Here is a 115,343-nt window from a genome sequence, read left to right on the forward strand (position 1 = left end):
AATTCTTTCCCCCTCTTTTAGCTCGCGCGGCTCAGCCCAGATTCCGCGAGAATGGACCCATGAGCGATACGAGTGCACATCCAACCCCGGCCCCGGCCCTCTATCTTGAACGCCAGGGCGTCCGCCAGTACGTCGCAACGAACTCTCGTGGCGCACAAGTCCTCGTCGGAGATGGACCTGGGCGTTTCTCCCCCGGTGATCTGTTGAAGATCGCGCTCGCAGGCTGCAATGCCATGTCCTCCGATAAGCGCTTGGCCGACCGGCTCGGCGAAGACTTTGAGCAGGTCGTTGGGATCTCGGGGGAGTATCTTTCCGATGAGGACCGCTTCGCTTCCTTCGCGATCGAACTCATCCAAGACCTGTCAAAGGTTGACGAGGAGGAACGCGCGAAACTCCTGCGCCGCGCGGAAGGCGCGATCGAGAGGAACTGCACGATCGCGCATACTCTGACGAATCCGGTGTCCTACACGAAGACCTTCACCGACGAGCCCGTAGGCCAGGACTGAAGTGAGTGCCCGCTCCCGCGTGGTGAAGACCTGGTCCCAGGCGTTGAACGTTCCCTACGCAGTGAGCGTGAAATCGGCGCAGAAACTGCGCGATGTCAATCCTGATGCGACGCCCGCACAGCTCGTGAACATCGCGAACAGGCGCTTCTTGAAGCGCCTGTCCCGCGAATCGGCCGCTGTCGGAGCACTCGCAGCCGTCCCGGGAGCGGGAACCGCAGTGAGCATGGGAAGCTCGGGAGTCCAACTCCTCGCCTTCGTTTCTGAGGCCGCACATCACTGCATGCTCGTCGCCCACATCTACGGCCTGGATATGCGCGACCCCGCCAAGCGCACTGCGCTGGTCCTCGCGGCCCTCACGGGGCAAGAGGGCGCGGAGATGATCTCCATGCAGGTCGGTATTCAGACCCTCTCGTGGTTCCGCTCCTCCTTCCTCAATGTGAGAAGCGTCTCGGCCACAGAGTTCAACAACCTCATGCTGCGCTGGTTGAAGCGCCGCACGGTGAAGTCCGCGACGATGTCGACCCTGGGCCGTATGCTCCCCTTCGGGATCGGCGCAGTCGTCGGCTGGGGCATCGGCGCTTCCCTCGCGAAAACAACGATCGAAGGACTGGGCCTCGCCCTCGGCCCCGCTCCTGAGGCTTTCGGTAGTCCGCAGGTCATTGATGTCGAGGTCCTCGGTGATGAGCCCGCCTCTTACGCGTACGCGCATCTCGAGCTCCCGATTGGCGACGAGGGCGAGCGCAGGTGGACCGATTAGCAGCCAGGCCGGGTGAACGCGGATCATTAGAAAAGTGAAGAGTGCGCGCCATCCGCATGGGAATGAGGCTTTCCCCCTTCGACCTGGGCGTGAGATGCTGACGTGCGCGTCATCCGCACGGGAAGGAGACATTAGCCATGATCGATCGTCAATACGAGGACCTTCTTGCGCGGATCATGAAAGAGGGCGTGCTTAAGGGCGACCGCACAGGCACCGGCACGCGCTCCCTTTTCGGCGCCCAGCTCCGCTACGACCTGTCGAGGGGTTTCCCCCTGATCACGACGAAGCGCGTGCACCTGAAGTCGATCGTCGGAGAGCTCCTCTGGTTCCTCAATGGCGACTCGAATGTCACGTGGCTTCAAGAAAACGGGATTCGGATTTGGAACGAATGGGCAGATGAGAATGGCGACCTCGGCCCCGTGTACGGCTCCCAGTGGAGGAAGTGGCGCAGCGCCGATGGCCACAGGATCGACCAGATCTCACAGGTCCTCGACACCTTGAAAACAGATCCGGATTCGCGTCGAATGCTCGTGTCCGCTTGGAATGTCGGTGAACTCGACAAGATGGCTCTGGAGCCCTGCCACGCGTTCTTCCAGCTCTACGTCGCCGAGGGGCGGCTTTCCTTGCAGCTGTATCAGCGCAGTGCCGATATGTTCCTCGGAGTGCCTTTCAATATCGCCTCATATTCCTTGCTCACGCATATGTTCGCCCAGCAGGCGGGCCTCGAGGTCGGCGATTTCATCTGGACGGGCGGAGACTGCCACGTGTATTCGAACCACGTCGAGCAGGTGACTGAGCAGCTTTCCCGTGAACCGTTCCCTTTCCCGAGTTTGAGCCTGAAGAAGGCCTCCTCGATGTTCTCCTACGACTTCGATGATGTCCTCGTCGAGGGCTATGAGCACCATCCTGCGATCAAGGCTCCGGTGGCGGTATGACGATTCTCGCCTCGATTTGGGCCCAGGACGTCAAGGGTGTCCTCGGTTCGGGAACAGACATGCTGTGGCGTGTTCCCGCGGATTTCGCGCATTTTAAGAAGTCGACTCTGGGCTGTCCGATTATCATGGGGCGCCGCTCCTGGATGGCTCTCGGAGGGGCCTTGCCCGGGCGGACGAATATCGTAATCACGCGTTCGCCCGACTTCGAAGCGCCCGGCGCCTTGGTGGCCCATTCCCTTGGGGATGCGCTCGAGCTGGCGAAGAGGATTGCCGAGGCTGAGGGCGCTCATCATGTGTGGATCACCGGCGGTGGCGACGTCTACGAGCAGACGATGGATCTGGTGGACGAGCTCGTCGTGACTGAACTCGACTTCGACGCTGCTGCCGCCCACCCGGGAGCGCCCCTCGTCAAGGCCCCTCTCATTGACGAGGAGGTGTGGGGGGTGGATCCAAAGCGCTCTGATGAGGACTGGCAGGCGAAGTCCGGGGACGCGCGTTGGAGAGTGCGGACTTATGTGAGGCGCTGATCCTGTTTCTGGGGCTGAGCCCGTTTCTGGGGCTGAGCCCGTTTATGGTCGTGGATCTCGCCGTAAGCGTAGGGGTCGATGGGCCGATCCTTCTTCGGCATCTTCGCGATGACCAGGAGGTATGAGGAGATGATGAGTTCCCTCAGCTCCTCGGCACTGATGCGCCGAGAGGAACGGGCCGGACTGTGCGGGGCATCCGGGGTCTGTGGGGCATTCGGAGTGTCTGAGGCATCCGGGGCGCCCGATGTCTCCGGCAGGCTCGAGGCCTCCAGTGCTTTCGGTGACTCCGGTGGGTTTGAATCCTCCGGCGCGCTTGAGGTCTCCGGTACGCTCGACGCTTCCGGCTCCTCTACCGGCGAGAACACCGTCACCCAGTGTCTCTTGTTGAGGTGATAACCAGGGATCACGTCGTCATAAGCCTCGACGAGGGCGCGGCCTTCTTGAGGATCGACCTTCATCGTCACCATCTGCGGGCCATTCGTGTCCGTGAGGAGAAGAAACATCCGCTCTCCAACTTTGAAGACCTCCCGTTCTTCTCCGAAGGGGAAGGTGAGGCGCGAATGTGGCAACTCGAGGGCGACCTCGAGCGCAAAATCGTGCAGTTCTCGTGGATCCATGCTCGTCTCTCCTTCCTTGAAGTATTCCACTCGGACAAGCGAAAGGATGGGGCGCTGTGCTCGAAGGCGTAGGGATGTGGGCGTCGAGCGTAGGATTTTGAGGTGCCTCAAGCATCCCATGACGTCAATCCGGCCTCGAAGCCCGAGGATTCGGCTCCTCGCCGCAATCCCCCCGCTATCCCGCCAGAATCCGCCATCCCGCCAGGGTCCGTCACCCAAGCAGAGTCCGCCACCCGAGATAGGGACTCCACCCGAGCTAAGTCCACCACCCGGGCGGGCGCCTCTGCCCTCGCCGGGCCAACCTTGAAGGCACTACTCGCGATCGCCTTATTCACCTACACGGCACAGAACATGATCAACGCTTCAATCGCCCCACTCTCTCGCGCACTCGCCCTGCCCGAGTGGATCGTCGGCGCAGCCGTGTCCCTCGCGGCGGTCTCAGTAGCCTCCCTCTCGCAATTCTGGGGACGCAGGTCAATCGCGTGGGGGCGACGCAAGGTACTCCTCCTGGCGCTGCTCCTCGCATTCATCGCGGGAGCACTCTTCTCAGCGGCGGTGGCGCTGCGCTCGGCGGGACTGCTCGCCACCTCCATTGCCGCGGGAGCGATCATGCTCGCACGCGGCCCCTTCTTCGGCTCTGCGGTCGCTGCGATCCCCCCGACCGGCCAGGCTCTCATCGCTCAATCCACCCCGGACGAGGGTTCGCGCGTCAAAGGCGTCTCCGCCTTCTCGGGAGCGATCAATCTGTCGATCATGATCGGCTCTCTCATCTCCTCCGGGCTCGGCGCCTGGTGGATCTTCGCCCCCGTGCACGCGACCCCCTGGTTCATTGCGATCGCCCTCGTCATCGCCTTCGTGTTCCTCCCCAAGGACGGGCCCGCGAATCTCAAGGACGAGAAGACTACCCTCCCACCGAGAGTCTCCTGGTCCGATCGAAGGGTCCTCCCCTGGATCGGCGCAGCCTTCGGCATCTTCTTCGCCGCAGGAGTCGTCCATATCACAATGGGCTTCCTCGTGCAGGACCGTCTAGGCGTGGATCCGAAGACCGCGATCTCGATCACCGCCCTCATGCTGCTCGCAAACGCCACCGGCGCAATGCTCATGCAACTGCTCCTCGTGCCCCGCTTATCCTGGCCGCCCCGAAAACTCCTGCGGATCGGCATGACCCTCGGCCTGAGTTCCCTCGCGGTCCTCTCCTTCGCGTGGAGCCCCTGGCTGATCGCCTTGTCGACCTTTTTCATCGGAGTATCGAGCGGCCTGGCGAGCCCAGGTTTTTCCGCCGGAGCATCCCTCTCAGTCACAGACGAGGAACAAGGCGGGGTCGCTGGGATCATCAATGCGACTGGCGCGATCACCTGGATCTTCGCGCCCGTCTCAGCAACCGCCCTCTACGGTTGGCATCCCCTCGTCCCCTTCGTCCTCGCCCTCGTCCTCGTTTCCATCTGCGTAACGATCGCGTGGCTACATCCCGGACTCGTCAAGACCCGCTGAAAACTTCCTGCTCAGGATTGACCTGCCAGGACCTCTTGGCCCTCCGAATCGGACTGCGCTCCCCTACGCTAGAACCACATCGACATGAATGGAGAAAGCTATGACAGCTTCGCGTACTGAAACCGACTCGATGGGCGCCGTCGAGGTCGCCGCCGACCGCTACTGGGGAGCTCAGACCGAGCGCTCCCTCCACAACTTCGACATCGGCCGCAACACCTTCGTCTGGGGCCGTCCAATGGTCCGCGCCCTCGGCGTCCTCAAGAAGTCCGCCGCCCTCGCGAACGCTGAACTCGGCGAGCTTCCCCAGGACATCGCGGAGCTCATCGTGCAGGCGGGCGACGAGGTCATCGCCGGTAAGCTCGACGATCATTTCCCGCTCGTCGTCTTCCAGACCGGTTCTGGTACTCAGTCGAATATGAACTCCAATGAGGTCATCTCCAACCGCGCGATCGAACTCGCGGGCGGCGAAATGGGCACGAAGACCCCCGTGCACCCGAACGACCATGTGAACCGCGGCCAGTCCTCGAACGACACTTTCCCGACTGCCATGCACATCGCGGTCGTGTCCGAACTCCAGGACATGTACCCGCGTGTCATGCAGCTGCGCGACACCCTGGATAAGAAGGCCAAGGAGTACGACGACATCGTCATGGTGGGCCGCACGCACCTCCAGGACGCGACCCCGATCCGCCTCGGCCAGGTCTTCTCCGGCTGGGTCGCTCAGATCGACTTCGCCCTCGACGGCATCCGTTACGCGGACTCTCGCGCCCGCGAACTCGCCATCGGTGGCACTGCGGTCGGCACTGGTTTGAACGCTCACCCGAAGTTCGGTGAACTCACCGCCAAGAAGATTTCCGAGGAGACCGGCCTCGAGTTCACCCAGGCCGATAACCTCTTCGCCGCGCTCGGCGCGCACGACGCCCTCGTCCTCGTCTCCGGTGCGCTCCGGGTCCTCGCCGACGCGCTCATGAAGATCGCGAACGATGTCCGCTGGTACGCTTCGGGCCCGCGCAACGGCATCGGTGAACTCCTCATCCCCGAGAACGAGCCGGGCTCGTCCATCATGCCGGGCAAGGTGAACCCGACCCAGTGCGAGGCCATGACCATGGTCGCCGTCCAGGTGTTCGGCAATGACGCGACCGTCGGCTTCGCCGGCTCGCAGGGCAATTTCCAGCTCAACGTGTTCAAGCCCGTGATGGCGTGGAATGTTCTCGAGTCGATCCGCTTGCTCGGCGACGCCTGCGTCTCCTTCGACACGAACTGCGCTTACGGTATCGAGCCGAATATGGAGCGCATCCAGGCGAACCTCGAGACGAACCTCATGCAGGTCACGGCCCTGAACCGTCACATCGGCTACGACAAGGCCTCGAAGATCGCGAAGAACGCGCACCACAAGGGCTTGTCTCTGCGCGAGTCCGCTCTCGAGCTGGGCTTCGTCACTCCTGAGGAGTTCGATGCCTGGGTTGTGCCGGCTGACATGACGCACCCGAGCGCCGCTGAGGACTGAGCCGCGAGGCCGCTTCGCGAGCGCCGAGTGCGGGGGCCTGGCTTCTCACGAGTGTGAGGGGCCGGGCCCTTTCCTCTATTGCTGCTGTTTTTCGCTGGTGGTGGACTGTGCACGGTGGGTGACGGTTCCAGCTTCCGACACGGCTCCACTGTTGGCGACGTTTCCACCTTTCGGCGCGATTTCGCCTTTCGGTGCTGCTTCCACCTGTTGCGCCCTGTTTTCGGCCACTGTTTTCGGCCCCGAGAATCGATGCCGATCACCCGAAATCGACGCCGATCACGCAATCGGCACCACAAGCTGCCGGAGTTCAGGCCCGGGCAGCCTTGAGAAGTCTCATCCTTCCCCTCAGGGCCGATACCCCGGCAACGAGAACGAACACGAGCATGAGGACGAGGACGATCGCCGCTCCCGCAGGCAGATCCGCAGCCCAGGACATCCAGATCCCGAAAAAGGCACTGAGTACGCCGATCGCGGGAGAAATGAGCATCATCGCAAAGAGCCTGTCCGTCACAAGCCTCGCGCTCGCAGCGGGAGTGAGGAGCAAGGCGACGACGAGGATGTTGCCGACGATCTGCACACTCATGACGACTGCTGCGGCGACGGTCAGGTAGAGGACGAGGTCGAGGGCCCCGACTTTCATGCCCATCGCCTGGGCGTAGGTCCGGTCCAGTGACACGGCGACAATCTTGCGGTGTGCGAGAGCAAGAACCGCGAGCAAGATGAGTGAGCCGAAGGCGATCGACACGAGATCGGAGTTCTGCACGCCCGTCAAGGACCCGAAGAGCACGGATTCCAGGGAGCCCGTGTATCCGGGCACTCTCGACATGATGACGAGGCCGAGGGCGAAGGCCGAGGCGAAGAAGATACCGATGACGGAGTCTTCGTTGATCCTGCGGTTCTGTGAGAAGAAGGTGATGAGCAAGGTGACGATCAGCCCTGCAAGTGCTCCGCCGATGAGGACGGAAGCTCCAAGAGCGAAAGCGACTGCGATGCCCGGGAAGACCGCGTGCGCGAGCGCGTCACCAACGAATCCCATGCCGCGCAAGACGACGTGTGTTCCAACGACGCCGTTGATGATCGCGCAGATGATTGCAACGAGGAGGGCTCGTGATAAGAATGCGAGCTGTGGATTCGCCAGGTCGGTGATGAAGTCGATGGGGTTCATGCGCTCTTCGCCCTCAGATCGTTCGGTGAGCCAGGTGCCAGTAGCGGGCCGGTTGCCAGTTCGTATGGTCCTTCCACGCCGCCTTGTCTCTTGTCATGAAGCTGCCTCGTTTCCCGAGATTCCTGTGCCTCTTCGAGCGTTCGCCCATCATCACAGGCAGTCGCCTCGTCACGCGCACTTGCCTCCTCACTCGCCCGAGCCTCCTCACTCGCCCGAGCCTCCTCACGCGCCCCGTCCTCGTTGATCGAAGGAGCCGCAACACCAACAGTTCGCAGCAGCGCCGAAGAGGGCCCGACCTCGAAGGCATCCATCCAGAGCTGCGGGTCTGTGAGTTCGCCGGGGCACCCCTGGGCGATGATCCCGCCCTTGAGGAGGACCAGGGAATCGCATACGTCGATGGCCTGGGAGAGGTCGTGGGTCGACATGAGGATCGCGACTCCCCGCTCGGTCAGTTCCCTCAAAAGCGCGGTGAGTTCGTCCTGAGTGGGGTGGTCGAGTCCGGTGAAGGGCTCGTCCAAGAGGAGGAGGCGCGGTGAGCGGGCGAGCGCCCGAGCGATGAGGACTCGCTGCTTTTGCCCGCCGGATAGTTCATCGAGGGTGCGTCGGCGCAGGTCTTTCATGGCGACCATATCGAGAGCCTCGTACACCCTTTTCCAGTCGGCTGCGCTGGTGCGTTCCCACAAGCGCTTCCTCATCTGCAGGGAGGTCATGACGGTCTGTTCAACGCTGATCGGGTAGCCCCATTCGATGTCGTGGCGCTGGGGAACATAACCGGGCAGGCCCGTGCGTTCCAGTTTCCCCGCTGAAGTTGGGATCAGTCCCATGATTGCGCGCATGAGGGTGGTCTTGCCCGCGCCATTCGGGCCGACGAGGCCGATGAGCTGTGCTTCTTCGACTCTCAGATTCACTCCCGTAAGAATGCGCCGACCCGTGAGTTCGACGTTCACTTCATCGAGGACGAGGAGCGGGGCGTGCCCGCCCGTGTGCTCACTGGCGCTCCCGGCCGTGCGCCCGGCTGCGCTCCCCTTGGTGTTCCCGCCCGTGTGCTCATAACTCATTGGAGCGCTTCCTCCTGGGCTCGTTTCGTGTTGTGATGCACGCTCGCGGCGATGAGTGGGACCATTGAGGCAAAGAGGCCTGCACCGAGGACGATCCACAGAGTCGGCGAAGAAGAGGAGCCTGTTCCCTCCTTCTGGGCTTCGCCGTCCTTCGAAGCCCCATCTTCAGCACCGGACTGGGCTCCGACGATGGAGCCATCCGCAGAGCCGTTGAGGGATGCCCCGGCCTCGGCCCCCGTTTTCCCGGTGTCGACCGCTTCGAAAACGGAAGCTGGGGAGGTGTGGGAACCGACTGCGAAGTTCAAGGTGGCGTGCCCGCCGACAGGAGTACCGTCCTTCAAGGTCGCAGTGAAAGCGAGGGTGACTCGGTGCACGCCCGGTTCGGTGAAGGCCCAGTTCGCGTGGGTGTGCGTATTGACGTCCACGCTGAGCGGCTGGGACTGCTTCTTCTCAGAGTCCCACAGGATCTGCGGCCCTTTGAAGTTGCCGGCCTGAACGAAGGCGATGAAATGACCGGGGCCCTCGTGTCCCTCGTAGACGATGTCGAGGCTTGCGGGCACGTTTTCGACGACACCCGGGTCCTGAGTGTTCCAGCCGAGCCAGGGAACTCCGGCGATCTCCTGTTGGGGCACGACCCATGCCTGTGAAGCGCCGATGAAGGAATATTCCTCGCCCTCGGGCACCTCGAGTTTCGCCGCATCGGGCAGGGCGAAGACGACATCGTCGAGGTTTCGCCACACGGGGGCCTGGGCGGAGTCGTCGCGGGCGAGGACGCTCCAGGTGTTGTTCGTGTATCGCGGGCCGATGTCGACGTGTCCGTGTTCGATGACGACCCTTTCGCCGCTTTCGGCGCTGGCCTCGTTAGCTGTGACGTTCTGTGTGAGCGCGGGGTCGGAGTCGCTGCTCGGATCGGCTAGGGCAAGGCCCGGCAGGGCGAGGGCGCAGCCGAGCGCAAGAAGGCTTCCGGCGAGGAGTTGCTGTGTCTTCATTGTTGTGTCCATTCCTTAGTCCGTGTACGGAGAGTCCGTGTAGGAGTCCTTAGTTCGTGTACAAGTCGTTGAGGGAGTGTCCGACGTCGGGTTCGAAGTCCCAGGCGGGAAGGGATTGGGGGTCGAGGCAGGCTTTCAGGGTTTTCGTATTGGAGACCATTGCTTCGATGTAGCTGGGGGTGTGTGCACTAAGAGTGTCTGAGTTCAGGGAGCAGACTCGGATCCCCAAAGATGCGGCGATTGTGTGGAGTTCGCCTGCGCCCGAGCGGGTCGAAGATTCGATGAACACGGCGGGCACTTTCAGGTCGCGAAGGGTGGCTGACAGGGTTGCGAGTTGGCCTGCGGAAGGTTCGAGGCTCGGGTTCGCTGAGGCGAATCCCGTTACTTCGAGCCCGTATCCTCTGGCGAGATACCCGTAAGCGTCGTGGGCGGTGACGAGGCGCCGCGATCCTTCGGGGATTGTCTGGAGGACGGAGCTCATCCACTGGTCCAGCTCGGCAAGTTCTGCCTTGTATTCTTCGGCGCGCTTGCGGTAGTTCTGCGCGGAGTCGGGGTCTTGGTCGATGAGGACTTGGGTGATGACTTCGATTTCTGCTTGGACGTTGTGGACGTCGAGCCACATGTGCGGATCTATTTCTCCGTGCACGTGCTTGCCGATGACGGCTTGCGCGAGAATCCACGTCGCTTCGCCCGCGTGCCCAAGGAATCGCCATTGCGGGTCAGCGGGGACGAGGGTCTGCGCACTGTGGGGAACGGCAATGATTGTCGAGGCGGGGTCTTTTTCGTAGGAGCGTCCGCCTTCTTCGCCTGTGAGAGTGATGGCCGAGGGCGTGGCGCGTGTTCCGCCTGTGTGTGTTTCCTCTGTGTGTGTTCCATCCGGTTGTGCATTGAGGTCTACGTGCCCGCTCGTGAGGGCACCTTCTCCGGGTTCGACGCCGACCGCGAAACGAAGCGTCGTCGATCCGAGCGGTGTTTCTGTTCCCTGGTTGTCGATCTGGAAGGCGTTGAGGCTGAGGGTGTAGTCGCCGGCCTTGGAAAATCCCCAAGACATGTGGGTGTGCGCTCCGGTGGGCAATGCGATCGCATCGGAGACGGAGGCGCCTCCTGCGTTCGTCGCTCCGATGGGGCCGCCGATCCCGTCAGAGGAGTCGAGCCAGATGGAGGGTTGTCCGAAAGTGCCGGTCGTGAAGGCAGAGACATTTCCGGGGCCCTCGACCGAGCTCACGCGAAATTCGACGTGCTCTGTGTTCGTCGCCGCGCCTGCGGCCTCGGCCTTGTCCCTTTCCTTGTCCTCTTCCCCGGGGGCAGTGCCTGCGGCCTCGTCCTCGTTCGCATTCCCAGGAGCCTTGGCGACTTCTGAAACTCGCAGGCCGAGCCAGACGGTATCGAGGGCGCGATCTTCGACTAGGGGGATCTGGTAGCCGCCGAATGCGAGGGCTTCTTCCCCGAGGACGAGGTGGGTCGCGGTGGCGGGGAGGTTTCCTTCCAGCATGGAGCGGATGGAGGCGTCTTCGAGGAGGAGTCCGTTTTCGATGGCGATGTTCGCCCGGGTGACGTTGCGAAGTGTTGACAGGCGCGGCTCGTAGGTGTGGGGGTCGGCGCCCGCAGGAACGATGGAGACGACTTCGGCGTCCTCTCCGGCGATGCGAGCGGTGATATCGGCGATGATCGGGGTTGTTGTGACGACGAGTGGTCGGGCTGGGAGCGCTTCAGCTGCGGGGGTGGAGCATCCTCCAAGGAGGGATGCAGCGGCGAAGAGTGCTGCCGCTATTCGACCTGATCTGTACACTCGGACGTCTTCTCCACTCAAAGCCTACTGATAACCAGTCGCAATAGTAGTTGCGAATTGTTCTCATGACAAAGAGGGGGCGTAGGCTCCGGGGAAGGCTTCAGACCCCGAGGAACCTCTCGAGATAAACCTTAAGCTTAGCGATCACGCGAGCCTTCTTCTCCGCGCGACTCTCCCCTTCGCCGGGCTTCGCGAAGCGTGAGATCGGCGGGAGAATCTTGAGGATTTCAGTTCCATCCGCAGGCAGGTAGCCGCGTTCAAGAGCCCTAGCCACAAAGTTCTTGGCAGCGTCCGCACGCAGATGCTCGGCGGAGATGATCTCATCAATCTCCGCTCTCTTCGCCGCTTCGAGAATCGCTTCCCATTGGGTGCCGCCGTCCTCGCCGAGTGTGAAAGATTTGAGAAATGCTTCGATGAGGTCTCGTTTGGAGTAGAGCGAAGGGCTTGCGTTGACCATGCGTGACACCTCGGCGAGGATTTCCTTGTCTTTCGCATCGCCATGCAGGGCCTTGTGCTCTTCAACGAGGCGGATGATGTAGTCGACGTTCACTTGAACTTGTTTCACCAGTTCGATCTCGAAGACGAGATCGTCATTAATCGGCGCTTTTTCCCCGCCGATTGTGGGGCGAAGTTCGTTGTACAGGTCGACGTAGATGCCCTTGTAGTCGTCGAACTCGCGAGGCTCCATCGGATCGTCTTCAGCGAACTCATCGAAGGAAGTGAGGATGTTCTTCAGGCGCAGCAGCTTGGAGAAGAGCGTGATGAAGGCCTTTTGTTCTTCCTCGGAGAAGATGAGCTGATCTTGCGGGTAGGCACGAATCTCTTCGACGGCGGCAATGTATTCGCCGAGATACTCTGAGTAGGGGCGAATGAGGAATGAGCCTCCACCATCCTTGTTGCCGAAGAGGGCGATCGCCTCGTCTACCTCCTCCTTGAGGTTGCGGAAGCACACGATGTTGCCGTAGGACTTCACGGCGTTGAGGATCCGGTTGGTCCTTGAGAATGCCTGGATGAGTCCGTGGGTGCGCAGGTTCTTGTCGACCCACAAAGTGTTGAGGGTCTTGGAATCGAAGCCCGTGAGGAACATGTTGACGACGATGACTAGGTCGATCTCACGCGTGGCAAGAGATTTCGCGATGGCCTCGTAATATCCCTCGAAGCCGTGTGCCGAGGTGTCGTGGTTCGTCCCGAAGATCCGGTTGTAGTCGTCGATCGCGCTGTCGAGGAAGGCTCGATCGTCTGCGGATAGAGCACTCGGGTCGACACTCTCTTCCCGCAGGGAATCGCCTGGCGCTTCGGCGTTGGGCGCATAGGAGTAGATGATGCCAATGCTCAAGCGCCTATCGGCAGGCAGGGCCTCCTGCTGGCGGGCAAACTCTGCATAGTAGTCGCGGGCTGCGGCAATGGATTCGGTCGCAAGGATCGAATTGAAGCCCCTCAGACGCCTCTCATCCATCGAATATGCGGCGTGGCGCTTCGTCTTCTGATCGAAGTGCTCGAGGATGTAGGACACGATCTGGGAGATCCTACGCGGATCCCGGTATACGGCGACTGTGTCGATGCCCGGCACTTGTTGGTCTGCGATGGCGTCGCTCCTGTGGAAGGTGTCGATGTAGTCGACGCGGAAGGGCAGAACGTTGTTATCGCCGACGGCATTAAGGATCGTATAGGAGTGCAATTGCTCGCCGAATGCCTGCTCAGTGGTGCGCAGATGCACGTTCCCACTCCCCGCGTTCTCAGCGAAGATCGGAGTCCCTGTAAAACCGAAGAGGTGATAGTTCGTGAAGGCTTTCGTGATGGCGACATGCATGTCGCCGAACTGGCTGCGGTGACACTCGTCGAAAATGAGGACGACGTGACCGGAGTAAATTTCATGACCGCGGTGAGCTGAGACGAAGTTCGAGAGTTTCTGGATCGTCGTCACAATGATGGGGACCTGTGGGTCGGCGATCTGCGCGGCGAGTTGCTTGGTCGATTGGTTCGCTGAGACTGTGCCCGCGGCGAAGCGGTTGTATTCGCTGATCGTCTGATGGTCGAGATCCTTGCGGTCGACGACGAAGAGGACCTTGTCGATATCGGGCAGGCCTGCGGCGAGCTTCGCGGTCTTGAAGCTGGTGAGAGTCTTACCTGAACCTGTTGTGTGCCAAATGTATCCCCCGGCCTCCAGGCTTCCAGTCGTCTTCTGAATGGTCGAAGTATGGATCCTTTGGAGGATCGCCTCGGTCGCGGCGATCTGGTAGGGGCGCATGACCAGGAGTTTTTCCTTCACCGTGAACACGCAGTAGCGGGTGAGGATCGCGAGGATCGTGTGCTTTGCGAAGAAGGTTCGGGCGAAGTCCTCCAGTCGGATGATCTGTTGGTTGCGCGCGTCAGTCCACCAAGAGGTGAACTCGAAGGAGTCGGAGTTCGCGGCTTTGGCCTGTGGGCGCCCCGGTCGATCCTCGGTGATGTGATCGGCGCGCGTCGTATTCGAGTAGTACTTCGTGTGCGTCCCATTGGAGATGACGAAGATCTGAACGTACTCGTATAGGCCCGCCCCAGCCCAGAAGGAGTCCCGCTGGTAGCGGTTGATCTGTTTGAAGGCCTCTTTCAGGGCGACGCCGCGCCGTTTAAGTTCAACGTGGACGAGGGGAAGCCCGTTGACGAGGATCGTGACGTCGTAGCGGTTGTCGTGCGCACCTGATTCGACGACGTACTGGTTCGTCACCTGGAGTCGGTTGTTGTGGATCCGCTCTTTGTCGATGAGGCGGATGTTCTTCGTCTCTCCGGTGTCGCGCAGGAGGACTTGGACGTGGTCTTCTTGGATGCGCCGCGTCTTCTCGATGATGCCGTCGTTGCGCCCCGAGATCTTCTCGGCGAAGAAGCGCTCCCATTCCGAGTCGGTGAAGGCGTAGTGGTTGAGGGCTTCGAGTTGGGTGCGCAGGTTGGCGATCATCGCCGCTTCGGAGTCGAAGGCGATGTACTCGTAGGCCTGCCTGTGGAGTTGGGTGATGAATTCCTTTTCGAGGGCGGCTTCGGACTGATACGACAGGTCGGTGTCGGGTCCGGGTTCGAATTGGGCGACGACCGTCGCCTCGTCGGTGAGGATGATCGGTTCGATCCGCATGGAGGGGTTGAAGCCAGTGGTATCCGATGCACTCATGCGGGTTCCTCCCCGTCGATGATTCGTGTTTCCGTTCCCACCGACGAGGGCGGGGCTGCGGGGTCGGATGAGTCGGAGGAGGTGACGTCGCGTTCTTCCCATTCCCCATAGGTGAGGCCGTTGGAAGTAGTCCACGCGACCCGGCCATTACGAGAACGCCCATAGGCCATGGAAGCGGCCCCTGATGGCGAGGTGAAGGGGATGTCGCGAGTGAGCACCCCGTTCTTCCCGTCGATTGTGATCGAACCATCTGAAACAAGCTTGTCAAAGCGAACACGGAGTGCGTCGTATGCGCGCCTTGTCGACTCCGAGTAGGCCTTGCCGATCACTCCGCCCGCGACGATCGAGCCTTCAAGCATGATGAATTCACCGGCACTGAACTGCGCACGAGCACTGATCCCGTGTTTCGGGACCTCGAGGTAGAAAATCGGAGAGTCTTCACTAACGACGTCAATCGGCGAGTTGTCGACGAAGTCTGTCTTACGGGTCTTGAGGGCATTGACCCCGAGGACGGGGAGGATCAACCGCACCTTGTCGATAAAATCTTCAACATCGGATTTCTGCGCTTCGGAAAGCTTTCGCCGTTGTGGAGTCTGTTTGTTGTCATCGAGGGTCGCGCGTTCGGCGTGCATCGCGATATCGACGAGGCGGGCCTCGATGTACCCCCAGTGCCCCTCGTTGAAGGAGTCGTCGGAGGAGGAGATGAGAACAGCGCGGTCCCACCAATCCCTCTTCTGCTTGTGGTCGAGGAAGCGCTTGGAGAAGTCCTCGGTCTTCCCGATGTAGCAGCGCGTCGATTCGATTGCCTCCGGGTCATCGCCGAGCAGCAGATAGACGCCGTTGCGGTGGGATTCTTCTCGGGCGAGGAGCTCGGAGAGTTTCGAGCGGGGCCCGTAGAGGACATGACCCGACCAGGACACGAGGTCGGCGGTCGTGATCCCGCCGACCTCACCGTCGACGAGGAACAGTTCGATGTGCATGCCGCGTGCCACGGGAATCACTTCTTCTCAGGGAAGGTGAAAAGTCGATCGCGGTAGTACTCGTACTGCTGACGCCGAGCCGCGATCTCGGCGGGCAGACCGGAGGAGAGATCATTGACGAGGGCATCGAAGTCGTCGAGGACATCTGCAATGCGACGCTGAACATAAAGGGGCGGAACATCAATCACGAAACCGACAAGCTCTTTCTTGTTTAAAGCTGGGATGCTTCCCGTCTGTTGCAGAGCAACCAGTCGCGTCTGTTGACGCTTCAACTGGTGATAAAGAAATCGAGGATCGACCCCCTCTTTAGGGGTGACGGCATAACACAATGGTCCAAGCCAGAATTGATCCCACTGAAAACCTACAACGCCAACGCTCCCCCGAGAAGGAATCGTTATCACCATGCCAGGATTGTTAGCGCACGAAACCCAACCTGAGGGCTCCACACCTCCATTTACATACGGAAGCAAACCACTACCGAAGGCTCCTTCAAATTTCCTTCCGGTTTTAATGAGGGCAATGTCACCTAACCGCTTCTCCTGCACATCAAAGTGTTCTTCACCTAGCAAATTTACAGACACATTCTTTGCACTGAATTCAAAATTCAGAAGCATATTTCGAAGGAAAGAATATTGCACCTTGCGCGCCCCAAGCTCCGCCCCAAGCTCCGCCTCAAGTCTAGTGAAAGAATCAAGAATGTCAACAATCTCTCGTTGAATCTCAATCGGAGGGACAGGTACAACAAAACTCTTCAGAATGGCAAGAGACAAGCCGCCACGAGCACCCTCCCCGGAAGAAATTGATCGAAGCTTCTCATATTGACCATCGAGGAAGTGATAGAGGAAGCGATATGAGATTTCACGACCCGGCACAAGGGTACACAATGATTGATTTGTTGATAACTCAATTTCAACTGTGGCAACTTTTCCTCGCGTCTTCCCTTGCCCGGCGAGAGCAATAACGACCGATCTAGGCGAAACCATCTTCGCGTTCGATTTCAACAAACCAAGCTCTGTTATGAAACCGTCCGTCGAATAGACATGCTTCTTGTTCACTTCACCTGAGCTCATCCATGGGATCGTTCCATCCTCCCAGTATTCAGGCACGTGTTTATTCGGCGTGCCTCCAGTGACGAGCTGAACCACTTCGCCGAGGGGCTTCCATGCGACCCCATCCGGACACATCTCAGCGATCATGCGCTCGATCCGGTTCATCGCGCACCGCCCTCGAGGTCGGCGACAATCGCGTCGATCTTCGCCCGCAACTCCGCTTGACGCTCAACGATGACGGCGATCCGCTCGTTGAGCTCGGCAATGTCGATCTCTTCGCGCGCGTCCTCAGGCTCGACGTAGGACGAGACCGAGAGGTTGTAGGAGTTCTGCGCGATCGTCTCCGCGTCTATCAACGCTCCCTTGTAGTCGATATCCGTCCTCGCCACCAGGGAATCAATGATGAAGTCGCGATTCGCCTCAGTCAGAACGTTCTTGTTCCCCTTGCGCTCGAACTGGTCCGAAGCGTCGAGGAAGAAGACCGCATTATCCTTCTTCGACTTCTTCAACACGATGATGCAGGTCGCGATCGTCGTGCCGAAGAACAGGTCCGGCGGCAACTGGATCACCGCATCAACGTAGTTGTTGTCGACGAGGTATTGCCGGATCTTCTGCTCGGCCGCCCCGCGATACAAGACACCTGGGAACTCGACGATCGCCGCCGTCCCGTCGACCTTCAACCAATTGAGCATGTGCATCGTGAAAGCGAGATCCGCCTTCGACTTCGGCGCCAGGGCACCGGCGGGGGCGAAGCGCGGATCATGCAGGAGCGTCGGATCATCCTTGCCCACCCACTTCGTCGAATACGGCGGATTCGACACGATCGCATCGAAAGGCTCGTCATCCCAATGCGCGGGCTCGAGCAGCGTATCCCCCAGCGCGATATCGAAGTTCGCGAAGTTAATGTCATGGAGGAACATGTTGATCCGGCACAGGTTGTAGGTCGTCAGGTTGACCTCCTGACCGAAGAAACCCTCGACATTGTCGGCGCCGAGGATCTTCGCGAACTTCAAGAGGAGCGAGCCCGAACCGCAGGCGGGGTCGTACACCCGCCCCACGCGCTCACGACCGTCGATCGCGATGCGCGCCAAAACCTCTGACACCTCCTGCGGAGTGAAGAACTCTCCGCCCGACTTGCCCGCGCTCGAGGCGTACATCGTCATGAGGTATTCGTAGGCGTCGCCGAAGGCGTCGATCGTCGATTCTCCGTAGGACAAGTCCATGTCCCCGATTGCGTCCAAGATCCTCACGAGCTTGAGGTTTCTTTGAGCAACAGTGTTGCCGAGCTTGGGCGAATTGACGTCAACGTCGGCGAAGAGGCCTTTCATGTCCTTCTCCGCTCTGGTCCCATATGAGGATCGCTCAATGTTCGCAAACACCATCGATAGGGTCTCGTTGAGGTTCTCATTGTGAGGCGCCCTCGCACGGACATTGACGAAGAGCTCGGAAGGACGAATGAAGAAACCCTTCTCACTCACAATATCTCGGCGGAATTCCTCATCTTCGGCGTCCGCATCGGGCAGCAGCGCATAATCGAATCCTGTGTTTCCTGATTCCGCCTCGCCCTCGTTAATGAAATCCGTAAGGTTCTCAGAGATGAAGCGGTAGAAGAGGAAGCCGAGCACGTAGGCCTTGAAGTCCCAGCCGTCGACACTGCCGCGCAAGTCGTTGGCGATCTGCCAAATGGTCCGATGAAGTTCAGCGCGCTGGGCGTCAGTGCTCACGGCAAGCCTTTCGAAGAGAAAGCGAGAATACTGCCCAAGTGTGTCACCTCTCGCACTCGGATTCGCCCTGAACAGGCCGAGTGCGCACTGTTTCGGGGCTGAACGCACATTCAGAACCACAACGAGAACCCCGCAAACCGCCGGATTTGAAAGTTGATGGTGCTTTTGAGCGAAAAACAGAGGCTCGCGCGAAGGACGACAGGGCGCTCGCAGTCAAGACTCCTTCGTCCGTCCCGGAATCACCGCCCAGGTACCAGCCGCTCACCTCACCGATACCAACCACTCACCTCACCGTTGCCAGCCCAAGATCTTCGATCTTCGACATCGCCTCCCGCACCGACCTTGCCGGTCCCGGTCACGTCCCCTTAGTCCTACTTAACTGGACTATTCACGTCCCAGGATCCTCGCGACGAGATGATCCGCGAAGGGGCGATCCGTCTTCAAAACCATGCGCACGTGCGCGCCCTCCTGGTCAATGGGCCCCAGCCTCTGGCCCCGCAGGTCTGCGATCGTTTGCCCACGCCCAGGCCCCTCCGTGTCATCGACAATGACATTCACCCACGGAGAATCGACGACCTTCACAGTGCCGACGGCGATCGCTGCGGCAAGAGGATCATGCAATGGCGAACAGCGCCGCCCGAACTGGGGCTGATAGAAGTCGTAGTACACGTCGAGGATCCGCCCCAGAGCTCCCACGAGTGGCTGATCCGAAGCAAGGAGCTGTTCGCGGTGTGACTCCTCCATGACATTCTCAAGGGTGACGTCTAGGCCGACCAAAGTCACGTCCCAGGGTGCGCGCACGACTGCGCTCGCAGCCTCCGGGTCGCAGAAAATGTTCGCCTCCGCCACGGGGCTGACGTTTCCCGGCACGAGGGCAGCCCCGCCCATGACGACGACCTGCTTCACCCGCTGCGGCAGACTCGGATCGAGGTCGAGGGCGCGGGCCAGATTCGTCAGCGGGCCGACAGCGCAGATCTCAAGCTCGCCCTCGTACTCGTCGGAGAGGTGCAGGATCATCTCAGCGGCCGATTCTCCCGTGGGCGCGAGGTCGCTTGGGGGCAGTTCGACGTCCCCAATGCCGTTGGCGCCGTGGATCTGCACCGCGCGATGCGTGTACTCGCGAGTCAAGTAGCAGCGCTCCCCCATCGTGACCGGTACGTCCTGTCTGCCTGCGAGGGCGAGGAGGCGCAACGCATTCTCTGTCGTGTGTTCGACGTCCACGTTCCCGCAGATCGTACCGATGCCGACCAGAGACACTTCCGACGAGTTCAGCAAGTACGCCAGTGCGAGCGCGTCATCGACGCCCGGGTCGCAATCGAAATACAGGGGGCGTTTCTTCACCGCATGCTCCTTCCTTGGAACTAGGAATTCGACACTATACGAAGGGTGCCCGAGGGCGTACAGCTCGGACCCACAGCCCTTGCAGAACCGCAACGAAAGTCTTGCAGAACCGCAACGTAAGCATTGCAGAACCGCAACGGGAAACTAGACTACTCCTATGGGAAAATCGATTATTCGGCGTAATTCAGCGGATTTAGCACAGGAGATCCTCTCCGACACTCCCGTTCTAACTATGTCTGGAGCACGCCAAGTCGGCAAGACAACTCTCGTCTCAGAACTCATTAAGAACCGCCCAGCTCGAGCCGTGAACCTCGACGACTCGGCAACCCTCGTCGCAGCGCAGGGCGACCCAGATGCCTTCGTGCGCCAATACCCCTTGGGAGCTCTCGCCATCGACGAGATCCAACGCGCGCCTGAACTCTTCCGAGCCATCAAAGGGGCGCTCGAAGAAGATCGACGCCCCGGCCGCTTCATCATCACCGCCTCCTCGAATCTCTCCACTTTGAAAGGCGCGGAAGAGAGCCTCGCAGGACGAGCTGAAACTCTCTACCTGCGAGGCTTCAGCCAAGGTGAGCGCCTCAGTTTCGTAGAAGACTTCGCACGATTCGCCTGGAATCTGACAAACACGAGCACCCTCCCTGAGGTTCCCCACCTTTCACGATCTGAATACTTCACGCTGCTCACCACTTCAGCGTTCCCCGAAATCGTCAACACAAGCCGTCGCCGCCAGGAACGCTGGATCGACGCATACACGGAGAGGGTCCTCTCAAAAGACGCCTCCGAACTGTTCGGCATTCAGCACCCAGACCGACTGACGAAACTGTTGAACCTCATTGCACGAAGCGGCACAAGCGAGTTCGTCGCCGCACATGTGGCGCGTGAACTTGACCTCCCGGAACGTTCCTTGCCCTCCTACTTGGAAGCTCTCAAATCGGTCTTCCTTATCGATGCCCTGCCCGCATGGGGACGCAACCTTAGAAGACGAGCCATTTCCAAACCGAAGGTCTTCGCTCAAGACCCTGGTCTCGCGGCAGTTCTTGCAGGTGTTGACTCTCGAGCCCTCGAATCTCAGACCCTCAGTTCGCTCTGCGGAGGTCTCATGGAATCCTTCGTCGCAACGGAACTCCTCAAACAGCGGACTTGGTCCACGAAGACGTTCACCCTCAGTCACTTCCGGACTTCAACTGGGCAGGAAGTGGACCTCATCCTCGAAGACCGACAGCAAAGCATCATCGGCATCGAAGTAAAAGCCGCAATGTCGATCTCTCAGAAGGACTTCAAAGGACTGTCATTCCTACGCGAACAGATCGGAGATCAATTCCAGGCTGGCATTGTTTTGCACGCGGGCAAGCAGATCCTGCCCATGGGGGACCGCCTCTGGGCGATGCCGATATCGACCTTGTGGAGTGTCTGAGCGAGGAGTTCACGCTCAAAGTCGCAGCCACTCCATCCCCCTGCCAATGAAGACCGGCACTTTTCACAGCCAGAAGTCAAGGGCCCACACTCCGAAAAGCGCGACCCACACTGCGGAAAGCATCGAGGTGAGGGTGCCAATGAGGAAGCGCTCGGCGAAGGCCGGATCGTCACGCAGTTCCGCGAAACGTCCGAGACCCTTGACTGCGACGACGACAGCGATGAGTTCAACATGCCCAGCGACGACACAGGTCGCGACCGCGGCACGTTCAAGCAGACCGACGAGCGTTCCACCACGAGGCACCTCAGCCTTCGGTTCGGGCGTTTCAAGGATAAGCTCGTCCTCGCCCTCTTTTGTCTTCACCGTCGCCTCGGGAAGCTTCGCACCCCTCAAGACGAGGACGGTGAGCGCCCATCCGATGAGGACGGCGGCGAGGACGATCGCGGCGTCGGCGAGCGCAAGAAGAATCGATGGCGACTCGTTCATCCATTTTCCTTCGGATCACACTGCGACAACAGCCTACGGAGCAGACCGTAGCAGGCGCGTTGTTCACGACGCGCGGACTGCGCGTAGACCTGGGAAACAGCGGAGGGACTGACGCCGAGATATTCCGCCGCCTCACTCATCGTTTCCCGAGCTTCGACAGCCTCGACGATCTCCCACTGGCGACGAGTGCGGGAAGCGGAGAGCGCTTCCATGAGGTGAATGAGCGCTTCCCCCTCAGAGGCGGGCTCTTCGACGCGTGAGCGCAGCGCAATCGAATGGCGCGAATTCTTCACGCTTTCGAGTGCTTCCCGAGCGAGGACGAAGGCATCACCCCGGCCTGAGCGAGAATCGGGAGCGTCCTTAGCGAAGAAGAGCTCCCCCGCTCCGGCGCCGATCCCACACCTCCATCTGCCTGATCGGAGGAGCTTGTCAATGATCGCTACGACTCCTTCTGGATCGGTGACGACCCCCTGAACTTCGTCGCCGGCCGTTCGGACGAAGGGACTGGCGACCGGAATCGGCTCGAGTTGAGCGAGGAGGAGCGGAACACGATCCTCGTCCGCCCGAGAGCGGCGTTGGTCAATCGTCAGAACGAACACCTGTTTCTCCTTCTCTCAGGGGCGACACGCCCTGAATTAAGGATAGCAGCTAAATCATAGCCGATTAAGGTTCTACACTTAATTAATTGCTCTGAAGCGCCGTAGCTAATCTCCTGCGCGTTCTCGAAACCCCTTTTGACAAGGATCGCCCGCATTGCCCATCTCTTCCCCACTGTGGGAAACCCCAGTTCCCACCATGCGTGCGCCTTGCCCCTGAAGTGGAAGCTCTTGACAACCAAGCTCGCTCTTCGCGGCATTCTTCGAGAAGTCGAGGTACTGCCGAGCTGATCGGGTTGACGGAGCGGGGTGGACTCGTTGGCATTCGTGTCGAGGACAGCGGACGGTGATCATCTTGTTTCTTTGTTCCTTCGGGGTTTCTCGTGAATCTGGAGCCTACTCAGCGCTCCTACACGAGATTCCACGTTTTCGTTTCTGTCCACTCTGTCCACAGCTTGCGGCAAGTGGTGGAGTTTCTCTGGTGCCTGCTTTAGCGTGTAAAGATGACACGCTCATTCCACGCTGCCCGGCTGCTTGCGCTCGTCTTGGTGTTCTCCGGCCTTGCGATGCTCTCTGGCTGCTCGCTAGTCTCACCCAGCGGTGCTCAGTCGGGGTCTGCCGCACAGTCCGCCGAGATCGTGATGTCGGGCGACTACATCCTCAACGAGGACGGCACCCTCAGGAAACCTCATGTCACTCCCTCAGTGCCAACAATGAGTGAGCTTGCCTTCCAGTTCAACGAGACCGGAGCCGAGCAGGCAGCCAGGCACTTCATCGACCTCATCAACTACTCGTGGGCGAGCGGCGACACCACAGCCCTCGACGAATTCTCAGAAGAACGATGCACCTACTGCCAATCACTCAGCGACAGTGTCACTAGCCTGTACGAAACAGGCGGCTGGCTCCACGGACTGAAATACACCGTCAGCCAAGTCGAAGGCAACTATCCCGTCAATACAAATTCCCCAGAAACAGCGCAACTCACCGATTGCTACGTCATGTCCCTTCTCATGCACAGAAGCAAGGCCGACAGATACAGACCTCCAACCCTCGAGCACGTTCCGTCGAGGACAGGACGCCTCCTTTTAATCGTCCATTGGGACGGAAGCGAATGGAAGATGAGCGAAGTAGAAGGGGAAGACATTGAAACCGCACAATCTGAATAAGAGACGTCAATTCCTAGCTTCACTTACTATTCCCCCTCTACTTTGCCTATCATCAAGCCCCGCATTTGCGGAAGATGGGATTGATTTCACAAGAACAACTTCAAATAACACTATCTATGTTGGAGGGACTTACAGGTTTTCCACTACCCCTGTTCAAGCGGCTCCTGTTCCTGATTCTGTCCCTGTTGTTCAGGGTCCTGTTTTCAGTGTGGGTGATGGCATTGAGGTGGATGTTTCTTCGGCGGATGAGTGGAATCGGGCTCTTGAAGAGTGCCTCGCCCACGCCGCAAACGGGCCGATCCTTCTTCAACAATGCCGAATCATCCTCGGACTCGAACACCCCCAAACAAGCGAAACCCCAGACTCTGACCCCACCACGAACACTGCGCCCAGCGTTGAATCCCTCTCACCCCGCCAGATCATCAACTACGCCCACGCCCAACACACCATCAACGGCGCAGGACTTGCCTGGCAACCCAAAACAAACGCCCTCGTCGGACTACCCACCCTCGTCCACGTCACCTCACCCACACAAAACGCCACACTCAGCCTCTTTGGCCAATCAATCACCATCGCTTTGGAAGCCTCACACTTCTCCTACGACTTTGGCGATGGCTCCCCCACCCTAGAAACCACCGACCCTTCCGCTCCGTATCCTGTTCAGACCCTCAACCACGTCTACACCCAAACTTCACCCGGGCGCATCATCACCCTGACAACAACGTGGAATGCGACCATCACCTACCCTTCTGGGCGCAGCGCCTACCTCGCCAACGCCCTCACCAGTACGGAGACCTCCACCCCCATCACAATTCTGCGAGCGAAAATCAGCCTCGTCCCCTCCGACAAATAACCACACCACACGACCAGACACATACCCACACGACAAGCAGTGGGAAGCGCGCTTACTTCTGGAGGAAGGAAACACTTTCACCAGTGATCACCGGCGGCTTCGCGAAAGCACCAGGCACCCCGCGAGGCTGAAGCGACGCCTTCTCCATGGAGAAGGCGAAGACCTTAGCGCCGCAACAAACACCCGAGCGAGCTAAAGCATTGGCTTCGGAAGAGACACTGACCTCAGGCGGTGTATGAGCGGGTACATACCTCGGGTTCACATCTCCACCCCTAGACCCCTCATTTCCGCTCTGCACACCCGCACCTCCATCCCAGGTGCCTACACCCCGCACACCCACATTTCCGCTCTGCGCACCCACGCTCTGCCTACCCTCACCACCGCCCAACGCACCCTCAGCGCCGCCCTGCACGCCCTCGTTTCTGATCTCTGCACCGACACCTCCATCCCGAGCATCCTCGTCTCCGCCTCGCACGCCTTCACCGCTGAGCCACGCATCCTCGTCTCCGCGCTGCGCGTCCTCGTCTTCAGAACTGCCCGTCCCGGCCTCGATTCCCAACTCTTCCGCCTCGATTCGGGCAAAGAGAATCCGCTGGTAATCGTCAGTCTCCCAGGCGAGTGCGAGCGACCCATCGGCCAGCGCAATCAGATCCGAATACGCTGCGGCACCCGGGTCGACGAGGATCGCCTCACTCCATGTCACTCCCCCGTCACCTGAAATCCGCAAACTGAGCCTGGTTCGCTCGCTCGGATGATCCGGCAGGCTCACGACCAGCAGATTCCCAAGACGGGCGATACCGCCATTGCACGAAGGGTCGACCAGGGCGGGGGCCGCCACTGCCTCAGTGAAGGTGCGGCCTGCATCTGTGGACCGCGCGAGGCGCGCCAACGGGCGTGCGCGGGCAAGCATGAGAAGCGTCCTGCTGCCCGTACCTTCGCCAAGCTGAGCTCCCGTGGAGGAAACTCCCGAACTTTCAGCACCGAGCCCAGTGTTGCCGACCTCGATCACCTTGTTCTCATCGCAATCCGGGCCGACGAGCTCACCCAGAACCCAGGTCTCGCCGTGGTCTCGTGAAGCAGCGATACAGGCGTAGCTCTCCTCGTCGACCCGACACACGAAGGGCTGATACAGAGTCCCATCTGCTCCGATAGCGCCATTACCCGAGGAAGTGAACATGCCTCCGACATTCTCAGGGCGGAGTTCAGAAAGGTCACGATGGGTCCACGTCTCGCCCTCGTCATCGGAATAGGAGAGCCATAGCTCAAGGCCGGGGCCGCCCACCTTCGCGGAGAAGAAGGACTCGCCGTGAGAACCGACGTGCCAGCAGAAGACCCGGCCCGTGAGCGGGTCCGTCAGGAGGGAGGCGTCACCCACTCCGAAGCCCTCAGAATGAGAATGCAGGGCACGAGGCTCGCTCCAGGTGTGTCCAAGGTCGTCGGAGACCCGCAGGGCGATGTCGAATTCCGCTGGAAGATCTCGCCAATCGGAGCGGACATCGAAGGCCGCGATGATGCGACCCGATTTCGTCTGGGTGAGTGCGGGAATCCTATAGAGGGGCGAAGGGAAGGCTGAGCCGGGGAAAGGTGTTCCGGCTTCAGCGAGGACTCGAACCTTCAGTGATGTCACAGTTATCCTCCATGACGAGGGCGAATCGACTCCACCTTAGGCGGGCGCCCGGTTTCCTCTCTCATTTTCACACGCATAGACTGCAGTGCGCACGGGCTGAGGTGTGTGCGAGCTGAAGAGCGCACGAGTTGCTGTGCACATGAGCTCGGCCCGATGGTCTGCGATGAGCTCACCTACGATCTTCGCCCATTACCGCTAGCGCGGGCTCGGCTTTTAGGGCGCGGGCTCGAAGGGCACGAATCCGCACCACGTGGAGTCGAAAAACCTAAACCTAGAGCCCTCGCTGCGCAGCCCGCACTGGTTGAGCGCCACACTGTTTTATCGGTCCCGCGCTGTGTGATCTCATTCACACGATCTGCCCTGCGTGGGCCCGCACTACACGACATGCGCTGTGGGATCCCGCTCGCGCAAGCCCGTCAAGTGTGGCGCTTGAGCAGCAAACGTGTGAACAGGACACTCTTGGCGAACTCTGGCACACTGACGGTCAAGACAGCACGAACCCGTCAAAGATCGGAGACTCATGACCGCTCGCCGCCCCTCCCTCGTCTTCTTCGCCACCCTCGGCGCTCTCGCCCTCGTTCCTGCTCTCAGCGCATGTTCGAGCACCCCGAGTGAGTCTGGGTCGACAGCTTCCTCCGCTTCCGCATCCGTTTCTTCCGATTCCGCTTCTTCCGGGTCTTCCAGTTCTTCAGGGTCTTCCGGGCAGGCGAATACCGCGATCGGCACGCTCATCGACGTGCGCACCCCCGAAGAGTTCGCTGACGGCCACCTCAAGGGAGCAACGAACATCGATTTCAACGGCCCCGACTTCGCCGAGAAGATCAGTGAACTCGACAAAGACGGCGAGTACACGCTCTACTGCCGTTCGGGCCGACGCTCCGGGTTGGCGCTCGAGGCGATGAAGGCTGCCGGATTCACGAAGGTGACGAACGCCGGGGGTGTAGAACAGGCTTCGAAGACTCTCGGGCTTGACATTGTGAAAGACTGAGCCAAGCTCGGGAAAGGCCTCCGCTGGGCATACCGTAAGGACTCCGTGGGGAGCGTGAGGATTCCCTGAGGAGATCGAAAACCCCGCAGGGCATGCCGTGAGGGCTCCGCTTGACATGCCCTAAGGACTCCACGGGAGATATCGTAAGGATTCCGCGGGAAGGTCGGCGCGTGCTCGGCGAACTCCTCTCCAAGAAACTCCTTCGCGACAAACGTGGGGATGTCTCACTGTCCGGGTCTCAACACTTCGCAGCGGGCGCTCCTCGCAGCGAGCATGGGAATACCACTCTCCCTTCGGCAAGTTCACGTCGAGTGAGTCTGCCCTTCACGCAGTTTCCCGCCCACCTTGGAGGCCCCTTCGACACTAATTCGGCACTGAGACGCACTCTCGTCAAGGAATCTCGCCTTCAGCTCGGAGGCTCATCGCAGGACTTCTTCTCACGCAGTCTCCCGCCCCCTGGAGGCTCCTTCGACGCGTTGCCCCACCCTCGCCTCGTCCTCGTTCATTTCACGCGGGCCAAGAGCGCTGTCGTTGTCCTTTCTCTGAACGCTTCTCCCTTCTGAGCCTTCTCTCTTAGCGGTTTTCTTCACTCCCCTTTTGTGGCGGGTTTCTTCCGAGCCTTCATGAGGGTCTGCACGCCGACAAACACCAGGAAACAGGAGAAGAGGAGTTCACCGAGCGTGGGAGCGATCTGAGCTGCGGCGAAAGTGCCAACGGGTGCAGCGAGCGCCGCGATTGCGCCGAGGACCAGCCCCAATTTCAGATCCACGAGTCCATGCCGCGCATTCGTAATCGTCCCCGAGATCGCGGTCGGAATAATGACAAGCAGCGATGTTCCCCGCGCGAGCAAATCTCCCGCTCCGACAAGAATCTCCATACCGGGAACGATGACGCTCCCGCCTCCCACTCCGACCAGGCCGGACAGTATTCCCGAAAAGAGGCCGACGATGAGCAAAACAATGCCCTTGTACCAGTCGAGCTCGAAAACTGAATCACGGATGGGGACATGGAAGCGCTGCGAGATGACGACGAAAGCAACGAATCCCACGAATATCCACGGGAGGATGCGCTCGGGCAGTCGATGCAGAAGAAGGACACCGATCTGTGCTCCCACGAGCGCCCCAGCAATGAGGATCAGCATCGCGATGAGAGAAACATTCCCGCTCATCGCATAGGACACCGCCCCCGCCGCAGCAGTGGGGATGATCGCAACCAGCGAGGTCGCCGCCGCCCTCTTCTGGTCCATCCCGAGGATCAGCGTCAGTGCAGGGACGATGAGGACTCCGCCCCCTACGCCGAATAGCCCGGAGAGGAACCCGGCGCTAAGTCCTGTGACGAGGACGAGGATGCTTCTTCCAACAGTGAACGAGGGCGCAGGTCTTCCGATAGCGAACGAGGACGCTGGGCGCGGCTTGGCTAAGGGGGTGCTGTGTGAGAACGTGCTTTTGTCTGAGGGAGTGCTGAACTCTGGCGGGGCGCAGAGCTCTCCTGGGGCGTCGAGATGCACCGGCGCGCCGGGGTGTACAGGCGTGTCGAAGTGCACAGGCGCGTCGAGGTGTACAAGGGCATCGAGCTCAGGCTGAGCGTTGCACTCAGGCGCGATGCTTTGTTCAAGCTCAGCACTCTGCTCAGAGTCGACGTTTTGCTCAAAACCTCTGCTTCGATCTGCAGATCTCTGCTCGTCCATGCTCTTGATTCTAAGGAGGCGTCGAGAGGGCGAATTCGACTATCCGAAACTCGTTCGACGCCCCCAAGTCTCATCGGATAGGTCGAGTCCCCTTCGGGTGGGTCACGTCCCTAGAAAGGCCCCCAAACACGGGAAGCCACAGTCGGCGAATTATCCACAATCTCGCGGGCCCGATTTTCTGTTTCCACAATTGACCCTCAGAAAGTAACGACTTGGAAACAGATATTCCGACCTGGGCTTTTACCCCCTTCACCTATCGAACATATGTTCGATTCTTGTTAGAATAGGAACATGTCAGAAGGAACGCGCATCCACTCACTGGGCCAGTCGGTTCAGCATATTCGCGCGTCCATTTCTGAAATCCTCCAAAACAACGGCACAGCAGATCTCGACGACAACCTCCTCGTCGACCTCACTCGCATCATTGAGTCCTTGGGCTCCGTCGTAGATGCAGCTCGCTGCGCAACAGCATCCGAGTTGAAGGCGCGCTGCCAAGCAACGAACCTGGATGGGCGTTTGGATCTCCGGCTGGGTGCACGCTCGCCGCACGACCTGCTGACTCGACTGACAGGAGCCTCTTCAGCGTCGATTTCACGACGCTTCAAGGCAGGAATCGACATGTTCGCGCCAAAGTCTCTCAGCGGCGAACCCCTCCCCGGCACGTGCCCCCTCGTCCGAGCAGCCCGCGAAGCCGGAGTGATCGGTCAAGACACCGCAGATGCGATCCTCACATCCATGACTCCTCTGGCGCGCGGCCACGTCCTCGCCGATGTTGCGGAACGCGCGATTTTGGCATCAGCATTGGGAATCACTCCGCCCTCAGCGGACGAAGTTCCAGACCTTAGTGTCGAGGAACTTCACAACCTCGCTGACCACGACCCTCTATTGGAACGTCAGATTCTTCCCGCTGACACGGTCCGGCAGGTCGCTGCGTTGTGGGCGCAAGCGCTTGACCCTGACGGGACGCTGCCGAAGGAAGTTGACGCAAAGAGCAAACGCACTTTCACCCTCACTCCAACGAAAGATGGTCTCGTCAAGGTCAACGGCTACCTCCTGCCCGAGGTCGGAGCCCAACTCCGTACACTCCTCGACGCCGTGACGAACCCGCGCGTGAGCGACACTGCCTTCTTGGACTCTTCATCCTCAATAGGTGGAGACATTGAGAGTTCCGAGGGACTGATGGAGTTCACAGGAAGTGACTCGACAGTCGTTCACTCAACAGAAGCCGAGGCCGACTCCGGCTCGAACAGCGACGAAAACAGACATGCTTCCTCCGATGATTCTTCAGGTATGACGGACTCCTCCACTCCCTTAGATGTCTCAGGACTAGATGTCTCAGGGACGGACCAGCACCCGAACGCACGACGAAGCGGCCCACAGATCTTGCATGACGCCTTCGCTTCATTACTGTTCAAAGCCGCCACTCTCCCCTCGATGCCGCTTTTGGGCGGCGCCCCACCGACCCTCGTCGTCACAATGAACGAGGAAGACCTCGAGAATCCGCGAGGGACCGCCACTTTGAACAATGCTCCAGCAGGCAAATGGCAGCACGCGGCTGCGACAATCCCCTCGAATGTTGCGTTGAGTCTTTCCTGCGACGCAGTGATCGAAAGAGTTCACAGTAACTCCACAGGCAAAATCCTCTCACTCGACACATCTGCGAGGGTCTTCACTCCTCAACAACGTCGTGCGATCGCCGCACGAGATGGCGGCTGCATTATTCCCGGTTGCACCGTTGGTCCGACCTGGTGCGAAGTTCACCATGTTCACGAGCACGCCGCCGGCGGCCCAACGCACACCGACAACGGGGTGCTGCTCTGCTGGTACCACCATCGATTCCTCGACACTCTGACCTGGCAGATCCGGATGAACGACGGCGTTCCCGAGGTCAAGGCACCCCCATTCCTCGGGAAAACGAATAAGTGGATCCCAGCTCAGTCGTCGCGAACCCGACAACTCAGCCGCGCACGGCGACTCCTCGCTTCTCATGAAAAGGCTCTCCTCCAAGAACGCGCAGCATTGAAGACGAAGGCGATTCCAAAGACGGCGAAACTTCAGACAGATGTGGCGGGTTCCCAAAAGAAAAGCAGGTCACAGTCAATATCGCCCCCTCACTTGGATGCCAGCCCTGAAACCCCCTCAACGTTCAGAGCAGAACTGCGTCCAGCACCCAGACCCGAGGGTGCAAAGGGCGGTATGACGTATCCCCGTGCCAAAGGTGGCATTGCAACAGCGGATGGGTTCATTGCGAGAGGAGCACACCCATCCGAAGAGACTCATCTTCTCGAACTTCCAAGCACGACTATGCCCGAATGGGCGCGCCACTTCAGTCGCAGAGAGCTTGCCTCTCTCCCCCGCAGAGGCCCATTCGAAGTTATCTGCCCGAAAGCGGTATAGCGCCCCAAGGAAGGTGCGGTTCCTTGATCCGCTATGACTTTTCAACACATGTGGATAACTCTGTTATTTCAAGTTTCCAGGTGAGGACAGAGGGACTCAAGGCCTAGGCAGGCTAAAGGGTATTCCGACATCTGCCACAAGACTGATCCTCGGATCTCGAAGGGAGGCGCGCTTCCGCAAGTCATCGTCACCCCATCGGGCAAGGTGCTGACCCGCGCAGCGTGTGCACTCGCGTGCCTACACCGCGACTACACCATCAGATTGGAGGAGCGAGTAGCCACAGGGCCAAGGCAACTGCGTTAGAGTTCGAGTTTTCGTTTCTGTCCAATCTGTCCACAGCTTGTGGCAAGTGGTGGAGTTTCTCTGGTGGCTGCTTTAGCGTGTAAAAATGACACGCTCATTCCACGCTGCCCGGCTGCTTGCCTTCGCCTTGGTGTTCTCTGGCCTCGTAATGCTTTCCGGGTGTTCAGTGTTTTCGCCTAGTGGTGCTCAGTCGGGGTCTGCCGCACAGTCCGCCGAAGTCGTAATGTCGGGCGACTACATCCTCAACGAGGACGGCACCCTCAGGAAACCTCATGTCACTCCCTCAGTGCCGACGATGGACAAGGCGGCCTTGCAGTTCAACGAAATCGGAGCAGCTCAAGCCGCATACCAGTTCGTTGAACTCGTCGAATACGCGTGGACCACGGGGGACACACAACCACTAAGCGACTTTTCCGAAGAGCGCTGCACCTTCTGTCAGTCAACCATCGAGCAGATACAGACTCTCTACGAGCAAGGCGGATGGGTGAACGGAATGAGACTCACCGTCACAGAGAAGACACTCAACGCTCCCATTGACGAGACCACTCCTAAGGGAAGTGAATACGCAGACTCATATGCCGTCTCTCAGGTCGTCGAGACCAGCGAATTCGACTTCTTTGCTTCCGGACGCCTCAACCACAATCCTGCAGCTCGGAACACGATGGAGCTCTTCATTCATTGGATCGGCTCCGATTGGAAAGTGGCCGCAGGAAGAATCCTGGATGAATCTGAGTGACGCAATGAGCAGAATCCCCAAGCCCCAGCATCTCGCGATAGTCGTGAGCCTCGCATGGATTGTTTTCTCACCTTCAATGACATCTGCAAATGACGGAATTACTCTCAATGTATGGGGACAAGGCGATGTAATCTCCGCCGAGGGAAACGTTCGACACTATCAAGCGTCTCCTGTACCCGATTCCACCCCCGCTGCGCAGGGTCCTGTTTTCAGTGTGGGTGATGGCATTGAGGTGGATGTTTCTTCGGCGGATGAGTGGAATCGGGCTCTTGAAGAGTGCCTCGCCCACGCCGCAAACGGGCCGATCCTTCTTCAACAATGCCGAATCATCCTCGGACTCGAACACCCCCAAACAAGCGAAACCCCAGACTCTGACCCCACCACGAACACTGCGCCCAGCGTTGAATCCCTCTCACCCCGCCAGATCATCAACTACGCCCACGCCCAACACACCATCAACGGCGCAGGACTTGCCTGGCAACCCAAAACAAACGCCCTCGTCGGACTACCCACCCTCGTCCACGTCACCTCACCCACACAAAACGCCACACTCAGCCTCTTTGGCCAATCAATCACCATCGCTTTGGAAGCCTCACACTTCTCCTACGACTTTGGCGATGGCTCCCCCACCCTAGAAACCACCGACCCTTCCGCTCCGTATCCTGTTCAGACCCTCAACCACGTCTACACCCAAACTTCACCCGGGCGCATCATCACCCTGACAACAACATGGAATGCGACCATCACCTACCCTTCTGGGCGCAGCGCCTACCTCGCCAACGCCCTCACCAGTACGGAGACCTCCACCCCCATCACAATCCTTAGAGCCACAATCAGCCTCGTCCCCTCCGACAAATAACCACACCACACGACCAGACACATACCCACACAACAAACAGCCTGGAAGCACGCTCACCGCATCGCATTTTCAAGGCCTCTCTCGCGTCGGCGAGTACTCAGCAGCCACGACACAAACTTTTCGCACTGCTGAACCGACGAAACAATCCGGCCGAACTGGCTGACATTGCACGTCGAACACCGCCACCGTTGCGCGCCGAAAGTTGAACGTGCATACCGAGTCATTACTCGCCCCATACACAGGGCACTTCGGGGTATTCACACCCCACACGCTCACCCAGCCAACTTCAACACCGACTTGCGGGCAGCATAAAGCCGAAAAGTCCGGGGGCAAACCAACACGTTTGGGGATGCGGACACTTTTTGGAGTCTTCTCTTATGTGTCCTTGTTCTGTCGCCACACATGCTCACACCCTGCACAGCGGTACCTGCTCAGTCGGACCAGTAGCGTGGTGGGGCGCCACCCGAAGAGTTCATGAGCCAGCCGTCGGATCACAGTGTCACGAGCTGCCCCTGACTCCCACACCGGCGCCAGCAATCATCGGGCTCGACCAACCGACACTCCCACACCGTACGCTCAGACTCGATGAGTTGGCCGGTGACCTCCAGACCAAGGTCGCTCTTGCCGGTGAAGGTGGTCAGATCAAGAGCCCTGAAGGCAGTGTTGGACACGTCGAGGTCTTCCAGATGGACAGTGTGACAACTCCCATCATCAAAAGACCTCGACCATCAACCGGGCACAACGCGCCGCCCCCAGGTAACACCGCCGCTACACCCTCAAATGGGAAGAGCCCCTTATGGTGACAGATCGCCCTGCCTTTGTTGAAAGTGCGGGGGCGACCTGTCAGTTTTACTTGGATTGACGGAAGCGAGGCTCGCGGACTTGAGCTCTGTCTGTGCGGATATGCTCTGTTTCTTCGAGTTTGAATACGGCGTTGAGCCACCACACTGCGCGAACGCCTTCGATGAAGACAAGGGCCAGTAAGGTGATGCCGATTTGTCCTGCCCAGAATGTCGCTTCCGTTAATCCGGTGAGCGCTGAAGCTGCGACGCAGGCAATAAGGGTAATGAGGATAATGCAAACCCACGACCGGGCGACGCCTCTGCCATGGCGGCTGATGAGCTTCTTAATGGAGGGGTTGGAAGATTGGTAGAGGATCGTACAAACAAACGTTGCCGCGGCCATGACCAGACCGGCAGTTGTTGAGAGTGCAGACAGGAATGCCTGCAGACCGGTCGGGGTGAAAATGTCGCCTTCGATGGAAAAATAAAGGAAGGCGAAGAGGGAACCCGCGAGCACGAGGTCAACGGCGGGATGCTGCACCCAAATGTTGCGTACTGTCCTCATGAGGCCACTCCTTCCTCTGTTATGTCATCGTTCCAGTGCTCGTAGCTCATCTTCGCATTCGTGGGCGGCACTTGCTGTAGCCTGCACGAGATTTGCGAATCTTTTTGAGGCGAGGTCTGCCTGAGCAATCTCGATTTCTTTGGTGAATCGATGCGCGATGAGACTAAGGACTTCAAGATCGGAAGCTGAAGAATCGGTTGGGTGAACTTTAACGGTTCTAGCTGCGGTGAATCGGGGGATATCCACAAGAACCGCCTGCTTGAGTCGTTGCCTTGCTGACCGGCTTTGTCGGTACTCGTCTTTCAATGACACCGTGATGCTGACATCAAGCTCTGCACCAATCGTTTGGGCTAATGAATCGATAGACTCTGCAATCCCTTTCGGGGAGGCCGGAGTGAGAAGATCCATCGTGGTGGGTAGACGAAGCTCGACTCGCGTGACGCCATCAACTGTTTCGGTCTGAAATTTCTTCAGTTTACCGGAGTCAATGACGGGTTCGACCTTCCAATACTCGTTGTCGCCAAGGGGACAGATTTCCTCTAAGAATGGCTCAACGCTCTTATGGCGCGGTGCGCTGTTGTTTCCAGGAGTGATAGCAATATAGCTGGTGTCAGGTATGAATATGACAGCAGTTGAATTAGCCCGAACCTTACCTTCAACCTCAGTAGTGGCATCGAGGATATCTTCAACGGCTGCGTGCTCGTGATCCAGGTAAGACTGGAAGGCTCCATTGACCTCTTTATGTACACCTAGTGCTGGCATCCGGTGAGTCAGGTCAGGAATGTAGTAGATCCCACCAATAGCTTTCTCTGCGAACACCCTGTCATCCCATGCTGTGAGGATTTCTCTCCACTGCGGAGGTTCGACTGCGCGCCGTCTTCCATCGCTAAGTGCCCACGCCCGAAAAAACTGAACACTCTTATTCGCCTGACGAGACGCCATTAGGTCGCTCTCCTTCGAGATTAGCTGGCGCAGCATCCCACTCGGGACGGGACGTGACTGTGCGCGCAGCGAGCTGCGAAAAATCAAGCACGGGCGGCTCCTCATAAACCGGCTCCAAGCGAGCCACAGTCACTCAGCCGTTCGGGCTGGCCACAGTATACCGACCCGACCCCCGAAACCGCGCGACACGTACCGCTCACCACGGTGAGACTCCGAGCGACCCTCACGAATCTCACGCGCAGCACGCAACGCAGTCGTCAAAACCTCCTCACGCTCAACAGGGAAGAGATCGTCAAACGCGGGCCCAGGCTCGCCTCAAACCCTTCACCCTCATCCGACGAGGCCGGAGCAACCTTCGCGCTCGCAGTAGAAGTGTCGATAGGGAGGGGGCGAGGTTCCCACCATCGAGGACCACTCTAGCTGAACCGCGTTCCCAAAAGAGCGCGTTGTCAAGGGACCAGAGCGTAGTGCTCCGGCAGGAATCGCGGCGCCCATTTTCGATCTCACCAATGATGCGCGCAGAAAGCTTCATGCGGGCTGCAAGCGCAGTTGCGTTCGGCAGGCCGACATCTTGGCATCGCTGCCGAACCAGATCCGCTAAACGATCAGGGCCCGTTATTTCAGTCATAAATACTAGCGTTGCGGAGACGCGAGGAAACATCAAACGTGACAAACGGGAACGAAAAAAGAAACATGCGGAAATACAGGAATGAGACTACGAGCACATGAATTAACAATGACCAGCATGAACAGACAGATTCCGCAAGCGTTCCCTTAAACACGTGTTGACACATTCCCCCATATACCATAAATCATCTGGGATGAAAGCGAACATGACTGAACAATAGAAACGAAAGTGCCAAAGCGCAGCCCTGCGAGGCATCCGCGAAATTCGCGGCATGACGGTCGATCAGCTCGCCAACGGCATGGGAATCTCCCGCGCATATCTGAGCAACATCGAAGACGGCCGCAAACGCCCAACCGCACTCGCGACTGAGGCCCTCGTTGTTCCGCAGGTCGCCCTCGTTCGTGATGAGTACTTCGATCGAGAGCAGGCTGAGCTTGAGGGCGAGCGTCGCAAGGCTGAGGCGCATCTCAAAGCGCTGCGCACTGAAGCGCAGTCCCCTGCTGAGCAGGTCGAGCGCGCCCGCGTCGACCTCGACGCCCTGACCAGCCAATTCAAAAAGGCAGTGGCGTCATATGTGAGTCGGTGATGGATTATCTGAGTGTTAGGCAATCCCAATTCAAGTTTCTACTCGCCGCTGCCGTCTACGTCTTTGGTGTCGCGAGCAATTGGAAGATGTGGGTAAATCGCCGACGCAACCGTGTTGAGAGCAAAGATGCTGATGGCTGCATAAGTGAGGTACAACAGGCCAATGCTGGTTGTGTAGTCGAGTCCTCCCTTGAAGGAGCCAGCGATACCTGTGGGGATCCCCGTAGCGATCAAGAGAACGAAGACGCAGTCAACCCCCACGGAGACCTTGCCGCGGAGTCTGTTTTCCTTAGTGTTGGCTGTCCAGAAGGTCCACGCAACAAGAAGTGTAACAAGGACCTGGGCCACAAGTCCGCTAGTGGTCACATCCATGGTTCCGTACTCGAACACTCTTCCTCCCTGGTAGGTGGGTGCACACGTAGCTGCGCGCAGGGTTGTGGCGGTCCTTAGCCTACCGGGGAGGACTTCTCGCAGGAAGGTGTGGAGCAATGAGCGGCTTAGAACACGTCTACACCACGCGGGAGGCGGACCAGATCGAGGGCATTTCCGAGTGAGCAGCAGAAAGGAAATGCGGACACTTTTTGGAGTTTTCTCTTGTTTTGCGCCACTCGTGCGTGGCGGTATTGGGTTGGGCTTTTTCCTCCGAGGGTGAGTTTGATTCTGCATTCGTTGTAAAAGCAGATGTGCTCATCGATAGCGTGGGCAAGTTGTTCGGGCGTTTGCCAGGGTTTTCCGTAGTGCATTTCAACTTTGCGTCTACCGAAGAACCCTTCGCAGGCCGCATTATCTGGGCTGCAACCTTATTTGGACATGAAACGTGCGATGTTGTGCTTGGCTGTTAAACCTAGCCAGGCACGGCCGCGGTAGTGCACTCCACGGTCTGAGTGAAGTGCGAGAGAACCATCCGCGCGAGGGTAATGTTTTTCACAAGCTTGAAGCAGAGTATGTTCTGCCAGATCCATCGTTGGGCGGATGCTGGTTTGGTATCCCACTAGCATCCCATCGAAACAATCTCTGATGGTCGACAGATATAAACTGCCCTTGTCGGTGGCGAACACGCTGATATCGGTCAACCATAAAAAATTGGGTACTGGGGCGTGGAATCGGCGTTGGACGACATTGTCAGATCCTGAAGATACTTCTCCTTGATCACTGGAGTATTGGCACTTCTTCTTAGAGCGACGAACTTCTATATCTTCTTAGGCCATCACGCGGCATACGAGTCTTTCGCTGACACGAAAGCCTTCTTCTTTGAAATCAAGCCGAATTCGCCGATACCCATACGTGTGAAAGGAATCTCAGGAAATGCGGAGGATCGGGTCGCGGAGGTAAGCATACTTATCAGGAGCATTCATCGCCTCGCGCTGACAGTAGTAGCTCGAAGAGGAAAGCCCTGCGGCCTTCAACAGTGCAGGCAGCGGAAAAGAGGATCGAAGTGCGTCAACCACGCAGGTTCTATATTGATTGCTTAACTGTCCGAGGATGACGCTGACCTCTTCTTTTATCAACTCAACCTCACCTTCAAGCATTGCCTTATCAAGCAACAGTTGAGCAGCTAATTGCCGTAACTGTTCTGGTTCCTCCGGTAAAACAGCCTCTAGAGACCCACGTGTGAGTAGAGCACGCTCAGCTTCACGTTATTTCTGACTCATCAAAGCCCACATCCCTTCTACACGATACTTTTGAGCCCAAACATAAACGCTTGTTTCCGAATGCACCCCACATTTGCGAGCAATATCATCGACGCGTTGGCCTGCCTCGCAGAACTCAACGGCACGCAACTTGGTGTCCAAGTCATAATAATGACGCCCGCAGGCCTGCTTTCGCAGGCTTCCTACCCCGCTTAAACTCACGCAACCACTTGTACGACGTCCATCGCCCGGAAAAACCCAACTCACGGACAGTCTTAGTTACCGAACGAGTACGGCGATACACACGCAGCGCCAACCGACGCTGCTCATCCGAATACACAACTTTCACGAACAAAAACCTTCCAGGATTCCGTCCGCATCCCCTTTTGGGGATACCGGCAAGGAAGTGTGGCATCGACCCGGACTTTTCGTTGATCTGACCGCGTAAAGTCGCGTTCCCCATAGGGGTGGGGCCTATATGAGCGGGTGAGTGTTGACAAGCGCCCCAAGTGCCCGATCTGCCGAGCGCCGATGAACGCGAACGGGAAAACGTCTTCTCGTACGCCCCGGTGGCGTTGCCGGAACTGCTCATTCTCGACAGTTCTCAAGCGCCCTGACGTAACTCGCCGCCACGACCTGGAAGCATTCATCAACTACGCGACCGGCAAGACCAGCCAAGCCGAACGCGACGGCACACTCACCGGCCGATCCTTCCGCCAGCGCACCTCGTGGTGTTGGCAAGTCCCACCACCCCTCCCAGTCATGGACGGCGTCATTCATGACCAGGTGTTCATTGACGGGATCTTCCTTTCCCACTCCTGGGTCATCCTCATCGCCACCGACGGGCGCACACCGTTGAACTGGGTTACCGCCGGACGAGAAAACGCTACGGCCTACACCCAGCTCCTCAGCCCACTTCCCCCACCGGGCATCATCACTACCGACGGGGCAGGCGGCGCCCTGGCAGCGATCCGCACCCTGTGGGGACCAGACCAACCGGTCCAACGCTGCCTCGTGCATGTCCACCGCAACAACACCGTGGACCTGACCCACAACCCCCACACGCCCGCCGGGAAAGCCCTCAAAGGCCTGTCCCATTCCCTCTTGCGCGTCACCACCATGGATGAAGCCGCACACTGGGCGAGCCTGCTCGCCGCCTTCCACACCGAATACGCCCACTACCTCAAAGAACGCACCTACGCGTCCCAAGACCCCGAAAAGGCAGCAGCCACAGGCAAGAAATGGTGGTACACCCACGAACGCGACAGGCGCGTGTACTACCGGCTCGAACGCCTCCTCAAGAACAAACAGCTCTTCACATTCCTCACCGACCCTGGCCGACCAAACCTCGCATCCACCACCAACCCCATCGAATCCCTCAACGCTCAAATCCGCGCCCTACTGCGCGCCCATGCAGGCTGGAACACGACTCGCCAAATCACCGCAATTCACTGGTTCCTCGCCCACCACCAACACCCCATCAACGCCGCCACAGTGCTCGCCGAATGGGACAAACACGCCAGGCAACCCCACACGATCATCCCCACAACACACAAACAACAACCCCGGCCAGACGGGCCCACACACTACGACAACGCCTACAGCCCCGACACCGGCTTCCACACCCGAAAAGGCTGGGCCGGACGCACATAACCCCCACGACACGCCCGAGCGATGCCACACTTTCCTGCCGGTAAACCCCGGCCAGACGGGCCCACACACTACGACAACGCCTACAGCCCCGACACCGGCTTCCACACCCGAAAAGGCTGGGCCGGACGCACATAACCCCCACGACACGCCCGAGCGATGCCACACTTTCCTGCCGGTAACCCACATAACCCCCACGACACGCCCGAGCGATGCCACACTTTCCTGCCGGTAACCCCCCTTTTGTCCTATACCAGGAGTGCGCAGCAGCGTCGAGGCAAAGTAAAACCCGGCGTCTCATTGATTTCTCAGTGAGATACCGGGTTCTTCAGTAGCGGGGACAGGATTTGAACCTGCGACCTCCGGGTTATGAGCCCGGCGAGCTACCGAACTGCTCCACCCCGCGTCGGTGACTACTACTGTAGCCCTCCGCTTCGTCAGCTTCAAACTGACAGCGGTGACCTTGGTCATGGTGAGGCCTCAGATTCTGCCCGCGAAGTGGGAATAGGAAGGAAAGGGAAAGGGAAGGAACGGCCCCGCACCGAAACGATGTCGATGCGGGGCCGAGCTTCACCTTTCAGGCAGGGTCTCCGGAAAGCAGGCTCCCTCTCTCTGCAGGCTCACAGTCCGCAGACTTCAGGAAGCAGCATTGCCGCTCCGCCGCCGAACCTCAGGACGCAGGCGCTGCCGTTCCAGGAGTCCCACTTCCTGAACCGGAAGCTCCGTTTCCTGCGTGAGAACCCGCACCAGAAGTCCCACTTCCTGCCGGAGAAGAAGACGCACCTCCGGAGAGTTCTTCCTCAGCGGCGAGCGCCGCCTCCAGCGCCGCATCGAGCGCCTTCTGGGACTCCCCATAAGCGGCCCAGTCACCACTCGCTAGAGCACTCTTCCCGGCCTGCATCGCTGCGGAAGCATTCGCCAACGCCTGGCTGAGCTTTTCTTGTGCACTCAACGGGGCAGCGGCCCCGCCCTCGCCGCCCTCGCCCCCGTTGGCACCTTCAGCGCCGGAAGCGGCATCGGTCCCCGCCACAGTCGCCTGCGAATCGCCACCGAAAGTCTGATCCAAAGACTCTTCCAGAGTCGGAGCGAAACCGACCTGATTGCCGAAAGCCGTCAGGACAGAACGCAACACCGGGTAGGAAGCAGACCCCGTGCCCTGAACGTAAACGGGCTGAACGTAAAGAAGACCACCACCGACGGGCAAGGTCAAAAGATTGCCTCGAATGACCTGCGAATCCGCCTGATTCAACAGGTTCAACTGCCGAGCGATCGTCTCATTCGAATCGTAAGCGTTCTGAACCTGGCCAGGCCCAGGAACCGTAGTCGAAGACGGCAGGGCCAAAAGGCGGAGCTTTCCATAACCCTCACGGATCTTGCCGGCCTCATTGCCCGTCTCCGAATCGACCGCCAAGAAGCCCGCCATGGCTTCCCTCTTCGACTCGCCGCCCGGCACAAACACCGAGGTCAAAGAGAACTCCGCCGTCTCCTGGGTCGGCATCTGCATCGTCAAGTAGTACGGGGGCTGCGCAGAAGCGGGCGCTCCCGTCCCCTTAAGCTCAGGAGAGGGTGTCACCACGGTGGAAGTCTCTTCCGCGAGTCGCCAACGGTCGCCACCGGCGTAGAAGTCAGACGCATTCTTCACGTGGTAGCTGGTAAGAAGCTCGCGCTGAACCTTGAACAGATCCTCCGGGTAACGCATGTGGCTCATGAGATCACCGGAAATCTGGCTCAACGGTTCAACCCGCTCGGGGTAGATCTTCATCCACGTTTGAAGGATCGGGTCCTCCTGATCCCACTGGAAGAGGTGGACCGAACCGTCGTAGGCGTCGACAACGGCCTTCACCGAGTTACGGATGTAGTTGACGGACTCGCTGCGCACATACTCCCCGACCTCGGAAGATTGTGAATCAACAGTCGTCTCCGAGAGCGACTCATGCTGCGAATACGGGTAGTTATCCGTCGTCGTATAGGCATCGACAATCCACACAAGACGCTTCGGCGTCGCAGGATCATCATCCATATCCACAACCGCCGGGTAGGCCTCCTGCTCAAGAGTGAGGAACGGCGCGAGCTTCGCGACACGGTCCAGCGGATCACGGTTGTAGAGGATCTGCGAGGCCGAGTTCGTTTGCGAAGAGAAGAAGATATCCGTCGAGCCGAACTTGATCGAATACAGGAGCTTGTTCCACATATTGCCCACACTCGGACCGCCATCGCCGGTGAAGGTCGTCGCAACCTGGCCACCGTTCGCATTGTCATCCGGGTAGTCGAGTTCTTGCGGCTCACTGCCCTCGGGCGCACCCACAATCGAATAGGTGGGAGCATCCGGCGAGAAGTAGACACGTTCCTCATAATCGCCCATCTCCCCGATTGAGGGGACCGACTGCTCCCAATACGAGGGCAAGCCGTCACGGGTCAGCGTGTTGCCATAAGCGGCGACAACGCCATAACCATGGGTGTACACCGTGTGCATATTCACCCAGGTCCGCTGTTCGGCCGACAATCCGGCGAGGTTGATCTCACGGACCGCGATCACTGTGTCGCGCCGCTCATCGCCGATCGTGTAACGGTCGACCTTCATCCCAGAATCGAAACCGTAGTAGGGACGCGACTGCTGGAGCTGCTGAACAGTCCTCGTGATGACCTGCGGGTCGAGGAGTCGGATCTGCGAGGTCGACTCTGAATCCTCGCGCAACTGGCCCGGCTGAGCCGTGGTCGCTGCATCGTAGTTCGTGTACTCCAAATCCGCGAGCCCGTACGCCTCCAGGGTCGCGTCGATATTGTGCTGGATGTACTCCGATTCAAGCGCCCGCTCATTCGGGGTGACGCGGAACTGCTGGATGAGCGCCGGGTACATTCCACCAATGACGAGGGCGGACACGATCGTGACGGAAACACCGATGACGGGCAGGCGCCATGTTCCCTTGAAGGCCGCAACGACGAAAAGGACCGCGACGAGGACCGAGATGACGGCGAGGATCGAATGCGCAGGAAGAGTCGCCTTGATGTCGGAGTAGAGGGCGCCGTCAATTGAAGAACCGCGCTGCGTGAGGAGCGCGTATCGGCCCAGCCAATACCTCGCGCCAATGAGCAGGGAGGCGAAAGCCGTGAGGAGGCCCGCCTGAAGGCGCGCGGGCTTCGACGCGTGAGGACGCGGCGTCATGCGGATCGTGCCGTACAGGTACGAGACAACCAGGGAGGCGATCAGACACAGGACCGTGATCTTGAGGAGGAAAGAGACGAGCAGCTGCAGAAGCGGCAAGGTGAAGACGAAGAAGGAAATGTCGAGACCGAACTGCGGGTCCGTCTTGCCGAAGGAGGTGCGGTTCACGAACTGGAGCACCGTCTGCCACTCCGTTGCCAGATTCGCACCATTCGTGAAGCCGAAGAAGAGGGCCGCACCCCAAAAGCCCACTCGACGCACCGGTTCGAAGGCCCGCTGGTATTCACGTAGGCTCGCGGAGGCTTCTCCCCGAGTCGAGGCGGCGCGGTGCTTATACGCGTACTTCACAGTGAGGATGAGCATGGCGGCGACGAGCATCAAGCCGATGAGGAAGAGTCCCGCATGCGCGAACCACTGAGTCAGCAGGACGCGAGTCGACTGCATCTGCCGGAACCAGAGAATCTCAGTCCAAATGCTTGAGGCTGCATAGACGACAAGGCCGATCGCAATGAGGATCGCGATGGTGATGGAACCGGGTCCAAAACCTCGATGCCCGGTCTTCCCCTGTCCTTCGCCGCCCCCGGAAGGGCGCCTTGGGAAGCGAGGTGGGCGCGGAGGTTTCGGCGGTTCGAATCGCCTCGGCTCTTCCGGCTCGAATCGGGGCATCGAGAATTCACTCACGAGGTCGCTCCTCAGCGTCGACGATGATGAAGCCATCCTACCGATCGCTTGGCCCAGCGCCCGTCGTGAGACGATTGGCCCATGACGATTGAGAACTCCTCCGATTCCCCGCTCGACTCCTCATGCGATTCCTCACTGCCGAGCTCGCGCCAGATCGCCCTCGCGAATGTGGTGGTTGATATTGAGAAGACGGCGGCTCGGCTCGGCTGGGACCACGCGCCCTCCCTGTACGCCCTCGTTGCGACGCGCACCCTCTTGGATCAGCCCGGCCTTCCCGCCGACATCGCCGCGCAAGTGCGCAAGGGGTGGGATGGTTCCGAGGAGCACCTGTCCGCGATCGTGCAAGAGGACCTCGCCGAGGACGAACTTGAGGAGATGCTCGCCCGCCTCGCTTGGCCGCCCCAGGTCCAGGGCGCGGCTTTGACGGTGGAACGCCTCGTTGTGCCGCCCGAGGTCGAAGAGCAGGCCCCCGAAGATCCGGAGGAGGCGCTGAAGTTCATTTCGAATCACCCGTCGAGGACGGATGTGCGCCTCGCCGTCGGAGCGCTGCGCAGCGGCGAGTCCTGGTGTGCGCTGCGCACGAAAACCTTCGATTCGGATGACAAAGTCGGGCAAGGCTCGAATCTTTTGCCGAACCTCGTGGAGGCCTTGCTGCTCTCCCTCGATACTGAAGGAACTGTCGAGACGGAGGGCACTCCCGACGAGCCCAGGAGCGAGTGAGCGCGGGAGCGAGTATTCCCGGGCGAGTGCTCAAGAAGCGCCCGCGACGCTCTCGCAGCTCGTAAGCTTTCCGGTCTGACCAGCTGCGATTGCCTCAACGGCCTCGCGCGCCTCACCCAAGGTGGTGACGGCGACGACGCTCAAACCTTCGGGGACATTCCCCACGACCTCATCGCAGTTTAGAGCGGGCGCGAGAAACCACTCGCCGCCATCGCGCTTCGCGCCGTGCATCTTCTGGACGATCCCGCCGATCGGCCCGACCTCGCCGTCATAGGACATCGTTCCCGTCGCCGCGATGACATGGCCCCCGGTCAAATCCCCGGGCGTGAGCTTGTCGATAATCGCGAGTGAGAAGACGAGCCCCGCAGAGGGACCGCCCACCGATTCGAGATTCACCTGAACATCCAGGGGGAATCGGGGCGCCACATCCAAATAGATGCCGAGGCGAGAGCCCTGAGGATGAGACTCATCCGGGATCGTCTCGACTTCGAGCTCGACTTGTTCACCATCGCGCATGACGCGCAAAACGAGAACGGATCCGGCGGGAGTCTGCTTCACCAGGCGGAACACCATTGAGGCACTATCCGCAGGATGAACAACCCCGGCCTCGTCGGTAATGGACAGGAGAACATCACCATCGCGCACTTTTTCGGCAGCGTCGCTGCCCTCGGCGGCTCCGCGGATCGTCGTAGTCGCGGGCACCGTCCACCCGAGCGCTTCCAAAGCAGCAACATCGGCACTGGACTGGGAAGACTTCATCATCCACGACTGTGCGGCATCGACCTGATCCATCGTCACCCCATCCGGATAGGCCGTGGAATAAGGAGTGAGCTGCGAAGTCTCGGACAAACTCGCATTGATGAGCTGCACGAGGTTCAAACGCCTACCGGGGCCGCCCTGCTCAGAGACGGTCACCATCCTCAGTTCCCCATTGCCATCGCCCTTCTCATGGGCGGCATCGACGTGGAGTGCTCCGCCGTTTGAAGGGTCAACACCGGAAACGGAGAGCATTTCCTTTCCCCTGTACGAGCCGCCCACATCGAAAGTCGGCCCCGGAGACTCAACGACATAAGGCATGGGAACAATGAACAAGACGGCGCCGAGCACGAGCGCAACCACCCATGAAAGGAGAGTCCGGACCCGGATCTGCAAGGGCTTGGCAGTGTCCCAGCGAGAAAGCCAGGTTGAAGGCTCCCGGGTCGAGGGTGTCAGGGGCGACGGCTGTTCACTCACTGGCCCATTCTCGCGCGCAACACTCGAATCCGCGCAATGAACTTTTGCTCAGAGCGCACATCCACGAATCATCCAGCCCGCATGCGCATTGAGCGAGTAGCGTGGAAGCATGAACGAGGACGAGACCCCCGGCCCCAGCCCCTTCGATGACTTCCTGCGCAAACTCCTCGGAGACGAAGCAGCCGAAGAGGCGAGCCGCGCGATGCGCGCTCAAGGCTTCGACCTGTCACAACTGCCGGAAGGCTTTTCCGATCCGGCGGCGATGAAGGCCGCTGCCAACCAGTTCCAATTCCTCATGGACTCAACGACAGGCCCCGTCAATTGGAGGCTCGTCACTGATTCTGCGCACCAGCAGATCTACACCAAGGGAGATCCGGCCCCAAGCGCCGCGCAAGCGGATCGGGCGCGCACCGCAATGACGGTCGCTGACCTGTGGCTCGACACGACGAGTGATTTCACTCCCGGGAGTGTTGAACGCAAGGTGTGGACGCGAAGTGAATGGGTCGACGCGACCCTCGACACGTGGAAACGCATCTGCGAACCGGTCGCCGCGAATGTTTCGCGCGCCCTCGGCGAAGCCCTCGGCTCGCAGTTCCCCTCCGAAGCCATCGGCGAGGAGGATCTGCCGTCCGGATTCGCGCAGATGATCGACCAGACGCGCTCCATGATGCCCAAGCTTTCAGCCATGATGTTCGCCGCTCAGATTGGGCGCGCACTGACCGCCCTCGCCTCCGAAGCCCTGGGGTCGACGGATGTGGGCATTCCCCTCGCGAAGGGGCCGACAACGGGGCTCGTCGTGTCGAATATCGAGGCTTTCGGCGATGGGCTCGACATTCCCTTCGATGAGGTCCTCCAGTTCGTTGCCGTCCGTGAATGCGCGCATCGGCGCCTCTTCGCCTCCGTCCCCTGGCTCGAGGGCGACCTGATCCGCGCGGTCGAGCGCTACTCGGCGAACATCGAGGTCGACATGACCGCGATCACGGATGCGGCGAGTCTTGTCGACCTCTCCGATCCTTCATCCATCGACCAGGCCCTCTCTGGCGGCGTCTTCGAGTTGAGCATCTCCGCCGAGCAGAAGCGTGCCCTTGAGCGCCTCGAAACGATCCTCGCGCTGATCGAGGGGTGGGTCGAGGTCGTCACCGCCCAGGCGATCGCGCCCTATCTGCCGCACGCGGATCAACTCCGCGAAATGATGCGTCGGCACCGCGCCTCAGGCGGGCCCGCCGAGCAGGTCCTCGGTACCCTCATCGGTTTGAAGATGCGTCCGCGCCGCGCCCGCGATGCTGCGAAGATTTTCACCCTCGTCGAGGCCGAACAGGGAACCGAAGCTCGCGATGCTCTCTGGTCGCACCCGGATATGGTGCCGAGCGCTGCAGAACTCGATTCTCCCGACACTTTCCTCACGATCCGCAGGGCCGCCTTGGAGCAGGATGCTGATATCGACGCCGCCCTCGATGCGCTCCTGGCCGGCACAATGGGCTGGGCTGAGGGCCTCACCCCTGAGGTGGATCCGGAAGCAGAGACTCTGGCGAAAGCGGGCTTGGCTTCCCTCGAAGATCCTTGTGCCCAGCCCACAGAGGACGAGGCTCAACAAGAGGGTATAGAAGATGACGCTGATTCTGCCCAAAGCGATGACACGCCCCAGGAGCACTAAGAGAGATGCCCCGACAGAAGGGGTTCCTTGAAAGGAGAATGCTGCAGGATCTGCGCCGAGCAGCCTGGGAGCGCGGATCGTGGCCGGGTGATCTGATCCGGCTGTGCTCAAGCTGTGGATAGCCGCCACGCGCCCTCTTCACCGCCGATACTCGTCGAGGAGAAGACATCAACTCGAGCCGAAGGGGCTCGGCGTATGAGGAGGCACGCATGAGGCTGAGCACCACCCCCACGGTTCTTCGACGAGGCCCCGGCGCCCGTCAGATCGGCACAGACCCGGGCCGCAGCCTCGGATTCACAGGACTCGAGGAGCTCGACGCCCTCGGACTTGATGAGCTGGGGCGAAGAAGTGAAGGCCGCGGCCACGGACTTCCCTTCCTGCCCGGCCGGGTGCGAACGCGTCTGCTCGCCGCCGGACTGCTCGCAGCCCCGCTCCCCCGCCTCGGGATTCGCCTCGTACAGCCCAGTGTTCTCGCACTGCGCATCGTGGAGGCCTGCGCCGCGCATTTTGAGATCTGTCTTGAGATCGCTGGGCAGACGACCTCGAAACCCCTGGCTGAAGAACTCGGAGATGAATGGCTCGCAGCTCCCCTGAGCAGCGCACTCGCCAGGCGCTTTGGGCGCATCGGCGCGCCAGTACTCCTTGAGAAAGTCCCCATTCCTGATTGCGTCCTCGTGAACGCCGAACGCGGCCATGAGCCCGAAAAGATGCGCACGCTCCTCATTGAGGACATCCCTCATCTCCTGCTCACCCGCCTCGAAGAGGGCTACGAGGTCGGGCCCCTGGTCCTTCCGGGATACTCCGCATGCGCGGGCTGCGTGTCGATTGAGCGCGAGGAGAAGGACCCCTTCTGGTCGGCCGATCTCCTCTGCGCTCCACGAATTGAAGAGCCAATGCCCACAGCGGCTTCACGCTCGCCGAGAATGCCGCGCCATGCCCTCGAAGTGGCAACCCTTCTCGGGCTTGATGCCCTGGCAGCGATCACGCACCAGCACGGGCGAGCTACGAGAGTCTTCCCCGAGATCTCCTGGCTCGACCCTCATGAATCCCGCACGGGCACCATTGTCCGAGTCTTCAACGACGGTTCGAAAAGCGTCGACTACGTCTGGCCCCGGCCAGAATGCGGATGCGGTGCCGCCGGGGACCTGGGACCTGCAAGAAAGGATCTGTAAGAAAGCCCTCCTCGGGCGCAAACTCCTAGTCGAGGCCGACTTCAACATCCTCGCCCCTGACCAGGGCGAGAACCGCTTCCCCGAACATCTCCGCCTTGACCTCACCGATGCCCTTCACTGCGAGTAGTTCCCCGCGTGAGCCGGGCTGAGACAGTGCGATATCGCGAAGAGTCTGATCCGTGAAGACCGCGTACGGTGGACGACCCGCTAAGGCCGCGACTTTCTTGCGCCAGGCCTTGAGTGACTCGAAGAGGGCGAGAGCTTCCGCACAAGCGTTCTCCTCGAAGTGGCGGGCCGCCTCCTTCGCGGGCACCCTGGCATGGGCGGGAGCGGATCGGCGAGTACTTTCCTTCGGCCATATGCCCTCGAGTAGTTTCGTGCGGGTGTTCGCGCTGCGCGAGTCCTGCCCTTTGGACTTCGCCCAAGAAATGTCGAGGAGGTTCCGTGCTCGTGTGATGCCGACGTACAGGAGGCGTCGTTCTTCCTCCCGAGCTGCAGGGGTCTTCGCATAGGAGATCGGGATCAAGCCCTCGGAGGCTCCCACGAGGAACACCGCATCCCATTCCAAGCCCTTCGCCGCATGAAGGGTTGCGAGTTCCACACCCTGCTGATCGGGTTCGACCTGGTACTGGGCACGCTCCTCAAGCTCGCCCATGAAGCCAAGAAGATCCTCGGCCTGCGATTCTTCGGCCCAGGAGACGATTGCGCGCAGATTCGACCAGCGCTCCTGCGCAGCCCCTCCGCTGGGGGCTTCGTCGCTCCACCCAACAGCTTCCAAATGCGCACTCACCTGGGAGACGAGCCCGCTATCCTCACTGGCCGGAAAACGGGCGGCAGTCGATAAGACGCGAAGGGCGTTTCGCACATCCTCGCGCTGGAAGAAGGGGACAGTCCCCCTCAGGGCGAGGGGGATGCGCCGGGAGGCGAGGACTTCCTCGAAAATCTGAGACTGGCCGTTCGTGCGGAACAGGACCGCGATCGAATGGGGCTGTGTTCCTGCTGTGATGAGTGCTTCGATCTTGTCGGCCACGCCCTCAGCCTCGGCGCGTTCACTCGCATAGGTCGAGAAGGATACGGCTGCCCCGCTGGGGCGCTGGGACTTCAAACGCACCGCCCCGGATGAAGGTCCCGCGCCCGCCATCAGGCGGTTCGCGATCGACACGATTTGCGGGGTGGAACGATAGTCGCGCGTCAGTTCAAGGACCCTCGCGCCCTTATGTGCCTTCGGGAAATCCACGAGGTGGCGAGGATCTGCGCCCGCGAAGGAGTAGATCGTCTGCGCAACGTCGCCGACGACGCACACGTCATGGCGATCCCCCAGCCACAGGTCGAGGAGTCGGCGCTGCAGGAGAGACACGTCCTGGAACTCGTCAACGACGAAATGGCGGTACTGCGAACGCACCTTCGCCGCGACATCCGCCCGTTCCTGCAGCATTGCGCAGGTCATGACGAGGACGTCCTCGAAATCGATGACGCCGCGCTCTGCTTTCGCGTCCTCGTACACCTCGAGGAGTCGGGCCATGTCATCGCCGCTCATGCCTGTAGGTGGCTCATGGCCGGAGCGCACGCGCTCAAGATAATGCTCTGAATCGACCATTGAGACTTTCGCCCACTCTACTTCCGCGGCGAGGTCACGCACCATGGTCTTATCGGCGGCGACCCCCAGGCGCGCAGCTGCCGAGGAGACGAGAGAGGCCTTGTGGGGCACGATCTGCGGCAAGGGCCCGCCAATGACCGTCGGCCAGAAGTGTTGAAGCTGCCGTAGGGCCGCCGAGTGGAAGGTGCGGGCCTGGGCGCGGGGGACGCCGAGTTGGGCGAGACGATGGCGCATCTCATAGGCGGCGCGGCGCGTGAAAGTCACGGCGAGCACGGAATCGGGCGGGTAGGCGCCGATCGCGCTCCCGTAAGCGATGCGGTAGGTGATCGCGCGGGTCTTCCCCGTTCCTGCGCCCGCGAGGACGGCGAGGGGGCCCGTGACCTGGCGCGCGACTGCCCGCTGATCGGGGTCGAGAGCGTCGAGCAGTGCATCGGGCTGAAGAATCGTCATGATCGGATCATCCCATGACCCGCCCTCATCTTCGATCCTGGCGCTACCAGCCGGTGGATGAGCGCAGCCCGCCGGTCGATGAGCGCAGCCCGGCGTCGATCGGCGAGGCCGGGAGGGGGCCGCCGAACCATTCGACGAGGAGCGCGTGCGCGATTGATGCGGGCCCCGGGGCGCTGATCTGCCCCGATAGGAGCGCCGCAGCGAACTCTTCGCGCGAGTAGAAGCGAGCCTGATCGATCTCCACGCCATCCGGTTCGGGCTCGCGGGGAGCATCGGATCTGAGCTGTGCGACGAATCCCATCATCTGTGAACGCGGGAAGGGCCAAGGCTGGGTCGCACGATATTCGGGCGCCATGACTTCCAAGCCGACCTCTTCTTCGACCTCGCGGATCACAGCATTCTCGGGGGTCTCCCCGCCCTCTACAAAGCCCGCGATGAGGGAATGCCTGGCCTCGGGCCACGCGGCGTTGTGCGCGAGGAGGACCCTTCCTTCCCGGTCTTCCACACGCACGATGATTGCCGGGTCCTGACGCGGATACTCAATGTGGTGGCAGCCCGAGCATTCGCTCGCCCAGCCCGCCTGAATCGAGCGGACCGGCTGGCCGCAGCGCGCACAAAAACCTGCTCTCGCATGCCATGCGGCAAGGGAAACCAAAGGCAGGGCGAAAGCCGGATCATCCCCCACAAGACAATGCCCCGCAGAGCGCAGGTGCCTCCAGTAAACGGGCTCGCCGCTCATAAGCGATGCGAGTTCTCCCACCCGCTCGTGGATGCCCACAGTCGACAGTCCGAGGCCAATCCCCACTTCGCCCGCACTCGATCGGCCCAGGAAATACACGCCCACGCCCTCGTCAATGAGTTCGAGGGCGAGGCGCGAGTCGAGACGCACAAGACGCAAAGCAGAAGAGTCGGCTCCATCGGCGCAGGTGAGGACCACACCCCGATCTGTTGCGGCGAACACTCCGGCCCCTTCTTCCAGGGCCCTTCGAGCGTCGAAACCCTCGCGCGAGGCCACCATCGGATCGACGCTTCCACGGGCGAGAGGCAAGAAGAGACTCATGCGTCCACGCTATCCCCCTCGGCTACTCTGGTGGCCATGACTTCCACAGTTCAGCGCGCCGATGGGCGCGAATTCGATCAGCTCCGCCCCATTTCCTTGACTCGCGGATGGTCCGGCACCGGAGAGGGCTCCGTCCTCGTCGAGTTCGGGAACACCCGCGTCCTGTGCGTCGCCTCCCTCACCGAGGGCGTGCCGCGCTGGCGCAAGGGAAGCGGGGAAGGCTGGGTGACCGCCGAATACGCGATGCTCCCGCGCGCCACCTCCGAACGCTCCCAGCGCGAATCCATCAAGGGCAAGGTCTCGGGACGCACCCAGGAGATCTCCCGACTCATCGGCCGTTCCCTTCGAGCGATCATCGACGTGTCCGCGCTCGGCGAGAACACGATCGTCCTCGACTGTGATGTGTTGCGCGCAGACGGAGGCACCCGCACCGCCTCCGTGACCGGCGCCTATGTCGCCCTCGCCGAGGCCGTGCGCTGGGGCAGCGAGAAGGGGATCATCACGGCGAAGCCGGGACTCAAGGTCCTCACTGATTCCGTTTCCGCGATCTCCGTCGGCATTGTCGAGGGCGCCGTCATGCTCGACCTTCCTTACGAGGAGGATGTGCGGGCCCAGACCGATATGAACATCGTCCAGACCGGTTCGGGCGACTTCATCGAGGTTCAGGGCACGGCCGAACATGCGCCCTTCAACCGAGATGAGCTCGCTGAGCTCCTCGATTACGCGTCGATCGGCAACGCCCAGCTCGCAGATCTTCAAAAGCGTTGCCTCCAGGCGCCCGCAGGGGAGAAGGTCAGCCTCTGATGAGCGAGGAGTCGCCCCGGTCCTGCCTGGAACCGCGCCTCGTTTTTGCGACCGGGAATGCACACAAGATCAGCGAACTCGAAGCGATTCTCGCCCCCGCGTGGCAGGGCTACGCGCCCGGAACGATCGCGCGCATGTCCGATTTCAATGCGCCCGCTCCCCTTGAGGATGGCGCCACTTTCGAGGAGAACTCGCTGATCAAAGCGCGTGCCCTCGTTGAATTCACGGGCCTTCCCGCGCTCGCCGACGACTCGGGGATCTGCGTTGACATCATGGGCGGAGCGCCTGGGATCTTCTCGGCGCGCTGGTGCGGTGCTCATGGGGATGATGCGGCGAACCTGGATCTGCTGCTCGCACAGCTCGCGGACGTTCCTGGCGCGCATCGAGGCGCAGCTTTCGTGTCCGCTGCGGCTCTCGTGCTTCCCGATGGGCGTGAGTTCGTCGAACGCGGCGAGGTGCGGGGCACCCTCATAAGAGAGCGCCGCGGCGAAGGCGGTTTCGGCTACGATCCGATCTTCGTCCCCGAGGGCTACTCGCGCACGAGCGCTGAACTCAGTCCCGAGGAGAAGAACGCGATCAGCCACCGGGGCAAGGCCTTCCGCGCCCTGCTCCCGGCGATTATTGAGGCCCTGAAAGGCAAGTGAGCTCCCCGTGGGGTTCTGTTCCCCCTGTGGGGCTCTCCTTGCTTTCAGCGGGCGACGAGGGCCCCGTAGATGGGTCGGTCCATGCAGAATTGCACGGCGTCGCTGGGCTGGCGGCGTTCTCTTGTGAGATAAGCGTGAAGGCGGGCGAAGAGACGACGAATGGTGGCCGACATCGGATTCTCCTGAGTGTGCATGGGTGTCGCAGCAGGCGTTCGCGGCGCTCCCCACTGTGCGCCGCCTGCGACTCTTCCAGTGTGAACCACCCTCGCCTATAGCACAATTGCATTACTCTTCAATTACGATTCAGTTTTTCTTCACTGAGGAAACGCCGTGCTCATCGATCCTCGCCGACTCTCCCACCTCCTCGCCGTCCACCGCCACGGCGGTGTCGTCGCCGCCGCCGATGTCCTTGGCCTCACCCCCTCGGCCGTCTCCCAGCAGATCCGCAAACTTGAAGAGGAAGTCGGCCTGCCCCTCGTGGAGCGCACCCCTCAAGGCGCCCGCATCACCCCCGCCGGTCATATCCTCGTCGCCGGTGCACAAAGGATCGAAAACGAGCTGAGCGAAATCGCCCACGATCTTCGCCCCATGAGTGGCGCAGTCACCGGCACCCTCGGGATCGGAGCATTCCAAACGGTGATCCGCTCCGTGCTCCTGCCCCTCACCGCTGAACTTTCCACGACCCTGCCCGGCGTTGAAGTGCAAATCAAAGAGACGGACGAGGCCGATGGCATGGGTGACCTGAGAGCGGGCCGCATCGACCTGCTCATGCTCGAACGCGACACTGCGCCCGGCACACCGCCCACGGGCTTTTCCGATACCGCGTTCATCGACGAACCCTGGGTGCTCCTCAGCCCCGAGAACGCCCCGCGCGTGGAAACCGAACGCGATCTCGCGAAAGTCGAGTGGCTCAGGCTTGCGCCCCAGACGATCGGCTATCACGCGATGCAAAGGATCGTCTCCTCGATCCCCCAGGCGCATTGGGTGCCTTACGAGTACATCAACTACGAGGCCGCCCACGCTCTCGTCAGGGCCGGATGCGGCTCCACGATTCTGCCTTCGATGGCGGTGCGAGGAATCCCCCTGGATGGCATGCGCGTCACCCGGCTCCCGGGATTCGGATTCAGAAGGATCCTCGTACGGCATCGTAAGGGCGAGGACCGGGAGAATAGCGCAACCGGACAGGTCCTCACCGCATTATTCTCCTGGGTTGCCCAACACCACGAGGATTGGCGCGAGGCCACCGGCTGAAGAGCCGTTCGCACTCGTTCCTGGCTGGGAAAAATTCACTGTCCGACTGTGAAAACCCGCTGAGACATCGCAAAATCGAGGGGACCGGCCCAGTGCTCACGCAATTCGGATTCGACGACCTTCAGATCCGTCCACGGTTGAATATGCGTCGCGACAAGGCGAGCGACTTCGGCTCTCGCCGCCAAACGGCCCGCGCGCACACCATCCATGTGGATACCACGAACCGTATCCGCACGGGTGAAGCCGACCTCCGTGAGTAAAAGATCCACGCCCCGAGCCCCCTCGAGGATCGCCGGAGCCTCATCCGTGTCGCCGGTGAAGAACATCGACACGGTCTTCGAAGGGGAAGAATCCGAAGGCCCCACGATGCGCGTCCCAAAAGACTCGACCGTGTGGATTCCTGGGAAGGGGGTGAGCGTCATTGGGCCGATGCGATAGCTCTGCCCCGCGCGAACAGTGCGGATGTCGAACTCGCCCTCGTAGGTGTCGGGCAGGCGCGTCCCATCGATCTGGCGAATCCTCTCCAAAGTGCCGACCGGGCCCGCCAGGGGCAGAGGCTCAAGATCAGAGCCCGGCCCCCAACGGCGGAACACCTGCAAGGAGATGATGTCGCCCATGTGATCGGCATGAGTATGCGAAAGGACGAGGGCGTCGATCATCCGCGGATCGATATGACGCCACAAGGCCCCGAAGGAACCGGGCCCCATTTCCAGGACGATCGACCAGGTCCGAATCTCACCCGTGAGAGGATCAAGCCCCGGGCATTGGACGAGATAGCAGGATGCCGGGGATGCGGGGCCCGACATCGACCCCGTCGCTCCAATGATCGTCAGACGCATCAGGCTCTCGCCCCCGCGTCGACGGTGATCTCCTGAACGCGAGCAACCTCGGGACCGAGGAAACGGCGCGCCAAACGCGGGAAGTTATCCGACTCCCCGGTGGTGAGGAACTCGTGGGCGGGCCCTTGACCCCGGGCCCAGGGGGCGTGCAGGAGGCCCCGGTCAATCAATTCGTTGTAGGCGACATTCGCGGTCGCCTCAGAAGAGGTGACGAGGGAGACCCTCTCCCCCATGATCCGAGCGATCACACCGGTGAGCAGCGGATAATGCGTGCACCCGAGGATCACGGTGTCAACCTCCGCCTCTTTCAAGGGCTGTAAGTATTCGCGGGCCACGGCTTCGAGTTCGGCTCCCATGGTGATTCCGCGTTCAACGAATTCAACGAATCTCGGGCAGGCCTGCTGGACGACGCTCAGCCCGGGAACTGCGCCAAGAGCGTTCTTATACGCCTCGGATTGGATCGTCGCGAAAGTGCCGATCACGCCGATCCTGTGGTTGCGGGTCGTTGCGACCGCCTGACGCGCAGCAGGGGTGATGACCTCGATCACCGGGATATGTGCGTCGATCCAATACCTCTCGCGGGCATCCGACAGAGCCGCCGCGGTCGCAGTATTGCAAGCGATGACCAGGGCTTTCACTCCGCGCGATGCCAACTCATCCAAACAGGCGAGGGTGTAGCGGCGCACCTCCGCGATCGGCCTGGGACCATAAGGCGTATGAGCCGTATCACCCAGATAGAGGATCTGCTCATCCGGGAGTTTATCCATGACGGCGCGCGCCACCGTAAGACCCCCGAGCCCGGAGTCGAAAATACCGATCGGCGCATTCTCCATGCTTCCCGACCCTAGCCGTGCACCCCCGAAGAATTCAGCGCCGAAATCAGTGAATCCTGCCACCAGGTGAGAATCGAGTAGAACACCGAGGCCGCCTGCTCGCGGCTGCCATCAAGCGCGCGGCCAGCCAATTCCTCAATTCTTGCGACATCCGCATCCGTTTCGAGCTTCAACTCCCCCGCCAAGCCGAGACGAACATCATTGAGCGCCGCAAGCCACTCCCACACCTCATCGGCTGGGATCACGAGCTCCGCGCACTCACTGCGCTCAGCGCGTTCAATCCTTCCCGCGACCTGGCGAAGGCGTGCAGACTTCTCCGCTCGAAGGAAATCCTCCGTCAAAGCCCGCAAACTCGAAGCATCCTCAGGATCCAGACTCATCGCGGGAAGTAAATACTCCAAGGCGCGCTCTTCGGGGGCCTCTCGCCCCGTCTCCAAATCCGTTGCCGCCAAAAGGAAGGAATTCATCTCTGCAGGCTCATCAAGGACGACGAGGATCTCACGCATGAGGCGAACGATCAAGGTCGAATATGGAGGCTCAATACACGCGCGATACGCCCCGTCCTCGTATCTGAAACGACCAATCATCGCCGTATTGTCCCGATCATCTCTCCGCTTCCAATGTTGCGCGCAGACCATAGCCGTGCATGGCAACGACATCAGCTTCCATGCGCTCACGCATTCCCGTGGACACCACGGCGCGGCCCCGCTCATGAACCTCCAACATGAGGCGCGTCGCCTTCTCACTCGAATACCCGAAGTGGCGCTGAAACACGCTCGTCACATAGCCCATGAGGTTGATCGGGTCATCCCAGACGACGGTGTGCCACGAGGCGGACGGGACGGGAATCGTCCTCGTCCTCGTATCCTCCTTCGGGATCATCGTCACACTCGACATACGTTCCAGACTAGGCAAGGAATCTCACGATCGCTGAAGTTTCGCTACTTCAAGCGCGCCCGATCGCGATACCGTGAGCATATGCCAGCTTCAATTTCCACATCATTGCTGACCGACATGTACGAACTCACCATGTTCGACGCCGCCCTCAAAGCCGGGACCGCCTGGAGGACATCCACCTTCGAGGTCTTCGGACGCCGTCTTCCCGCCACCCGCCGTTTCGGTGTCGTCGCAGGCATTGGTCGTATCCTCGAAGCCCTCGAGCGCTTCGAATTCGAACCCGAACAAATCGATTGGCTCCACGAACACAAAATCGTCTCCGATGATGCTCTCGACTATCTCAAAGATTTTCGTTTCTCAGGAGATATGCTCGGCTACGCAGAAGGCGAATGCTATTTCCCCGGCTCCCCGCTCCTGACCGTACGCGGCACCTTCGCCGAATGCACAATGCTCGAGACTCTGCTTTTGTCGATCCTCAACTACGATTGCGCGATCGCATCAGCAGCCTCACGCATGACGATCGCCGCCCATGGACGCCCCTGCATGGACATGGGGGCGCGCCGCGGTCATGAACGCGCCGCTGTATCCGCAGCCCGCGCCGCCATCATCGGTGGTTTCGCCGGAACCTCCGATCTGGAAGCCTCGAAACGCTACGGCTTGCGCGCCATCGGCACCGCCGCCCACTCCTTCACTTTGCTCCACGACTCCGAACGCGAAGCCTTCGACGCTCAGATCGCATTGCTCGGCCCGGACACGACCCTGCTCGTCGACACCTATGACGTTGAACAGGGCGTCATCAACGCCGTCGAAGCCGCGCGCGCAGCCGGGGGCGAACTTGGCGCGGTCCGCCTCGATTCAGGAGACCTCGTCGCTTCGGCCTTCAAGGTCCGCGGTCAGCTCGATGCCCTGGGGGCGACGAGTACGAAGATCACCGTGACCAACGACCTCGATGAGTATGCGATCGCTGCCCTCGGTGCCGCTCCGATCAACTCCTATGGGGTCGGAACGAAACTCGTGACCGGATCGGGGGTGCCAACTGCGGCCCTCGTGTACAAGCTCGTCCAAAGGGAGGATGCGAGCGGCGCCCAGATTCCCGTCGCGAAGAAATCCGAATCGAAGTCGACCGTCGGCGGACGCAAGTTCGCTGGCCGTGTCCTCGACGAAGACGGCTACGCAGCCGAAGAAGTCCTCGTCGTCACCGACTCCGAAGAAGCGGCCAAGGAGGAGTTCGCGAAGATCGGCGCCCGTCCCCTGCAGATCCCCCTCATCACGGGCGGTGAAATCCACTCCGAGTTGTGGGGCCCCGACGCATTGGAGAAAGCCCAGGCGCACCACGTGCGTTCGCGTAACGAGCTCCCCTACCAGGCGTGGAGGCTCTCCGAAGGAGATGCGGCGATCCCGACCCGCTATATCACTCTCTGAGACGCGCTATTTACGGCCAACGAACCACTGACGCAGTAAAGCGATACGCGCTTCGATCTGCTCAGTGGTGGCCTGCGCGATCTCGGGGCCTCCGCATCGGTTCCGTAGCTGGGAGTGCACCATCGCGTGCGTGTCGCCGGAGCGGCGCGACCAGGAGGCCACGAGGTGTTGAAGCTCTTTGCGCTTCGCCGCACGGACTCGGTGATCGGAGATCCCCGAATTCGCTTCACGTTGACGGGCCGCAGACCTCTGTTTGCGGGCCGAGGCCGCCTGTTCGGCCTGGCGGGCCCTGAGCAGCGTCGTCACCTGTTCCGCATCCAGGAGACCTGGGATCCCCAAGTATTCCTGCTCCTCTTCGGAACCGACCTCGGCGCCCTGGCCCCAGGCGGCGCCATCGAAGAGGACGCCGTCGAACTCGGCGTCCGCTCCGAGAACTTCGAAGCCTTTGAGGAGTTCACCTGAAGCCTTCTCCTCACGATTCGCCTCCGCCACCATCGCATCTTCTGGATTCCACATGGAATCCTCACCCTCGGGCTTGGGCCGGTCGAGAGCATGGTCGCGTTCGAGCTCCATCTGGCCGGCGAGATCCAAAAGGGGAAGGACGGAGGGGATGAACACCGTCGCAGTCTCCCCGCGCCGACGTACACGAACAAAACGACCGACCGCCTGTGCGAAGAACAAAGAAGTCGAGGTGTTCGTCGCATACACACCCACACACAGGCGCGGAACGTCCACGCCCTCGGACACCATGCGGACCGCGACCATCCACTTGTCATCGCCTTCACGGAAAGCATCAATGCGGTCTGAAGCGTCGGCGTCATCGGAAAGAACAACCGTCGCCGAACGTCCCGTGATGTCGCGCAAATGACGGGCGTAGGCGCGGGCCTGAGTCTGATCCGATGCGATGACCAAGCCGCCAGCGTCCGGGACCTGTCGACGCACCTCCTCGAGGCGCAGATCGGCGGCACGCAAAACCGCCGGGATCCACTCGCCTTTCGGGTCGAGGGCGGTCCTCCACGCCTGCTTCATCATGTCCTTGGTGAGGGGCTCACCCAAGCGGGCGCTCATCTCATCGCCCGAGTTCGTCCGCCAGGACATCTGCCCCGAATACGACATGAAGAGCACCGGACGGACGACGCTCTCTCGTAGGGCGTCGCCGTATCCGTAAGTGAAGTCCGCCTTCGAGCGGCGGATCCCATCAGCGTCCTCTTCATAGCGCACGAAGGGGATCGGCGAAGTGTCCGAGCGGAAGGGGGTGCCCGTGAGAGCAAGGCGGCGCTTGGCGTCAGTGAATGCCTCGCGCACACCATCACCCCAGGACAGGGCATCTCCCGCGTGGTGGATTTCGTCGAGGATGACGAGGGTCGGATAGGCGCGGGTCCTGGCCGCATGCACCGGAGGATTCGCCGCGACCTGCGCATATGTGACGGCGACCCCGTCGTAGTGGGAACCGGCTCGGCCCTGAGAGTTTGTAAAGGCCGGGTCGATGTGAATGCCGACCCGGGCTGCGGCATCCGCCCATTGGCCCTTCAAATGCTCTGTCGGACACACGACCGTGAGCTTGTCCACGATCCCCGCGCCCATGAGTTCAAGCGCGATCCTCAAAGCGAAAGTTGTCTTCCCCGCTCCGGGGGTCGCGACCGCGAGGAAATCACGCGGCTCTTGGCTCATGTACTGACGCAAAGCCGCAGCCTGCCAGGCGCGCAAAGCGCCCTCGGCGCCTCGTCTGGCACGCTTTGAGGACGAGTGCGACAGGTGGTGAGCTGTGGAAGCGCGGGATGGGAAGTGTCGATCCTGCGCTGCAGTCACTGTCCAGAGCCTCCCGAAGATCCTTTACCCATCATCCCCCCGTCTGAGAACGGCCAGTTCCGGCCATTGCGTCCCATTGAATCGCGCAGTTCCTTGCACGTTGGGCACACCGGATACTTCGAGGCGTCCCGCGAGGGGATCCACACTTTCCCACACAGGGCGACGACCGGTTGGCCCGTCACCATCGAAGAATTGGCCTTATCGCGGCGCACGAAATGAGCGAAGCGGTCGCCATCTCCCGGGGCTTTCTCTTTTTCGACCTCGGTGCGTTCAAGCAGTCCCGTCGAGGAGTGGGTCGAGGGCCCTGCGGGGGAAGTCGGGGCTCCCGGTCGGGTCGGTTCATCGAGGGCGTCTGGCATGCTCCCCATTGTAGGCCGAAGCATGGCAGTCTTCTTCGTGCAAAAGAATCCGGGGGTGGGCTCAGTGCCCACCCCCGGATCTTCAAGCCTCAGAGCCGATTCACTTCTTGGCGACGGCCTTCTTGAGGGTGGAGCCTGCGGAGAGCTTCACGCCGAAGCCCGCGGGGATCTGGATCTCTTCGCGGGTGCGGGGGTTGCGGCCGGTGCGGGCGGCACGCTCGACGCGCTCGACGGAGAAGAGACCGGTGACCTTGACGGCCTCGCCCTTGGCGAGGGACTCGACGAGAACATCCTGGAAAGCGCCGAGGGCGGCATCCGCCTCAACCTTGGTCAGATTGGCGCGCTCAGCGATCTGGGCCACAAGCTCAGTGCGATTCACGGACATGGAGGAACCTCATTCCTTCGTACAAAGCCATCACTATGACGGCCATCGAGGGACACACTACGAAAACATCGTGAGATTGTCAGGTTCTGGGCGCGTTTTTCCCGATATCTCACGATTTTTCGCCCCCTCTCCCTGCTCTTTAGAGCACTCTTTGCGAGATGCATCACCCGATTACAGATCCACAGTCCAAAGGGGAGACGATTGAGGTGCCCATCACAACCTCTTTCAGGAGATCTCATGGCTCTTGGACGAAGCGCGGGGGCCACCACCCCCGACCACCGTCATCCCGTCGATCAGGTGCCCCCCGCCGGCAAGCTCGCCGTCCTCGGTATCCAGCATGTTCTCGCCTTCTACGCGGGCGCCGTCGTCGTTCCCCTCGTCATCGCATCCGCCCTCGGCCTCGATGAGCAGACCCTTGTGCACCTCATCAACGCCGATCTTTTCACCTGTGGTATCGCGACGATCATCCAGTCCGCGGGCCTGGGCCCGAAGATCGGCGTGAAGCTCCCCCTCATCCAGGGAGTCACCTTCACCGCAGTCTCCCCTCTCATCGCGATCGGAATCGGAGCGAGCCCCGCGGGGGCCGACCCGAAGACCGGCCTTGCCACCATGTACGGCTCAATCATCGCCGCTGGTCTCGCAACCTTCCTCATCGCCCCCTATTTCGCAAAGCTTTTGCGTTTCTTCCCACCGGTCGTCACCGGCACTCTCCTGACGGTCATGGGCATCACCCTGATCGCAGTGTCTGCGGGCGACATCGTCTCCCTCGCGAGCTACGCACCCGAGGGCGCCGACCTTGGGGCCCTGACTTTGAAGGGCCTCGCCTACGCAATGGGGACCCTCGCGATCATCGTCGCGATCCAGAAGATCTTCAAAGGCTTCATGTCGACGATCTCCGTCCTCCTCGGCCTTGTCGTCATGACGATCATCGCTTTCATCCTCAAGGATGCGTCCTTCAGTAATGTCGCGCAGTCCTCATGGGTCGGCATCACCTCCCCCTTCTTCTTCGGCCTGCCGAAGTTCTCAGTCGCGGCGATCATCTCAATGCTCATCGTCATGGCCGTCACCGCTGTTGAAACCACTGGCGATGTCTTCGCCACCGGGGAGGTCGTCGGCAAGCGCATCACCCCAGAGCACGTCGCCAGGGCCCTTCGCGCGGACGGCCTGTCCACCCTCCTGGGCGGTGTCCTCAACTCCTTCCCCTACACCTGTTTCGCGCAAAACGTCGGGCTCGTGCGCCTCACCCGAGTCAAGTCCCGTTGGGTCGTCACCGCGGCCGGAGTCATCATGATTATCCTCGGTCTGCTCCCGAAAGCCGGTGCGATCGTCGCCTCGATCCCCGCTCCCGTGATCGGCGGCGCCTCCCTCGCGATGTTCGCGAATGTCGCGGTCGTCGGCATTCAAACCCTCGGCAAAGTGGATATGCGCGACAACCGTAACGCCGTGATCGTTTCGACTTCCGTGGGCCTCGCGATGCTCGTCACCCTCAAGCCTGAGATCGCGACCATGGTTCCCTCCTGGCTGCAGATCATCTTCGGCTCGGGCGTCACGATCGGTGCTCTGAGTGCCTTCATCCTCAACCTCTTGTTCTTCCACCTCGGCAAGCAACAAGGTCCCGATGTTGCGCTCGTCGATGGTCGCGCCGTGTCCATTGACGAGGTCAACTCCATGGAGCGCGATGTCTTCATCCGGGCTTTCTCCGGAATGTACGAGGGCGCGACCTGGCCCGTGGAGCGCGCCTGGGAGCAGCGCCCCTTCGCGGATACCACTGAGCTTCGCCGCGCTTTCGAGGACGAGGTGCTCGTCGCCTCGCTCGAGGAGCAGGAAGCCCTCATCGCTGCCTACTCCGATATCGCTGAACTCGCCGCAGGCAAGGGCGATGAGCGCGCGAACCAGGACACTGCCGCCCTTGGACTCGGTGAATTCGACGACAAGGAGCTTGAGGATCTCACAGCCGCTTCTGCGGCGTATCGCGAGAAGTTCCACCGTCCCCTCGTCGTGTGCGTCACGAACCTTGCCGACCGTGAACACCTCATCTCCTCCGCATGGAAGCGCGTGGAGACCTCGAAGGCCCGTGAAGCCCGATTCGCTTTGGGCGAGGTGATCGACATCGCGGATGAACGCTTCACACAGCTCGTCGCCGATGCGAATCCGATCCGTACCGCCTGGGCGCGCAAGATGGATCAAGTCGACTGAACTCACCCTTCACACATTCAGGGGCAGGCCTTGTGGCCTGCCCCTGAATGCATCCCATCAACACAGTGCGAGTTCTTCCGAAGAGTCTCCTCAAAATCCATCATCGGCGTTGACGCCCCCTTGTGGGCCGTTCGCCGTATTCCTTTGTGATGGGAATAAAGTTAGGGGTCCCTCCTTCAAGGACCATCGATTGAAGCTAGGAATTCCCTGAGAATTTCAATCGGTGATCGGGCGGCGTTGGAAGAAGGCCGCGAGCGCTGAACCGGAGACGTTGTGCCACACGGAGAAGACCGCGCCCGGGACTGCCGCCTCGGGAGTGAAGTAGGTGGCACCCAGGGTCGCAGCGAGGCCGGAGTTTTGCATGCCGACCTCGATGGCGGTTGTACGAGCGGCTTTCTCCCCGACCTTGAGGCCCTTCGCAGCGAAGTAGCCGAGAGCCAGGCCCAGGCCGTTGTGCACAATGACAACCGCGAGGACGACGAGGCCAGCGCTGAGGATTCGCGTAGATGAAGCACCCACGAGGGCGATCACCGCATAGGAGATGCCGAAAACGGAGATCCACGGCAGGGCCGGGAGGATCACTTCGACGAGCTTGGGGAGGAAGCTGCGCAACAGCAGGCCGAGGACGACCGGGATGAAGACGATCATCATGATGGACTTCGCCATCGCCACCGCATCGACCGGCATGTACTGGCCGGCGAGGTACTTCGTGAGGATCGGAGTGACGAGGGGCGAGAGCAGGGTCGACACTGCAGTCATCGCAACCGAGAGGGCGACATCGCCCTTCGCGAGGTAGGCGACCACATTCGAAGCGGTTCCACCGGGCGCACAGCCCACGAGGATCACACCAACCGCGAGCGCCGGGTCCAAGCGGAACGCCCAGGTCACGGCAAGAGCGGCGAGGGGCATGATGATGTATTGCGCGAGGACGCCCACAAGAACCGGCCAAGGGCGACGGGCAATCACACCAAAATCCGGGGGCGTGAGAGTCAGCCCCATGCCGAACATAATGACCATGAGCGCATAGTTCACGCCCTTGACGAGCGGCGCGGTCTGGGCAGGGAAGAGGAGCCCCCCGATGAGGGCCCCCAGGATGATCAAAGGGAAGACAGTGACGGCGATCTTCGCCGAGCGGTCCTCGCGTTTCGAGGACGAATCGCTTGAAGCGGACAGAGTCGTCGTGTTCTGGTCAATGGTCATTGTTCGATTCTCACATGGGCTCTTCGGGGCGACCAGTCCTTTATCGCGCATCGGACGCATCTCTCAAGCGCGCACCCGCCTCCACGTAGAGTCATCACTATGACGATTCCTTCTGCTTCTTCGTCCTCCACCCCCGTCTCCCGCAAATCTCGTAGCCGGAGGCGCATATTGACGAAGAAAGGCTGGATCCCCGATCAACACGGCGCCTGGCCAATGGCGATTCTGCCTCCCCTGCTCGGGATCGGAGCAGCTGGCCCCCATCTTATTCACCTGCTCCTCATGTGCGCCTGGCTCAGTGCGTTCGGTGCCTTCCACGCTCTTGAGCTGTATTGGAAGACCCCTCAGCGCAGGCGGGGCAGCGTGCGTCCCGCCCTTGTCTCCTGGTGCGGCCTCACCCTCCTCTTCGGTGTTCCGCTCCTTGTCATACAGCCCGGATTCTTCGCTTGGGCGCCGTATTTCGCACCCCTCGCCCTCATCGCTTTGATTGAGGTCGTGCGCGGGAAGGAACGGGCGATCCTCACGCGGGTGACGAGTGTGGGTGCGGCGGCGCTCATGACTCCGGTCGCAGCCGCACGCGGCCTCATCGCCCCTCTTTCCCCCGATCTGACTCAGGCGTGGGTTCTTGGCACGATCCTCGGCGCATACTTCATTGGCACGATTCCGCTGGTGCGCTCCCTGATCCGCGGCCGCAAGGAGATGCGCTGGATCATCGGATCGATCATCTGGCACCTCGTGTCCTTCATTGGCGTCGCCATCGCTTTCATGAAGGGCAGCGTCGTCCTCGTCCTCGTTCCCGTGTGGATCGCCTTGACTCTTCGGGCGGGGGCGATGCCGCTGTTACAGAGGCGGGGCTTTGCCTTGACTCCCATGAGGATCGGTCTTGGGGAGATGGTCTGGAGTCTCCTCGTCACGGCGTGCCTGCTCGCCTCGGTGTGAGCGTGGGGTGAAGTGCGGGGTAGCGCGAGGCGGGGGTGGCGTTACTCGGCTTCGAAGATCCGGCCTTTGAAGGTGAGCACCAGCACGCCGACAAGGATGATCGGAATGGCGATGCTCGCAACCGCAAGAGCGATGAGGGCGAGCCACTGATAGAGGGCTCCGGGCAGAGCTTCGGCACTCACGAGGGAGGCGACGGCGAGGGCGGCCACGGGGAAGGTGTAGGCGAGGTAGGGCAGGGCGAAGGGGATCTCAAGGAGCTTCTTCGCTTGGAAGCCGATGAGCAGGGCGAACATCCAGGAGATCGACAAGAGAATGCGGCTCAGGGGGTCGTCGGATTCGTGTCCCAGGCGCGACCATGCGACCAGGGCAACGGCGGGCGGGGCGACCATGATCGCGTAGGTCGGCATGAGCTTGGCGGGGATGCCCTTATCGTGCATGAGGAGACGCTCAATGATGAGGGTAAGGAAAACACCCCAGAAGACCATTCCGACGCCGAAGGAGAACCACGCGAGGTCCATATTGCCGATCTGCGGGGCTGCCAGTGGGGTGATGACATTGCCGACGATGGGGATCAACCACGCAGGAGTAATGTCCGTGCTCGTGATGTCGGGGCGCATCGACCATGCCGTGAGGACGAGGGCCGTGGCGAGCAGGTGCCCGAGTGCGCCCACCCACCACATGATGCTGGCCAGGCCGGGGGCGACATCCGCGCCTGCGGTTGCCAGAACAAGGGTCGCGATGGTGATCGTAGGGACGAAGGGCATGCGCATCTTGTGGGAGAGTTCAGCCCGCGCGGCCTTGGGGTGCAGCGCCCACTTCGCAAGATAGGCGCACAGGACGAGGACGTAGAGGGATGCGGCAATGGCGAGGATGAGGAGGGAGGGCCATGTGGGCAGCTCCCATAGGTGTGCGGCTCTCTTCCATGCGAGGGAGAGGGCACCCACCCCCATCACGGAAGCGAAGACGGTTACGGGCATGTGGGCGAGCGATCGTTGAGATGCCGTCATTGAGGTTCCTCTCGGCGCGATTGCCTGGTCTGAAGGAGCAAAAACATAGGAAGCATATACCCCCTGGGGTATTTCTTTGTTTGCTGCCCCAAAAAGGAGAGGAAGGTCAAGGCGAAGCGCTCGACTCCTCTTGGCATTCGAAACGGCTCCCCGCCCTCAGCAATAATGTTCCCCATCCGTCCCCGCTCCCCAAGCCCGAATCACTAGGGAGGCCCCATGCCCGGCGAACGCTTCGCCCGACTCGAACTCCTCCTCGGCACCGAAGGCCTGAACTCGCTGACAAAGGCGAGAGTAATGGTCCTCGGCTTGGGCGGCGTCGGCTCGAGCTGCGCTGAAGCACTCGCACGCGGCGGGATCGGCTCCCTCGTCCTCCTCGACCGCGACATCATCGAAGAATCGAATATCAATCGACAAAAACTCGCCTTCACCTCGACCCTCGGACGCGAAAAAGCGGAAGTCATGGCCCAGATCGTCGCCGATATCAACCCCGAATGCACGGTCTTCGCGACACGGACCTACCTGGATTCGCGCACACTCGAACAGACCCTGGACCGATTGCCCCGGCCCGACTACGTTCTCGACTGCATCGACACCCTCACTCAAAAGCTCGGGATCGCCCGCTGGTGCGCGAAGGAGGGGATTCCTCTGATCTCCTCAATGGGCGCGGCCAACAAATTCGACCCGACGCAGCTCCACTTCTGCGAAGTCCAAGAGTCACGCCACTGCCATCTCGCCCGTGCGATGCGCCGTGAATGCCGCCACCGGGGGATCGCAGACCTCGAAGTCCTCAGCTCCCAAGAAGCACACCCCAGCTTCATCGCCCCGAAGAGTTGGGATGCGAACGCGAGGCTCGGATCGATGAGCTACATGCCGCCGATCATGGGGCAGATGCTCGCCGGACAGGTCATTCAAAGACTCGCGGGGCTGAGCCCCATGCCCACACCCCCGCGCCTCGTCGATTCTTGGAGGGGCACGCCGTGTTCTCGAGGCTAGACACCCACTACCATTTCGATTTCATTGACGAGGGCGAGCGTCTCCCCTTCCTGCGCGCCTGCACGAAACGCGGGCTCCGGCTCGTCGCCCAAACACTCCTGCCCTCTTACTTCCACGAGAACCTGGAATGGGCGGCCAACGCCCGCCGTGATGCGGGGGCCAACCTAGGCGCAGGTGGCGACGAGGGCGCCGAGGTGCACTGGCCAGCGTGGTCTCTTGGGCTGCACCCCTGGTATATCGAAGAGGCGCACATCGGCGAAGAACTCAAGCTTTTTGGCTCCGGCCTTGAAAAGACTCGCCTCATTGGCGAGGTCGGGCTGGATTTCGCGCCCAGGCGATTAGAGGCTGTGCCCGCACAACTGCAAGTCGAGGTGTTTTCCGAGGTGGTGACAATGAGCTGCGAGGCGGCGGTTCGCGGGGGCGTTCACGGCGGGCAGGCTCAAAAGTCGAGTCCTCTGCCCCATGTCCTCTCAATTCACGCTGTTCGAGCCGCCAGCACCGTCCTCGATCTTCTGGAAGGATCCGACGCCCTCGGACGTGGGCTTGTTCCCGTGTTCCATCGTTTCTCGGGCACGAGTGATGATCTGACGCGCCTGATCCGCATGGGCGGGTATATCTCCATCAACCCGGCGATGCTCACGTCGAAACGCGGGCGAGCCTACATTCGGCAAGTGCCTGAAGAGCGTCTCCTTGTGGAAACGGACCTGCCTGCTGCTCCGGCGGCGTCGAAGGAGGGGGAGGGTGAAGTGAAAAGCGGCGAGCGCCACTGCGAAGAACTCGATGAGACTCTCAACCGAATCCTCACCTCTGTTGAAGAGCTGAGGAAAGAGGATCCTCGTGAGGTTCTGGACAAGACCCAGGCGAGGTTGTATGGAGGGTTTTAAGTAGCGCTGTTGCTCACTCGAAGCTGAGAGAGTCCACTAGCTGCTGGAGGTCGTGCGCGGTGAAGCCACGGAAGTATGTCGAATGAGTTCGTTTCACTGTCTCAAGCGAGTCAGACCCGACGAGGACAATGTCGATTTCGGGCCTATCGTGGTAGCGCAACTCAGCCTCCCGGTATGCGCGGGCCGCGACATCACCATCTGTGCCATACGAGCGAGACGATAGGAGTTTGTCTTCCTTACGGTCATAGATGAGGAGGAAGTGCTCAATGACATTAGAGTTCTTCGTCATCAGTGTTCCTCCTGCTCCAGTTGACCCCCAACGGTATTCTATTCGCTCCCATATCCGATAAATGTTGGGGATGTTGTTCTCACTGATGACGATCCGACATCCGCCAATGTCACCCATGCGCGACAGATCCAGGCCCTTCTCCCGGTAGGTGAGCTTCTCAACGATCGTCTCCATGCGCTTGAGACGCTGACTCACCTCCGCCTCAATGCCCTCTGTGGCGAGGAAGCTACGAAGCCCATTGTTCACTTTCAGGAGAGGATCAGCGAATGTTCTCCGATACTCTGCAATCACCTCAAGCGCAGCCAAACGCTCTTGTTCACTTGCTTTGCCCTGCGTGAAAGCCCGCAGAGTTGACCCTGCTTTGCGGACCTGCGACTTCGATGGTGCCGGCACGATGGCCTCCTCATATTCACACATGGGTGAGAGCTGGGCCTTGTCCCCTCCCCTGAGGCGTTCCCCAATCACACCTAGTATCGCTGAGCTTGCCCCGCTGTGACACCCGCAAGCCGCCCATCGGCGGCGTGGATTGTCATTCGCTGAACACTCCAGCGCATCGTGCGATATCAGCTACGAGATACGAATCCCAGTTTGGCAAGGGAAAGCCCCAGAACCCTGCGGCTCTGGGGCTTTCAAGAGTGGAGATGGGGGGAACTGTTTCAAAAGTGGCTATGACCTGCACAGATGTGGAACTTTAGCAGGGTCGTGTCCTCTGCGTGCCCAATCAGCTTGTCTCATTCGCCAGTTTGCAGGTCCGGTGGGAGGCCCCTCGACCAGGTCACAGGGCCTCAAATTCGTATTGTCAGCGAGTGACGTATGATGCTATTCTGTGACTCGCAGGTGGAGACACGCTGTACACCGGGAATGCATCGAACTCGCGTTTAAGCGGTCTGTAAGGCCGTCGGCGTCCTGGGGAAGGGTCACGGAAGTGACCCTTCTTTTTTATTGTGAGGATGCAGTGTCGATCTTTGTGTACGCCGACGAGTCTGGCGTATTCGATCAGGCCCATGAGAAAGTGGGGGTTACCGGCAGGAAAGTGTGGCATCGCTCGGGCGTGTCGTGGGGGTTATGTGCGTCCGGCCCAGCCTTTTCGGGTGTGGAAGCCGGTGTCGGGGCTGTAGGCGTTGTCGTAGTGTGTGGGCCCGTCTGGCCGGGGTTGTTGTTTGTGTGTTGTGGGGATGATCGTGTGGGGTTGCCTGGCGTGTTTGTCCCATTCGGCGAGCACTGTGGCGGCGTTGATGGGGTGTTGGTGGTGGGCGAGGAACCAGTGAATTGCGGTGATTTGGCGAGTCGTGTTCCAGCCTGCATGGGCGCGCAGTAGGGCGCGGATTTGAGCGTTGAGGGATTCGATGGGGTTGGTGGTGGATGCGAGGTTTGGTCGGCCAGGGTCGGTGAGGAATGTGAAGAGCTGTTTGTTCTTGAGGAGGCGTTCGAGCCGGTAGTACACGCGCCTGTCGCGTTCGTGGGTGTACCACCATTTCTTGCCTGTGGCTGCTGCCTTTTCGGGGTCTTGGGACGCGTAGGTGCGTTCTTTGAGGTAGTGGGCGTATTCGGTGTGGAAGGCGGCGAGCAGGCTCGCCCAGTGTGCGGCTTCATCCATGGTGGTGACGCGCAAGAGGGAATGGGACAGGCCTTTGAGGGCTTTCCCGGCGGGCGTGTGGGGGTTGTGGGTCAGGTCCACGGTGTTGTTGCGGTGGACATGCACGAGGCAGCGTTGGACCGGTTGGTCTGGTCCCCACAGGGTGCGGATCGCTGCCAGGGCGCCGCCTGCCCCGTCGGTAGTGATGATGCCCGGTGGGGGAAGTGGGCTGAGGAGCTGGGTGTAGGCCGTAGCGTTTTCTCGTCCGGCGGTAACCCAGTTCAACGGTGTGCGCCCGTCGGTGGCGATGAGGATGACCCAGGAGTGGGAAAGGAAGATCCCGTCAATGAACACCTGGTCATGAATGACGCCGTCCATGACTGGGAGGGGTGGTGGGACTTGCCAACACCACGAGGTGCGCTGGCGGAAGGATCGGCCGGTGAGTGTGCCGTCGCGTTCGGCTTGGCTGGTCTTGCCGGTCGCGTAGTTGATGAATGCTTCCAGGTCGTGGCGGCGAGTTACGTCAGGGCGCTTGAGAACTGTCGAGAATGAGCAGTTCCGGCAACGCCACCGGGGCGTACGAGAAGACGTTTTCCCGTTCGCGTTCATCGGCGCTCGGCAGATCGGGCACTTGGGGCGCTTGTCAACACTCACCCGCTCATATAGGCCCCACCCCTATGGGGAACGCGACTTTACGCGGTCAGATCAACGAAAAGTCCGGGTCGATGCCACACTTCCTTGCCGGTATCCCGAAAGTGGGGTTAAAGGACACCTCGTGTTGGTCTGACTGGGACTTTTCGTTGTGCTGGTGCGGGAAGGTCTGGGTTTTAGTTGGTGGCGGCCAACTATGAGGGTGGACAGAATGTGTTGGTCTGATCGGGGTTTTTCGGCTCTGTGGTGCGGGAAAGTCCGGGTTTTAGTTGGGTGTGTTTGCCTCTCGGGGTGAATACTGCTTCGTGCCCTGTGTGTGGTGGTCGGATGACGCGTCATGGGAAGACGTCAGCTGGACGGCAGCGGTGGAGGTGTACGGCCTGCAATGTCACCGGTCTGAATGAGATTGACGCGTCGGCCAAGCACCTGGGCGAGTTCCTTTCCTGGTTGCTCAGCGGGGCCCGTCAGGCGGATATGCCTGGGGGTGGGCGGTCGTTTCGGCGGCGGTGCCAGCACCTGTGGGAGGTCTGGCCTTTCGCTCCCGTGGTCGATGAGGTGCACGAGGTCGTGTTCGTTGACGGGATTCATCTGGGCCGCAAGGCGGTCGTGGTGATCGCTCAGACGCGTGAGCATGTGGTGGGCTGGTATGTGGCCAGGACGGAGAACTCGCGCGCCTGGGAGGCCCTCATGAGCAGGATCGCCCCTCCGGAGCTGGTGGTGACCGATGGGGGGAGTGGGTTCGAGAAGGCGCGTAAGAAGATCTGGCCGGATTCGCGGGTGCAGCGGTGCACGTTTCACGCGTTTTCGAAGGTGAAGGAAGCGACAACGACCCGTCCGAAGCTGCCTGCGTCCAAAGAGCTGTACGCCCTGGGCAAGCAGCTCATTCGCGTCACGGATCTTCCGCAGGCCGAGGCGTGGGTGGAGGACTACAGGGGGTGGTGTGAGCGGTGGGAGGCGTTCCTCGCCGAGAAGACACCCAGAGACGATGGCGGGTGGGAGTACACGCATGAGCGGCTCGTGCGCGCCCGTAACAGCCTGAACCGGCTACTGGCGAGGGGTGTGTTGTTCACGTTCTGCGACCCCACCTGGGGGCAGGCGATGCCGGCGATGAACAACCAGATCGAAGGAGCCACGAACGCGCCCCTGCGCCAAATGCTGCGCGACCACCGGGGTATGCGGCTCACGCGCAGGATCAAGGCGATCTTCTGGTGGTGCTACATGCACACGGAGCACCCCTTGTCGGCCGCTCAGATCCTGAAAGTCATGCCCACCGACACCCAGATCGAACAGGCCTGGCAACAGGCCTCACGCGACCACCCCGCCGCCGGCATCATCCCCCAATGGGGAGACGCCATCGCCTGGCATGAACTCCACCACCACAGCCCCTACCGCACCGACTGGGACTAGACCCGACCAACACATTTTGTCCTATAACCCAGAAAGTGTTCGTGTTCGGTGGGCTGATTTTTCTGGACAAAGCGTCGCGAGACTCGTGCCTGCGCATGTACCGGAAGGCCGAACGCAGTCTTGGTCCCTCGGCTGGCCGCACGATCCATGGTGAGCTCAAAGCCGTGACTCTTTCTGGCAGAGACAAAGGCAAACTATTCCGCTCTCTCAACAACGTCCACAAATTCGCCGTTGTCGTGAAGCTCGATCGCATCCGCTCGGAGATCTTCTGCGACAAGAAGACGAAGCAACGCTATCTGGACTACGCCTTCAAGCGAGCGTTGAAGAGTGCCCTCCAACAGCTGCTGAACTCCGGTGAGATCCCCGCCGATTACTCCGAGACGATCGACGTTCGTATGGATGAGCACACGACAGCGACGAATGGCCGATACGAGTTGCGTGAATCCTTGATCCAGGAACTCAAGACGGGGACATTCAACTGGAACTACGCATCGTTCTTCCCTCCCATTCTTCCAACGCTGACAGATGTTCGTCTCGAGATGCGAGATTCCAAGCTAGATCCGTTGATCCGCGCCGCTGACATTGTGGCCAATCGCGTCTATTTCAAGGCTCGAACCAACGACCTACCCGATGTCAGGCGAAAGGTCAGCGTATTGATGCTCCCCTGAGCAACAGATGCAGGACCTACACAGAGCTTCAACCTTCAGCCCCTACCACCCGTCGCGTTCCGCCAACGCCTTGCTCAACGCTCGGCGCTCCCGGTCGGTGAGGGTGTTGAGGCGTGTTATGAGTGTATCTAGGTCGCCCCAGAGTTCGTCTGCGGGTCTGTCTGGTAAACGGTGTGTGGGATCGAGCGGTTTTTATTCGTGGGTGGTTTTCTCGAACCGTGCGGCGAGGGTGATTGCGAACGCGTTCAGCGCGGGCTTCCATTTCATCACCCAGCGTGCCCTTTTGCCGTCAGTCGGGTCAAGTGACGGCGTGACGAGGTACAGGCACTTGATTGCGGCGGCCTCATTTGGGAAGTGCCCGCGCGCTTGGACGGCCTGCCTGTAGCGGGTGTTGCTTGACTCGATTGCGTTGGTGGTGCAGATCACGCGCCGGATCTTGACGTCGTACTCGAGGAACGGCACGAACTTTGCCCAGGCGCTGAGCCGGAGATGCACGATCGCCGGGTACCTCTGGCCCCACTCGGCGGCGAACTTTTCGAATCGATCCTTTGCCGCCTGCTTTGACGGGGCTGTGTAGACGGGTTTGAGGAAAACGGACGTTCGCGTCGCGGTGTTGCCGCCCGGCGTAGCGGAAGTTGTTGCGGATTAGGTGGACGATGCACTGCTGGACGATCGTTTGCTCCCAAGTGGTGTGATCGCCTCCGAAAGACCCCTTCAGCCCGTCGCAGACCGCGATGAGCACGTCCTCGACGCCCCGGTTCTTCACCTCGGTGAACACCTGCAGCCAGAACCTCGCACCCTCCTGACCATCACCGGCCCAGATGCCGAGGATGTCGCGTTTTCCGTTCACGGTGACGCCCATCACGACATAGAACGGGGTGTTTCTCACCTGCCCGTCACGGACCTTCACGACGATCGCGTCGACGAAGATCACCGGGTAGAGCGGATCCAGCGGCCTGCTCGACCATTCGGCGAGTTCCCCGCTGACCTTCTCGGTGATCTGGCTGATCGTATCCTTGGAGACCTTCGCCCCATAGACCTCGTCGAAGTGCGCGGCGATCTCACCCGTAGTCAACCCCCGCGCGCTCAACGACAGCACGATTTGATCGACCCCGTCCACCCGGCGCTTCCTCTTCGGGACGATCACCGGTTCGAACGAGCCGTCACGGTCTTTGGGCACCTCGATCTCGACGGGCCCGATCTCGGTGAGCACCGTCTTGACCCGCGTCCCGTTACGCATGTTCTCGCCCATTTAGGGTCCCGCCGTGCTCGCGGCCGAGGTGCTCGGTCAACTCGGCATTCTCCGCGGTCTCGACGACGTTCTTCGTGAGCTGGCTGAGCGAGCCGCCCGGCCCCGTCAAGCTCACGCCCTGCTCCTTCGCCTACGCGAGCAAGCGTTGTGCGACTTCCCTCTGAACGATGATCCCCCCGGCCACGGAATCAATCATCTCCTCGTCAACAACAACAACGGTCGCGTCAGTCACGACCATCTCCTTTCAAACCAGGCCAGACCCCCACACACCACTATTCAGACAGTCCCATTTGGTCAGTGTGGTTTTGGCTTGGCCGGTGATGGGGTCGTGGGTGTCTTTGGCGATTGTGATGGTGACTTCTTGCATTCCGCGTAGCGGGCGGATGATCTTCTTGATGGAAACACGTGTTTGGGCCTGGAGGTGGTGGGCTATGGCTAGGGAAGCGGTGACAACGGTCAGGTGGGCTTCGATGGAGTGGTGGGTGTGGTGAGATATTGGGCGGGCGTGTAGGTCGTGTTTGGACATGCGTGAGGATTGTTCTACGTGCCATAGGCTGTGGTAGTCAGTAATGACTTCACCAGCGGTCGTTATACTGGAAGGGATATTGGTGATGCGACGGGCGGTTTGAGGGACTTTCGTAACGATCCCGCACGTGAGCGTTCGCTCCTGTCGAGCATGATATGCGAGTCCGCCCTCCGGCGGCCGCTCAACTGCGCCATCCCTCTCAGATTGACGCAGATGAGCAGGGTAGTGTGGCTCGGAGGGCTGACCGCACCATTGTTGGGCTGCCCGAGAGTGTGAATACAGCGCTCCCGAGATCAAAGGAGTTTCGCGGCTCATCGTGTGCCTCAAGCTAGATCCGCTCCGATTCCCTTATGGCAGCATTGATGCCGTAGACGCCAAGTTCAAGGAGCAGATCCAAGACGTCGAGCAGCGCCGCCCGATGGGTATGGTCCTGGCACTGTGCTAGTCCACGTACCACCATTTTACTGATGTAGCGGGCATCTCCGGCTGCTCTGGTACGGATGTCAGCGGCATCGTTCCCGAAAACACCAAGGAATCGCTGCGAAGCCTTCAAGACCAATCCATCGACCTTATCCGGCGCATCCTCCAGCGTGAGCAGCAACTGGGTCGCGGCGTGGGCGTAAGACGGCGAGTCGATCAGTGCCGTCAGCAGCTGAACGAACGGTCGCAGAGGATGATCACGAAGATGCGATGCCACCGTGGCCGCCTCCTTACGCACCTCATCCGCGTCGTCGTTCATCAAGCGGATCAGGGTTTCCGTGGCCAACTCGGTGTTTGAGGTACAGGCAACACGCCCAGCGGTGATTTGCGCAATACCCTTGCGGACATGGAGATCCCCAGACAGTGCTTGTTGCATGCGGTCTGGGCGATCCCATTCCAGTGCCGCGAACGCCGCGATGGTGCCACCAGCCTCACGAGCCTCGGCGTCCTCCGAAGCCAGCATGCGCTGGATGATCGGATCGATGACCTCGGGATTCACATTGCCGATGTAGCGCATCAGCCGCTGTACGACTTTGACAGCAAGGAGACGATCATCAGCCTGGATCAGAGTTGTGAACGCTGCCAACACCTCAGGGCGAGCATACCGGAGCGAGGCGGCTAGGGCGTGGGCAACACACGAGCGAACGCTAAGCACCGGATCGCTGGCCATCACGTTGAGGTATGGCACTACCAAAGCAGTTCGCTGGCCGTCACTGTCGGCAATCAACAGGTTACCGAGCGCTTCTGCCAAACTTCCACGTGCCGTGTTGATGCCGTTCGTACACATGTCCGCAGCACTTTGCCCATCCGTACTCACCGGGGACTCGTCAGCCGGGTCCGGAGCATGCAAAGCGCGGTCTAGGATCAGTTCAACCAGGTCAAGTGGCACCTCGCGGTAATATTTCTGCAGCGCCGTTCCGAGGAACCGATCGTTGTCTGCCTGTCCCAGCGATGCGATGTGGCGGACGGCTTCGAAGACCAACGGTCCGGTGCTATCGCTCACCTCGGCATCACCAAAGCCCATGAGCAGTGCATTGGTGTACGCCGAATTGACCTCCGAGGTCAGCTGAAGAGTCAGCCGCGCGAAGCGCGCCGGGTCAACAGCAGCTTGATCCTTCAGTACGCAGGACAGTTCACGGGCTCCCCCGGTGAAGGTGCTCCAGTTCGTCTCGTTAGAGTCGTGCTTTGTCATCGCGTTCAGCCACTGCCCATCGGTCATCTTCTGGGCGGCAGCGCTGGCTATCGGTGGACCGATAACTCCAGCAGTGATGCCGAGCGGCTTCGCAGGCACGTCCTCCCCGAACTTCCGTCGATACTCCCCGAGGCGTCGTCGCCCCGCCGGGGTGAGTCGCGACTCGTCGAGAGCGGATAGGAACTTAAAGGCCAAACGTCCCCAGCTGTCATGACTCTCGTACCCGTTGCGCAAGTCTCGAAACAAGTCCTCGAGTTTCTGGTGGATCACATCGGTAACATGTGGCGCAATCGCCCCGACAAGCTCCCGCGCAACCCAATTGACGTCAGAGACATAGCCACAGTAGAGACGCCGACCACCTTTGAGCAAGAGGCTTGCTGCCCAGTCGGCGAAGTGCTTGCCGCCCGCTGACAAGCCCCGGTAGAGCAGGAACTGTGATGCATCGTAGGGGTCAGCGGCCAAGTCAACGAGAAGGCTCCGGATTGCCTCAGGCTCAGTCTTTGCCAGCGTCTCCAGCGAGCGGACCGACGCCGCCAGCAAGAAGTCACCGAGTTCGTCGCCTTCGAGATCATCGCCCACAAATCGGTAGCTGAAGTGGCAGTCGTATATCGGCTGATCGTCGCGTTCCTCCATCGCAGTGGCGGCCATGACCTGGCGGAGGTAAGGCACAACGGTCTGCACGAATGCCAGGGACTCAGCATCAGCGGCGTCCTTTACGAGTTCAGCAGCGCTGTACTCCCGAATGCCGAGCAAAGCCACTTTACCTTTCTCATTAAGCGTCAGGGAATCCACGTGATCGATCAAACGCGCCTGCAGCAACTCAATCGCCCAAAGCGGCTCATGTTTAGCCAGGTCGTGCGTCATCAACCAGAGTTCATGCTCTGCGGCATCGTAAGCGCCTTGCCGGACCCCTTCAAGCACCAGAGTGAACAGCTGCCGGTCGTGAAACACATCAGTAAAGCAAGTGATCCAGCGCAACCAGTCGTAATAATCCGGCGCGGTCTTACGGCTCCCTAGCAGCGCAGCAATTGATTCTGGGTACTCTTTGACAGCGCTAGCCATCGTACTTAACGCGTGATTCCGCATGTCCTCATCTGGACCGTCGAGCCAAGCGGAAATCTGAGCGTCTTCATGGAAACGCGCGAACCACTGTGGTCGATACAGCTGCTGCCAGAGGAGGGCTTCGAAGCTCGGATGCGTTGCCGCGATTCGCAACATTAGTTCGGCATCGGCAGAGGTTGGCGCAACAAGATTCGCCACAACGGCGAGGACAGTCTCCTTAATGTGAAATCGGATGTTGTCGGCGGTCAGTAGTGCTTCGACCTCAGCACGGAAACGGTCTGGCTCCCGCTCGTAGAGATGCTGCAGGATCTGGCGTACCTGAGCACGACGGAACAGTGCCTGCTCGTCATCGAGCAGGAAGTCAACGAGCGACTCCGCTCGAGAAATCCACAGTCGTGCGAAAGCATAGTCGAAAAATGCCTCGTGGAAGAACGCGATTCGACCACTATCCCGCGCAAGCACATGTTCTGAGATAAGAACGTTAGCGTCCTCGATAAGATCCCCATCGTCCAAGATCTCAATTGGAACAGACAGTACTTGCCGGTCGCTCACGGCGTTGGCGATCCGACTGACCACGTCGTTGAATCTTACGTCTTGTCGGCGTACACGCGCCGTTTGCCTCTTGCGCTCCCAGAATGCTTCGAAGAGAGATCCCCTTGACTGGAACGCCAACGCGTCAGCCTCAGACGAGATTGTCCCCAGGAGCACGAGGTGCAGCGGCGTCTGCAGAAGGACACACTGTGATGAACTCAGATGCGTCGGGTCGAGACCCATTCTTGTCACAGCCGATTCGACATCCTTCTTCGCCAGTGGGCCAACCTCTACCGTGATGACGTCGGCACGCGACGCCAAAGCGCGGATCCGGTAATCATTGTCGATGTCGAACTGTCGACACGCCAGAACAACACGCATGCTGCCAACGGACAACGCTTCTCCGATGAGATCCATAACAACCTCGAAACACTCCGGAATGCGTCCGGAAGCGAGACTCACCGCGTCGAGCTGGTCAATGACGAGGTAAGCAGCGCGATCATCGGCTGCCCTTGCCAGCGCGACCGCGGGAGAGGTTTCGATCCCGAGTTGACGCCCCAAGTCGGCAGTCGATGCGAAGTGGTCAAATCGGTCTAATCGCAGCGCCAAGATCTCGGCCCCTGTGGATTCAAGCGAGGTGACAGCCTTTTCCAACACAGAGCTCTTCCCACCTCCAGCTGTACCTGTGAGGAGTCCGATCTTGCCCGGATCGAGCGCTTGGACAAGTTGGTTAGCCTCTGCGCGCTCAATCGGTGGTCGCAGGAGTCCACGCCGAATAGACTGGTGCCAGCTGCTGGTGATCGCCAGTACCTGCTCGTGCGCCGTCTGATAAGAACCCCGTTCCAGCGGCTTGATGTCCCGTTCGGCAAGCAGATCCAACAGTTCTGTTCGAGTCATCCGCTTGCCAAGGTTGTCGAGCAGGATGTCGCCAACAGCAAGAGAAATTAGGTGACCGTTAGCGCCGCTGAAGTTGCACTCTGCAAGCATGCTGTTCGTGCGGATGATATCGCACTCGTCATGAACCGCGAACCACATCCCACGAAGCGTGTCCCAGGCTGCCTGCGGACCGCCCAAAAGCTCTGCAGCCGACAGCTGATCAAAGACCGGCGATAGCTCTCCGGTGAGCCAGCAGTCGGTGAAGTTCGCTAGATCTGCCGACTTGCGAGCACGGTCGGCCAATTCTTGTAGCGGTCGACACGGTGTGAGGGAGACAAAGCGGTAACGCCGACCCGCCGCCACGTGGCTCGCAGCCGCCTCAAAGATCTTCTTATCGGCCAGCTCCCTGACGGTCCAACCGTTACTATTACCATTCTGGCGTTTGACCTGGTGCGCTTCAATGACGAGTCCGGTGTCGTAGGTGAACTCGGAACCTCGACCCACCTCGGCGTCGACGTCTTCTGCGGTCAAAGCCCGTCGGTCGTCAAGCACGCAGTAGAGGGCATGACGGATAGCCCATGCAAGCTCGAACTTGTTTCCAAGCTTGTCTGTCTCCCCACCTGGCCTAGGCGACATATGAACCCTATAACCACTTTCAACGTGAAACGCCGAACGACGCTATTGGTCTCAGACTAGTGGAGTACCGCCCGAGGAGAGCACAGACGCGCGTAGTTTACTGTACGCACAGTGACAGGTGCGTGTAGCCGCCGCACATCACGCACTGTCTGCTGCACGGTTGCGAGGCCCTCCCGGGGTTCGTACCCACTCGCACGGGCTGTCACGCGCCGTTCGGAGACTCTCAGCCCGCTGAGGTTAGCCTCGAGTAGTGGACACCTGATTTGTGCGGATGTTGTGTCCGTAGAAGAAGATATTCATTATGAGTCAGCGACAACGTCGGAGGTATACCCCGGAGTATCGGGTAGAGGCTGCGCGATTGGTCATTGAGTCTGGTCGGCCAATTGTCAAGGTCGCTGCAGAGCTTGGTGTGAGTGCTGGGCTACTGGGCAAATGGGTCAAACAGGAGCGGCAACGACAAGGCAGTGAGGATGGTTTGAGCGAAGCTGATCTTCGTTCTAAGAATGCTCGCTTGCGTCGTGAGCTTGTTGAGCCTCGTTTAGATAACGAGTTCTTGTCAAAAGCCACAGCCTTCTTCGCTGCGAAGCAACGAGAGAGGAAAAGTTCCAACTAATGCAGCAGGAGAGGCACATTTCAGCATTAAACGTATGGCCAGACTCCTAAAAGTGTCTCGTTCCTGCGCCTACGCCTGGGCAGCTAAAGACGAAGCCAAACGCATGGGTCTCGATCCACGTCAGGCATTCGTTGAAGATCTTGATCAACATATCTATGCGATTTGGGAAGATTCTGATGAAGTCTATGGCACTCCTCGAATCACTGCGTTGCTTGCTAAGAGGACTATCAAGGCGAATAGGAAAACCGTGGCTAAACGTGTGAGGGCAATGGCTATTGAGGGGATCTCGCCGCACGCGTTCGTGCCGGTGACCACAATCGCGTCGAAGAAGAAATCTACATTGCCTGACCTGGTTAAACGGTTGTTTGATGTTGGCGAGCTCAACCGCGTATGGCTCAGTGACATTACCTATCTGCGCACTGGTGAAGGCTCGCTACACCTGTGTGTGGTGCGTGATGGTCATTCCCGCCGTGTAATTTACTGGGCGATGGATGATACCCAGTCTGCTGACCTGGTACAACGAGTATTACAGATGGCGTACACGTCGCGCGGTGAGATCCCTAAGGGGCTTGTATTCCATGCTGATCGTGGGAGGCAGTACACCCGTGACCAGATATGGCGGGTCTGTCAGGATCTGGGGATTATTGCCCAATCCGTGGGGCGTACTGGTGTGTGCTTCGATAACTCCATGTCGGAGTCATTCTGGTCAACGCTAAAGACCGAATTCTATGATCGAAAGAAAAAGAAGTGGTTCACACGTCATCAAGCACGCAAGGCAGTCGCACAATAGATCGAAGTAGTCCACAACCGGCACCGCATGCACTCATCACTTGGAATGCAAACACCCCTAACCCTCAAAAACTCCATCATCAAGGATCCCGCCATGCCAGACCCAGCTACCCCAAAGCCGCTTAACAAACTGTCCACAACTTGCGGGCAGCCTCACCGCCGATCCAGCACGCCTAAGGCAAGGGTGACGTAAGCGACTACTACGACGAAACGTCACGTCATCGAACGCTGCCATGCGACCAGCGTGAGACCATTTTGGGCCACCACGGTAGGGGCACTACGTACCCCTCAAACCATCCCAATTGATCGGCCGAGTTCAACTCCATTGAGCTCTCACGGGGCACAAAAGGGGCTGCGTTGACCCTTGCTTGGCAAGGGTCAACGCAGCCCCTTTGGTGGAGATGGGGGGAATCGAACCCCCGTCCGACGGCCGACCCCGAGGTCTTCTCCGGGCGCATCCTGCTGTTTATTTCTCAGCCCCTGACGTCATGCAGGCCTGCTGCCAGTAAGCTCAGTCGATTGAGTGTCGGAACGGACCCACCGACATGGTCCGCACCCAGTGGCCTCCTGAACGACGCCAGACACCAGGCTGGAGGCACCACCTGGGCTGACGGACTAAAGGTTCACGCGGCAATCAGGCGGCGAGAACGTAGTCGGTGCGGTTCTGTTCGGCACCTATTGGTTTGCACGCAGCGTTTGCGAGTTGAGCGCGCATTCTCGGCCCGCTTCCCCTCGATCGACGACCGCCGTCGAAACCGATCATCCCCTATTGAGTTCATCAACTCACCGACCATCGAAACGATCGGACGTTACAGCGTATCCCCCAGCGTCAAGAAAAATCAAGAGCTAAACAATGAGCGGGAAAGGATACGAGGTTTGAAAACAAACAGCGCCTCGGCTCTAGGAGTCCAGGGCCGCCCTCGTCCCCGCCTGAGCCCCTTCGATAGCTCCGCTTATGTCCCCCTCTTCTGCCCCGTCCCTGTCTTGCGCCCTGCCCTCGTCTTGCGCCCCGCCCTCGTCGCCCGCAAAAGAGGAGGCGCCCACGCGCATTGCGACAAGAGCTTCTCCGCTCGGCGCCTGAGAACCGCCAGCGGGTTCGATCGTCACAAAGATCTCGTCGCCGTCCTCGGGCATCAGATCAATGAACGCGAAGTTCATCCCCCTGCTCGGCGAATACACGCCCGCCGAACGCACTCCCTGCGCGTCGCGGACCCAGACCTGCAAAACCTTCGTCGAACTCGGCTCCGTCATGCCCTCGCTCATCTGGGAAGGCAAGGTGACAGCGGCCTTGCCCATCTCGCTCGACCAGGTGAGGGTTGCGATGTGCCCATCGGGCATTGTGTCTGTGGAGCGCTCAACGTCCTGACTCTGGTTGAGCATTGCATAAGAGTGCTCCTGAGACATGTCAGTGATCGCGCTCGCCCGCCCGATCCCGATCCCTACGACGAGCAGTGCGGCGGCTGCAGTGCTCCGCAAAAGCCAGGGGCGAAGCCTATGGCGGAGAGGAAGGACTTGAGCGAGAGGCTCCTGTTCACCCCAAGCCATTCCCCCCGTTGACGAGGACGAGGACGAGGACGAGGAGCGTATATCCGATGACACCGGGGCCAGAGCCTCTTCTGGGATTTGTTCGACTTCGTCGAGCCTCGCGAAGAGGGCCTCTTTGAACCCGGCAGAAGGCTCAAGCGGGGCGAGTGAAGAGCCGAGGATACCGGCGAGCTCCATGTCAACGGCCTCACACTCGAAGCCCTCGACCTCATCGGGGTCGACGGGTTCATGACGATTGGCGTTCATCGCCCACCTCCCATGATCATTCCCAGTCGTGCGACGCCGTCGCGGATTCGTGTTTTCACAGTACCGAGCGGAGTATTCATCTGTTCGGCGATCTGTCGATGCGTGAGCCCCGTGAAGTAGGCGAGCTCGATTGTGGTCTTGTGCGGCTCTCCAAGGGCTTCGAGAGCATCTCGAACCTCCTTCGCCACGATGGACGCCTCGACGGCTTCTGCAGTCACATCGAAGGGCAGATCCTCATCAGGTCTGCGCTCCTCGCGCCTGCGGGCGGCCTCTGAGCTGCGGACCCTGTCGATCGCCCGCCGCCTCGTCATGGTGACGAGCCACGCCCTCGCACTCCCCTTTGAAGGGTCGAATGCGCCCGCTGTGCGCCACACTTCCAGGAGCGTCTCTTGGAGGATCTCCTCGGCCTGTGCTCGATCCACGAGGATTGACACTGCGAGCGCCAGGAGACGCGAAACCCATCGTCCGTAAAGGACTTCGAATGCATCGCGGTCCCCTGTCTTGATGAGTGCGAGAAGCTCCTCGTCCGTCGTTTCCGGGTTCTTCACGCGCCAATCTTAAGCGGCGCGCCCCCGTGCACATAGACGAGGAGATTTCTCTCCTTCTTCACCCGAAGGTGAAGGAGTAGAGCGCCAAGCCCGCAGGCACCTCGAGTTCGAGGATCCCCTCGCCCGACTCGGGCATATCAACGAGGGTCATCGAATTCGGGGCGCCCTCGATCTCGAGGCTCTTGCGTTCGCCGTCGAGTGTCCAGGTGAGAACCCCGCTTCCGGAAATCACCAAGTCAACGCGTTTCCCTTTGTAATGGAGACGGAGTTTGCCTCCCTCCCCCTCCTCGGAAGGCGTGATCGACTCCCCGGAAACATTCCATTTGCCTTCAAGGGCGAAGAAGTGGGTGGCGAGTTTGTCCGGGAAGGCGTACTCGCCTTCACCTGCAAGGAGGCGCCCCCTCGCGGAGGGAGTTCCCTGGTGGCGCTCGGCACGCAGCGCACCGAGGTAGGTTTCAGGTGTACGGTCATTCGCAAGATTCGTTTCCGGCTCATTCTTGGCGAATACCGGAGCGGGAAGATTCACATCCGGGTCCGCCTCCTTGAGGAGAGTTCGGATCTGATTCTCTGTTGCACCCTCCCCTCCTTCGCCGAAACGGATCGCTCTCACTGTGCCTGAAGCGTCCGACAAGTAATGGGCGGGCCAGTAGTGATTATCGAAGTTCGTCCAGGTCACCAGGTCCGAGTCGAGGGCGACCGGGTAAGTGATGCCCAGCTTCTTCGTTCCTGCTTCAACATTCTCAGCAACTTTCTCGAAGGCGTATTCGGGGGCGTGTACGCCGATGACCTGCAGACCGGAATCCTTGTAGGTCTCGTAAAGCTTCTCAATGCCGGGCACTGAGCGTTGACAGTTGATGCACGAGTACGCCCAAAAGTCGATCAGGGTCACTCCCCGAGTGATCTCCTCTTGAGCAATCGCCCCACCATCGGGCGTGTTGATCCACCCTTTGATCCCCTCGACTTTGGGAAGAGGACCACAATCCGCCAATCCTTCGGCACCGGGAACGCAGCGAGATGAATAACCGTTGAGAGCTTCGTCGGTGCGTTGCTGGAGGCTCGAAGAGTAGTCGGGCAGGGCTCGTTGGATTGCAGCGGGAGCCCCCGTCACGATGCCGAGAGCCAGCGCGATCATTGCAATGCCTGCGATGGAGCGGATCTGGCGCTGATGGGAGCGGAAAGCTGCGATCCTTTCAGTGAGACGACGACCCGCGAGAGCGAAGAACAGCAAGGGGATCGCGGTGCCAAGGGCAAAGGAGAAAGCGAGGACGAGAGTCTCAGGCCCGATCCTTCCAGTGGTGCCCGCAACGGAAACGGCTGCGAGAACCGGGCCAGCACAGGGAACGTAGGCCGCGCCGAGGACGATTCCCAGCAAAAGGCCGTTCGAGGGCTTCTTCTGTCCTGTCGAACGACCGAAGCGCAGGAAGGGCTTTTCCAAAACCTCCATGACCCGTGGGACCAGCATGCCGATGCCGATCACAGTGAGGAGAACAACGCCCGTCCACTGAATGAAGCTCTGCGGTAAATGCAGGAGCGAAAGCAGCGCGGATCCAAGAAGAGTGAAGAAGGTGAAGGAGACGACAAGTCCCGCGACCACCAAGTAAGGGCGCCATTTCGAAGCTTCACTTTGGGGTTCAGATTTGGGAGCCAAAGGGCCTGCGATCTGGATCGTGGGGCGCGCTGATTGGGCACCTCCCGATAAGAAGATCACGGGGAGCACGGGGAGGATGCACGGCGAGATTCCCGTAATGAATCCGCCGAGCAATCCGATGAGGGCGACACTGAGCACGAGTCCACCTTTCATTCGACGACACCCCTGGTTCGAGGCCGAGCCGTTGGCGGATGGGATTCAACACACCCACAAGAAGTGGTCTTCCTCATACTCTTTGTTGCAATCCGAGCCCCTGTGGACTCCGAATCTCTCGTGGCAGCCGCTCGAAGGCTGTTGAGAATCATTGATCATCGAAAGGTTTCCCCATGCTCCCCAAGCTCGCAGCTTCCGCCCTCGTCATCTCGATCGCAGCCCTCGGTCTGAGCGCATGCTCGAATTCCTCCAATGGCGATGCCATGAAGGACCCGGCTTCGACGAATCAGCAGATGAAGGACTCGGGCTCAGGCGACGCCATGAAGGACGGCGACAAGATGAAAGATGGCGACGGCATGAAGGATGGCGACAAGATGAAAGACGGCGACGGCATGAAGGATGGCGACAAGATGAAAGACGGCGGCTCCATGTCTGAGGACACGAAGGACTCGATGAAGAAGTGACCTTTGAGTGACAAACATGAGGGCCGGAATCGGGTTCTTCCGATTCCGGCCCTTCAGGCTTCGCCAAGTTCTGAGTCCTCTATGCCTGAGCTCCACCGAGCTCAGCGCTGGGGGCGCTTGGTGTAGCGGCGCATCGCGCGTTCGGCCTCGCGCTTGTCCTGTTTCTCGCGCAGGGCCTGGCGCTTATCCCACTCCTGTTTGCCCTTCGCCAAGGCAATCTCGACCTTCGCGCGTCCGCCGATGAAGTAGAGCTCGAGCGGAACAACCGTGTACCCCTTCGCGCTCACCTTCTGCTCGATGCGAAGAATCTCAGACTTGTGGAGCAACAGCTTGCGCTTACGAGTCGGAGCATGATTCGTCCACGAGCCTTGCGCATACATGGGAATATTCGCCCCGTACAGCCAGGCTTCACCATTCTTCGCTTCGACCCAGGCATCAACCAGTGAAGCCCGGCCCATGCGCAGTGCTTTCACCTCGGTGCCTGTGAGGATGATTCCCGCCTCCCAGGTCTCCTCAATGAGATAGTCGTGCCGCGCCTTCTTATTTCGGGCGATGGTCTTCTTAGCGTCTGACGCGGCCTTTCGGCGCTCGCCCTCGGTCGTCTTTTGCTTCTTCCACTCCTTGGGCACAGCGCCCCCTCTCGTTTTTCCGTTTCATAGCACCCAGGATCGGCACATGCCCACGGTCCTAGATTAGATCGATCAGCCCTCGATAAGAGCGATCAGGCCGTCCAGTCTAGCGTTGATTCACAGATACCCCATCGGGTCGACATTCACGCCGTTTTGCACAATACCGAAATGCAGGTGGCATCCCGTCGCATACCCGGTCATCCCGACCTCGCCGAGGATGGTGCCCGCAGAAACCGATTGGCCGGCAGACACGTAGATCGCCTGCATGTGCAGATACTCGGAAATAACAGAGTTACCTCCGACGATCCCGTGACTGACATCCACGTAGTTGCCCGCCGAATAGTCAGAGCCCACATGCGAGACGACCCCATCAGCCGCGGCGAACACCGGTTCACCGCATTGCGCGGCCAGATCCACTCCGGAATGGTACTTCTCATAGCCGAGGACGGGGTGGAAGCGCCAACCGAAGGGCGAAGTGATGACCATCGACTGGGGCAGTACCGGATTCGTAAAGCCCGCAGAGGAAACGTAGTAGCGGCCGCTCGAACGGTTCTCCGCGTCAATCTGCTGCAGTCGCGCGGTGCGTTCCTCGTAATCGGCCTGAGCCTGGGCGAGCTGAGCATCGAGCTCGCTCTTCTTCGAATCCCACTCGGCCTGTTTCACCTGAGCCTCCGCCTTCGCCCTCTCAAGCTCTTCAAGACCCGCCTGCGCTTGTGCTTCCGCAGTCTTCGCATCATCGAGGGCCCTGGCGGCCTGGTCCTCCAAAGCGGCAATACGATCGGTGATCGCCTGCTGGCGTCCGAGCTGGGTGCGCTGAGTCGTCTGGATATCGATTGCGGCGTTCAAAGCCTGGGACTGAGTCCTCGCCATTGCATCGGCTGCGGAGGCTCGCTGGTCGATCGTCTCCGTGCCGGACTTCGTCAAAGCGAGGACCACAGCTGAACTTGAACCGTTTTGATACATGCGTCGAGCCAGGTCGCCGATTGCATCATTGGCGTCCTGCTGACGGGCTTGAGCCTGAGCGACCTCCTCATTCAGGGCGTCTTGCTGTCCCCTCGCCGCGGTGAGCTGTCCGAGGGCGATCTCATGCTCACGATTCGCCGTATCCCTTCGCGCCGTGGCCTCTTCGACGGCCTGCTGCGCCACGGGGATCTTCTCATTCGCCGCAGTGAGGTCAAGGAAGACCTGTGCGAGATTCGCATCAATATCCTCGATCTCCGATTCCAGGGCATCCACTCGCGCTGCAGCCTGTTCTTGGGCTTCGGCGACCTCTTCACGCGACTCCTCGGCCAGTGCGGGAGAGGCGGCCTGGGTGAGGGCGAGGCCGAAGAGGGCCAAAGAAACGACGGCGAGGCGCTGTGCCCGCCCAAAACGAGGATTCACCGACTTCATGTCACACCTTCGTGTACTTCGCGAGGGACACCGCGGAGGCGATGAGCGCCAGGAGGACCGCAGCAAGAATGAGGAGCGGCGTCATGATCCACACTTCACGAACGCCAATGAAACGCGTCCATTGGAAGGCAGGCTGCAACCAGCCCTGCACCAGGAACACCACAAAAGCAAAAAGGGAGGCGACCGCGAGCAACGCCCCCGTCACGGCGGCGAGCGCACCCTCGATCATGAAGGGCGCTTGAATGAACAGATTCGATGCACCCACGTAGCGCATGATCTGCGTTTCCTGCTCACGACTCATCGCCGACAATCGGATCGTCGTGGAGATGAGGAGGATCGCCGCAACGATCATCACCGCGCCGAGGCCGAGGGCGAGCAGGCGGGCCGCGTCGATCACCTTGAACAGGGGCTCAATGATTTCACGCTGATCCTTGACCTCGGACACTCCCGCGACTCCGGAGAACTCCTCTTTGATGATCGAATACTGCTCCGGGTCGACGAGCTTGACGCGGAAAGACACCTGCATCATGTCCGCACTCGTCCACTGGCCAATCGTCGAGTCCCCGTAGAGCCTTTTGAAGTTCTCGTAGGCCTCTTCCTTCGACTCCTCGTAGACCTCTTTCACATAGGGCTGCATTTCAGGCGATTTGAGTTTGGCCCTCACCTGGGAGATCTGCTCTGTATTCGCCTCAGAACCATTGCAGGAAGGATTGCCATCATTGATGGCGCACATGTAGATCGAGACCTCGATCTTGTCGTACCACTCGGACTTCATGTGCATGACCTGCATCTGAGACAGGCCCGCGACCCCCACGAAAAGGAGGGAAACGAAGGTGACGAGGATGACGGCGACGGACATCGCTCGGTTGCGTGAAAGGCCCTTACCGACCTCGGAAAGAATGAATCGGAGTTTCATCTGCTCACCTCGCCGCCCCGTAGACACCGCGCGACTGGTCGCGAACAACCTCGCCGCCATGCAATTCGATGACGCGTTTGCGCAGCTGATTCACGATCTCGGCATCATGCGTCGCCATGACGACCGTCGTTCCCTGACGGTTGATCCGATCGAGGAGTCGCATGATCCCCAAAGAGGTCTCAGGATCGAGGTTTCCGGTGGGCTCGTCCGCGAGGAGGAGCTCGGGGCGGTTCACCATCGCACGGGCGATCGCGACGCGCTGTTCTTCGCCGCCGGAGAGCTCATGCGGCAGGCGCTTCTCCTTGCCGGCCAGATCCACGAGCTCCAGCGCCTCGGGAACAGCCGAGCGGATCTGATGCTTGGACTTGCCGATCACTTGCATCGCAAGAGCGACATTCTCGTACACCGTCTTCGAGGGAAGGAGGCGGAAGTCCTGGAAAACCGTGCCGATCTGACGGCGCAACTTCGGCACAGACCAATTGGAGATCTTCGAAACATCTTGTCCGAGGACCCACACTTTCCCGGATGTCGCTTTGATCTCGCGCATCACGAGCTGCAGGAAGGTCGACTTGCCCGAACCGGACTTGCCGACGAGGAACACGAACTCTTCGCGTTCAACTTCCAGGGTGACGCTATCGAGGGCGGGTTTCGCACCTGGCATGTACACCATGGTGACGTCGTCGAATCGAATCATGAGGCCGTCCAGTCGGTTTTATGGTCTGTGCCAGCCTAAGCAGGACCATCCCCGGCGAGGCCCATGACACGCCGCGCGAAGCGGGTGGAGCCTCAGATACCCCTCCACCTTCGCATACAGCTCCGCCCTCGCGACCCGAAGATACGGATGGCGAGGGCGGATGTTCGATGCTTTAGTTCTGCGCCTCGTTGTGCCGGTTCTTGCGCCAGCGGATTCCCGCATTGATGAAGCCATCAATATCGCCGTCGAACACCGACTGCGGGTTGCCGGATTCAAACTGGGTGCGCAAGTCCTTCACCATCGTGTAGGGCTGGAGCACGTAGGAGCGCATCTGATCGCCCCAGGAGGCCTTCACATCTCCTGCGAGTTCCTTCTTCTTCGCCTGCTCCTCTTCGTGGCGCAGCACCAAGAGTCGGGATTGGAGGACTCGAAGGGCTGCAGCACGGTTCTGAATCTGCGACTTCTCATCCTGCATCGACACGACAATGCCGGTCGGGATGTGAGTCATACGCACCGCCGAGTCCGTCGTATTGACGGACTGGCCGCCCGGGCCCGAAGAGCGGAACACGTCAACCTTGAGCTCGCTGTCAGGAATGTCAATGTGGTCGGTCGATTCGATGAGCGGAATAACCTCGACCGCGGCGAAAGACGTCTGGCGGCGCCCCTGATTGTCGAAGGGGCTGATGCGCACGAGGCGGTGCGTCCCCGCCTCGACGGAGAGAGTGCCATAAGCGTAGGGGGCCTGCACCTCGAAGGTCGCGGACTTCAAACCGGCCTCTTCAGCGTAGGAGGTGTCCATGACCTTCGTCGCATATCCGTGGCGCTCCGCCCAGCGCAGATACATGCGCAAAAGGATTTCAGCGAAGTCCGCCGCGTCGACTCCGCCCGCGCCCGAGCGGATCGTGATGACGGCATTGCGCTCGTCGTATTCGCCGTCGAGGAGAGTGCGGATCTCAAGGTCGGAGATATCAGCCTTGAGAGCTTCAAGGTCGGCCTCCGCCTCGGCGAGGATCTCTGCGGCCTCCTCGGGATCCTCCCCGGCCATTTCCACCATCGCTTCGAGGTCGTCGATGCGTTCAGACATGCGGATCACGCGGTCGAGCTCGGACTGGCGGTGGCTCAGCGCGGATGTCACCTCCTGCGCGGCAGCAGGGTCGTCCCACAGATCGGGAGCAGTCGCCTTCTTCTCAAGCTCGGCGATCTGCGAGCGCAGGCGTTCGGGCTGCACGACGGCGAGGACATTGTCCATCGTCTGGCGCAGTCCTTGGATCTCTTCTGGGAATTCAATGGCCACGGGCACAGCCTAGTCGATTGACCGAGGAGGCTGTGCCCGTGGCTGAGAGCCGGCCCGAAAATGCTCAGATGAGCCCGTAACTCACCATCGTGTCCGCGACCTTGACGAAACCGGCCAGGTTCGCGGCGGCGACATAATCGCCTTCAACACCGTACTCGTCGGCGGTTTCAATGGCGGTGTGGTGAATGTTCACCATGATCTGGTGCAGCTTGGAGTCGGTCTCGTCGAAGCTCCATTGGGTGCGCCCGGAGTTCTGCTGCATTTCAAGGGCGGAGGTTGCCACACCGCCCGCATTCGAGGCCTTGCCGGGAGCGTACGCAACGCCCGCGGCCTGCAGGGCTTCGATCGCGTCGGGGGTCGTCGGCATATTCGCACCCTCTGCGACAAGGGTGACGCCATTGGCGATCAGGGATTTCGCCCCTTCGAGGGGCAACTCGTTCTGAGTGGCGCAGGGAAGGGCGATATCACAGGGGACATCCCAGATGGAGCCGGAGGAAATGAATCGTGCATCTGTGCGCTGTTCGACGTAGTCGGAGACTCGTCCTCGGCGCACTTCCTTAATCTCCTTCAAGAGTTCGAGGTCGATGCCGGCCTCGTCAACGATGTAGCCGGAGGAGTCGGACACGGCGAGGACGGTGGCGCCGAGCTGCTGGGCCTTCTCACTCGCATAAATCGCAACATTGCCCGAACCGGAGACTACGACCTTCTTGCCGTCGAAGGATGTGGAGCGGGTCTTGAGCATTTCCTCAGCGAAGTAGACGAGGCCGTAGCCGGTCGCTTCCGTGCGGGCGAAGGAACCGCCCCAGTCGAGGCCCTTGCCGGTGATGACCCCCGCGTCGAAACGGTTCGCGAGGCGCTTGTACTGGCCGAAGAGGTAGCCGATCTCGCGCCCGCCCACGCCGATGTCACCGGCGGGAACGTCGGTGTCGGGGCCGATATGGCGGGAAAGCTCAGCCATGAAGGATTGGCAAAATCGCATGATCTCCGCATCGGACTTGCCCTTCGGGTCGAAGTCGGAGCCGCCCTTGCCGCCGCCGATGGGCAGACCGGTCAGAGCATTTTTGAAGACCTGCTCGAAGCCGAGGAACTTAATGATGGACAGGTTCACCGAGGGGTGGAAGCGCAATCCGCCCTTGTAGGGGCCGATGGCCGAGTTGAATTGGACGCGAAAACCTCGGTTCACGTGGATGCGCTTGGCGTCGTCGGCCCAGGGGACGCGGAAGATGATCTGGCGCTCGGGTTCGACGATACGGTCAAAAATCGCAAGATCCGCGTATTCGGGCTTCTTCTCAACAAGAGGCGCGATCGTGAGGAGAACCTCGTAGACGGCCTGGTGGAACTCATTTTGCTCGGGGTTGTGATCGAGCACGGCCTGGAACACAGGGCGAAGAGTGTCGGACAGACGATTCACATCAAGGTTGCTCATGCCTTGAATACTGTCAGGAGCGATCCACTTCTTTGAGCCCCATCCCGCATATTGACCCAACTTGTGAGAAATTTGACCCCCAAAGCCCCAAGTTTTACCTTTCCACCACGTGCGTTTTACTTTCGCCACTCCTTTTGCATTCAAAGTAAAGACAAGTCAAGAGACGTGCATCCTCATCACTGAGCCGCCCCCACCCTGGCATTCGACCACTGAGTGAGCACCGGCCCCACAGAACCAGCGATCACTTGAGGAACAATCGGCAGGCGCGCCCTCGTTGTGAGCTGAACACGCACACTGTCCCCCTCGCGTTCAAGATCGAGAAGCTCAACACCATCCCCGACATCACAAGTGGATGCCCCCAGGGAAGACAAGGCCTCCTGAGCGACATTCCACGATTCCTTCTCCGACACATTCAAAGAGAGCGCACCCTCCTGATTGAAGTAGCTGAGAGAGTCCACAATCCCTGCAGTCGCCGCCGCGACACGATCCGCACACGCCAAGAGGCGACGGTCCTCAATCGAAACCGCAGTGATCGCTGAGGAGATGAACACGAAAACGGCGACGATGAATAGGCTCGCCCCCATGAGCAGGCCAATGCGGCCCTCTTCACGATCCGAGGATCGTCCTGCGCACGAGGATTCTCCTCCTTCCTGGAAAAGAGAACAGCGCGATTCACCCATCGAGTCTCACCCCATCCACGAGGGAAACCGCAGTGACCGATATGGGCATGCAGACTCGCTCTCCGAGCCAAGCGGGAAGGAGAGGCAGAGGAATCGAAGTCGAGACCGTCACTGACACGTCCCTGAGCTCGCCAGAACACTGCCTGCATCCGATTTCGGTCGAGGGCGTAGAGGGCACATGAAAGTCGGCGAAAGCCAATTCGACTTGCGCCAGCGCCGTCGCCTGGTCCTCCGGGTGATCCGCGAGGACGCGAGCGGCCTCGCGGGCCCCGCCCTCGGCCGCGAAAAGACCCGCCTGCACCTGGGCGAGGGCGAGGATCGCATAGATCAAGGGAACGAGGAGGATGACGCTCAAACCGATGAACTCCACCACGGCTTCGCCCGACTCCTCGCGTACAAGGGCCCTAGCCGAGCGCTTCACCTGTGAGAAAAACCGAAGCATCACTCCTCCTCGACCAGCGCTGAACCCGAAGCACGCAACCAGGAGGGGCCGAGGTTCACCAGCAGTGGAAGATCCGCCTTCACCGTGACCACCAGGACGCTCCTACCTCCGAGGGCTTCACGCGAAGTCGAAACCTCGTAGTGGCGGGCACCCACAAGCCCATCGAGGAGGGCTTCGGTCCGTTCCACGGCCTCAGCGTCCTGCGCTTCGAGAAGAGCACCGCGCCTCGCGCCCTCGCTCGCGGCCGCAATCACCATGTTCCTCGTGTGCAGGGCGAAGGCGAATTGCAAGAGAGCGAGGACGAGGAAGAGGACGAGCCCCTGAACGAGGACATAGGAAACAACCTCGGAGCCCTCTTCGTTCTCGAGCCCTCTCGTGTCAGATCGAAGAGAGGGAATCCATCGCATGGTTGAAAATCTCCACGAGCCTTTGGGAGGCAACCCCCCAGATCAGGACAACAAGGGCCGCTGTCATCAAGGTGATGAGCACCCAGCCGGGCACGTCGCCGCGCTCCGCGTCTCCTCTTGGGCGCAAAGCGTCCTTCGCGCTCGCAAGCCAGGCGAGCATCGTGATTCTCAGTTGATCCATGTGTGATCTCCTTCGTGATGGACATGCAGGTGTCGGGAATGTTGAGGAATGGGGCAAGCCGGTGAGTCCCGGCCAGCGAGCCCTCATGGCGTCAGACTCAGGGCCATGAGCCCCGGGTAGAGGGCGAAAACAATCGTGACCGGCAAGATCAAGAACACGACGGGCACGAGCATCGCGATCTCACGTTTCCCACCCTCTTCCATGAGGCTTTGGCGAGCGGCCTCGCGAATATCCTTCGCCTGATCGTGCAAAACCCTCGCCAAAGGAGAACCGCGTTCGATTGCGGTGACGAGCGTGTGACACAGGCGGTCCAAGGGCGCAGAGTCGTTTCGTTCCGCCAATTCGAGCAGTGCCCTCGACGAGGGTGTTCCCAGCCTGATCTGCGAAGTTGTTCTTTCGATCTCCTCAGACAAGTCGCTGCGTGAAATCCGGGCGATCCTTTCAAGCGCGGCGGGAATGGACTCGCCCGCCCCGACCGCGAGTGCGAGAAGTTCCGAAGCGTCGGGCACTTGAGCGTCGATGCGTCTTTGTCGGGCGCGCGCCTTCACGCCAAGTCGCTGATCCCAGCCCGCCGCCCCGACAAGGGCGCCGACAGCAATGAGGATGAGGACGAGGACGAGTCCGCCTTTGCCCTTCGACATGGCGAGGGGCGTTCCGATTGCGAGGCAGAGGATCATCCCCGTGATCGCGGCGATCACCTGGTGGAGTCTAAAGGCAGGCAGGTCCGCTTCTTTTCCCAGGAGGATCAGACGTCGGCGCACCGATGTCGATGTTGAGCCGATCGCTTCGAGGAGGGAGGTGACAAAAGAGCTCTGAGTAAAACTCAGTGCCCCTTGAGCCGCAGCGGGGCGACCGGCTCTCACCCTCTGAGCGAAAAGCTGCCTTTTCGAAACGCGGGCTGAACGGATCAGGAGGATTCCCGCAGACAGAAGGATCCCCACGCCCGCGGGCGTCGCATATTCCAACTCGGGGATCATCGCATCGTCCTCGGATCTGCGGAAAGGCGAGCCACGTACTGCATCGCCAGGTACGCGATGATGCTTACGGCCGCGCCGGACACGAGGACGAGGACACCTCCCGGGGAGTTCCACGTCTTCGCAGCCTGGGGTTGAGCGGAGATCAGCATGAGGACAAGCCAGGGGGCGACAACCGCGAGGCGCGCAGCGTTCACTGTCCAGGATTGTCGGGCTTCGAGTTCGCCTCGGACCCTGAGGTCTTCACGCAGAAGAACACCGAGCTCGCGTAAAAGGACAGATAAATCGGCGCCTCCGACCTCGCGGGCCAGGCGAAGAGCTTCAACGATCCGGTCGGCAACGGGGTCGGCGAGCCTTGCCTTCAAACGGGTGAGGGCCACATCGAAACGCCCCTCCGCCCGATAGTCGGCTCCGAAAGCAGCGAAAGCGGGACGCAATTCGAGCGGGCCGGACTCCCCCAGGTCGGAGAGCAGTTCAGGAAGACCCGCTCCGGCGCGCACTCCCGATACCAAGGAGTCGACGACCTCGGGCCAAGCTTCGCGTGCTCGCTTCGCCCTCGTCCGCGAACGGGCGGCGATCATCATCTGTGGGAGTGGGACGGTGATGAGAGCGACAATGAGGGAGACGGCAAGGACCTGCGTCCACGCGAAAACACCAACGAAGACGAGGAGCATTGTCGCGATGGAGAGCGCGATCACTCGGGGGACGCTGAGCCCCTTGACTCTGGCTCGCGTCACCTGATCCGCCCAGGCGAGATACCAGCGGGGCTTGCGCCATGTGAACTTCGGCGAACCCGTGAATGCGGACATGACGAGGACCCATCCGACTCCCATGAGGAGTCCCACAAGCACTGCACCCATCAGAAAACTCCTCGATCGGTAAGCGCTTGCCCGTTATAGGCGATCGAGGGGACGGGGAATCCGGCCATCGCGAATCGGCCCGCCAGTTCAGCCACTCCCGCGCCGCGCACGATCCGGCCCCGCGATGTGCTCCACAGGGGAGAAACCTCAATACGATCACCCTCGACGCGTCCGGGAAGATGGAGGATTTCACCGACACGGCGTCGCCCATCCGCATCGCGCTCCACATGGCACACAAGATCAACACTGGAAGCAAGGGTTGGGACAACGAAGTCGGTCGTGACATTCTCGCCCGCAAGGAGGGGCAGCATCGTGAGTTTGCCCAATGCTTCGCGCGCCGAGTTCGCATGAACGGTCGCCATTCCCGGCACTCCGGCGTTAAGGGCGAGGAGAAGATCAAGGGCCTCCGGGCCCCGGACCTCGCCGACGATCAGACACTCGGGACGCATCCTCAGGGTTTCACGGACCAGGTCCCTCAAGGTCACTTCGCCGCGTCCCTCGATATTGCCCGGCCGGGTCTGCAATGCAACCCCGTCCCGGTTCTTCAATCCCAGTTCGAAGACCTCTTCGCAAGAGATCACGCGCCTCGTCCTCGGCAATTCGCCTGCGAGGGCGCGAAGGAGCGTCGTCTTGCCCGCCTGGGTGGCGCCAGAAACGAGGATCGAAAGGCCCGCACCGACTGCGCAGGTGAGGAAATCCGCCATTTCGGCGTTCAGCATCCCAGCATTGACGAGGTCTTTGAGGCTGCGGGCCTTTTGTACGTGCTTGCGGATGTTCACCGACCAGTGGCGGCCCGCGACCGGCGGGATGACGACGTGGAGACGCTCGCCGCCTTTGAGCATCGCATCAACAAAGGGGGAAGACAGATCGAGGCGCCTGCCCGAATGGTGCAGCATTCTCTCCACGAGGTCGCGCACCTGCTGATCTGTGAGGATCACCGTCGTCAGCTCCGCCACCCCGTTCTTCGCGACGAATACTTTGGAGGGGGAATTGATCCACAGTTCTTCCACCTCCGGGTCATCAATGAGGGGCTGTAGGGGTCCGAGTCCTGCGACCTGTGCCATGAGTTCTGCGCTGAACTCTTCGCGGGCCGCGGGCGCCATTGGTGGGGAGAGCAGGTCGATCGCCTCATCGACGAGGGCGATGATCTCCTGCGAGGAGCTCGCCGGATCCACGCCGCGCAGGGCAAGACGCTCACGGATCCATTCAACGTGGTCTTCAACCTGAGCTTCAGCCATTCCTCAACTCCACTGCGCTGTGTCCAGAAATGTCCAGAATATGTTCCAAGCTCGCGTGAAAAGCGTGCCCGTAACATGTGGCATTATTCGGAAACTATCAGCGCGAGGAGTGAAGGACAAGGCTCGTCCACGGGCTGTGGATAAGCTGTTCGAAGAGCAAGGGTGAGAACGCCTTCGCTGAGCGCGCGCAATGAGGGGCCCGAGGGGCTAGATTCGACGCGATTCTTCGCAATTCTTCGCGAGTTTGGGTGACAAGCGACGCGCCGAAGGTGCCTGCGCAGCGGCGACATGTACCGTGGATCTGTGAAGCGTGCGAAGACTCCCCTCGAACTCGCGGCCCTCGCGACTTGTGCCGTCCCCGGATTCCAGATCGTCGCATTGTGCGCACCCCAGTTCTCCGACGAAGTCAGCTCTGTCACCGGAGTCATTGACGCGCGCGGCGACAAGTGGACCGTCACTTGCCCCCACGACAGCGTCGGCGGACTCGACCTCGATGCCGAGTCAGGGGTCCTCGCACGCCTCGCAAAAGCGCGCGATGCGAGAAAACTCCCCTTCGACGTCCCTCGCATCCACGGCATGACTTTCACACCCCAAGGTGACCGGGTGATCGTCCACCAGAACCTCGGCGGACGCACCATGACCGAAGAGGATTTCGACGACCCGCATATCCTGCCGTCTTCTCTGGGCAAATCCCTCGCGGCGCTGCACAATCTGCCTCCTTCGACCTACACGGGCGTTGACCTACCCGCATATTCGGCGACGGAATGCCGTGACCGCCACTACGCGCTCCTCGACGAAGCTGCCGCGAATGTCCTCATCCCCGCGAACCTGTGGAACCGTTGGGATGCCGCCCTGGAAGAGATATCCCTGTGGCGTTTCGCTCCAGCCCCGATCCATGGTGACCTTCAGGGGAACTCGCTCGTCCTCGACCATTCAGTGGTGCGCGCGATGACGGGTTTTTCTTCCGCTCATGTCGGAGATCCCGCTCAAGACATCGCGTGGATTCTCGCCCAGGCCTGCGAAGCCTTCCTCACTCGTTTCCGCGAGGCCTACTCCCAGGAGCGTTCGGTGGTGGACCTTCACCTTTTCACGAGGGCGCAGCTTTTGTCTGAACTCGCGATCATTCGCTGGCTCGTGCACGGATTACACGCCGAGGATTCTTCGATCATTGAGGATGCACGCGACATGCTCACCGATTTGTCGCAGGATCTGGGCGAGGATGAGCTCGTTGCCCGACGATCATATTCCCCGTCTGCCAAGGTGGAAAGCACTGTGCAAGACATCGAAGAAAAAGACGGAATTGATCCTCACAGCGCGCCGACTCAACCTTTGAGCATGTCCGAGCACGCTCAGACAGTCGAGGATGAAGAGGGCGCCTAATTCCCCTCCCCCTGCTTGTCGAGAGCGTCCATGAGGAGTTTGTCAAGACTCGTGTGCGGATCCAGGCCTGCTTTCTTTTCAAGTTCATCCAATTCCACGACCTCGCCGGAGGAAACGAAAGCGAGAAGCGGACGAACTGAAGATTCCTCTTCATGGACTGCCATCCATGCTGCGCGATACAGGCGGAGCTGGGTCGCGAAATAGCGGAGCCTGTCTCGAGGTGCTCCCTTCGACGCCGACACTCCCGTCTTCCAATCGACGATCACTGTGTGTCCCTGGGCATCAGTGAAAACCGCGTCGATCCGCCCCGTGACACTGATCCCCGCGAGTTCGAGGGCGAAGGGCTCTTCAATGGCGAGAGGCCTGCCGTTTCTCACGATATCCAATTCGAGAAAGTTCTTCTGCATCCGCTCCAGGCGGGCGCGCCCGTCCTCGTCAAGGGAATCGACTCCGACGATCGGCTCCTCCCAGAGCTCACCACTGGCCTGGTGGAGTTGGCGTTCGGCCCACGCGTGGAAGATCGTGCCAAGAGAGGCATACTCACTGGGGGCCTTGGGCATGGGTCGTCGGATCTGTTCAGCGAAGGCCTGCGGATCGTCGATCAAACTCGACACGGAGGTCGCGGGAACTTGATCCGACCACAGGACCATCGTGTGCTGCTCCGCATTGAGGCGACGCTCCTCAAGGAGTGCGACGACATCGCGCACACGTGCGGAGTCGCCGAGTTCGGCGAGGATCTCGAAAACCTCGCGCTCTGAGTCCATCTCGGCTCTCACCTGCCGGACCTTGTCGGCCGCCAGGGCGATCGCCCGACGGGAAGGACCCGGCTGAGGCGGGAATGAGGCCCCCTCCTCTTTCACCATGAGTTCCTCGATCTGCTCGCCCTCGGGCTTGGGGGTGATGCAGGAGCCGAGGGCCTCGAGTTCTTCTTCGAGGAGCCTGTGGGCCTGCGCGTCCACTTCAAGGCGGCGACCGTTCCCCCAGGAGACGACCCCTGAGTCCAGTGAATCCTGAAGGTCCTTCACGAGGGCCTGACGTGATTCCTCAAGGTAACGGGAAGGTTCACGAGGAGTCTTTGCCTGGTTGATCCACGATCCGACGAGGAGTTCATCGTGCTTCGCGCGAGTAAGGGCGACGTAGGCGAGACGGCGTTCCTCACGCTCCAAATGGGCGCCGAGCGCCACCTTGTAGCTGCCCTCCAGCCACTTCTTGAAGGCAGCAGATGGGGTTCTCCCCTCCGTGAGATCCATGTCGAATTCGGGCAGATCCTCATAGTCGCCACGTAAAGGATGAGGGAGTTCACCCGAGTCATTAATCCATCCGGATTGTGCAGGCGCGGGCGCACTCCAGGTGACCGACTTGCCCCTATGAGTGGGAAACTCCGCGTCGCTGAGCCCGGCTATGACGACGCCATCCCATTCGAGGCCTTTCGCCGCGTGGATCGTGAGGATCTGAACGGCATCAGGATCTGCTTCAAGAGCCACCCCCTCCAGACCGTTCTCCTCTTCTTGTGCCGCATCCAACCAGGCGAGTAGACCGAGGAGCGTCGGAGAGGGAGTGGACTGCTCAAAACCTGCGATGACGTCGATGAATGAGTCGAGGGCTTCACGAGATCCAAGGCCGAGGGGATCTGCGATCGCGTCGTCAAGGATCCCCATCGTCCCCATCGCGGACTCAGCGAGTTCAACCAGTCCTCTCCCCCGCATGGCGCGCAAACGCCTGAGCCGCTGGCCCAAAAGTGCGAGACGCTTGGCTCCTGCTTCGCTCATTGCAGGGGCTTGAGCCGAGCGTCGCCACCCCGGGGCCGGTGGGTGGTCAACGGCGTCGAGCAGGAGTGCGCTGTGCGGGTCGCGCCCCGCTTCGAGGGCAAGGTGGCGCGCCCAAGCCCCCAGGACCGCTAAATCAGCAGAACCGATGTCCGCACGGACGAGGAGGCGCGCAAGATCCGATGAGGCCTGAACGTCCGCAGTGATCGCCAGAGTTGAGCGAAGATCCGCGACCGTGGGCTGGTCGAGGAGGCCACCTAATCCGATGATCTGCGTGGGAATCCCGCGTTCACGCAATTCTCGGTCGATCGCGAGGAAGGGCCTGCGTTTGCGTCCGAGCACCGCGATCGAGTACTTCTCGCCCCTGTGGGCGCTTCGAAGCCCTTCGACATAGTCCGCAATGATCCGCGTCTGTTCCTCCAGGTTCTGCCCGTAGGCGATTGTCACGCGCCCCTCTTCGGCTCCCGGAGACTCTATGAGCACAGGCGACACGGCCTTATCTGCGCTTTCACGCAGCGGGGCCGCTACCTTGTTCGCAGCGAGGAGGATCCGTCGATCATTACGCCACGCGGTTGACAGGCTGAGGGTCTGATCCCCATGCGCCTCAGCCCCTTGGAAGCGCTTCAAGAAGGACTCCAAAGAGGATGCCGAGGCGCCTCTCCACCCGTAGATCGCCTGATTGGGATCACCGACGGCTGTCACCGGATGATCGTGGAACAGAGTCGATAAGAAGGTCATTTGGATGATGGAGGTGTCTTGGAACTCGTCAAGGAGCACGCACTTGTGCTCGGCCCTGATCTGTTTGACCGCTTCAGGGGATTCGGTGACGATCTTCGTGGCGAGTAGGAGTTGATCGGAGAAATCCAACAAGCCTTCTTCGCGTTTGCGTCGTTGGAACTCACGGATCGGCTCAAGCAGGGCGAGGCGCTTCTCATTGGCGGCCCGCATCTCACGAATGGTGGTGTTGCCCTCTCCGGCGGCTGAGAGTTCCACGCCGAATTCGTCGAGGAGGGTCACTCCCTCGTCAAGGTCAAGGCCGTGATCGGCGAGCTTTCCCGCCAAAGACAGGGCTTTCTTCGCGGCGTCCGCGATCTTCAAGTCGGGGTGCAGAACTCGGGGCCAATTCGCGAGGATCTCGGTCATCATTTGCACTGCGCCCGCTTGTCCGAGCATGCGGAAGTCCGGGTCGAGGCCGATTGCGAGCCCGTGCTCTTGAACGATCCTTTGGGCGAAGGAATTGTAAGTGAGGGCGATGGGTTCCCCATCGAGTCTTTCCCTGTCGGTTTCTTCCCACTCGGGCATTTGTGCGAGTGTGTGGAGGCGACGACGTAGGCGCTCGCCCAGTTCACCTGCCGCCTTCTTCGTGAAGGTCAGGCCCAGGACGGACGAGGGGGTGATCTCCTCATGGTTAGCGACCGCCCACAGGACCCTCATCGTCATGGTCTCCGTTTTGCCTGATCCCGCGCCCGCGACGACGAGGAGCGGACGCAAAGGAGATTCAATGATCCTTTCTTGTTCGGGCGTCGGCGATAGTCCGGGGTCAATGGCCTCTTGGATCCTTGCCGCTGAAAGCATGGGGCTCCTCATATCAGTCCACCGTCCTTCGACCATGGGTGTGCGCAGGGCACGAGCGCGTGAAGGGACATGTCGCGCAGCGCTGCTCCTCCGGGCTCGCATTGAGTGTTGACGCGCGTGCGAGTGTCCCGACTTCTTCGATTCTGCTGAGCCATTGGGCACGCTGCTCCTCATCTAATGGGCCTTGGGACAGGGTCTTAGCCTTCCCATCGTCGAGGAGGAAAACGAGCTTCGCGTCGGCGACCTCGTAGCCGAGGGCGCGAAGGGCGAGCTGGTAGACGGCGAGCTGCGGATGGGCTTTCGCTTGGGCTTTCCCCACTGCGGCACCGGTCTTAAGGTCCGTGATGACGACGCCTTCTTTCTGCTTTTCGATGCGGTCGAGGCGCCCGGTGATCATGACCTGTCCGATCTGGACGCGGATATTCTTCTCGACCTCAACCTCCTCCTCATGTTGGGCGCAGTAGGCCGCGAAGGCCTGGGCCTTCTTGCGGGCCCTTTCACTAAAGTCGAGTCCCTCCCAGGTGGAGGTGTCAATGTCGAGTTCTGCGAGCTTCGACTCGAGGCGAGTGAGGAGCTCCTCTTCGCGGCCGTGAGGGAGTTCCTCGGCGAGGGCGTGCAGGAGCGTGCCCAAGGATTGGGCGGCTCCACCGCCCCCTTCGGCGCCGATCGAGGAGAGGAACCAGCGCAGCGGACAGTTCAGGGCCGCTTCAATCCTCGAGGGCGAGAGGTGCACGAGTCCGGAGTTGATCGGCTCATTCGAACTCAAGGGTCCCTCACCGGTCCAGGTGTCCGGGTCTGCTGAGCGGATTCCCTCTTTGCTGAGCAGTGCGAGCAGAGTGATCGCCGTCTCCTGGTCCTCGGCCTCGTCTTCGCGGGCGGCGGCTCTTCGCAGGTCCGCGACCTGTCCGGCCAGGTTGAGGGGCGCAGGGGCCGGGGTGAGCTGCGGATCGCCCTGATCGGCCGTATCGGCGTGTTGGGCGAGCAAGTGGAAGAAGAGCGAGGGTGCGTCGTTTTCGGCACTGACCGCGCCAATATGCACGACCCGGGTGCATCGCGACAGCGCCGCAGCCAAGAGCCTGCGCTCGTCGTCAAGGACGGCCCTCCTAGCTTGACGAGGATCGTCGAGGAGGACTCGAGCGCCCGAGGCATCCTGCCCGAAACGGCCTGCGCCGAGGTCGGCGAGAAGATCGGCGCGCAAGGCGCGGGTGCGTAAACGCGTATTCGGCCACGCCCCCTCCTGCAGGCCAATGATCGAGACGACCTCGAAATGGGCTCCCATCGCCTGTGCGGGTGTCAGGACTGAGACTCCGGCGGGGCGTGTGGAGACTCGGGCGATCGTATCAACGGGCACCCCCTTATCCAGGAGGTCTTTCGCAAAGTCGGCGGCCGTCTTTCCCGGATTACGCTGCTCCCACACGTCGGCGACGCGCATGAGGGCGACGACGGCGTCGAGCTGGTCGTCGTACCAGTTCGAGTCTTCACCTCTGGCGAGTGCCGCGTCTTTCCACGAGTCCGCAACTCCTGCGGCCTGCCAGATGCGCCACAGCGCCTCCTGGGGGCGTTGACGCCAGGCACCGGCGCGCGCAGCCCAGATCTTCGCAGCAGCGTCCAGGCCCTCTTCGAGGGGGCTCGTCTCTGCCCGAGAAGCGGGATCGCGTGTGGGACGCAGTTCTTCGCCTTCGAGAAGGTCACGAACTGAAAGGGGCCGGCCGGCTTTCGCCGAGTCCTCACCGTCCATCTCCTTGTTGTTATTCACGAGGGCGAGGCGGGCGAGCAGACGGTGGACTTCCAAAGCGTCACAGGACACGAGGGGGGAGGCGATGAGGGTGTTCGCGCGAATCGGGTCACGAGCATCATCGGGCGTGGCGATGAGTTCGAGAAGGACCCGGGTACTGGCCTGGGAGGCGAAATCGAAGGCCCTGGATGCCCCGTTGACCGGAACCCCGCCGCGGCGCAGATGACGGGTGAACTCGTGGACAGCCGAAGCGGATCTGACGATCACGGCCTGCTTGTCCCAGGCGACGCCCTCGTGCAGGTGATGGCGCCTCAGAGCATGGGCGATATGGGCTCCGAGCTGGGCGTTCGAACCGCCGAGGTGGGCGATGATTGAGCCTTCGTCATATCGGGCTTCACCCGCACCTTCGCTTCGTGGCTTTTCCACCCCCACCCGGCGGCGCCCGTGGGGGCCGGACTGGGTGATCCCGGAGACCACATCCACAAGAGCCCTGCGGATTCGCGGCGGCTGGGCCTTCACCCCTGCGAGTTCCATGACCTCGGCGTCAATTGTCTTCGCCAGTCTCAGATCCAAGTGGGGCTCGCCGCCGCGGTAACTCGCGACCGCAACATCAGGATCTGCGAAGGCGAGGATTCTGGCCCCCGCCCCTTCAAGGGCGTTCAGGAGGTGGATCGTCGAAGGCGTGCAGTCTTGCAGATCATCCACGATCACAAGATCGGGCACAAGAGGCCCGCATTCGATCCCGACCCCGGGCCCGCGAGTATCCCAATTCTCAATGAGTTCAGCGGCGAGGGTCTGGATGCGGGCCAGATCAACACGCAGCACATCGCGGTGCTCAACCGTGAACTCCGGCGCATCCAGGTAGGCCCGGAGCAGGGCGGCGGCCGCAACCCACTGGGGGAAAGCGAATTCTTTTCCTGCCTCTTCCAGGCTGTTGGCGTCGAGTCCGGCTTCACCGGCGCGGGCGAAAAGATCACGCAGTTCAGCGCGGAAAGCCTCCATTGCGCGCATCTGGGCGGGCATGGATTGGGGCCAGGGGGCGTCGACCTGTTCAATGAGGCGGGCGAGGATCTCGTCGAAGAGTGCGCCCGTCACCAGTTCCACTCCGGCGAGAGGATCCGCACGAGACAGCCTCCACGTCGTCACGATCCGGTGGGCGAAAGACGCGGGGGTCCGCACTGGGCGGACCTCATGAGGGGCGAGCGCTTGGGCCTGAGCGCTCAGACGATCCGCTCGCACCCGGTCCGGCACGAGCAGGAGCACCGATTGACCCTGCTTCACCCCGGCCTCAAGAGCTGCGAGGGCGCAGGTGGTCCGACCGCTCCCAGGGGCGCCGCGCACCACGAGGGAGCGGTCTTGGCTGGCCTCAACGACTGCTGTTTGAGCCTCGTCGAGGGCGGGCAAGTCCGCCCACCCCTCGGGCCTGGGGCGCAGCTCAATGTGGATTTCGCTCATGACGGAATCATCCCAGAGGGCATAGTCATCTGCGGACCCTTAGCATGAGAGCAGTATCGATCCTCATGGAGGCACATATGAACATCATCATCGGGGTGCGCGGTTCGGCCCGCGAACTGGCCATCGACGTCGACTTGGACTTCGACGAGCTCTCCAGCCGCGTCGAAGCCGCCATCCGGGATGGCAGCGTCCTCGACCTCGTCGATTCGAAGAAGGAACGCTACCTTATTCCCGCGAACGCCATCGGCTATGTGCAAATGAGTGAGCAGGCCGAGCGCCGCGTCGGATTCGCGATCGGCTGAGCGAGCACAGCGCGGCTGAGCGACTTCCAGGCCCGGTACGTCACTGAAAAGGACGCACCGGGCCTTTGCGCGAAGTCGGAATCCTGCGGCCCCTCTCGGAAGGAATCCTGTGGGCCTTGCGCTTTTCAGGCCTTGAGGTTGATCTGCGCCATCCGCTCATTGTGGCGCTTCGTCACCAGCGCGGCAATCTCATCAGCCGCATCCGGTTCCTTCGCCAGAGCCGGGTGGGTGAACAAGGTGGCGCGCACGAGGCCGAGAACCTCACCGGCAACTCGGCGCGCCCACAGCGACAGGCGTGCCGCGAGCTGAGGATCCTCACCGATCTGGGGCGCCAGATGATCGCGCTCCCAATCCCCCTGGTTCAGATCCCACACATCCGGGTTCGTATTGAACAAGCCGTGACGCTCATTCACCTCACGTAGGAGATCCCCAATGATGCCGAGGGTGACGTAGGTCTTCACAGAACGCTCCGACCAGGTGCTCGGCCTCGTCCTCGCATCGAGATCATCGTAGAGACCGGAGTACTGTCCTGCGGCCTCATGCAGATCACAACCGCGGTGCCCCGCCCAGGTCTCAAGCTGTTCGAACAACTCGAAAGCGCGCGCCGACATGCGAGCATGCTCGATATGCGCCTTGATGTCGGGCGCCTGGTCACCATCCTTCGCGAGCCTCGTCATCGCAGCGAGCGCGGAGAAAGCGAGGAGCCCGACGACTTCAATATCGGTGTCATCAACCGGTGCGTACTCATGTGCCATGCCCCAAGAGTAGCCGCAGCTCGCAGATTTTCCGCCGTTTTTCAGCGCCTCATTCCCCATGGCGGACTCCTCGGCACGCCGCGGATGAGCTCGGGAATCCTCGAGGATGCCCCCTTTGTGAGCACTGGCGGGTGAGTGATTGACCATAGCCTGAGCCCCGGCCCCGCTTCCTGCCCCTACAATCAGGAATGACCACGGCTGCCCGGTCGCCCGAGTTGTGAATCCTGCGTGCGTGAACGCCCCGATATGCGCGATCGGCTGCCACCCCCACCCCGGGAGGACCCGGGAGACAAGGCAGATCGTGACCTCCACGACGCATGAGGGTGCAGACGCGCCCGAATCCACACAGACAGCAAACACTCGGATCGAATACTCCGCCGGAGTCGTCCGCCTCGGAAACATCGTCCCCCTCACCCTCGAGGAGGAGGCGACCCCCGACCTCGTCAACACGGGAGACGAAGACCTAGACAACAAGACTTTCGCCGACTTTGGCGTCAGCGACCCAGTCGTCGATGCCCTCGAGGATCAAGGGATCGTCCACCCCTTCCCCATCCAGGCGCTCACTCTGCCCCCGGCCCTCGAACGCCACGACATCATCGGACAAGCGAAGACCGGCACGGGTAAGACCCTTGGCTTCGCCATTCCCGTCCTCGAAGATGTCATCGCCCCCGATGAGGATGGCTACGAGGAGCTCCTCAACCCCGGTCACCCGCAGGCGCTCATCATCTTGCCGACCCGTGAACTCACGAAGCAGGTTGCTACTGATCTGCGCGGCGCCGCGAAATACCTGTCGACCCGTATCGTCGACATCTACGGAGGCGTCGCCTTCGAACCGCAGATCGAGGCCCTTGAGCGCGGCGCGGACATCGTCGTGGGCACCCCGGGCCGTCTGATCGACCTTCTGCGCAAAGGGGTCCTGCACCTCAACGGCGTTGAAACAGTCGTCCTCGACGAGGCCGATGAGATGCTTGACCTCGGTTTCTTGCCCGATGTTGAAACCCTGCTTTCGAGGGTCCCCTCCTACCGGCATACGATGCTTTTCTCCGCGACGATGCCCGGCCCGGTGGTCGCCCTCGCCCGCAAATTCATGGAGCATCCGACGCATATCCGCGCCCAGGACCCTGAGGATCAGAACCAGACGGTCAACTCCGTCAAACAGGTCATCTACCGGGTTCACGCGATGAACAAGATCGAGGTCGTCGCCCGCATCCTCCAGTCCGAGGGCCGAGGCCGCTCGGTCATCTTCTGCCGGACGAAACGCACGGCCGCGCACCTCGGTGAGGACTTGTCCGCGCGCGGCTTCGCGGTGGGCTCCCTTCACGGCGATCTGGGCCAGGGTGCGCGCGAGCAGGCTCTGCGGGCCTTCCGCAAGGGCAAAGTCGATGTCCTCGTCGCAACGGATGTCGCCGCGCGCGGCATTGACGTCGACGATGTCACTCACGTCATCAACTATCAGTGCCCCGAAGACGAGAAGATCTACATCCACCGCATTGGACGCACAGGCCGCGCCGGCAACTCCGGTACCGCCGTGACCTTCGTGGATTGGGATGATACGCCGCGCTGGTCTCTCATCTCCAAAACCCTGGGTCTGGGAGTGCCCGAGCCTTTGGAGACCTACCACACCTCGGCTCATCTTTTCACCGACCTCGATATCCCCGAGGGCACGACGGGGCGTCTTCCCCGGGCCAAGCGCACCGCCGCCGGACTCAACGCCGAAAAGCTGGAGGATCTGGGCGGGCCCTCTTCGCGTTCGCGGGGGCGCAGGCCGGGCGGCCGGGGTGTTGTCGCGGGCAAGGGCTCGCATCGTCGCCACTGCGGTGAGCGCAACCGTAAGGCGAAGGACGGGGACCGCGAGGCCCGCGCGGGTCAGCATGGCCGTTCGGACCGGGGCACTCGAGGACGAGGCCGGGGCAACCACTCTCAAGCCGGAGTCGAAGCTGCCCCTCAGGCGCCGCGCAAACGGATCCGTCGTCGCAAGCCGCAAGCCTCGGAGTGATCCGAGTACCTCAGGGGGTCTGAACGCGTTGACTCCGTGTGATTGACGGGGCGCGAGAAGACCTGATTCTCGCGCCCTTCAACGGGACATGTGCTCGCCGGGCATCGCGTTCTTTACGCTGGTGTCAGCCGCGCAGGGCTTTTTCCACCGCTCGGGGCAAGTGCGCCGGACGCTCCCTCTTGCGCAGGAGAAAGTACATTCGCAAACGTGTCCACAAGGACACGCGCACGGCCTCGGGCCACCTTTGCGACACATAGAGAACTGCGTCCGAAACATCCAGGCGCCTCGTCGAATTGCCGACGCGCACCCACAGTTCAGGAGCCCCTTTTCCTTTACTTCCCAGCAGATACACGGGACGGGGCGAAGGGGGAATCGTCACGCGACACACCTCGCCTCCTAAGGGGGCACGAGCAAAATCCAGGATCGGCAAAGCGGCGGCGTTCGTCCCCAAACGTTGGCCCCACATGCCGCGCATCCACAATTCGAAACGGTCCGCGTCAGGGCTTTTCAAAGTCGAGTAATCATTCTCAAGGCCGATCAGCTCGCCCTCGTCGTCAACACCGATCAGTAGTGTGCCGCCTCCGGAGTTGAGGAAAGCGGACACGGTTTTCGCGATGATGGTCTCCATTTCCTCGTCGCGCTTGCCCGTGTGCAGGTTCCAGCGCGCCGAGGACTTGAACTCTCGGGTCTCTGACTCTCCCATGGCGGCGATTTCACTGATGGGGGGCAAGCCCGGGAGGGGGTTGAGGCGGGCGAGAACCACGGCGACGATCACGACGACGAGCGCGGCGACCATGGCGGCAAAACCGATCATCCCGGGCTTCCACAGGTCGCCTGAATCGAAAATCCATCCTGCGAGGAGCAGGCCTCCCCACAGCCCTGCCAATCCCGTCAAGGTCGCCGAGGCCGTGGACATCGTCATGCGGTTCTTCAGTCCTCGGCGCACGGCCAAACCGATGATCCAGGCGATGAGCACCATCACCTGTTGGATGAGCACCATCCAGATCAGGTCTGGGCTGGCCGGGACAAAAGAGGCTTCCACTGTTTCCACAGGGTTCCTTTCGAAGGACTCTCGGCGATGTCGTGTTCACTCCACCATAGGAGCCTGTGGGAATCCTCGACAATCGGCCAGGATTTCCTTGATGGCCGAAGCGAAGTGAGTTCAGCTCGATTCGATGGCGGGCCCGGGATCTGTGAGTCTCCCGGGCCCGCCTGAGAACGAGTGATTCTCAGCGCAAGGACAGATGGCGGTTGAGCGAGCGGATCCCCCAGCACACCACTGCGATGGACAGGAGTGAAGTTGTCACGATACTCCCCATGCCGATGAATGTCGGGTTCGTTCCGTCTTTGAGTGCTTCGATCAGCTCGGGAAGCATGAACTTCCACGAGAACTCGCCCGTCGTCGTGTCGATGCCGCCGGGCAGCAGGAGCATTCCGAACACTGCGGTGAACTGGTTGGCGAGGTAGAGCAGGATGAAGCCGATGACGGGTGCTCCGAATCCCAGGTGGTTCCACCGGCTCTGCGCGCCAATGCTCATCACGGCGGCAACGGGGAAAACGAGGTTTGCGAGTTGCACGAGGATGGCGACACTGAGGAGGGTCTTGATCGCCAGCGGCAAGGCGTTCCAGGAATCGAGAGTTGAGGACAGGAATTCATTGAGGGGAACACCGTTCATCCAGGCGATCTGCACGAACACTGCACAGCTTGCCACGATGGCCCAGAAGACGCCGACAAGACCCACGATGTAGGCGAAGATGCTCTTCGCCCAGAAGAGTTGTCCGCCCGTGACCGGCAGGGTGTGGGTGAAGTACCCGGCATCGCAGTGCATGCTCTTCCAATAGGAGGTCGCTACTTGAAGGAGAACGAGGAGGGGGACCATGGCGATCATCAGGCAGCTCACCATGAGGAGGAATCCTGAAACAAGGGGGATCTTCAGGGCGGCCAGCCCCAAGCTCACTGCAATGATAAGCACTCCGATTCCTGCGATGAGGGCGAGCTTCGGTGCGAGCGTGCGCGTTTCCTGGCTCAAGAGTGTAGTGAACATCAGCGGTACTCCTTCCTGAACAGAGCATCAAGGGACATGCCGCATTCCTCGCGTAGATCGTCGACCGGAGCGGCGCGGTGCACCCGCCCGTCTTTGAGCATGACGACCTCGTCGAGAATGGATTCGACGTCGGAGATCAGGTGGGTGGAAATGAACATGAGCGCGTCCTCGTCGAAGTCTCGCAAGATCCCCTCGAGGATGATGTCGCGGGCAGCGGGGTCGACTCCTGAGATCGGTTCGTCGAGCAGATAGAGGCGCGCCTTTCGGGCCATGGTGAGGCAGATCTGCAGCTTCTCCCCCATGCCCTTCGACATTTCTTTGAGTCTGCGATCGAGGGGGAGGTCGAAGAAGCGGATGGAGGACAGCGCCTTATCGGCGTCGAAGTCCTCGAAGAACCTGGCGTAGAGTTTGACGGCTGCGAGGGGGGTGAGTCGCGAGTCGAGGAAGTCTGTGGAGGGCAGGAATGCGACGTGCCGTTTGGTGTCGACTCCGGGGGCCTTCCCGTCGATGGTGACGGTGCCGCTCCAATCGGCGAGGACGCCTGCAAGGATTTTCAGCAGAGTCGTCTTGCCGCAGCCATTAGGTCCGACGAGGCCGACGATTCGGCCCGGATACACGTCGAAATTGAGGTCGACGAGGGCGGGGCGTCCCCTGTACTCCTTCCCGAGGTGTTCGATGTGGATGATGGGCGCTGATGGTGTCATTGTTCGTCTCCTCCTTCAGCAGAGATGGCAGTCCATCGTGCGGTCAAGAGGCTGATGGCTTCCTCGCGTTCGAGTCCGAGTTGACGGACGGCGCTGATATGAGAGTCAGTGGCCTGGGCGGCGAGTTTGGCTCGCGCCGTGGCGATCGCTTCCGTATCAGTGGTGACGAAGCGCCCTTGGGCGCGTTCAGCGACGGTGAGTCCTTCGGCGTCAAGGCGAGTGAGGGCACGTTGGACGGTATTGGGGTTCACTCCGGCGTCGATGGCGAGTTCGCGGACGCTGGGAATCCTGCTCGAGGGGGCCCATTGGCCTGAGGCGATCTTCTGGCTGAAGGTCTCGACCAATTGGATCCAGATGGGGCGCGAGTCGTCGACGGGCATCCGCCCCCTCCTCCCTGTGTCACTGTATTAATACACTCATACAATAACGGGGAGCGTCAACTGTGTCAATGGGCTAATACACGCGGGGGTTCTCAGATCGACGAAATGCGGCCCTACAGGATCTCTTCATCTTCGAGATCGACGTACTTCTTCTGCTCTGAGGAGGCTTTCAGGGTCGAGGCGTAGTCGGGCACCTCGCGAAGAAGGGCACGATCCGTGCGCCGATACCCATTCGAACTGGGCCGCTTCGGGAACTCCAATGCGGGACGCTCAACATGCTCATAGGGGATCGAATCGAGAAGGTGATGGATCATATTGATCCGGGCCTTGCGCTTGTCCTCCGACTCCACCACGTTCCACGGAGCGATATCGATATCCGTGTGGACGAACATTTCATCTTTCGCCCGCGAATACTCCTCCCAGCGAGTAATGGACTCTAAATCGGTCGGCGAGAGTTTCCATCGACGCATCGGATCCGTCATTCTCGACTTGAAGCGCTTGTACTGCTCCTTGTCAGACACGGAGAACCAATACTTCAAAAGGATGATCCCGTCCTCGACGAGCATGCGTTCGAAGATCGGGCACTGGCGAAGGAAACGACGATGCTCATCGGCAGTGCAATAGCCCATGACATGCTCAACGCCGCCCCGGTTGTACCAGGAACGGTCGAAGAGCTTGATCTCACCAGCCGCTGGCAGGTGGGCGATGTAGCGCTGGAAGAACCACTGGCTCTCTTCGCGTTTGCTCGGTGCAGGCAGGGCGACCACCTGGGCGATCCGGGGGTTGAGGTATTCGGTGACGCGTTTGATCGCACCTCCTTTGCCCGCAGCATCGCGCCCCTCGAAGATGACGACGACTCTGGCGCCGGTGGACTTCACCCATTCCTGCATTTCTACGAGTTCGGCCTGCAATCGCAGGAGTTCAATCTCATAGAGTTCGCGATCCATCTTCTTCGGCTTCTTCGCCTTCTCCTTAGACATACACCAAGTGTTACACCCCAATTGCCCTGGGCGCAGTCATTCGCGCGAGGTCGAGGAGAGGAAAGCCTAGGTCGAAACGGAGAATCTCAGGTCCGGGGAGGACGGGAGAAAGCTTGGAGGGGAAGACCTTGCGACCTTCCCCTCCAAGAACGTCAATCAGTCGATCGGCGTTGCTTCAAGCTTCCACACGCCCTCGGCATAGTCACGGATCGTGCGGTCAGAAGAGAAACGACCGGACTTCGTGATATTCACCCAGGTCTTACGGGCCCAGGCTCGCACATCCGCGTGGTCGGCGGCCATACGGTCCTTAGCCTCGCGGTAGGCGGCGAAGTCGCCGAGGACGTAGTACACGTCTGCGGGCTCATAGCCCGATTCGAGCAGCGACCAGCGCAGATCGTGGAACCAGCCCGAACCGTTGTCGTCGAGGGTGCCGTCGACCAGTGCGTCGAGGACGCGCTTGAGGCCCGGGATGTTCTCGTAGTGCCAGCGCGGATCGTAGTTCTTGCGCAGCTCGGGCAGCTCGTCCTCGGTCGCGCCGAAGATGTAGGCATTGTCCTCACCGACGGCGTCAAGGATCTCGACGTTCGCCCCGTCGAGGGTGCCCAGTGTCAGGGCGCCGTTCATCATGAACTTCATGTTCGAGGTGCCCGAGGCTTCCTTACCGGCCGTCGAGATCTGCTCGGAGACGTCGGCCGCAGGAATGATGTGCTCGGCGGGCGACACATTGTAGTTATGGATGAAGACGACCTTGATGCGGCCCGCGATCTCCTCGTCGTTATTGACCAGCTCTGCGATCGCATTGATGAGCTTGATGACGCCCTTGGCACGGATATAGCCGGAAGCGGCCTTCGCGCCGAAAACGAAGACGCGCTTGGGGACGTCAAGGGAGGGGTCTTCCTTCATGCGGAAGTACAGGTCGAGGACGTAGAGCGCGTTGAGGAGCTGACGCTTGTACTCGTGCAGGCGCTTGATCTGAACGTCAAAGATCGCATCGGGGTCGATGTCGATGCCTTCACGCTCCTTAACCCATGCGGCGAAGTCGACCTTGTTCTCGTGTTTGATCTCGGCGAGCCGGTCGAGGACTGAGTCGTCGGCGGCATCGAGGTAGGAGCCGAGGAGGGAAAGGTCGGTGACCCAGGCATCAGAGCCGGTGACCTCGTCGAGGAGGGCGGCCAGTCGCGGGTTGCACTGCTTGAGCCAACGGCGAGGGGTGACGCCATTCGTCTTGTTGTTGAAGCGCTCGGGCCACAGTTCGTGCCATTCCTTGAGGGTCTCGCGCTTAATGATCTCAGTGTGCAGGGCTGCGACGCCGTTGATCGAGTAGGAGGCGTAGCAGGCGATCCACGCCATGCGCACGGTATTGCCGGCGACGGGGGCCATGTAGTCGATGGTCGCCTGGTCGAGGCCGCGCTCGGCCATGTCCGTGCGGAAACGGCGGTCGATCTCGCGGACGATCTCGGCGATGCGGGGGAAGAGTCGGTCGAAGATCGTCATCTCCCACTTCTCGAGAGCCTCAGCCAAGACCGTGTGGTTCGTGTAGGCGAAGGTGTTCGAGACGATCTTCCAGGCATCCCCCCAGCCCAGGCCATGCTCGTCCATGAGGAGGCGCATAAGTTCAGGGATTGCGAGGACGGGGTGGGTGTCGTTGAGCTGAATCGCGTTGTATTCGGCGAAATCGCTCAGGTCCTCGCCGTGGTGTTCGACGTAGTTGTCGACGATCGCCTGCAAGGATGCGGAGCAGAAGAAGTACTGCTGGCGCACGCGCAAGACCTTGCCCTCGAAGGTCGTGTCGTTCGGGTAGAGGACGCGCGAGATGTCGTTCGTGCGCTCACGATCAATAATCGCCTCGGTGAAGCGCTGCGAGTTGAAGGCGTCGTAGTCGAATTCCTCGATGGGCTCTGCGCGCCACAGACGCAAGGTGTTGATGTTCTTCGTGCCGTAGCCGGTGATGGGCATGTCGTAGGGGACGGCGCGGACCGTGAGATCGGCGTAGGAGACGATGCGCTGAGCCTCTTCACGGCGGATGACGAAGGGATAGCCTTCTTCCATCCAGGGGTCAGGGTGCTCGGTCTGGAAACCTTTGTCGAAGAGCTGCTTGAACAGGCCGTAGCGGTAGAGGATGCCGTAACCGGCGACCGGGAGGTCAAGGGTGGCGCACGAGTCGAGGAAGCAGGCGGCAAGGCGTCCGAGACCACCGTTTCCGAGGGCGGCATCGGGTTCTTCTTCGAGGACGAGGGAGAGGTCCTGGCCGTATTCGGCGAGGGCCTGGCGCGCTTCGTCGACGAGGCCGAGGTTGGAGAGGTTGTTGAGCAGTGCGCGTCCCATGAGGAACTCTGCGGAGAAGTAGTGCTCCTGGCGTCCCTTCGCGTAGGTGTCGCTTGTTTTAGCCCAACGGTCGGCGATCTGGTCGACGACGGCTGCGGACAGGCCCTGCCAGAGCTCCATGGTCGTCGATTTGTCGACCGGACGGCCTGAGACCGCTCGGACCTGGGAGGCGAGGGTCTGGCGGAGGTTCTGCGTCATGAATACTCCCGGGTTGATGATGTCTTCGTTCTGTCCGCTTGCTAACGGGCCACGATGGAAAGCCTAGCCATGTCCTGTGGTGATGCAGGTGTTTTGCTGGGCTTTGGGACGTGATCCACTGAGCGGATATTTCTCCGACGCTATTCTAGCGCGAATAACGGAAACGTTTCTGATTCCTGATCGGAGTTCAGGAATCAGGCTCGCATCACAACGCTTGTTCTCCTAGGTGGCGGCGATGAAGTCGAAGATCCCACCCATTACCAGCTCGGTCGCGATCGCGGCGAGCAACAGGCCCATGATCTTCGTCAACAGCATGATTCCGCCTGGGCCGAGCAGGCGGGAGAGAATCAGCGAGAAGTGCATCGTCGCCCACATGACGAAATGTGCGACCGCGACAGCGCACACCAAGCCGATCCAGGAGGCGATGGAGTTATTCGCCTGCGCGACTGACACCATTACCGCTGCAATCGCACCGGGGCCGGCGAGCAGGGGCGTTCCCAGGGGAACGAGGGCGACATTCACCCGCTCATCACCGGTATCAGGCTCTTCGCTATCCGAACCCATGAGCAGTTCCATGGCGACGAGAAAGAGCAGAACCCCGCCAGATAGTTTGAGGGCTTCCATTGAAATATGCAGGAGGTGCAGGATCTGCTGGCCGAGGACCGCGAAGGTGAGGATCACGGAGATCGACACTGCGGTCGCCTGCAGGGCCGCCCGCTTTTGCCCCTTCGGGGTCATGCGGCTCGTCAGCCCGAGGAAAACGGGAATCGTCCCGAAGGGGTCGAGAATGACAATGAGCGTCGTGAAGGTTGTCGCAAAGAGGGCAACGTTGAAGAAATCAGTCACGGGTGCAAAACCTCCAGGTGGGCGCGCTCCACAGTTTCATCAATGATCGCGGGGGCGGTGAGATTCTCTCCGATGCGGTTGGGCTTGCCAGTGCCGTGGTAGTCCGAGGAACCGAAGACCCGCAGATCGAGGCGCTTGGCAATACGGTCCACGGCCTCGCGGTCCTCGGGCGCATGGTCGCGGTGATCGCGCTCAATGCCGAAAAGGCCAACCTCTTTCATGTCCTCAATGACGGACTCGGGCAGGAGTCGCTGGCGCGCACGGGCCTTCGGGTGGGCGAGGACGGGCACTCCCCCGGCCTCGAGCACAAGTTGAACCGCTTCAATGGGGTCTGGCGCCCAGTAGCGGACGTAGTAGGGACTTGAGGGGTGGAGGACCTTCACGAAAGCCGCAGAGCGGTCATCGAAGGCCCCGGCCGCGACGAGGGCATCAGCGATATGAGGGCGTCCGATCGGCCCCTCCTCAGGCGCGAAAGCGAGGACCTGCTCCCAGGTGATCGGATAGTCGGCTGAGAGATTCTCCACCATCTTCAAAGCCCGAGTCGCACGGGATTCACGGGCACGCTCAATGCATGTGAGGAGTCCTTCGTTACTCGGATCGGGTAGAAGGGCGAGAAGATGCACGCTGATCCCATTGGCGGCGCAGGACATCTCCATGCCCCGGATCAGGGCGACGCCCGTGGAGGAGATGGCCGCCTCGGCCTCGTCCCACCCGGCGAAGGTGTCATGGTCACTCAGGCCCACGCAGTCCAGGCCCGCCCGCGCGGCCTCGACCATGAGTTGCGAGGGCGAGTCGGTGCCATCGGAGCACGCCGAATGAGTGTGGGGGTCGATCCTGAGCATGCCCTGAGAGTATCGAGCCGATGCCTTCCTCCTCCACTTGAGAGTTCAGGGTCTCATTGATCCGCGCCCACATGTTCTCCCGACTGTTTGAGCGCTCCGGGGCTGAGGCACCC

The 115,343-nt window shown here is 60.6% G+C and carries 97 protein-coding genes, 1 tRNA gene, 1 other RNA gene and 4 pseudogenes; 33 read left to right on the plus strand and 70 right to left on the minus strand.

The genetic code is table 11. The features are described from left to right. Positions 1-59 precede the first annotated feature (59 nt). From FFA61_RS06015 to FFA61_RS06030, 4 genes are all read left to right on the plus strand, one after another. Positions 60-506 (plus strand): OsmC family protein, encoded by a 447-nt coding sequence (locus FFA61_RS06015; protein WP_005964621.1) that lies wholly within the window; start codon positions 60-62, stop codon positions 504-506. A 1-nt stretch (position 507) separates the two neighbouring features. Beyond that, on the plus strand, positions 508-1,263 hold the full coding sequence (locus FFA61_RS06020) for a VPDSG-CTERM exosortase interaction domain protein (protein WP_131247351.1): 756 nt from the start codon (positions 508-510) through the stop codon (positions 1,261-1,263). Positions 1,264-1,400: 137 nt separating this feature from the next. Then, on the plus strand, positions 1,401-2,198 hold the full coding sequence (locus tag FFA61_RS06025; protein ID WP_005964627.1) for a thymidylate synthase: 798 nt from the start codon (positions 1,401-1,403) through the stop codon (positions 2,196-2,198). After that, on the plus strand, positions 2,195-2,725 hold the full coding sequence (locus FFA61_RS06030; RefSeq protein WP_005964629.1) for a dihydrofolate reductase: 531 nt from the start codon (positions 2,195-2,197) through the stop codon (positions 2,723-2,725). Before FFA61_RS06025 ends, FFA61_RS06030 begins: the two co-directional genes overlap by 4 nt. Here the strand turns inward: FFA61_RS06030 and FFA61_RS06035 are convergent. Next, entirely contained in the window at positions 2,710-3,342 is a 633-nt protein-coding gene (locus FFA61_RS06035) for an MmcQ/YjbR family DNA-binding protein (protein ID WP_051057875.1), read from the minus strand. The two genes, FFA61_RS06030 and FFA61_RS06035, sit on opposite strands and share 16 nt — an antisense overlap. A gap of 303 nt (positions 3,343-3,645) precedes the next feature. Between FFA61_RS06035 and FFA61_RS06040 the strand changes: the two genes are divergently transcribed. Further along, the gene (locus FFA61_RS06040; RefSeq protein ID WP_005964637.1) at positions 3,646-4,833 is read left to right on the plus strand and encodes an MFS transporter; all 1,188 of its coding nucleotides are present in this window, start codon (positions 3,646-3,648) and stop codon (positions 4,831-4,833) included. A 100-nt stretch (positions 4,834-4,933) separates the two neighbouring features. Next, positions 4,934-6,340 (plus strand): class II fumarate hydratase, encoded by a 1,407-nt coding sequence (gene fumC / locus FFA61_RS06045; protein WP_040314193.1) that lies wholly within the window; start codon positions 4,934-4,936, stop codon positions 6,338-6,340. A gap of 307 nt (positions 6,341-6,647) precedes the next feature. On the opposite strand, the gene FFA61_RS06050 is transcribed toward fumC, so the two are convergent. The 9 genes from FFA61_RS06050 to FFA61_RS06090 all read right to left on the minus strand — a co-directional run bounded on the left by FFA61_RS06050 (position 6,648) and on the right by FFA61_RS06090 (position 19,577). Then, on the minus strand, positions 6,648-7,505 hold the full coding sequence (locus FFA61_RS06050) for an anchored repeat-type ABC transporter permease subunit (RefSeq protein WP_005964648.1): 858 nt from the start codon (positions 7,503-7,505) through the stop codon (positions 6,648-6,650). Continuing rightward, positions 7,502-8,563 (minus strand): anchored repeat-type ABC transporter ATP-binding subunit, encoded by a 1,062-nt coding sequence (locus FFA61_RS06055; protein WP_005964651.1) that lies wholly within the window; start codon positions 8,561-8,563, stop codon positions 7,502-7,504. The genes FFA61_RS06050 and FFA61_RS06055 overlap by 4 nt, the downstream gene beginning before the upstream one ends. After that, on the minus strand, positions 8,560-9,552 hold the full coding sequence (locus FFA61_RS06060) for a choice-of-anchor M domain-containing protein (RefSeq protein ID WP_165544473.1): 993 nt from the start codon (positions 9,550-9,552) through the stop codon (positions 8,560-8,562). Before FFA61_RS06060 ends, FFA61_RS06055 begins: the two co-directional genes overlap by 4 nt. 49 nt (positions 9,553-9,601) lie before the next feature. Then, complete coding sequence (locus FFA61_RS06065; protein WP_005964656.1) at positions 9,602-11,341, minus strand: anchored repeat ABC transporter, substrate-binding protein; 1,740 nt, start codon at positions 11,339-11,341, stop codon at positions 9,602-9,604. A 100-nt stretch (positions 11,342-11,441) separates the two neighbouring features. Further along, positions 11,442-14,483: a type I restriction endonuclease subunit R gene (locus FFA61_RS06070; protein WP_005964659.1), complete on the minus strand. Its 3,042-nt coding sequence runs from the start codon at positions 14,481-14,483 to the stop codon at positions 11,442-11,444. Further along, on the minus strand, positions 14,480-15,475 hold the full coding sequence (locus tag FFA61_RS06075; RefSeq protein WP_242600904.1) for a GIY-YIG nuclease family protein: 996 nt from the start codon (positions 15,473-15,475) through the stop codon (positions 14,480-14,482). The genes FFA61_RS06070 and FFA61_RS06075 overlap by 4 nt, the downstream gene beginning before the upstream one ends. A gap of 5 nt (positions 15,476-15,480) precedes the next feature. Next, positions 15,481-16,677: a restriction endonuclease subunit S gene (locus FFA61_RS06080; RefSeq protein ID WP_005964665.1), complete on the minus strand. Its 1,197-nt coding sequence runs from the start codon at positions 16,675-16,677 to the stop codon at positions 15,481-15,483. Further along, on the minus strand, positions 16,674-18,236 hold the full coding sequence (locus FFA61_RS06085; RefSeq protein WP_040314391.1) for a type I restriction-modification system subunit M: 1,563 nt from the start codon (positions 18,234-18,236) through the stop codon (positions 16,674-16,676). Before FFA61_RS06085 ends, FFA61_RS06080 begins: the two co-directional genes overlap by 4 nt. Positions 18,237-18,620: 384 nt before the next feature. Continuing rightward, entirely contained in the window at positions 18,621-19,577 is a 957-nt protein-coding gene (locus tag FFA61_RS06090; protein WP_040314195.1) for a nucleoside hydrolase, read from the minus strand. Positions 19,578-19,734: 157 nt separating this feature from the next. Here FFA61_RS06090 and FFA61_RS06095 point away from each other — a divergent pair, with 157 nt between their 5' ends. Next, positions 19,735-20,991, plus strand: a complete 1,257-nt coding sequence (locus FFA61_RS06095; protein ID WP_005964674.1) for an ATP-binding protein — start codon at positions 19,735-19,737, stop codon at positions 20,989-20,991. Positions 20,992-21,054: 63 nt separating this feature from the next. Here FFA61_RS06095 and FFA61_RS06100 read toward each other — a convergent pair whose 3' ends face one another. Both FFA61_RS06100 and FFA61_RS06105 read right to left on the minus strand, forming a co-directional pair. Further along, positions 21,055-21,477 (minus strand): hypothetical protein, encoded by a 423-nt coding sequence (locus tag FFA61_RS06100; protein ID WP_005964677.1) that lies wholly within the window; start codon positions 21,475-21,477, stop codon positions 21,055-21,057. Beyond that, positions 21,474-22,076, minus strand: a complete 603-nt coding sequence (locus FFA61_RS06105) for a SatD family protein (RefSeq protein WP_005964679.1) — start codon at positions 22,074-22,076, stop codon at positions 21,474-21,476. The genes FFA61_RS06100 and FFA61_RS06105 overlap by 4 nt, the downstream gene beginning before the upstream one ends. Before the next feature lie 500 nt (positions 22,077-22,576). Here FFA61_RS06105 and FFA61_RS06110 point away from each other — a divergent pair, with 500 nt between their 5' ends. Both FFA61_RS06110 and FFA61_RS06115 read left to right on the plus strand, forming a co-directional pair. Further along, positions 22,577-23,239 carry a DUF6318 family protein gene (locus FFA61_RS06110; RefSeq protein ID WP_005964682.1) on the plus strand — a complete coding sequence of 221 codons (663 nt, stop codon included), beginning with the start codon at positions 22,577-22,579 and terminating at the stop codon, positions 23,237-23,239. Between the two features lie 208 nt (positions 23,240-23,447). Continuing rightward, entirely contained in the window at positions 23,448-24,092 is a 645-nt protein-coding gene (locus tag FFA61_RS06115) for a hypothetical protein (protein ID WP_138588765.1), read from the plus strand. A 52-nt stretch (positions 24,093-24,144) separates the two neighbouring features. On the opposite strand, the gene FFA61_RS06120 is transcribed toward FFA61_RS06115, so the two are convergent. After that, positions 24,145-25,719: a sialidase family protein gene (locus FFA61_RS06120; RefSeq protein WP_005964685.1), complete on the minus strand. Its 1,575-nt coding sequence runs from the start codon at positions 25,717-25,719 to the stop codon at positions 24,145-24,147. A gap of 520 nt (positions 25,720-26,239) precedes the next feature. Between FFA61_RS06120 and FFA61_RS06125 the strand changes: the two genes are divergently transcribed. Further along, positions 26,240-26,707, plus strand: a complete 468-nt coding sequence (locus tag FFA61_RS06125) for a rhodanese-like domain-containing protein (RefSeq protein ID WP_005964687.1) — start codon at positions 26,240-26,242, stop codon at positions 26,705-26,707. A 586-nt stretch (positions 26,708-27,293) separates the two neighbouring features. On the opposite strand, the gene FFA61_RS06130 is transcribed toward FFA61_RS06125, so the two are convergent. Continuing rightward, entirely contained in the window at positions 27,294-28,394 is a 1,101-nt protein-coding gene (locus FFA61_RS06130) for a sulfite exporter TauE/SafE family protein (RefSeq protein ID WP_005964693.1), read from the minus strand. Positions 28,395-28,685: 291 nt separating this feature from the next. On the opposite strand from FFA61_RS06130, the gene FFA61_RS06135 reads away from it, so the two are divergent. From FFA61_RS06135 to FFA61_RS06145, 3 genes are all read left to right on the plus strand, one after another. Then, positions 28,686-30,791, plus strand: coding sequence for an HNH endonuclease signature motif containing protein (locus FFA61_RS06135; RefSeq protein WP_005964696.1), 2,106 nt, complete (start codon positions 28,686-28,688; stop codon positions 30,789-30,791). 388 nt (positions 30,792-31,179) lie between these two features. Then, on the plus strand, positions 31,180-31,830 hold the full coding sequence (locus tag FFA61_RS06140; protein WP_005964699.1) for a DUF6318 family protein: 651 nt from the start codon (positions 31,180-31,182) through the stop codon (positions 31,828-31,830). A gap of 214 nt (positions 31,831-32,044) precedes the next feature. Continuing rightward, positions 32,045-32,689: a hypothetical protein gene (locus FFA61_RS06145; protein WP_138588767.1), complete on the plus strand. Its 645-nt coding sequence runs from the start codon at positions 32,045-32,047 to the stop codon at positions 32,687-32,689. Between the two features lie 387 nt (positions 32,690-33,076). Here the strand turns inward: FFA61_RS06145 and FFA61_RS06150 are convergent. The 3 genes and pseudogenes from FFA61_RS06150 to FFA61_RS06160 form a co-directional block, all read right to left on the minus strand. Then, positions 33,077-33,360, minus strand: a pseudogene (locus FFA61_RS06150) (ISL3 family transposase); the annotation flags it as partial. 178 nt (positions 33,361-33,538) lie between these two features. Beyond that, positions 33,539-34,036 (minus strand): hypothetical protein, encoded by a 498-nt coding sequence (locus FFA61_RS06155; protein ID WP_005964709.1) that lies wholly within the window; start codon positions 34,034-34,036, stop codon positions 33,539-33,541. 24 nt (positions 34,037-34,060) lie between these two features. Then, on the minus strand, positions 34,061-34,978 hold the full coding sequence (locus FFA61_RS06160; RefSeq protein WP_040314198.1) for a hypothetical protein: 918 nt from the start codon (positions 34,976-34,978) through the stop codon (positions 34,061-34,063). A gap of 899 nt (positions 34,979-35,877) precedes the next feature. Here FFA61_RS06160 and FFA61_RS06165 point away from each other — a divergent pair. Beyond that, positions 35,878-36,192, plus strand: a complete 315-nt coding sequence (locus tag FFA61_RS06165) for a helix-turn-helix domain-containing protein (RefSeq protein WP_005964718.1) — start codon at positions 35,878-35,880, stop codon at positions 36,190-36,192. 38 nt (positions 36,193-36,230) lie between these two features. Here the strand turns inward: FFA61_RS06165 and FFA61_RS06170 are convergent, their stop codons facing one another. The 5 genes from FFA61_RS06170 to FFA61_RS09665 all read right to left on the minus strand — a co-directional run bounded on the left by FFA61_RS06170 (position 36,231) and on the right by FFA61_RS09665 (position 38,089). Further along, complete coding sequence (locus tag FFA61_RS06170) at positions 36,231-36,581, minus strand: hypothetical protein (RefSeq protein ID WP_040314199.1); 351 nt, start codon at positions 36,579-36,581, stop codon at positions 36,231-36,233. Between the two features lie 107 nt (positions 36,582-36,688). Next, positions 36,689-36,934, minus strand: coding sequence for an IS3 family transposase (locus tag FFA61_RS09610; protein WP_083879493.1), 246 nt, complete (start codon positions 36,932-36,934; stop codon positions 36,689-36,691). A gap of 57 nt (positions 36,935-36,991) precedes the next feature. After that, the gene (locus FFA61_RS09615; protein ID WP_425326411.1) at positions 36,992-37,249 is read right to left on the minus strand and encodes a DDE-type integrase/transposase/recombinase; all 258 of its coding nucleotides are present in this window, start codon (positions 37,247-37,249) and stop codon (positions 36,992-36,994) included. Positions 37,250-37,390: 141 nt separating this feature from the next. After that, a complete protein-coding gene (locus tag FFA61_RS09620; RefSeq protein WP_425326412.1) occupies positions 37,391-37,459 on the minus strand; it encodes a hypothetical protein in 69 nt (22 codons plus the stop codon). Between the two features lie 369 nt (positions 37,460-37,828). Further along, positions 37,829-38,089: a terminase gpP N-terminus-related DNA-binding protein gene (locus tag FFA61_RS09665; RefSeq protein ID WP_479725460.1), complete on the minus strand. Its 261-nt coding sequence runs from the start codon at positions 38,087-38,089 to the stop codon at positions 37,829-37,831. A gap of 219 nt (positions 38,090-38,308) precedes the next feature. Between FFA61_RS09665 and FFA61_RS06190 the strand changes: the two genes are divergently transcribed. Continuing rightward, entirely contained in the window at positions 38,309-39,475 is a 1,167-nt protein-coding gene (locus tag FFA61_RS06190; RefSeq protein ID WP_131247423.1) for an IS1249 family transposase, read from the plus strand. A gap of 329 nt (positions 39,476-39,804) precedes the next feature. Here the strand turns inward: FFA61_RS06190 and FFA61_RS06195 are convergent. Both FFA61_RS06195 and FFA61_RS06200 read right to left on the minus strand, forming a co-directional pair. Further along, positions 39,805-39,878: transfer RNA gene (locus tag FFA61_RS06195), tRNA-Met, on the minus strand. Between the two features lie 264 nt (positions 39,879-40,142). Continuing rightward, on the minus strand, positions 40,143-43,301 hold the full coding sequence (locus FFA61_RS06200; RefSeq protein ID WP_131247409.1) for a UPF0182 family membrane protein: 3,159 nt from the start codon (positions 43,299-43,301) through the stop codon (positions 40,143-40,145). A 96-nt stretch (positions 43,302-43,397) separates the two neighbouring features. Here FFA61_RS06200 and FFA61_RS06205 point away from each other — a divergent pair, with 96 nt between their 5' ends. Further along, positions 43,398-44,036, plus strand: coding sequence for a PPA1309 family protein (locus tag FFA61_RS06205; RefSeq protein ID WP_005964734.1), 639 nt, complete (start codon positions 43,398-43,400; stop codon positions 44,034-44,036). Between the two features lie 30 nt (positions 44,037-44,066). On the opposite strand, the gene FFA61_RS06210 is transcribed toward FFA61_RS06205, so the two are convergent. Beyond that, complete coding sequence (locus FFA61_RS06210) at positions 44,067-45,269, minus strand: YlbL family protein (RefSeq protein ID WP_131247353.1); 1,203 nt, start codon at positions 45,267-45,269, stop codon at positions 44,067-44,069. A gap of 109 nt (positions 45,270-45,378) precedes the next feature. On the opposite strand from FFA61_RS06210, the gene FFA61_RS06215 reads away from it, so the two are divergent. Together FFA61_RS06215 and FFA61_RS06220 are read left to right on the plus strand one after the other, a co-directional pair. Continuing rightward, complete coding sequence (locus FFA61_RS06215) at positions 45,379-46,923, plus strand: zinc-dependent metalloprotease (protein ID WP_005964739.1); 1,545 nt, start codon at positions 45,379-45,381, stop codon at positions 46,921-46,923. A 209-nt stretch (positions 46,924-47,132) separates the two neighbouring features. Next, positions 47,133-48,095, plus strand: coding sequence for a hypothetical protein (locus FFA61_RS06220; protein WP_005964741.1), 963 nt, complete (start codon positions 47,133-47,135; stop codon positions 48,093-48,095). 25 nt (positions 48,096-48,120) lie between these two features. Here FFA61_RS06220 and FFA61_RS06225 read toward each other — a convergent pair whose 3' ends face one another. Further along, entirely contained in the window at positions 48,121-50,142 is a 2,022-nt protein-coding gene (locus FFA61_RS06225; protein WP_005964744.1) for an ATP-dependent DNA helicase UvrD2, read from the minus strand. A gap of 43 nt (positions 50,143-50,185) precedes the next feature. Next, positions 50,186-51,202 (minus strand): NAD(+) diphosphatase, encoded by a 1,017-nt coding sequence (gene nudC / locus FFA61_RS06230; RefSeq protein WP_005964747.1) that lies wholly within the window; start codon positions 51,200-51,202, stop codon positions 50,186-50,188. Between the two features lie 36 nt (positions 51,203-51,238). Here nudC and rph point away from each other — a divergent pair, with 36 nt between their 5' ends. Both rph and rdgB read left to right on the plus strand, forming a co-directional pair. Further along, positions 51,239-52,006, plus strand: coding sequence for a ribonuclease PH (gene rph, locus FFA61_RS06235; protein WP_005964749.1), 768 nt, complete (start codon positions 51,239-51,241; stop codon positions 52,004-52,006). Next, positions 52,006-52,650 (plus strand): RdgB/HAM1 family non-canonical purine NTP pyrophosphatase, encoded by a 645-nt coding sequence (gene rdgB, locus FFA61_RS06240; protein ID WP_005964752.1) that lies wholly within the window; start codon positions 52,006-52,008, stop codon positions 52,648-52,650. The genes rph and rdgB overlap by 1 nt, the downstream gene beginning before the upstream one ends. Positions 52,651-52,694: 44 nt before the next feature. Here rdgB and FFA61_RS06245 read toward each other — a convergent pair whose 3' ends face one another. After that, complete coding sequence (locus FFA61_RS06245) at positions 52,695-52,823, minus strand: histidine kinase (RefSeq protein ID WP_131247355.1); 129 nt, start codon at positions 52,821-52,823, stop codon at positions 52,695-52,697. Positions 52,824-52,980: 157 nt separating this feature from the next. Here FFA61_RS06245 and FFA61_RS06250 point away from each other — a divergent pair, with 157 nt between their 5' ends. Further along, positions 52,981-53,901, plus strand: coding sequence for a LysR family transcriptional regulator (locus FFA61_RS06250; protein ID WP_005964756.1), 921 nt, complete (start codon positions 52,981-52,983; stop codon positions 53,899-53,901). A gap of 35 nt (positions 53,902-53,936) precedes the next feature. Here the strand turns inward: FFA61_RS06250 and FFA61_RS06255 are convergent, their stop codons facing one another. Genes FFA61_RS06255 through clpS form a run of 4 tightly spaced genes read right to left on the minus strand, consistent with a single transcriptional unit; the run spans position 53,937 to position 56,455 of the window. Then, on the minus strand, positions 53,937-54,740 hold the full coding sequence (locus FFA61_RS06255) for an MBL fold metallo-hydrolase (RefSeq protein ID WP_005964758.1): 804 nt from the start codon (positions 54,738-54,740) through the stop codon (positions 53,937-53,939). Next, positions 54,740-55,573 carry a glutamate racemase gene (gene murI, locus FFA61_RS06260; protein WP_005964760.1) on the minus strand — a complete coding sequence of 278 codons (834 nt, stop codon included), beginning with the start codon at positions 55,571-55,573 and terminating at the stop codon, positions 54,740-54,742. Before murI ends, FFA61_RS06255 begins: the two co-directional genes overlap by 1 nt. An 11-nt stretch (positions 55,574-55,584) precedes the next feature. Beyond that, positions 55,585-56,160 (minus strand): DUF2017 family protein, encoded by a 576-nt coding sequence (locus FFA61_RS06265; protein ID WP_005964762.1) that lies wholly within the window; start codon positions 56,158-56,160, stop codon positions 55,585-55,587. Between the two features lie 16 nt (positions 56,161-56,176). After that, positions 56,177-56,455 carry an ATP-dependent Clp protease adapter ClpS gene (gene clpS / locus FFA61_RS06270; RefSeq protein WP_207382577.1) on the minus strand — a complete coding sequence of 93 codons (279 nt, stop codon included), beginning with the start codon at positions 56,453-56,455 and terminating at the stop codon, positions 56,177-56,179. 96 nt (positions 56,456-56,551) lie between these two features. Here clpS and FFA61_RS06275 point away from each other — a divergent pair, with 96 nt between their 5' ends. Further along, the gene (locus tag FFA61_RS06275; protein WP_005964766.1) at positions 56,552-57,892 is read left to right on the plus strand and encodes a nicotinate phosphoribosyltransferase; all 1,341 of its coding nucleotides are present in this window, start codon (positions 56,552-56,554) and stop codon (positions 57,890-57,892) included. Between the two features lie 6 nt (positions 57,893-57,898). Here FFA61_RS06275 and FFA61_RS06280 read toward each other — a convergent pair whose 3' ends face one another. The 3 genes from FFA61_RS06280 to FFA61_RS06290 form a co-directional block, all read right to left on the minus strand. After that, positions 57,899-59,647: a DEAD/DEAH box helicase gene (locus FFA61_RS06280; RefSeq protein ID WP_040314403.1), complete on the minus strand. Its 1,749-nt coding sequence runs from the start codon at positions 59,645-59,647 to the stop codon at positions 57,899-57,901. Positions 59,648-59,697: 50 nt separating this feature from the next. Then, a complete protein-coding gene (locus FFA61_RS06285) occupies positions 59,698-60,060 on the minus strand; it encodes a DUF3039 domain-containing protein (RefSeq protein ID WP_040314201.1) in 363 nt (120 codons plus the stop codon). A gap of 100 nt (positions 60,061-60,160) precedes the next feature. Further along, the gene (locus FFA61_RS06290) at positions 60,161-60,445 is read right to left on the minus strand and encodes an HU family DNA-binding protein (protein ID WP_005964774.1); all 285 of its coding nucleotides are present in this window, start codon (positions 60,443-60,445) and stop codon (positions 60,161-60,163) included. A gap of 237 nt (positions 60,446-60,682) precedes the next feature. Here FFA61_RS06290 and FFA61_RS06295 point away from each other — a divergent pair, with 237 nt between their 5' ends. Next, complete coding sequence (locus FFA61_RS06295; protein ID WP_005964776.1) at positions 60,683-62,641, plus strand: solute carrier family 23 protein; 1,959 nt, start codon at positions 60,683-60,685, stop codon at positions 62,639-62,641. A gap of 216 nt (positions 62,642-62,857) precedes the next feature. On the opposite strand, the gene FFA61_RS06300 is transcribed toward FFA61_RS06295, so the two are convergent. Beyond that, entirely contained in the window at positions 62,858-63,841 is a 984-nt protein-coding gene (locus FFA61_RS06300) for a bile acid:sodium symporter family protein (protein ID WP_040314405.1), read from the minus strand. A gap of 99 nt (positions 63,842-63,940) precedes the next feature. Between FFA61_RS06300 and FFA61_RS06305 the strand changes: the two genes are divergently transcribed. After that, positions 63,941-64,777 carry a YwiC-like family protein gene (locus tag FFA61_RS06305; RefSeq protein WP_005964782.1) on the plus strand — a complete coding sequence of 279 codons (837 nt, stop codon included), beginning with the start codon at positions 63,941-63,943 and terminating at the stop codon, positions 64,775-64,777. A 41-nt stretch (positions 64,778-64,818) separates the two neighbouring features. On the opposite strand, the gene FFA61_RS06310 is transcribed toward FFA61_RS06305, so the two are convergent. Then, positions 64,819-65,784 carry an SLAC1 anion channel family protein gene (locus FFA61_RS06310; RefSeq protein ID WP_005964785.1) on the minus strand — a complete coding sequence of 322 codons (966 nt, stop codon included), beginning with the start codon at positions 65,782-65,784 and terminating at the stop codon, positions 64,819-64,821. 216 nt (positions 65,785-66,000) lie between these two features. Here FFA61_RS06310 and FFA61_RS06315 point away from each other — a divergent pair, with 216 nt between their 5' ends. After that, a complete protein-coding gene (locus FFA61_RS06315; protein WP_005964790.1) occupies positions 66,001-66,777 on the plus strand; it encodes a tRNA threonylcarbamoyladenosine dehydratase in 777 nt (258 codons plus the stop codon). Continuing rightward, positions 66,762-67,661 carry a TatD family hydrolase gene (locus FFA61_RS06320; RefSeq protein ID WP_051057877.1) on the plus strand — a complete coding sequence of 300 codons (900 nt, stop codon included), beginning with the start codon at positions 66,762-66,764 and terminating at the stop codon, positions 67,659-67,661. The genes FFA61_RS06315 and FFA61_RS06320 overlap by 16 nt, the downstream gene beginning before the upstream one ends. Before the next feature lie 13 nt (positions 67,662-67,674). Here FFA61_RS06320 and FFA61_RS09420 read toward each other — a convergent pair whose 3' ends face one another. Together FFA61_RS09420 and FFA61_RS06330 are read right to left on the minus strand one after the other, a co-directional pair. Then, on the minus strand, positions 67,675-68,343 hold the full coding sequence (locus FFA61_RS09420; RefSeq protein WP_242600906.1) for a nucleotidyltransferase family protein: 669 nt from the start codon (positions 68,341-68,343) through the stop codon (positions 67,675-67,677). Between the two features lie 670 nt (positions 68,344-69,013). Continuing rightward, entirely contained in the window at positions 69,014-70,180 is a 1,167-nt protein-coding gene (locus FFA61_RS06330) for an IS1249 family transposase (protein WP_131247423.1), read from the minus strand. A gap of 288 nt (positions 70,181-70,468) precedes the next feature. On the opposite strand from FFA61_RS06330, the gene FFA61_RS06335 reads away from it, so the two are divergent. Both FFA61_RS06335 and FFA61_RS06340 read left to right on the plus strand, forming a co-directional pair. Beyond that, positions 70,469-71,584, plus strand: a complete 1,116-nt coding sequence (locus tag FFA61_RS06335; protein ID WP_040314467.1) for an IS1249 family transposase — start codon at positions 70,469-70,471, stop codon at positions 71,582-71,584. Continuing rightward, positions 71,575-72,252: a DUF3800 domain-containing protein gene (locus tag FFA61_RS06340; protein ID WP_138588769.1), complete on the plus strand. Its 678-nt coding sequence runs from the start codon at positions 71,575-71,577 to the stop codon at positions 72,250-72,252. The genes FFA61_RS06335 and FFA61_RS06340 overlap by 10 nt, the downstream gene beginning before the upstream one ends. Positions 72,253-72,444: 192 nt before the next feature. Here the strand turns inward: FFA61_RS06340 and FFA61_RS06345 are convergent. The 3 genes and pseudogenes from FFA61_RS06345 to FFA61_RS06355 form a co-directional block, all read right to left on the minus strand. Beyond that, positions 72,445-73,634, minus strand: a pseudogene (locus tag FFA61_RS06345) (IS256 family transposase); the annotation flags it as partial. A 114-nt stretch (positions 73,635-73,748) separates the two neighbouring features. Then, positions 73,749-74,117: pseudogene (locus tag FFA61_RS06350) on the minus strand (IS1634 family transposase); the annotation flags it as partial. A 241-nt stretch (positions 74,118-74,358) separates the two neighbouring features. Continuing rightward, complete coding sequence (locus FFA61_RS06355; RefSeq protein ID WP_207382573.1) at positions 74,359-78,675, minus strand: NACHT domain-containing protein; 4,317 nt, start codon at positions 78,673-78,675, stop codon at positions 74,359-74,361. A gap of 433 nt (positions 78,676-79,108) precedes the next feature. Here FFA61_RS06355 and FFA61_RS09630 point away from each other — a divergent pair. Beyond that, positions 79,109-80,288 (plus strand): annotated as a pseudogene (locus tag FFA61_RS09630) (IS3 family transposase); the annotation flags it as partial. Positions 80,289-80,602: 314 nt separating this feature from the next. On the opposite strand, the gene ssrA reads toward FFA61_RS09630, so the two are convergent. The 4 genes from ssrA to FFA61_RS06385 all read right to left on the minus strand — a co-directional run bounded on the left by ssrA (position 80,603) and on the right by FFA61_RS06385 (position 84,349). Beyond that, positions 80,603-80,976: a transfer-messenger RNA gene (ssrA, locus tag FFA61_RS06370) on the minus strand. Positions 80,977-81,109: 133 nt separating this feature from the next. Beyond that, positions 81,110-82,000: an anti-sigma factor gene (locus tag FFA61_RS06375; RefSeq protein WP_005964817.1), complete on the minus strand. Its 891-nt coding sequence runs from the start codon at positions 81,998-82,000 to the stop codon at positions 81,110-81,112. After that, the gene (locus tag FFA61_RS06380) at positions 81,997-82,548 is read right to left on the minus strand and encodes a sigma-70 family RNA polymerase sigma factor (protein WP_005964818.1); all 552 of its coding nucleotides are present in this window, start codon (positions 82,546-82,548) and stop codon (positions 81,997-81,999) included. The genes FFA61_RS06375 and FFA61_RS06380 overlap by 4 nt, the downstream gene beginning before the upstream one ends. A gap of 58 nt (positions 82,549-82,606) precedes the next feature. After that, on the minus strand, positions 82,607-84,349 hold the full coding sequence (locus FFA61_RS06385; protein WP_005964819.1) for a cytochrome c biogenesis protein CcdA: 1,743 nt from the start codon (positions 84,347-84,349) through the stop codon (positions 82,607-82,609). A 173-nt stretch (positions 84,350-84,522) separates the two neighbouring features. Between FFA61_RS06385 and FFA61_RS06390 the strand changes: the two genes are divergently transcribed. Then, positions 84,523-84,813: a hypothetical protein gene (locus FFA61_RS06390; protein ID WP_005964821.1), complete on the plus strand. Its 291-nt coding sequence runs from the start codon at positions 84,523-84,525 to the stop codon at positions 84,811-84,813. 101 nt (positions 84,814-84,914) lie between these two features. On the opposite strand, the gene smpB is transcribed toward FFA61_RS06390, so the two are convergent. The 13 genes from smpB to FFA61_RS06455 form a co-directional block, all read right to left on the minus strand. Further along, the gene (gene smpB, locus FFA61_RS06395) at positions 84,915-85,442 is read right to left on the minus strand and encodes an SsrA-binding protein SmpB (RefSeq protein ID WP_005964825.1); all 528 of its coding nucleotides are present in this window, start codon (positions 85,440-85,442) and stop codon (positions 84,915-84,917) included. 117 nt (positions 85,443-85,559) lie between these two features. Beyond that, the gene (locus tag FFA61_RS06400; RefSeq protein ID WP_005964827.1) at positions 85,560-86,834 is read right to left on the minus strand and encodes a peptidoglycan DD-metalloendopeptidase family protein; all 1,275 of its coding nucleotides are present in this window, start codon (positions 86,832-86,834) and stop codon (positions 85,560-85,562) included. Between the two features lies 1 nt (position 86,835). Further along, entirely contained in the window at positions 86,836-87,750 is a 915-nt protein-coding gene (gene ftsX, locus FFA61_RS06405; protein WP_040314205.1) for a permease-like cell division protein FtsX, read from the minus strand. A 4-nt stretch (positions 87,751-87,754) separates the two neighbouring features. Next, complete coding sequence (ftsE, locus tag FFA61_RS06410) at positions 87,755-88,444, minus strand: cell division ATP-binding protein FtsE (RefSeq protein WP_005964832.1); 690 nt, start codon at positions 88,442-88,444, stop codon at positions 87,755-87,757. A gap of 172 nt (positions 88,445-88,616) precedes the next feature. Next, on the minus strand, positions 88,617-89,738 hold the full coding sequence (gene prfB / locus FFA61_RS06415; protein WP_005964836.1) for a peptide chain release factor 2: 1,122 nt from the start codon (positions 89,736-89,738) through the stop codon (positions 88,617-88,619). Positions 89,739-89,802: 64 nt separating this feature from the next. Further along, a complete protein-coding gene (gene gdhA, locus FFA61_RS06420) occupies positions 89,803-91,164 on the minus strand; it encodes an NADP-specific glutamate dehydrogenase (protein WP_005964839.1) in 1,362 nt (453 codons plus the stop codon). A 176-nt stretch (positions 91,165-91,340) separates the two neighbouring features. Continuing rightward, positions 91,341-91,844 carry a hypothetical protein gene (locus FFA61_RS06425; protein WP_040314206.1) on the minus strand — a complete coding sequence of 168 codons (504 nt, stop codon included), beginning with the start codon at positions 91,842-91,844 and terminating at the stop codon, positions 91,341-91,343. Continuing rightward, positions 91,837-92,286, minus strand: coding sequence for a hypothetical protein (locus FFA61_RS06430; protein WP_005964844.1), 450 nt, complete (start codon positions 92,284-92,286; stop codon positions 91,837-91,839). The genes FFA61_RS06425 and FFA61_RS06430 overlap by 8 nt, the downstream gene beginning before the upstream one ends. After that, on the minus strand, positions 92,286-92,693 hold the full coding sequence (locus FFA61_RS06435) for a TadE/TadG family type IV pilus assembly protein (protein ID WP_005964847.1): 408 nt from the start codon (positions 92,691-92,693) through the stop codon (positions 92,286-92,288). Before FFA61_RS06435 ends, FFA61_RS06430 begins: the two co-directional genes overlap by 1 nt. After that, positions 92,665-92,853 carry a hypothetical protein gene (locus FFA61_RS06440; RefSeq protein ID WP_040314419.1) on the minus strand — a complete coding sequence of 63 codons (189 nt, stop codon included), beginning with the start codon at positions 92,851-92,853 and terminating at the stop codon, positions 92,665-92,667. Before FFA61_RS06440 ends, FFA61_RS06435 begins: the two co-directional genes overlap by 29 nt. A gap of 104 nt (positions 92,854-92,957) precedes the next feature. Continuing rightward, positions 92,958-93,851, minus strand: a complete 894-nt coding sequence (locus FFA61_RS06445) for a type II secretion system F family protein (RefSeq protein WP_005964854.1) — start codon at positions 93,849-93,851, stop codon at positions 92,958-92,960. Further along, positions 93,848-94,708, minus strand: coding sequence for a type II secretion system F family protein (locus FFA61_RS06450; protein WP_005964857.1), 861 nt, complete (start codon positions 94,706-94,708; stop codon positions 93,848-93,850). Before FFA61_RS06450 ends, FFA61_RS06445 begins: the two co-directional genes overlap by 4 nt. After that, positions 94,708-95,946, minus strand: a complete 1,239-nt coding sequence (locus tag FFA61_RS06455) for a TadA family conjugal transfer-associated ATPase (RefSeq protein WP_005964860.1) — start codon at positions 95,944-95,946, stop codon at positions 94,708-94,710. The genes FFA61_RS06450 and FFA61_RS06455 overlap by 1 nt, the downstream gene beginning before the upstream one ends. Before the next feature lie 303 nt (positions 95,947-96,249). On the opposite strand from FFA61_RS06455, the gene FFA61_RS06460 reads away from it, so the two are divergent. Beyond that, the gene (locus FFA61_RS06460) at positions 96,250-97,326 is read left to right on the plus strand and encodes a phosphotransferase (protein ID WP_131247357.1); all 1,077 of its coding nucleotides are present in this window, start codon (positions 96,250-96,252) and stop codon (positions 97,324-97,326) included. On the opposite strand, the gene FFA61_RS06465 is transcribed toward FFA61_RS06460, so the two are convergent. Both FFA61_RS06465 and FFA61_RS06470 read right to left on the minus strand, forming a co-directional pair. Beyond that, positions 97,323-100,679: an ATP-dependent helicase gene (locus FFA61_RS06465; RefSeq protein WP_040314207.1), complete on the minus strand. Its 3,357-nt coding sequence runs from the start codon at positions 100,677-100,679 to the stop codon at positions 97,323-97,325. The genes FFA61_RS06460 and FFA61_RS06465 overlap by 4 nt on opposite strands. A gap of 1 nt (position 100,680) precedes the next feature. After that, positions 100,681-103,857, minus strand: a complete 3,177-nt coding sequence (locus FFA61_RS06470) for a UrvD/REP family ATP-dependent DNA helicase (protein WP_005964869.1) — start codon at positions 103,855-103,857, stop codon at positions 100,681-100,683. Positions 103,858-103,934: 77 nt separating this feature from the next. Between FFA61_RS06470 and FFA61_RS06475 the strand changes: the two genes are divergently transcribed. Beyond that, positions 103,935-104,159 carry a DUF3107 domain-containing protein gene (locus FFA61_RS06475; protein WP_040314209.1) on the plus strand — a complete coding sequence of 75 codons (225 nt, stop codon included), beginning with the start codon at positions 103,935-103,937 and terminating at the stop codon, positions 104,157-104,159. 125 nt (positions 104,160-104,284) lie between these two features. Here FFA61_RS06475 and FFA61_RS06480 read toward each other — a convergent pair whose 3' ends face one another. Next, positions 104,285-104,914: a ferritin-like fold-containing protein gene (locus tag FFA61_RS06480; RefSeq protein ID WP_040314425.1), complete on the minus strand. Its 630-nt coding sequence runs from the start codon at positions 104,912-104,914 to the stop codon at positions 104,285-104,287. Between the two features lie 301 nt (positions 104,915-105,215). Here FFA61_RS06480 and FFA61_RS06485 point away from each other — a divergent pair, with 301 nt between their 5' ends. Next, a complete protein-coding gene (locus FFA61_RS06485; protein ID WP_242600908.1) occupies positions 105,216-106,910 on the plus strand; it encodes a DEAD/DEAH box helicase in 1,695 nt (564 codons plus the stop codon). A gap of 124 nt (positions 106,911-107,034) precedes the next feature. Here the strand turns inward: FFA61_RS06485 and FFA61_RS06490 are convergent, their stop codons facing one another. From FFA61_RS06490 to FFA61_RS06525, 8 genes are all read right to left on the minus strand, one after another. After that, complete coding sequence (locus tag FFA61_RS06490) at positions 107,035-107,910, minus strand: AlbA family DNA-binding domain-containing protein (protein WP_005964877.1); 876 nt, start codon at positions 107,908-107,910, stop codon at positions 107,035-107,037. 229 nt (positions 107,911-108,139) lie between these two features. After that, positions 108,140-108,955 (minus strand): hypothetical protein, encoded by an 816-nt coding sequence (locus FFA61_RS06495; protein WP_005964879.1) that lies wholly within the window; start codon positions 108,953-108,955, stop codon positions 108,140-108,142. After that, positions 108,955-109,659 carry an ABC transporter ATP-binding protein gene (locus FFA61_RS06500; RefSeq protein ID WP_005964882.1) on the minus strand — a complete coding sequence of 235 codons (705 nt, stop codon included), beginning with the start codon at positions 109,657-109,659 and terminating at the stop codon, positions 108,955-108,957. Before FFA61_RS06500 ends, FFA61_RS06495 begins: the two co-directional genes overlap by 1 nt. Continuing rightward, positions 109,656-110,039: a GntR family transcriptional regulator gene (locus FFA61_RS06505; protein WP_005964885.1), complete on the minus strand. Its 384-nt coding sequence runs from the start codon at positions 110,037-110,039 to the stop codon at positions 109,656-109,658. The genes FFA61_RS06500 and FFA61_RS06505 overlap by 4 nt, the downstream gene beginning before the upstream one ends. 113 nt (positions 110,040-110,152) lie before the next feature. Then, positions 110,153-110,986 carry a polyphosphate kinase 2 gene (gene ppk2, locus FFA61_RS06510; protein WP_040314213.1) on the minus strand — a complete coding sequence of 278 codons (834 nt, stop codon included), beginning with the start codon at positions 110,984-110,986 and terminating at the stop codon, positions 110,153-110,155. A 189-nt stretch (positions 110,987-111,175) separates the two neighbouring features. Next, positions 111,176-113,542, minus strand: coding sequence for a glycogen/starch/alpha-glucan phosphorylase (locus tag FFA61_RS06515; protein WP_005964891.1), 2,367 nt, complete (start codon positions 113,540-113,542; stop codon positions 111,176-111,178). A gap of 222 nt (positions 113,543-113,764) precedes the next feature. After that, positions 113,765-114,388, minus strand: coding sequence for a MarC family protein (locus FFA61_RS06520; protein WP_005964894.1), 624 nt, complete (start codon positions 114,386-114,388; stop codon positions 113,765-113,767). Next, entirely contained in the window at positions 114,385-115,230 is an 846-nt protein-coding gene (locus FFA61_RS06525) for a PHP domain-containing protein (RefSeq protein WP_005964897.1), read from the minus strand. Before FFA61_RS06525 ends, FFA61_RS06520 begins: the two co-directional genes overlap by 4 nt. Positions 115,231-115,343: the final 113 nt, after the last annotated feature.

The organism is Schaalia cardiffensis F0333 (genome assembly GCF_005886435.1).
In the GTDB taxonomy this organism is placed as follows: Bacteria; Actinomycetota; Actinomycetes; order Actinomycetales; family Actinomycetaceae; genus Pauljensenia; species Pauljensenia cardiffensis.

Bases quoted from the DNA above. Each gene is read 5' to 3' on its own strand.
- FFA61_RS06130 (WP_005964693.1), bottom strand. From the start codon at position 28,394: ATGGACGAGCAGAGATCTGCAGATCGAAGCAGAGGTTTTGAGCAAAAC.
- FFA61_RS06135 (WP_005964696.1), top strand. From the start codon at position 28,686: ATGTCAGAAGGAACGCGCATCCACTCACTGGGCCAGTCGGTTCAGCAT.
- FFA61_RS06490 (WP_005964877.1), bottom strand. From the start codon at position 107,910: ATGGTGCTCATCCAACAGGTGATGGTGCTCATCGCCTGGATCATCGGT.
- FFA61_RS06035 (WP_051057875.1), bottom strand. From the start codon at position 3,342: ATGGATCCACGAGAACTGCACGATTTTGCGCTCGAGGTCGCCCTCGAG.
- FFA61_RS06265 (WP_005964762.1), bottom strand. From the start codon at position 56,160: ATGATTGGTCGTTTCAGATACGAGGACGGGGCGTATCGCGCGTGTATT.
- ppk2 (WP_040314213.1), bottom strand. From the start codon at position 110,986: ATGGATCGCGAACTCTATGAGATTGAACTCCTGCGATTGCAGGCCGAA.
- murI (WP_005964760.1), bottom strand. From the start codon at position 55,573: ATGGAGAATGCGCCGATCGGTATTTTCGACTCCGGGCTCGGGGGTCTT.
- FFA61_RS06500 (WP_005964882.1), bottom strand. From the start codon at position 109,659: ATGACACCATCAGCGCCCATCATCCACATCGAACACCTCGGGAAGGAG.
- ftsX (WP_040314205.1), bottom strand. From the start codon at position 87,750: ATGAAACTCCGATTCATTCTTTCCGAGGTCGGTAAGGGCCTTTCACGC.
- FFA61_RS06100 (WP_005964677.1), bottom strand. From the start codon at position 21,477: ATGAACGAGTCGCCATCGATTCTTCTTGCGCTCGCCGACGCCGCGATC.
- FFA61_RS06465 (WP_040314207.1), bottom strand. From the start codon at position 100,679: ATGAGGAGCCCCATGCTTTCAGCGGCAAGGATCCAAGAGGCCATTGAC.
- FFA61_RS06300 (WP_040314405.1), bottom strand. From the start codon at position 63,841: ATGACCATTGACCAGAACACGACGACTCTGTCCGCTTCAAGCGATTCG.
- FFA61_RS06390 (WP_005964821.1), top strand. From the start codon at position 84,523: ATGCTCCCCAAGCTCGCAGCTTCCGCCCTCGTCATCTCGATCGCAGCC.
- FFA61_RS06160 (WP_040314198.1), bottom strand. From the start codon at position 34,978: ATGGCGTCTCGTCAGGCGAATAAGAGTGTTCAGTTTTTTCGGGCGTGG.
- FFA61_RS06375 (WP_005964817.1), bottom strand. From the start codon at position 82,000: ATGAACGCCAATCGTCATGAACCCGTCGACCCCGATGAGGTCGAGGGC.
- FFA61_RS06295 (WP_005964776.1), top strand. From the start codon at position 60,683: ATGGCTCTTGGACGAAGCGCGGGGGCCACCACCCCCGACCACCGTCAT.
- FFA61_RS06435 (WP_005964847.1), bottom strand. From the start codon at position 92,693: ATGCGATGGATTCCCTCTCTTCGATCTGACACGAGAGGGCTCGAGAAC.
- FFA61_RS06495 (WP_005964879.1), bottom strand. From the start codon at position 108,955: ATGTTCACTACACTCTTGAGCCAGGAAACGCGCACGCTCGCACCGAAG.
- FFA61_RS06060 (WP_165544473.1), bottom strand. From the start codon at position 9,552: ATGAAGACACAGCAACTCCTCGCCGGAAGCCTTCTTGCGCTCGGCTGC.
- FFA61_RS06470 (WP_005964869.1), bottom strand. From the start codon at position 103,857: ATGAGCGAAATCCACATTGAGCTGCGCCCCAGGCCCGAGGGGTGGGCG.
- FFA61_RS06480 (WP_040314425.1), bottom strand. From the start codon at position 104,914: ATGGCACATGAGTACGCACCGGTTGATGACACCGATATTGAAGTCGTC.
- clpS (WP_207382577.1), bottom strand. From the start codon at position 56,455: ATGATCCCGAAGGAGGATACGAGGACGAGGACGATTCCCGTCCCGTCC.
- FFA61_RS06080 (WP_005964665.1), bottom strand. From the start codon at position 16,677: ATGAACCGGATCGAGCGCATGATCGCTGAGATGTGTCCGGATGGGGTC.
- FFA61_RS06205 (WP_005964734.1), top strand. From the start codon at position 43,398: ATGACGATTGAGAACTCCTCCGATTCCCCGCTCGACTCCTCATGCGAT.
- FFA61_RS06445 (WP_005964854.1), bottom strand. From the start codon at position 93,851: ATGATCCCCGAGTTGGAATATGCGACGCCCGCGGGCGTGGGGATCCTT.
- FFA61_RS06450 (WP_005964857.1), bottom strand. From the start codon at position 94,708: ATGGGTGCAGTGCTTGTGGGACTCCTCATGGGAGTCGGATGGGTCCTC.
- FFA61_RS06050 (WP_005964648.1), bottom strand. From the start codon at position 7,505: ATGAACCCCATCGACTTCATCACCGACCTGGCGAATCCACAGCTCGCA.
- rdgB (WP_005964752.1), top strand. From the start codon at position 52,006: ATGAGCGAGGAGTCGCCCCGGTCCTGCCTGGAACCGCGCCTCGTTTTT.
- FFA61_RS06440 (WP_040314419.1), bottom strand. From the start codon at position 92,853: ATGCTCGCCTGGCTTGCGAGCGCGAAGGACGCTTTGCGCCCAAGAGGA.
- FFA61_RS06515 (WP_005964891.1), bottom strand. From the start codon at position 113,542: ATGACGCAGAACCTCCGCCAGACCCTCGCCTCCCAGGTCCGAGCGGTC.
- ftsE (WP_005964832.1), bottom strand. From the start codon at position 88,444: ATGATTCGATTCGACGACGTCACCATGGTGTACATGCCAGGTGCGAAA.
- FFA61_RS06385 (WP_005964819.1), bottom strand. From the start codon at position 84,349: ATGAAAGGTGGACTCGTGCTCAGTGTCGCCCTCATCGGATTGCTCGGC.
- rph (WP_005964749.1), top strand. From the start codon at position 51,239: ATGACTTCCACAGTTCAGCGCGCCGATGGGCGCGAATTCGATCAGCTC.
- FFA61_RS06125 (WP_005964687.1), top strand. From the start codon at position 26,240: ATGACCGCTCGCCGCCCCTCCCTCGTCTTCTTCGCCACCCTCGGCGCT.
- FFA61_RS06305 (WP_005964782.1), top strand. From the start codon at position 63,941: ATGACGATTCCTTCTGCTTCTTCGTCCTCCACCCCCGTCTCCCGCAAA.
- FFA61_RS06155 (WP_005964709.1), bottom strand. From the start codon at position 34,036: ATGAGGACAGTACGCAACATTTGGGTGCAGCATCCCGCCGTTGACCTC.
- FFA61_RS06310 (WP_005964785.1), bottom strand. From the start codon at position 65,784: ATGACGGCATCTCAACGATCGCTCGCCCACATGCCCGTAACCGTCTTC.
- FFA61_RS06475 (WP_040314209.1), top strand. From the start codon at position 103,935: ATGAACATCATCATCGGGGTGCGCGGTTCGGCCCGCGAACTGGCCATC.
- FFA61_RS06030 (WP_005964629.1), top strand. From the start codon at position 2,195: ATGACGATTCTCGCCTCGATTTGGGCCCAGGACGTCAAGGGTGTCCTC.
- FFA61_RS06215 (WP_005964739.1), top strand. From the start codon at position 45,379: ATGAACGAGGACGAGACCCCCGGCCCCAGCCCCTTCGATGACTTCCTG.
- FFA61_RS06425 (WP_040314206.1), bottom strand. From the start codon at position 91,844: ATGGGTGAATCGCGCTGTTCTCTTTTCCAGGAAGGAGGAGAATCCTCG.
- FFA61_RS06430 (WP_005964844.1), bottom strand. From the start codon at position 92,286: ATGCTTCGGTTTTTCTCACAGGTGAAGCGCTCGGCTAGGGCCCTTGTA.
- FFA61_RS06525 (WP_005964897.1), bottom strand. From the start codon at position 115,230: ATGCTCAGGATCGACCCCCACACTCATTCGGCGTGCTCCGATGGCACC.
- FFA61_RS06290 (WP_005964774.1), bottom strand. From the start codon at position 60,445: ATGTCCGTGAATCGCACTGAGCTTGTGGCCCAGATCGCTGAGCGCGCC.
- FFA61_RS06110 (WP_005964682.1), top strand. From the start codon at position 22,577: ATGACACGCTCATTCCACGCTGCCCGGCTGCTTGCGCTCGTCTTGGTG.
- FFA61_RS06220 (WP_005964741.1), top strand. From the start codon at position 47,133: ATGAGGCTGAGCACCACCCCCACGGTTCTTCGACGAGGCCCCGGCGCC.
- FFA61_RS06225 (WP_005964744.1), bottom strand. From the start codon at position 50,142: ATGACGATTCTTCAGCCCGATGCACTGCTCGACGCTCTCGACCCCGAT.
- FFA61_RS06055 (WP_005964651.1), bottom strand. From the start codon at position 8,563: ATGAGTTATGAGCACACGGGCGGGAACACCAAGGGGAGCGCAGCCGGG.
- FFA61_RS09610 (WP_083879493.1), bottom strand. From the start codon at position 36,934: ATGCACTACGGAAAACCCTGGCAAACGCCCGAACAACTTGCCCACGCT.
- FFA61_RS06505 (WP_005964885.1), bottom strand. From the start codon at position 110,039: ATGCCCGTCGACGACTCGCGCCCCATCTGGATCCAATTGGTCGAGACC.
- FFA61_RS06095 (WP_005964674.1), top strand. From the start codon at position 19,735: ATGGGAAAATCGATTATTCGGCGTAATTCAGCGGATTTAGCACAGGAG.
- FFA61_RS06285 (WP_040314201.1), bottom strand. From the start codon at position 60,060: ATGCCAGACGCCCTCGATGAACCGACCCGACCGGGAGCCCCGACTTCC.
- FFA61_RS06275 (WP_005964766.1), top strand. From the start codon at position 56,552: ATGCCAGCTTCAATTTCCACATCATTGCTGACCGACATGTACGAACTC.
- FFA61_RS06200 (WP_131247409.1), bottom strand. From the start codon at position 43,301: ATGCCCCGATTCGAGCCGGAAGAGCCGAGGCGATTCGAACCGCCGAAA.
- nudC (WP_005964747.1), bottom strand. From the start codon at position 51,202: ATGAGTCTCTTCTTGCCTCTCGCCCGTGGAAGCGTCGATCCGATGGTG.
- FFA61_RS06315 (WP_005964790.1), top strand. From the start codon at position 66,001: ATGCCCGGCGAACGCTTCGCCCGACTCGAACTCCTCCTCGGCACCGAA.
- gdhA (WP_005964839.1), bottom strand. From the start codon at position 91,164: ATGAGCAACCTTGATGTGAATCGTCTGTCCGACACTCTTCGCCCTGTG.
- FFA61_RS06070 (WP_005964659.1), bottom strand. From the start codon at position 14,483: ATGAGTGCATCGGATACCACTGGCTTCAACCCCTCCATGCGGATCGAA.
- FFA61_RS06140 (WP_005964699.1), top strand. From the start codon at position 31,180: ATGACACGCTCATTCCACGCTGCCCGGCTGCTTGCCTTCGCCTTGGTG.
- FFA61_RS06255 (WP_005964758.1), bottom strand. From the start codon at position 54,740: ATGCGTCTGACGATCATTGGAGCGACGGGGTCGATGTCGGGCCCCGCA.
- FFA61_RS06165 (WP_005964718.1), top strand. From the start codon at position 35,878: ATGACGGTCGATCAGCTCGCCAACGGCATGGGAATCTCCCGCGCATAT.
- FFA61_RS06455 (WP_005964860.1), bottom strand. From the start codon at position 95,946: ATGGCTGAAGCTCAGGTTGAAGACCACGTTGAATGGATCCGTGAGCGT.
- FFA61_RS06015 (WP_005964621.1), top strand. From the start codon at position 60: ATGAGCGATACGAGTGCACATCCAACCCCGGCCCCGGCCCTCTATCTT.
- FFA61_RS06025 (WP_005964627.1), top strand. From the start codon at position 1,401: ATGATCGATCGTCAATACGAGGACCTTCTTGCGCGGATCATGAAAGAG.
- FFA61_RS06400 (WP_005964827.1), bottom strand. From the start codon at position 86,834: ATGAAGTCGGTGAATCCTCGTTTTGGGCGGGCACAGCGCCTCGCCGTC.
- fumC (WP_040314193.1), top strand. From the start codon at position 4,934: ATGACAGCTTCGCGTACTGAAACCGACTCGATGGGCGCCGTCGAGGTC.
- FFA61_RS06245 (WP_131247355.1), bottom strand. From the start codon at position 52,823: ATGTCGGCCACCATTCGTCGTCTCTTCGCCCGCCTTCACGCTTATCTC.